113 protein-coding genes, 1 tRNA gene and 2 pseudogenes (2 of these 116 running past the window's edge) are annotated in these 111,828 nt (G+C 64.3%); 45 read left to right on the top strand and 71 right to left on the bottom strand.

Translation table 11 applies throughout. The features are described 5' to 3' along the window. Together polA and IG169_RS00535 are read left to right on the top strand one after the other, a co-directional pair. Positions 1–511: the end of a DNA polymerase I gene (gene polA, locus IG169_RS00530; RefSeq protein ID WP_193174192.1), read on the top strand. It extends 2,411 nt beyond the left edge of the window; only the last 511 of its 2,922 coding nucleotides appear in the window; the start codon falls outside the window, past its left edge; it ends in the stop codon at positions 509–511. Between the two features lie 25 nt (positions 512–536). Next, positions 537–1,277, top strand: coding sequence for a DUF3307 domain-containing protein (locus IG169_RS00535; protein ID WP_193174193.1), 741 nt, complete (start codon positions 537–539; stop codon positions 1,275–1,277). Here the strand turns inward: IG169_RS00535 and IG169_RS00540 are convergent. Then, positions 1,274–2,179 carry a LysR family transcriptional regulator gene (locus IG169_RS00540; protein WP_428982224.1) on the bottom strand — a complete coding sequence of 302 codons (906 nt, stop codon included), beginning with the start codon at positions 2,177–2,179 and terminating at the stop codon, positions 1,274–1,276. The two genes, IG169_RS00535 and IG169_RS00540, sit on opposite strands and share 4 nt — an antisense overlap. Before the next feature lie 169 nt (positions 2,180–2,348). Here IG169_RS00540 and IG169_RS00545 point away from each other — a divergent pair, with 169 nt between their 5' ends. Continuing rightward, positions 2,349–2,645 carry a DUF1127 domain-containing protein gene (locus tag IG169_RS00545; protein ID WP_193174195.1) on the top strand — a complete coding sequence of 99 codons (297 nt, stop codon included), beginning with the start codon at positions 2,349–2,351 and terminating at the stop codon, positions 2,643–2,645. 264 nt (positions 2,646–2,909) lie between these two features. Here the strand turns inward: IG169_RS00545 and IG169_RS00550 are convergent, their stop codons facing one another. The 3 genes from IG169_RS00550 to IG169_RS00560 are packed head-to-tail and all read right to left on the bottom strand — an operon-like array spanning position 2,910 to position 4,952. Then, complete coding sequence (locus IG169_RS00550; RefSeq protein ID WP_193174196.1) at positions 2,910–3,893, bottom strand: BMP family lipoprotein; 984 nt, start codon at positions 3,891–3,893, stop codon at positions 2,910–2,912. A gap of 54 nt (positions 3,894–3,947) precedes the next feature. Next, entirely contained in the window at positions 3,948–4,598 is a 651-nt protein-coding gene (gene msrA, locus IG169_RS00555; RefSeq protein ID WP_428982219.1) for a peptide-methionine (S)-S-oxide reductase MsrA, read from the bottom strand. A 30-nt stretch (positions 4,599–4,628) separates the two neighbouring features. Next, a complete protein-coding gene (locus tag IG169_RS00560) occupies positions 4,629–4,952 on the bottom strand; it encodes a hypothetical protein (protein ID WP_193174198.1) in 324 nt (107 codons plus the stop codon). Between the two features lie 246 nt (positions 4,953–5,198). Between IG169_RS00560 and IG169_RS00565 the strand changes: the two genes are divergently transcribed. After that, positions 5,199–5,288, top strand: a tRNA-Ser gene (locus tag IG169_RS00565). 139 nt (positions 5,289–5,427) lie between these two features. Here the strand turns inward: IG169_RS00565 and IG169_RS00570 are convergent. The 3 genes and pseudogenes from IG169_RS00570 to IG169_RS00580 form a co-directional block, all read right to left on the bottom strand. Further along, on the bottom strand, positions 5,428–5,646 hold the full coding sequence (locus IG169_RS00570; RefSeq protein ID WP_193174199.1) for a cytochrome c-type biogenesis protein: 219 nt from the start codon (positions 5,644–5,646) through the stop codon (positions 5,428–5,430). A 1,220-nt stretch (positions 5,647–6,866) separates the two neighbouring features. Next, positions 6,867–7,259 (bottom strand): annotated as a pseudogene (locus IG169_RS00575) (cell wall hydrolase); the annotation flags it as partial. A gap of 701 nt (positions 7,260–7,960) precedes the next feature. Then, positions 7,961–8,146: a hypothetical protein gene (locus IG169_RS00580; protein WP_193174201.1), complete on the bottom strand. Its 186-nt coding sequence runs from the start codon at positions 8,144–8,146 to the stop codon at positions 7,961–7,963. Positions 8,147–8,616: 470 nt separating this feature from the next. Here IG169_RS00580 and IG169_RS00585 point away from each other — a divergent pair, with 470 nt between their 5' ends. Further along, positions 8,617–8,979 (top strand): hypothetical protein, encoded by a 363-nt coding sequence (locus IG169_RS00585; RefSeq protein WP_193174202.1) that lies wholly within the window; start codon positions 8,617–8,619, stop codon positions 8,977–8,979. Between the two features lie 113 nt (positions 8,980–9,092). Here IG169_RS00585 and IG169_RS00590 read toward each other — a convergent pair whose 3' ends face one another. Further along, positions 9,093–9,422: a GYD domain-containing protein gene (locus IG169_RS00590; protein WP_193174203.1), complete on the bottom strand. Its 330-nt coding sequence runs from the start codon at positions 9,420–9,422 to the stop codon at positions 9,093–9,095. A gap of 306 nt (positions 9,423–9,728) precedes the next feature. On the opposite strand from IG169_RS00590, the gene IG169_RS00595 reads away from it, so the two are divergent. Next, entirely contained in the window at positions 9,729–10,064 is a 336-nt protein-coding gene (locus tag IG169_RS00595) for a DUF1294 domain-containing protein (RefSeq protein WP_193174204.1), read from the top strand. A gap of 44 nt (positions 10,065–10,108) precedes the next feature. On the opposite strand, the gene IG169_RS00600 is transcribed toward IG169_RS00595, so the two are convergent. The 17 genes from IG169_RS00600 to IG169_RS00680 form a co-directional block, all read right to left on the bottom strand. Beyond that, positions 10,109–10,429 (bottom strand): c-type cytochrome, encoded by a 321-nt coding sequence (locus IG169_RS00600; RefSeq protein WP_193174205.1) that lies wholly within the window; start codon positions 10,427–10,429, stop codon positions 10,109–10,111. 137 nt (positions 10,430–10,566) lie between these two features. Continuing rightward, entirely contained in the window at positions 10,567–10,878 is a 312-nt protein-coding gene (locus IG169_RS00605; protein WP_193174206.1) for a Dabb family protein, read from the bottom strand. A 23-nt stretch (positions 10,879–10,901) separates the two neighbouring features. After that, positions 10,902–11,909: a LacI family DNA-binding transcriptional regulator gene (locus IG169_RS00610; protein WP_193174207.1), complete on the bottom strand. Its 1,008-nt coding sequence runs from the start codon at positions 11,907–11,909 to the stop codon at positions 10,902–10,904. 12 nt (positions 11,910–11,921) lie between these two features. Then, positions 11,922–13,085 carry a dihydrodipicolinate synthase family protein gene (locus IG169_RS00615; RefSeq protein ID WP_193174208.1) on the bottom strand — a complete coding sequence of 388 codons (1,164 nt, stop codon included), beginning with the start codon at positions 13,083–13,085 and terminating at the stop codon, positions 11,922–11,924. Positions 13,086–13,088: 3 nt separating this feature from the next. After that, positions 13,089–14,675 (bottom strand): GMC family oxidoreductase, encoded by a 1,587-nt coding sequence (locus tag IG169_RS00620; RefSeq protein ID WP_193174209.1) that lies wholly within the window; start codon positions 14,673–14,675, stop codon positions 13,089–13,091. Between the two features lie 12 nt (positions 14,676–14,687). Further along, positions 14,688–15,446 (bottom strand): 3-ketoacyl-ACP reductase, encoded by a 759-nt coding sequence (locus IG169_RS00625; protein ID WP_193174210.1) that lies wholly within the window; start codon positions 15,444–15,446, stop codon positions 14,688–14,690. After that, positions 15,443–16,927, bottom strand: coding sequence for a GMC oxidoreductase (locus IG169_RS00630; RefSeq protein ID WP_193174211.1), 1,485 nt, complete (start codon positions 16,925–16,927; stop codon positions 15,443–15,445). The genes IG169_RS00625 and IG169_RS00630 overlap by 4 nt, the downstream gene beginning before the upstream one ends. A 6-nt stretch (positions 16,928–16,933) precedes the next feature. Beyond that, a complete protein-coding gene (locus IG169_RS00635) occupies positions 16,934–18,046 on the bottom strand; it encodes an ABC transporter ATP-binding protein (RefSeq protein WP_193174212.1) in 1,113 nt (370 codons plus the stop codon). A gap of 4 nt (positions 18,047–18,050) precedes the next feature. Next, the gene (locus tag IG169_RS00640) at positions 18,051–18,932 is read right to left on the bottom strand and encodes a carbohydrate ABC transporter permease (RefSeq protein WP_193174213.1); all 882 of its coding nucleotides are present in this window, start codon (positions 18,930–18,932) and stop codon (positions 18,051–18,053) included. Next, the gene (locus tag IG169_RS00645; RefSeq protein WP_193174214.1) at positions 18,932–19,828 is read right to left on the bottom strand and encodes a carbohydrate ABC transporter permease; all 897 of its coding nucleotides are present in this window, start codon (positions 19,826–19,828) and stop codon (positions 18,932–18,934) included. Before IG169_RS00645 ends, IG169_RS00640 begins: the two co-directional genes overlap by 1 nt. A gap of 58 nt (positions 19,829–19,886) precedes the next feature. Next, entirely contained in the window at positions 19,887–21,137 is a 1,251-nt protein-coding gene (locus IG169_RS00650) for an ABC transporter substrate-binding protein (protein ID WP_193174215.1), read from the bottom strand. 53 nt (positions 21,138–21,190) lie between these two features. After that, complete coding sequence (locus IG169_RS00655) at positions 21,191–22,726, bottom strand: aldehyde dehydrogenase family protein (RefSeq protein ID WP_193174216.1); 1,536 nt, start codon at positions 22,724–22,726, stop codon at positions 21,191–21,193. A gap of 2 nt (positions 22,727–22,728) precedes the next feature. Further along, positions 22,729–23,496, bottom strand: coding sequence for an enoyl-CoA hydratase/isomerase family protein (locus tag IG169_RS00660; RefSeq protein ID WP_193174217.1), 768 nt, complete (start codon positions 23,494–23,496; stop codon positions 22,729–22,731). Continuing rightward, positions 23,493–25,067: an acyl CoA:acetate/3-ketoacid CoA transferase gene (locus IG169_RS00665; RefSeq protein ID WP_193174218.1), complete on the bottom strand. Its 1,575-nt coding sequence runs from the start codon at positions 25,065–25,067 to the stop codon at positions 23,493–23,495. The genes IG169_RS00660 and IG169_RS00665 overlap by 4 nt, the downstream gene beginning before the upstream one ends. A 3-nt stretch (positions 25,068–25,070) precedes the next feature. Continuing rightward, entirely contained in the window at positions 25,071–26,072 is a 1,002-nt protein-coding gene (locus IG169_RS00670; protein WP_193174219.1) for a Gfo/Idh/MocA family protein, read from the bottom strand. A gap of 440 nt (positions 26,073–26,512) precedes the next feature. Then, complete coding sequence (locus IG169_RS00675) at positions 26,513–28,306, bottom strand: sodium:proton antiporter (protein ID WP_343225510.1); 1,794 nt, start codon at positions 28,304–28,306, stop codon at positions 26,513–26,515. 18 nt (positions 28,307–28,324) lie between these two features. After that, positions 28,325–28,537 carry a SlyX family protein gene (locus IG169_RS00680; RefSeq protein ID WP_193174220.1) on the bottom strand — a complete coding sequence of 71 codons (213 nt, stop codon included), beginning with the start codon at positions 28,535–28,537 and terminating at the stop codon, positions 28,325–28,327. Positions 28,538–28,734: 197 nt separating this feature from the next. Here IG169_RS00680 and cdd point away from each other — a divergent pair, with 197 nt between their 5' ends. Genes cdd through deoA form a run of 4 tightly spaced genes read left to right on the top strand, consistent with a single transcriptional unit; the run spans position 28,735 to position 32,035 of the window. Continuing rightward, a complete protein-coding gene (cdd, locus tag IG169_RS00685; protein ID WP_193174221.1) occupies positions 28,735–29,136 on the top strand; it encodes a cytidine deaminase in 402 nt (133 codons plus the stop codon). Next, the gene (locus IG169_RS00690; protein ID WP_193174222.1) at positions 29,133–29,930 is read left to right on the top strand and encodes a purine-nucleoside phosphorylase; all 798 of its coding nucleotides are present in this window, start codon (positions 29,133–29,135) and stop codon (positions 29,928–29,930) included. The genes cdd and IG169_RS00690 overlap by 4 nt, the downstream gene beginning before the upstream one ends. Before the next feature lie 17 nt (positions 29,931–29,947). Continuing rightward, positions 29,948–30,718 carry a deoxyribose-phosphate aldolase gene (deoC, locus tag IG169_RS00695; RefSeq protein ID WP_193174223.1) on the top strand — a complete coding sequence of 257 codons (771 nt, stop codon included), beginning with the start codon at positions 29,948–29,950 and terminating at the stop codon, positions 30,716–30,718. A gap of 3 nt (positions 30,719–30,721) precedes the next feature. Beyond that, a complete protein-coding gene (gene deoA / locus IG169_RS00700; RefSeq protein WP_193174224.1) occupies positions 30,722–32,035 on the top strand; it encodes a thymidine phosphorylase in 1,314 nt (437 codons plus the stop codon). Between the two features lie 6 nt (positions 32,036–32,041). Here the strand turns inward: deoA and IG169_RS00705 are convergent, their stop codons facing one another. The 5 genes from IG169_RS00705 to IG169_RS00725 form a co-directional block, all read right to left on the bottom strand. Continuing rightward, positions 32,042–32,584 (bottom strand): retropepsin-like aspartic protease family protein, encoded by a 543-nt coding sequence (locus IG169_RS00705; protein WP_193174225.1) that lies wholly within the window; start codon positions 32,582–32,584, stop codon positions 32,042–32,044. Positions 32,585–32,716: 132 nt separating this feature from the next. Beyond that, complete coding sequence (locus IG169_RS00710; protein ID WP_193174226.1) at positions 32,717–34,750, bottom strand: CocE/NonD family hydrolase; 2,034 nt, start codon at positions 34,748–34,750, stop codon at positions 32,717–32,719. Next, positions 34,747–36,063, bottom strand: coding sequence for an ATP-grasp domain-containing protein (locus IG169_RS00715; protein ID WP_193174227.1), 1,317 nt, complete (start codon positions 36,061–36,063; stop codon positions 34,747–34,749). The genes IG169_RS00710 and IG169_RS00715 overlap by 4 nt, the downstream gene beginning before the upstream one ends. A gap of 81 nt (positions 36,064–36,144) precedes the next feature. Then, positions 36,145–36,774, bottom strand: a complete 630-nt coding sequence (gene upp / locus IG169_RS00720; protein WP_193174228.1) for a uracil phosphoribosyltransferase — start codon at positions 36,772–36,774, stop codon at positions 36,145–36,147. Between the two features lie 100 nt (positions 36,775–36,874). Beyond that, positions 36,875–37,837, bottom strand: coding sequence for an adenosine deaminase (locus IG169_RS00725; RefSeq protein ID WP_193174229.1), 963 nt, complete (start codon positions 37,835–37,837; stop codon positions 36,875–36,877). Between the two features lie 131 nt (positions 37,838–37,968). Here IG169_RS00725 and ubiE point away from each other — a divergent pair, with 131 nt between their 5' ends. The 3 genes from ubiE to coaBC are packed head-to-tail and all read left to right on the top strand — an operon-like array spanning position 37,969 to position 41,861. Further along, positions 37,969–38,745 carry a bifunctional demethylmenaquinone methyltransferase/2-methoxy-6-polyprenyl-1,4-benzoquinol methylase UbiE gene (gene ubiE, locus IG169_RS00730; RefSeq protein ID WP_193174230.1) on the top strand — a complete coding sequence of 259 codons (777 nt, stop codon included), beginning with the start codon at positions 37,969–37,971 and terminating at the stop codon, positions 38,743–38,745. Positions 38,746–38,749: 4 nt separating this feature from the next. Further along, complete coding sequence (gene ubiB, locus IG169_RS00735) at positions 38,750–40,327, top strand: 2-polyprenylphenol 6-hydroxylase (protein WP_193174231.1); 1,578 nt, start codon at positions 38,750–38,752, stop codon at positions 40,325–40,327. Between the two features lie 58 nt (positions 40,328–40,385). Next, on the top strand, positions 40,386–41,861 hold the full coding sequence (gene coaBC / locus IG169_RS00740) for a bifunctional phosphopantothenoylcysteine decarboxylase/phosphopantothenate--cysteine ligase CoaBC (protein ID WP_246717042.1): 1,476 nt from the start codon (positions 40,386–40,388) through the stop codon (positions 41,859–41,861). Between the two features lie 6 nt (positions 41,862–41,867). Here coaBC and IG169_RS00745 read toward each other — a convergent pair whose 3' ends face one another. Together IG169_RS00745 and IG169_RS00750 are read right to left on the bottom strand one after the other, a co-directional pair. Continuing rightward, positions 41,868–42,662, bottom strand: a complete 795-nt coding sequence (locus IG169_RS00745) for a class II glutamine amidotransferase (RefSeq protein ID WP_193174232.1) — start codon at positions 42,660–42,662, stop codon at positions 41,868–41,870. Between the two features lie 2 nt (positions 42,663–42,664). Next, on the bottom strand, positions 42,665–42,886 hold the full coding sequence (locus tag IG169_RS00750) for a DUF6356 family protein (RefSeq protein ID WP_193174233.1): 222 nt from the start codon (positions 42,884–42,886) through the stop codon (positions 42,665–42,667). A gap of 101 nt (positions 42,887–42,987) precedes the next feature. On the opposite strand from IG169_RS00750, the gene IG169_RS00755 reads away from it, so the two are divergent. From IG169_RS00755 to IG169_RS00765, 3 genes are all read left to right on the top strand, one after another. Beyond that, complete coding sequence (locus IG169_RS00755; RefSeq protein ID WP_193174234.1) at positions 42,988–43,455, top strand: Lrp/AsnC family transcriptional regulator; 468 nt, start codon at positions 42,988–42,990, stop codon at positions 43,453–43,455. A gap of 97 nt (positions 43,456–43,552) precedes the next feature. After that, the gene (locus tag IG169_RS00760) at positions 43,553–44,470 is read left to right on the top strand and encodes a pirin family protein (protein WP_193174235.1); all 918 of its coding nucleotides are present in this window, start codon (positions 43,553–43,555) and stop codon (positions 44,468–44,470) included. A gap of 115 nt (positions 44,471–44,585) precedes the next feature. After that, positions 44,586–45,182 (top strand): hypothetical protein, encoded by a 597-nt coding sequence (locus IG169_RS00765; protein ID WP_193174236.1) that lies wholly within the window; start codon positions 44,586–44,588, stop codon positions 45,180–45,182. 32 nt (positions 45,183–45,214) lie between these two features. Here the strand turns inward: IG169_RS00765 and IG169_RS00770 are convergent, their stop codons facing one another. Next, positions 45,215–46,399 (bottom strand): BaiN/RdsA family NAD(P)/FAD-dependent oxidoreductase, encoded by a 1,185-nt coding sequence (locus tag IG169_RS00770; protein ID WP_193174237.1) that lies wholly within the window; start codon positions 46,397–46,399, stop codon positions 45,215–45,217. A gap of 97 nt (positions 46,400–46,496) precedes the next feature. Continuing rightward, positions 46,497–47,153 (bottom strand): peroxiredoxin, encoded by a 657-nt coding sequence (locus IG169_RS00775; protein WP_193174238.1) that lies wholly within the window; start codon positions 47,151–47,153, stop codon positions 46,497–46,499. Positions 47,154–47,400: 247 nt separating this feature from the next. Here IG169_RS00775 and IG169_RS00780 point away from each other — a divergent pair, with 247 nt between their 5' ends. After that, the gene (locus IG169_RS00780; RefSeq protein ID WP_193174239.1) at positions 47,401–48,744 is read left to right on the top strand and encodes a Mur ligase family protein; all 1,344 of its coding nucleotides are present in this window, start codon (positions 47,401–47,403) and stop codon (positions 48,742–48,744) included. 53 nt (positions 48,745–48,797) lie between these two features. Continuing rightward, a complete protein-coding gene (locus IG169_RS00785; RefSeq protein ID WP_246717043.1) occupies positions 48,798–49,514 on the top strand; it encodes a glycosyltransferase family 32 protein in 717 nt (238 codons plus the stop codon). Positions 49,515–49,519: 5 nt separating this feature from the next. Here IG169_RS00785 and IG169_RS00790 read toward each other — a convergent pair whose 3' ends face one another. Next, positions 49,520–51,109, bottom strand: coding sequence for a peptide chain release factor 3 (locus IG169_RS00790; RefSeq protein ID WP_193174240.1), 1,590 nt, complete (start codon positions 51,107–51,109; stop codon positions 49,520–49,522). A gap of 159 nt (positions 51,110–51,268) precedes the next feature. Here IG169_RS00790 and IG169_RS00795 point away from each other — a divergent pair, with 159 nt between their 5' ends. From IG169_RS00795 to IG169_RS00815, 5 genes are all read left to right on the top strand, one after another. Continuing rightward, entirely contained in the window at positions 51,269–51,691 is a 423-nt protein-coding gene (locus tag IG169_RS00795; protein WP_193174241.1) for a VOC family protein, read from the top strand. Positions 51,692–51,720: 29 nt separating this feature from the next. Next, positions 51,721–52,191: a VOC family protein gene (locus IG169_RS00800; protein WP_193174242.1), complete on the top strand. Its 471-nt coding sequence runs from the start codon at positions 51,721–51,723 to the stop codon at positions 52,189–52,191. 124 nt (positions 52,192–52,315) lie between these two features. Beyond that, complete coding sequence (dut, locus tag IG169_RS00805; protein WP_193174243.1) at positions 52,316–52,786, top strand: dUTP diphosphatase; 471 nt, start codon at positions 52,316–52,318, stop codon at positions 52,784–52,786. Between the two features lies 1 nt (position 52,787). Then, complete coding sequence (locus IG169_RS00810; protein ID WP_193174244.1) at positions 52,788–53,447, top strand: HAD family hydrolase; 660 nt, start codon at positions 52,788–52,790, stop codon at positions 53,445–53,447. A 15-nt stretch (positions 53,448–53,462) separates the two neighbouring features. Then, positions 53,463–54,080 (top strand): LysE family translocator, encoded by a 618-nt coding sequence (locus tag IG169_RS00815; protein ID WP_193174245.1) that lies wholly within the window; start codon positions 53,463–53,465, stop codon positions 54,078–54,080. 530 nt (positions 54,081–54,610) lie between these two features. Here the strand turns inward: IG169_RS00815 and IG169_RS00820 are convergent. Continuing rightward, positions 54,611–56,143 (bottom strand): YifB family Mg chelatase-like AAA ATPase, encoded by a 1,533-nt coding sequence (locus IG169_RS00820; protein WP_193174246.1) that lies wholly within the window; start codon positions 56,141–56,143, stop codon positions 54,611–54,613. Positions 56,144–56,389: 246 nt separating this feature from the next. Here IG169_RS00820 and IG169_RS00825 point away from each other — a divergent pair, with 246 nt between their 5' ends. Then, complete coding sequence (locus IG169_RS00825) at positions 56,390–57,532, top strand: hypothetical protein (protein ID WP_193174247.1); 1,143 nt, start codon at positions 56,390–56,392, stop codon at positions 57,530–57,532. Between the two features lie 32 nt (positions 57,533–57,564). Here IG169_RS00825 and gshB read toward each other — a convergent pair whose 3' ends face one another. The 7 genes from gshB to rph are packed head-to-tail and all read right to left on the bottom strand — an operon-like array spanning position 57,565 to position 62,803. Beyond that, complete coding sequence (gshB, locus tag IG169_RS00830; RefSeq protein ID WP_193174248.1) at positions 57,565–58,503, bottom strand: glutathione synthase; 939 nt, start codon at positions 58,501–58,503, stop codon at positions 57,565–57,567. A gap of 58 nt (positions 58,504–58,561) precedes the next feature. Then, positions 58,562–58,933, bottom strand: coding sequence for a YraN family protein (locus IG169_RS00835; protein ID WP_193174249.1), 372 nt, complete (start codon positions 58,931–58,933; stop codon positions 58,562–58,564). After that, the gene (rsmI, locus tag IG169_RS00840; RefSeq protein WP_193174250.1) at positions 58,923–59,837 is read right to left on the bottom strand and encodes a 16S rRNA (cytidine(1402)-2'-O)-methyltransferase; all 915 of its coding nucleotides are present in this window, start codon (positions 59,835–59,837) and stop codon (positions 58,923–58,925) included. The genes IG169_RS00835 and rsmI overlap by 11 nt, the downstream gene beginning before the upstream one ends. Then, a complete protein-coding gene (hemW, locus tag IG169_RS00845; protein WP_193174251.1) occupies positions 59,834–61,036 on the bottom strand; it encodes a radical SAM family heme chaperone HemW in 1,203 nt (400 codons plus the stop codon). Before hemW ends, rsmI begins: the two co-directional genes overlap by 4 nt. Then, positions 61,014–61,664 (bottom strand): RdgB/HAM1 family non-canonical purine NTP pyrophosphatase, encoded by a 651-nt coding sequence (gene rdgB / locus IG169_RS00850; RefSeq protein WP_193174252.1) that lies wholly within the window; start codon positions 61,662–61,664, stop codon positions 61,014–61,016. The genes hemW and rdgB overlap by 23 nt, the downstream gene beginning before the upstream one ends. Continuing rightward, positions 61,661–62,074 carry a VOC family protein gene (locus IG169_RS00855; protein ID WP_193174253.1) on the bottom strand — a complete coding sequence of 138 codons (414 nt, stop codon included), beginning with the start codon at positions 62,072–62,074 and terminating at the stop codon, positions 61,661–61,663. Before IG169_RS00855 ends, rdgB begins: the two co-directional genes overlap by 4 nt. Before the next feature lie 6 nt (positions 62,075–62,080). Beyond that, positions 62,081–62,803 carry a ribonuclease PH gene (rph, locus tag IG169_RS00860; protein ID WP_193174254.1) on the bottom strand — a complete coding sequence of 241 codons (723 nt, stop codon included), beginning with the start codon at positions 62,801–62,803 and terminating at the stop codon, positions 62,081–62,083. A gap of 124 nt (positions 62,804–62,927) precedes the next feature. Here rph and hrcA point away from each other — a divergent pair, with 124 nt between their 5' ends. The 3 genes from hrcA (at position 62,928) to IG169_RS00875 (ending at position 65,495) form a co-directional block, all read left to right on the top strand. Next, on the top strand, positions 62,928–63,998 hold the full coding sequence (hrcA, locus tag IG169_RS00865) for a heat-inducible transcriptional repressor HrcA (RefSeq protein WP_193174255.1): 1,071 nt from the start codon (positions 62,928–62,930) through the stop codon (positions 63,996–63,998). Between the two features lie 88 nt (positions 63,999–64,086). Continuing rightward, positions 64,087–64,824 (top strand): nucleotide exchange factor GrpE, encoded by a 738-nt coding sequence (gene grpE / locus IG169_RS00870; RefSeq protein WP_193174256.1) that lies wholly within the window; start codon positions 64,087–64,089, stop codon positions 64,822–64,824. Between the two features lie 101 nt (positions 64,825–64,925). Continuing rightward, positions 64,926–65,495 carry an outer membrane protein gene (locus IG169_RS00875; RefSeq protein WP_193174257.1) on the top strand — a complete coding sequence of 190 codons (570 nt, stop codon included), beginning with the start codon at positions 64,926–64,928 and terminating at the stop codon, positions 65,493–65,495. A 48-nt stretch (positions 65,496–65,543) separates the two neighbouring features. On the opposite strand, the gene IG169_RS00880 is transcribed toward IG169_RS00875, so the two are convergent. Then, on the bottom strand, positions 65,544–66,542 hold the full coding sequence (locus IG169_RS00880) for an adenosine kinase (protein WP_193174258.1): 999 nt from the start codon (positions 66,540–66,542) through the stop codon (positions 65,544–65,546). Positions 66,543–66,658: 116 nt separating this feature from the next. On the opposite strand from IG169_RS00880, the gene IG169_RS00885 reads away from it, so the two are divergent. Then, a complete protein-coding gene (locus IG169_RS00885; RefSeq protein ID WP_193174259.1) occupies positions 66,659–67,405 on the top strand; it encodes a sulfate transporter family protein in 747 nt (248 codons plus the stop codon). Positions 67,406–67,414: 9 nt separating this feature from the next. Here IG169_RS00885 and nth read toward each other — a convergent pair whose 3' ends face one another. After that, positions 67,415–68,203, bottom strand: a complete 789-nt coding sequence (nth, locus tag IG169_RS00890; RefSeq protein WP_246717044.1) for an endonuclease III — start codon at positions 68,201–68,203, stop codon at positions 67,415–67,417. Between the two features lie 22 nt (positions 68,204–68,225). On the opposite strand from nth, the gene IG169_RS00895 reads away from it, so the two are divergent. Next, positions 68,226–68,732, top strand: a complete 507-nt coding sequence (locus IG169_RS00895) for a DUF2244 domain-containing protein (RefSeq protein ID WP_193174261.1) — start codon at positions 68,226–68,228, stop codon at positions 68,730–68,732. Positions 68,733–68,804: 72 nt separating this feature from the next. Then, on the top strand, positions 68,805–69,692 hold the full coding sequence (locus tag IG169_RS00900) for a methylated-DNA--[protein]-cysteine S-methyltransferase (RefSeq protein WP_193174262.1): 888 nt from the start codon (positions 68,805–68,807) through the stop codon (positions 69,690–69,692). A 3-nt stretch (positions 69,693–69,695) separates the two neighbouring features. Here IG169_RS00900 and IG169_RS00905 read toward each other — a convergent pair whose 3' ends face one another. The 8 genes and pseudogenes from IG169_RS00905 to IG169_RS00935 all read right to left on the bottom strand — a co-directional run bounded on the left by IG169_RS00905 (position 69,696) and on the right by IG169_RS00935 (position 78,061). Next, positions 69,696–70,337, bottom strand: a complete 642-nt coding sequence (locus IG169_RS00905) for a LysE family transporter (protein WP_193174263.1) — start codon at positions 70,335–70,337, stop codon at positions 69,696–69,698. Positions 70,338–70,349: 12 nt separating this feature from the next. Further along, on the bottom strand, positions 70,350–70,991 hold the full coding sequence (locus IG169_RS00910; RefSeq protein ID WP_193174264.1) for a 2,3-bisphosphoglycerate-dependent phosphoglycerate mutase: 642 nt from the start codon (positions 70,989–70,991) through the stop codon (positions 70,350–70,352). 47 nt (positions 70,992–71,038) lie between these two features. Beyond that, positions 71,039–71,854: a 4-hydroxy-tetrahydrodipicolinate reductase gene (dapB, locus tag IG169_RS00915; protein ID WP_193174265.1), complete on the bottom strand. Its 816-nt coding sequence runs from the start codon at positions 71,852–71,854 to the stop codon at positions 71,039–71,041. A 5-nt stretch (positions 71,855–71,859) separates the two neighbouring features. Next, complete coding sequence (locus tag IG169_RS00920) at positions 71,860–73,728, bottom strand: ABC transporter ATP-binding protein (protein ID WP_193174266.1); 1,869 nt, start codon at positions 73,726–73,728, stop codon at positions 71,860–71,862. A gap of 100 nt (positions 73,729–73,828) precedes the next feature. Beyond that, positions 73,829–74,860: a glucokinase gene (locus tag IG169_RS00925; protein ID WP_193174267.1), complete on the bottom strand. Its 1,032-nt coding sequence runs from the start codon at positions 74,858–74,860 to the stop codon at positions 73,829–73,831. Continuing rightward, positions 74,853–74,984 (bottom strand): annotated as a pseudogene (locus IG169_RS23930) (methylglyoxal synthase); the annotation flags it as partial. The gene IG169_RS00925 and the pseudogene IG169_RS23930, both read right to left, overlap by 8 nt. Positions 74,985–75,056: 72 nt before the next feature. Continuing rightward, positions 75,057–76,130: a penicillin-insensitive murein endopeptidase gene (gene mepA / locus IG169_RS00930; protein WP_246717045.1), complete on the bottom strand. Its 1,074-nt coding sequence runs from the start codon at positions 76,128–76,130 to the stop codon at positions 75,057–75,059. 104 nt (positions 76,131–76,234) lie between these two features. Next, entirely contained in the window at positions 76,235–78,061 is a 1,827-nt protein-coding gene (locus IG169_RS00935) for a GtrA family protein (protein WP_193174268.1), read from the bottom strand. Between the two features lie 89 nt (positions 78,062–78,150). On the opposite strand from IG169_RS00935, the gene IG169_RS00940 reads away from it, so the two are divergent. Genes IG169_RS00940 through IG169_RS00950 form a run of 3 tightly spaced genes read left to right on the top strand, consistent with a single transcriptional unit; the run spans position 78,151 to position 80,787 of the window. Continuing rightward, positions 78,151–79,203, top strand: coding sequence for a glycosyltransferase (locus tag IG169_RS00940; protein WP_246717046.1), 1,053 nt, complete (start codon positions 78,151–78,153; stop codon positions 79,201–79,203). 2 nt (positions 79,204–79,205) lie between these two features. After that, the gene (locus IG169_RS00945) at positions 79,206–79,613 is read left to right on the top strand and encodes a GtrA family protein (RefSeq protein WP_210325802.1); all 408 of its coding nucleotides are present in this window, start codon (positions 79,206–79,208) and stop codon (positions 79,611–79,613) included. A gap of 46 nt (positions 79,614–79,659) precedes the next feature. Beyond that, complete coding sequence (locus IG169_RS00950; protein WP_193174269.1) at positions 79,660–80,787, top strand: zinc metalloprotease HtpX; 1,128 nt, start codon at positions 79,660–79,662, stop codon at positions 80,785–80,787. Between the two features lie 37 nt (positions 80,788–80,824). On the opposite strand, the gene IG169_RS00955 is transcribed toward IG169_RS00950, so the two are convergent. Continuing rightward, entirely contained in the window at positions 80,825–81,811 is a 987-nt protein-coding gene (locus tag IG169_RS00955) for a Gfo/Idh/MocA family protein (protein ID WP_193174270.1), read from the bottom strand. A gap of 134 nt (positions 81,812–81,945) precedes the next feature. On the opposite strand from IG169_RS00955, the gene IG169_RS00960 reads away from it, so the two are divergent. Beyond that, positions 81,946–82,563 carry a cell wall hydrolase gene (locus IG169_RS00960; protein ID WP_193174271.1) on the top strand — a complete coding sequence of 206 codons (618 nt, stop codon included), beginning with the start codon at positions 81,946–81,948 and terminating at the stop codon, positions 82,561–82,563. A 12-nt stretch (positions 82,564–82,575) separates the two neighbouring features. On the opposite strand, the gene IG169_RS00965 is transcribed toward IG169_RS00960, so the two are convergent. From IG169_RS00965 to rpmI, 6 genes are all read right to left on the bottom strand, one after another. Then, a complete protein-coding gene (locus IG169_RS00965; RefSeq protein ID WP_193174272.1) occupies positions 82,576–83,178 on the bottom strand; it encodes a nucleotidyltransferase family protein in 603 nt (200 codons plus the stop codon). A 53-nt stretch (positions 83,179–83,231) separates the two neighbouring features. Beyond that, positions 83,232–83,597 carry a DUF1304 domain-containing protein gene (locus tag IG169_RS00970; RefSeq protein WP_193174273.1) on the bottom strand — a complete coding sequence of 122 codons (366 nt, stop codon included), beginning with the start codon at positions 83,595–83,597 and terminating at the stop codon, positions 83,232–83,234. Positions 83,598–83,687: 90 nt separating this feature from the next. Then, complete coding sequence (gene pheT / locus IG169_RS00975; protein ID WP_193174274.1) at positions 83,688–86,093, bottom strand: phenylalanine--tRNA ligase subunit beta; 2,406 nt, start codon at positions 86,091–86,093, stop codon at positions 83,688–83,690. A gap of 13 nt (positions 86,094–86,106) precedes the next feature. Then, entirely contained in the window at positions 86,107–87,195 is a 1,089-nt protein-coding gene (gene pheS / locus IG169_RS00980) for a phenylalanine--tRNA ligase subunit alpha (protein WP_193174275.1), read from the bottom strand. A 121-nt stretch (positions 87,196–87,316) separates the two neighbouring features. Then, positions 87,317–87,718 carry a 50S ribosomal protein L20 gene (gene rplT / locus IG169_RS00985; protein WP_193174276.1) on the bottom strand — a complete coding sequence of 134 codons (402 nt, stop codon included), beginning with the start codon at positions 87,716–87,718 and terminating at the stop codon, positions 87,317–87,319. Between the two features lie 31 nt (positions 87,719–87,749). Next, positions 87,750–87,950: a 50S ribosomal protein L35 gene (gene rpmI, locus IG169_RS00990; RefSeq protein ID WP_193174540.1), complete on the bottom strand. Its 201-nt coding sequence runs from the start codon at positions 87,948–87,950 to the stop codon at positions 87,750–87,752. A gap of 229 nt (positions 87,951–88,179) precedes the next feature. On the opposite strand from rpmI, the gene IG169_RS00995 reads away from it, so the two are divergent. Continuing rightward, a complete protein-coding gene (locus IG169_RS00995) occupies positions 88,180–88,806 on the top strand; it encodes a class I SAM-dependent DNA methyltransferase (protein WP_193174277.1) in 627 nt (208 codons plus the stop codon). 13 nt (positions 88,807–88,819) lie between these two features. On the opposite strand, the gene IG169_RS24305 is transcribed toward IG169_RS00995, so the two are convergent. From IG169_RS24305 to infC, 5 genes are all read right to left on the bottom strand, one after another. Next, positions 88,820–90,172 carry an ATP-binding protein gene (locus tag IG169_RS24305; protein ID WP_193174278.1) on the bottom strand — a complete coding sequence of 451 codons (1,353 nt, stop codon included), beginning with the start codon at positions 90,170–90,172 and terminating at the stop codon, positions 88,820–88,822. Then, positions 90,169–90,834, bottom strand: coding sequence for a response regulator transcription factor (locus IG169_RS01005; protein WP_193174279.1), 666 nt, complete (start codon positions 90,832–90,834; stop codon positions 90,169–90,171). Before IG169_RS01005 ends, IG169_RS24305 begins: the two co-directional genes overlap by 4 nt. A gap of 4 nt (positions 90,835–90,838) precedes the next feature. Beyond that, the gene (locus IG169_RS01010) at positions 90,839–91,396 is read right to left on the bottom strand and encodes a PepSY domain-containing protein (protein ID WP_193174280.1); all 558 of its coding nucleotides are present in this window, start codon (positions 91,394–91,396) and stop codon (positions 90,839–90,841) included. 109 nt (positions 91,397–91,505) lie between these two features. Continuing rightward, positions 91,506–91,892, bottom strand: coding sequence for a hypothetical protein (locus IG169_RS01015; RefSeq protein WP_193174281.1), 387 nt, complete (start codon positions 91,890–91,892; stop codon positions 91,506–91,508). A 181-nt stretch (positions 91,893–92,073) separates the two neighbouring features. Then, positions 92,074–92,610: a translation initiation factor IF-3 gene (gene infC / locus IG169_RS01020; RefSeq protein ID WP_193174541.1), complete on the bottom strand. Its 537-nt coding sequence runs from the start codon at positions 92,608–92,610 to the stop codon at positions 92,074–92,076. Positions 92,611–92,802: 192 nt separating this feature from the next. Between infC and IG169_RS01025 the strand changes: the two genes are divergently transcribed. Both IG169_RS01025 and IG169_RS01030 read left to right on the top strand, forming a co-directional pair. After that, a complete protein-coding gene (locus tag IG169_RS01025; RefSeq protein ID WP_193174282.1) occupies positions 92,803–93,582 on the top strand; it encodes an alpha/beta hydrolase in 780 nt (259 codons plus the stop codon). Between the two features lie 189 nt (positions 93,583–93,771). Further along, positions 93,772–94,230: a DUF2852 domain-containing protein gene (locus tag IG169_RS01030; protein ID WP_193174283.1), complete on the top strand. Its 459-nt coding sequence runs from the start codon at positions 93,772–93,774 to the stop codon at positions 94,228–94,230. Between the two features lie 110 nt (positions 94,231–94,340). On the opposite strand, the gene IG169_RS01035 is transcribed toward IG169_RS01030, so the two are convergent. Next, positions 94,341–95,495 (bottom strand): MFS transporter, encoded by a 1,155-nt coding sequence (locus IG169_RS01035; protein ID WP_193174284.1) that lies wholly within the window; start codon positions 95,493–95,495, stop codon positions 94,341–94,343. Between the two features lie 395 nt (positions 95,496–95,890). On the opposite strand from IG169_RS01035, the gene IG169_RS01040 reads away from it, so the two are divergent. From IG169_RS01040 to IG169_RS01075, 8 genes are all read left to right on the top strand, one after another. After that, positions 95,891–96,646: a M48 family metallopeptidase gene (locus tag IG169_RS01040; RefSeq protein ID WP_193174285.1), complete on the top strand. Its 756-nt coding sequence runs from the start codon at positions 95,891–95,893 to the stop codon at positions 96,644–96,646. A 55-nt stretch (positions 96,647–96,701) separates the two neighbouring features. After that, positions 96,702–97,364, top strand: coding sequence for a phosphoribosylanthranilate isomerase (locus IG169_RS01045; protein WP_193174286.1), 663 nt, complete (start codon positions 96,702–96,704; stop codon positions 97,362–97,364). 4 nt (positions 97,365–97,368) lie between these two features. Further along, entirely contained in the window at positions 97,369–98,589 is a 1,221-nt protein-coding gene (gene trpB, locus IG169_RS01050) for a tryptophan synthase subunit beta (protein ID WP_193174287.1), read from the top strand. Next, positions 98,586–98,834, top strand: a complete 249-nt coding sequence (locus tag IG169_RS01055; RefSeq protein WP_193174288.1) for a hypothetical protein — start codon at positions 98,586–98,588, stop codon at positions 98,832–98,834. Before trpB ends, IG169_RS01055 begins: the two co-directional genes overlap by 4 nt. After that, positions 98,831–99,256 (top strand): arsenate reductase (glutaredoxin), encoded by a 426-nt coding sequence (arsC, locus tag IG169_RS01060; protein WP_193174289.1) that lies wholly within the window; start codon positions 98,831–98,833, stop codon positions 99,254–99,256. The genes IG169_RS01055 and arsC overlap by 4 nt, the downstream gene beginning before the upstream one ends. Next, positions 99,253–100,092, top strand: coding sequence for a tryptophan synthase subunit alpha (gene trpA / locus IG169_RS01065; RefSeq protein ID WP_193174290.1), 840 nt, complete (start codon positions 99,253–99,255; stop codon positions 100,090–100,092). The genes arsC and trpA overlap by 4 nt, the downstream gene beginning before the upstream one ends. Before the next feature lie 41 nt (positions 100,093–100,133). Further along, the gene (gene accD, locus IG169_RS01070) at positions 100,134–101,129 is read left to right on the top strand and encodes an acetyl-CoA carboxylase, carboxyltransferase subunit beta (RefSeq protein WP_193174291.1); all 996 of its coding nucleotides are present in this window, start codon (positions 100,134–100,136) and stop codon (positions 101,127–101,129) included. 95 nt (positions 101,130–101,224) lie between these two features. Further along, positions 101,225–102,520: a bifunctional folylpolyglutamate synthase/dihydrofolate synthase gene (locus IG169_RS01075; protein ID WP_193174542.1), complete on the top strand. Its 1,296-nt coding sequence runs from the start codon at positions 101,225–101,227 to the stop codon at positions 102,518–102,520. A 60-nt stretch (positions 102,521–102,580) separates the two neighbouring features. Here the strand turns inward: IG169_RS01075 and trxA are convergent, their stop codons facing one another. The 5 genes from trxA to tsaE all read right to left on the bottom strand — a co-directional run. Further along, entirely contained in the window at positions 102,581–102,904 is a 324-nt protein-coding gene (trxA, locus tag IG169_RS01080) for a thioredoxin (RefSeq protein ID WP_193174292.1), read from the bottom strand. A gap of 86 nt (positions 102,905–102,990) precedes the next feature. After that, entirely contained in the window at positions 102,991–106,506 is a 3,516-nt protein-coding gene (gene addA / locus IG169_RS01085; protein ID WP_193174293.1) for a double-strand break repair helicase AddA, read from the bottom strand. Then, the gene (gene addB, locus IG169_RS01090; RefSeq protein ID WP_193174294.1) at positions 106,499–109,618 is read right to left on the bottom strand and encodes a double-strand break repair protein AddB; all 3,120 of its coding nucleotides are present in this window, start codon (positions 109,616–109,618) and stop codon (positions 106,499–106,501) included. Before addB ends, addA begins: the two co-directional genes overlap by 8 nt. A gap of 67 nt (positions 109,619–109,685) precedes the next feature. After that, on the bottom strand, positions 109,686–110,423 hold the full coding sequence (locus tag IG169_RS01095) for a nucleotidyltransferase family protein (protein ID WP_343225514.1): 738 nt from the start codon (positions 110,421–110,423) through the stop codon (positions 109,686–109,688). A gap of 3 nt (positions 110,424–110,426) precedes the next feature. Further along, a protein-coding gene (tsaE, locus tag IG169_RS01100; protein WP_428982220.1) for a tRNA (adenosine(37)-N6)-threonylcarbamoyltransferase complex ATPase subunit type 1 TsaE crosses the window boundary here: on the bottom strand, positions 110,427–111,828 show its 3' portion. The gene runs 131 nt beyond the window's last position; the window shows 1,402 of its 1,533 coding nt (coding positions 132–1,533); the start codon falls outside the window, past its right edge; the stop codon is at positions 110,427–110,429.

Genomic DNA, 111,828 nt, shown 5'->3' on the forward strand with positions numbered 1-111,828 from the left:
CATCATCTATGGCATCTCGGCCTTCGGGCTGGCGAACCAGCTGTCAATTCCGCGCGAAGAGGCCGGGCAGTACATCAAGACCTATTTCGAGCGCTTTCCGGGCATCAAGGACTATATGGACGCGACCAAGGCGTTCGCGCGCGAGCACGGCTATGTCGAGACGATCTTCGGACGGCGCGCGCATTACCCGGAGATCAGGGCCTCCAACCCGCAGGTGCGCGCCTTCAACGAACGCGCGGCGATCAACGCGCCGATCCAGGGATCGGCCGCCGACATCATCCGCCGCGCGATGATCCGCATGGAGGACGCGCTTACCGACGCTAGGCTGTCGGCGCGGATGCTGTTGCAGGTGCATGACGAACTGATTTTCGAGGCGCCGGAAGCGGAAGTCGAAAAGACGATCGAGGTGGTGCGCCAGGTGATGGAACACGCCGCCCTGCCGGCCATCCAGATGGCCGTGCCGCTGCATGTCGACGCCTCGGCCGCCGACAACTGGGACGAGGCGCATTGATTTGACCATCGGGGACTGAACGGCGATGGACGCGGGGGCGATCTTCCAGACATTTTCGGTGCTGCTGTTCGCGCATCTGCTCGCGGACTTTCCGCTGCAGCCGGAGCGGATCGCGATCAACAAGGGCAAGATACCAGTCCTGTCGGTGCATATCGCGATCGTGACAGGCGCCGCGCTGGCCGCGCTCGGCTATTTCGCCCCGGCGATCATCATCACCATCGCGGCCACGCATTTCACCATCGACCTGTTCAAATCGCGCAAGGGGACGTTCAACCTCGCCTGGTTCCTCGCGGACCAGGGCGCCCATATCGGCGTCGTCGCCGCCGTGTCGCTTCTATGGCCGGCGGACCTGTCGCATTCCTTGATCTACCGGCATCTGGCGCCGGACCAGCTTGCCGCCGTGCTCGGCGTCATGATGCTCGGCTCGGGTTTCATCATCGCCGTGCTGGCGGGAACCTACGCGATCGAATTGTTTCTCAAGCCCTTCGGCAACGCGGCCGGGGTCGCCCCGGGCTTGCCAAAGGGCGCGCGGGCGATCGGCCAGCTGGAACGGCTGATGATCTTCGTCTTCACCGTTATCGGCGCGCCGGCGGCCAACGGCCTGCTGATCATCGCGAAGGCAATCCTGGTGTTCGGCGACATCCGTGCGCAGGGGCAACGCAAATACACCGAATATGCCGTCATCGGCGCGCTCGCCAGTTTCGCCTGGGCGATCGGGATCAGCCAGCTGGCGGTGTGGGCTTCGCGTTACTTCCTGCCCGGCTAAGCGATGGCCGGGCAGCAATCGAGCTCGCCGGCCTTCCACGCCTCGATGCAGGAGTGGACGTGGTTGGCGACGGCCCTGACCGCGCAGTCGTCGACATCGCGCGTCATCATGCGGATCTGGGTGGTTTTCAATTCCGGCAAGCCCTGGGCATGGCCGAGGCGCACCAGCGCGCCCTCGACCAGCAGCGCCGGGATCGGCGCGATGGCGAGATCGGCCTCGATGGCGGCGATCTGGACCGCGTAGTTGCCGCTCATATAGGCGACGCGATAGGGAATTCCGGCGTCATCGAGCGCCTCGACGGCGCTTGCCCGCCAGGCGCAGCCATGCTCCCACATGGCAAGCGGCAGCGGCGAGCAGGCATGCGCCTTGCCGCCACGCACGCCGGTCCAGACCAGCGGCTCCTCGAGCAGGACTTCGGTGTCGCCGTCAAGCGGATTTCCGGGCATGGCGTTCATCAGTGCGACGTCGAGCGTACCGGCGCGGAAGCGTTCGGCTATGCGCGACGAGGAATCGATGACGACATCGACCATGACGTTCGGATGGCTAACCGAAAACTTCTTCAAAATGTGCGGAATGAGGCGGGTGCCGTAATCGTCCGGCGCGCCGAAGCGCACGGTACCGGCCATGTCGGGCGTCACGAAACGCGCCATCATCTCCTGGTTCAGCGCAAGGATGCGGCGCGCATAGGACAGCAGGACCTCGCCATTGGGCGTCAGCGTCACGGAACGCGAATCGCGGTCAAAGACCGAGACGCCGAGAAGCTCCTCCATCTTCTTGACCTGCATGGAGATGGCGGACGGCGTGCGGAACACGCGCTGGGCCGCTTTCGAGAAACTTCCCGACTCGACGATGGCGACGAAGGTGCGCAGCAGATCGCTGTCGAGCTGCAGCGGAATGACCATGTTTTCGAGTTTTCCCGGTGCATTCATCCCGTTTTCCAATCATCAAAATCATTGATCGAGAAGGTCAAATCTATTCGTTTGATTGAACCACGACTCGTCGGCATTGTCCATCCCGCAGCGCGGCCATTCGCAACGAAGGGTTCGCGGCAGTGAAAAAAGGAGACTGGAAATGACCTCGATCGAACTGCAGACCCACCATGAACGCCGGCACGGCCGCAGCGCCGGTTCCATGCTCGGCCGGCTCGCCGCCGCGACCGTATCGCGCATCGCGCACGCGGTTGCGACATGGGACAGGCATCGCCGCAACCGGGCCGCCTTCCGCGCGCTTCTCGGCAAGGAAGACTGGGTTTTTCGCGACATGGGCATCCACCGCGGCGACGTGGAATGGGCATCGCGTCTGCCGATGCACCTGAATGCGTCGGAGGAACTGGAAAAGCTGCGCGCCCGCAGCATGATGGGCCGGTGACGCATTCCGCAGATGCCGGTACGCTCGACAATCCCCAATGCCAAAGGCACACGCCAAAGCGCCGCGGCCGGCACGGCCGCGGTTTCCTGATTCCACACGATCCAACTCCGGATCGCGCATAGCCCGGGCGGCCTGACGCCCCTCCCAATCCACGCCCAAACGCTCCGGATGGCGGTCATGCAGATCGCGGACGACGCCCCGACGCGCGCGACGCCGGGCCCATCGGGCGGGAACCCGTTCGTCGTTCAGGATATGTCGCAGGCTTCAATAGGGGCAGGAATTGTCGGTGATGAAGTCGTGGACCTCGATCGCGCCGGAGACGATCCTGGCCCTGGCGTCCTCGACGGCAGCCAGCATGTCGTCGGTGACGAGCGGCTTGTTGTTGGTATCCATGGCGTAGCCGATACCATTCTCGGCGAGGCCGAGAATCCGGATGCCCGGCCGGAAGGTCTCGTCGGCGCCAGCCTTGAAGACATTGTAGACGGCGACATCGACGCGCTTGAGCATGGAGGTCAGGACATGGCCCGGCTGCAGGCCGTTCTGGTCGACCTCGGCGCCGATGCCGAGCTTGCCCGCCTCGGCGGCGGCCCGCAGGACGCCGACGCCGGAGTTGCCGGCCGCGTGAAAAATGACGTCGGCGCCGCGGGCGATCTGCTCGCGGGCGACCTGGCCGCCCCTGACCGGGTCATTCCATGGGGCCGGCGTATCGTCGACATAGCTCTCGATAACCGTGGCATCGGGAATTACCGACTTCACGCCGCCGAGATACCCGCACGCGATGCGCGCGATCAACGGAATGGACAGGCCGCCGACGAAGCCGACCGTGCCGGTTTTGGAGGCCTTCGCCGCCATGACGCCGACGAGCCAGGCTCCTTCCTGGTCCTTGAAGACGACCGACTGCACGTTCGGTGCTTCGACGACCGAGTCGATGATGCCGAAGTCGGTGCCGGGGAATTCCTTCGCCACGGTCTCGATCGCCGGCGCGAAGGCGAAGCCGGTTACGACGACCGGCGAATTGCCGTCGCGGGCGAATTTGCGGAGAACCGGTTCACGTTGGGCGTCGTTCCGGATCGCGAATTCCCGATAGGAGGCGCCGGTTTCGGCCTTGAACTTCTCGGCGCCGACCAGGGCCGCCTCGGCGAAGGACTTGTCGAACATGCTACCGAGGTCATAGACGATGGCCGGCTCCGCGGATGCGGAAACGGACATTGCCGTTGCGGCCATCAGGCCAAGTGCGATGCGCTTCATGCGCCTCCCCATGCCGGTCGCGCCAAACGCGCCCCACGGCCGGGCCGGCCGCGATCACGTGCCGGGACAGGAAACGCCGGTTCCGCGCAGGCCGCAATAGCCGCCGGGATTCTTCGCCAGATATTGCTGGTGATATTCCTCCGCGTAATAAAATTCCGGCGCTTCACGGATCTCGGTGGTGATCAGCGCGCCCGATCCGCTTTCGCGCAGCGCAGCCTGGTAGGCGTCGCGGCTCGCCTCGACGGCGGCGAGCTGTTCCGGCGACGTGGTGTAGATCGCGGAGCGGTAGGTCGTGCCGATGTCATTGCCCTGGCGCATGCCCTGGGTCGGATCGTGCTCCTCCCAGAAAGTCTTGAGAAGCGCCTGCAGCGAGACCTTTGCCGGATCGAAGACGACAAGGACCATCTCGGCGTGACCGGTCAGGCCGGTCGTCGTTTCCTGGTAGGTGGGGTTGGGGGTCAGGCCGCCGGCATAGCCCACCGCCGTCACATAAACGCCGTCCGTCTTCCAGAACAGCCTTTCGGCGCCCCAGAAACAGCCCATGCCGAAATAGACCGTCTCCATGCCGTCCGGCCAGGGGCCCTTCAGCGGATTGCCGTTGACGAAGTGATGGGTGGCCGTCGGCAGCGGCTCGGCGCGGCCACGCAGCGCATGCGCCGGATCCGGCATCTTGGTCTTCTTCTCGAACATGCTGGCCAGAAACATCATCCGTCTCCCGGTTTTGGCGTTGGCGGATCAGCGCTTCAGGCGCTGCAGTCCGCGCAGCCGGGGCTTGCGCCCGATCACATAGAACACGAAGGCAAACCCGGCGAACACAGCAAATGTGGGCAGACCGAGCGCCGTTGCAAGCATGCCGCCGGTCACGAATTCGGGAGCGTTTTGCGCGAACCACGCCCGGAAGCTCTCGAGCAGTTGCGGCGCGGCAAGCTCGAAGCTTTCGGCAAACGGCGTGAAGACAAGCTCGGAGACGCCGATGGATCGCGTCGCGTCGACGACGACGAACATTACCGCGATCGCGAAGCAGACAAGGGCAAGGGTTCGAAACAGGAGACGAATCATGAGCGGGACCGGAGCGGCGCTGGTGCAATTCCTGAAAAACGTGCGGCCGGACCCGGTGCATACGAAACACGGACGCCGATGACAATGCGGCTTCAACCGAGGCGCGGCGAAATGACGGGATTTCGCGCAAAAAAGAGATGAAATTGCAGTTGAACGCCAAGGCGTTCTGACTATAGTGCCGCCACCGCGGACGGGCCCTGCCCGATCGTTCCGCCCGGCTGCAACCATCCGGGCATCATGGATTACGGTGAGGTGGCCGAGTGGTTGAAGGCGCACGCCTGGAACGCGTGTAGGCGGGAAACCGTCTCCAGGGTTCGAATCCCTGTCTCACCGCCATTTTTTCTTTTTTTTTACTTTTTTCAATTCGCGGGCCGCAGCTACCATCCCGGCTTTCCAAGCCATGCGGAAGCTGCCCGAAATGCGCCGAACTACAAGCCGGAGCGTTGCAATGCAGCAAGCTGCCTGCCTTGTCCGGTCAATGAAGCAGGGATCTGTCGGGCATGCCGATCACCGCGTCTTCGAGCAGACCCAAAGCGAAATTGCTGGACAGGCCAACAAGCGCATTGGCAATTTCCTCCTCCGCCCAACCGATCTTCAACGCATGCTCGATCAGGGCGCGGAACTCTTCGAGGATTTCGGCCTCGCAATCGATGTCACCGTCGCCGTTGGCTTTCGTACAGCTTACCGTTTTCATGGTCTTCGACCTCGCGAATCGCGCTGCAACTTCCGCAAGGTAACATCGACGCTCTCCATAGCAAAATCCTGCAATCGGGAGGCAAGACGGACCGCATATCCCGGTACGCATTCGGGCCCAGCACAATTTCGGCCGTAACCTCACCTGTTCTCACGGCATAAGAAATAGGCCGCAGAACGTCTCTCGTTGGGGGCGATAGAGACGAACTGCGGCCTGTGGAGGTCAACCCCTCTGACAAGGCGCCGAACCGATAACGACCATTGCGGATACCTGACGCAACGTAAAGCATCTATCCCAGTATAAAATGCGGCGCGATTTAATCCGGTTTCTCCGGGCTTCGAGAGGCGCCGGGTTAAACCGCCGTCGCCAAATACGCCGCCACGCCGCCGCATATGAAATGGGCCGCAGCCGTGCTGTGACCGGGTAAAAACCTGCGGCCCGTGGATAAACGCTACATTCAAATGCACGCCCCCCCGTGGAGGCCGTCAGCTTGCAGCTTCTTACGCCAAGTAAGTCAGGCTGTTCACATTCGACCGGTTCGCAAATCGCCGTTTCCCGGCGCAGGAAGTCCCGTCCAGGCGGTCATTCTTCACGAGCCCGCAAGCGAAAATCCAGGGGTAATCGCCCTCCCGACAAAAGCAGTCGAAGAAACCCGAATCGGGAACACGGGCAGCCTCAGACGGGCGCGCATTAACCTAGATTAGATTCCCGGTTTGAGTTAACCCGAAAAATCTCATATTTTAATAAAGTTCTAACCATAGAACGGCAGGCCCGGCAGTGCCCCTTACCCAGCCCTGCGCCGCCGGGCCTGATCCCAGTATCAGGCAGTTCTGCAGTGTTTCTCTCAGGATATTCAAAGAGCAACGCCACGCATTACGTGGGCGCACAACGCCCGAATCCGATTTTACGCCTGGCGGGCAACAGTTCAACAAGCCATTTCGCCAATCGCCGTCTTCCTGTGAATTGCGTTAACTGGATGTTGCCGAGGCACGAGGCGGCGGCTTTTTCCCATGCATCGGCGCGCGGCGCGGGACGGGCGCAAACGACAAGACTGCAGTGCGCCGCCGTCGCTCAACGGTAGACGCTGCGGCCCGTGAGGTCGGCCAGGGTCAGAGATGCGACCCTGTCGCCCAATATCGCGCATACCTCACCAAGCGTAAGGCAGAGCATTGCGCGCAACCGGGACCAGGCGAATCCCGACACATCGCGGTTTTCGCCTGTCAGGACCGATAGAAGATGTGCCGGCCTATCTTCGACAGGCGCGTCATCTTCGGCGCCCAGTTCGGATTCACATAGGCAGCATGGTAGTGGGTCGCCGCGCCAAGAGCCGGGATCAGGCCATGCCCCTCGAGCACCTCCTCGGCGTTTTCCTTCGCACGCAGCCAGGCGCGCCTCTCCGACGGCTCGTCCGAGCGGCCGTCGCAGGCAAAGGAGAACTGGCAGGCATTGCGCCTGTCCTCGTTCTGGAAAACAACGCCGCATATCGTATCGGGATAGGCATCGTCCCTGACCCTGTTCAGGATCACCTGCGCGACGCCGACCTGGCCGCGCCGGGATTCACCGCGCGCTTCGAAATAGATCGCGGTCGCAAGGCATTTCTTCTGCTTTTCGGAAACATGCACCGCGCCGCCCAGATGGCCGCGGCTGTTGGGATAGCCCGCATGGGCGGGCGCGGACATGCCAAAGGCGGCGCAGAAGACAAAGGCCAGAGGCAATATGGAAAGATGGCGCGGGGAAGAGCGCCCGGTTTGTTTTTGAAACAAGGGAACCATTTCGCAGACTTGATTGTTGGTTGTTGTTGCGCGCGAAACGCGGCGTGACCGGCTTTGACACGCCGGAAATGGGCAGAGTGAGGCGGTGTTCGGGCTAAACGAGGGAATTTCCCTGGCGCAAATAGGGCACCGCGGACAGGCGAAGACGTACCGGCGCGGGCCTTGTCAGGCGCGGCGGACGGCGCTCCTCGCCGCTGGCGTTAATTAACCTATGTTAAGTAATTGTTGAGCGACAGGCCGTAACGCCGCAATTCCTCAAGGTTCCCGGTCAAGTGCGCGACAGGCCCGGCGACAGCCATCCGTCAAATCCCGTAGCGCATGCCTGCCCGGCGGCTGCGCAAAAGCAAAGCGGTGCCCCTCCCTGGGGCCGGGAGGAACACCGCGAAAAGGCGTGATCACTAAACCTTCACTTTATCTTACGCTACGTAATATTCAGGTCAATCCGCGCAAAGCCGCCGGAACGCCATATCGTGCAGCCTTGTGGAAAACGGGCGCCGTGCCGACGCCAGGAGGGGATGGTTTTCAACCGTTGGACGCGGCGCTCATGCGCTGCCGGTCGGATCCAGATCATCCAGGTCCGTTCCACGCTCGATGAGGGTGCTTCCATACCGTTTCCGGATGATCGAGGCGGCTTCTTTCAGCACTTCAGCTATTTCCTCGACCTCGAAGTCTTCGGGGAATTCCGCAATATATTCGAGCATGTCGGCAATTTCGATTTCGTCCGCCATATGGATTTTTCAGCCTTAAGAAATTCGCCCCCGCGACCGTGGGCAGCAAATCATTAACCACTAACCAGCCGATTAAACCGCGGCGTAAAATTTTACGGGCCGGAGGGCATCCCACAGCATTTCCTCGCGGCGGATGCGCGGCCTCGCAGCGGTGTCGCCGGTTCACAGGATCAAGGCGAAAACCGGGATCGCCACGGCGGTCATGACCAAATTTCCGGCACTATCTGCGCGGGGCGTGGATAAATCTGGATTAATCCCGGAATCGGCCGCCAACAATGCACCGAAAACCGCCTCTTCGGCGTTGCGCGCGAGCGTGAGTGGGCCTCGCATTGACATTCATCATCGCGGTGTCACTTATCTTGGTTAACGTTCTAACCGAGGTGTTCAGAAGCTGAATTCGCCTCCTATGCGGAGTTCCTTCCAGCCCCGAGGGAGGAACTCCGCAACGATTCTGCCGGAGGCTTTTAACGGTGATAACCGCGCCTGCCAGTCCTTCCGAATATCCCGACAGAGATCTCGATTGCGAACTCGCCATCGAGCCCTATTTCAACGAACTGATGAATTTCGCGGAGTTGACCGGACGCAACAGCAGCATCATTGCGATATCGATGTTGCGCCACTGTTCGGTCGGGCACCTGCCGCCCCAGGCGGATCTCGATTCGGCGATCCACGAGGCCTTCTCGACCCTGGAACTGGTGGCGCTCGCATCCGGCTGGCAGAGAGCGGAAATCCTGGCAGCGCTTGCCGGGTTGTGCCGGCGGTATCTGAGACGAAAACCGGGAACGCCGGTCGACCATGCGACCGGAAGCACGGCGCGCCAGCCGAAACTCTGAACCGGCGGGCGCGATGCGCGGCGGACCGGCTCGCGTTTCAGGGCGCCGTCCGCTCAGCGAAGAGGTACCGACCGGACGGCTTGCGCGGAATTCCCCGATATTTGCGGGAGGAACTAGCCCGCCGGCTTGAAGTGGGACGCCAATTGCCCCGCCTTCTTCTGGGCGGCGGTGAATTCCGCGCTGGTATAGGCACGGATCGTCTTGAGATTGGAAACGGTGCCCGACGCCCCTGCGACCATGAGCGCGGGGACGATGTCGGCACTGTCCGGGCCCTCGACGACCATCATGAAATCATTGTCGCCGCTGGTCAGGAAATAGGACTCAAGCTTCGCGCCCGCCGCTTCGACAAGAGGCCGGGTCGAGGCCTCACGGTCGGAGGGATTGGCAATCATCCCCTTCATCGCTGCGGACGTATAATTTCCCGTGATAATGAAACGCGGCATGTTTAATCCTCCCGTGTCCCCGGCGTTCGGCGCCGGGAGCATTTTTCTCGTTCCGCGTGATTGCGGAACTCGGAATCCTATCACGACCGATCTGGTTTACCTAACGGAAGACCAGGCATGCCAAACGCCGGGTCGGCGGAAGTCATCCGCATGCCCGGCCAGTTCAAGCCGTATCACATTCACTCAATGTTCGAGTACGTCACGGTCGACGGCGGGGGCAAGAAACCGAACCTCCGGAAGGCCCTTGGCTGCGGCCGGCCAATCGCCGATCCTGGGGCGCAAATCTGTAACAGGCACCGGCCAACAATGGAATTTCCCGATCCTGCCGAACCGTGGGGATTAGCCGCAGCAGCGCTACTGTGCGTCAATCTTTTCGCATTCGGAGCTTTCGCCTGGGACAAGGCGGCAGCGCGGCGTGGCGCCTGGCGAATCCGCGAAAGCACCCTGCTCGGACTTGCATTGGCCGGCGGCATATTCGGCGCGCTCGCGGGCCAAAGGCTGTTGCGCCACAAGACGCGCAAGGAGCCTTTCCGCACCAAGCTCTATTCGATCGCGGGGCTGCAGGCGGCCATCGCCCTCCTGCTCGCAGTGCCGCAGAGCCGGACCTGGATTTTCGAGACCGTCGCCCGCGCGGCGGGTTAGATCATGCCGGCGCCCGACATCCGAGCAGAAAGGGTCGCGGCCTTTCAGCTGTTTTCCAGCGACCGGATATAGGCAACAAGGGCATCCAGATTCGCCTTCATCATGTATTCGTGGAATTCCGGCATCAGGACGCTATGGCCCGGATTCAGGATCCGCATGCGAATGATGTCAGGGTCCATGTAGATGGCAATGGCTTTAAAGCTCGGCGGAAAAAGCTTGAATGCGCCGCCTGGCGCAATGTTGTGGCACTGACTGCAGTTCGCCTCGGCGAGTGATTTACCCAACCCCACATCGCCACTGTCTTGTGCGTGAGCAACCGATGTCAGGCACATAACCGCTGCCAAAGCCGATACAAATCTAACCATTCCATCCTCCCGTTTTGTGCGCTGTTCTTGCTGGCAACGGAAGAATTGGTAAATTTACCCTAGAGGTCATTGACCGCCATCAATGACGTGGCGCAGCGTTCGCCAAGTCATCCTGACCGCTCGACAGGCGAAATATCTTACTCCGTCTCCAGATCGGCGACGAAGATACCCTCATAACCGCCCTTGCAGGCAGCGATCAGCATCGAACCGGCGCGGACATGGACTGGATGTTCCTCATAGGCGAGGTGGGCATCGCGGTCCTCGAAGACGGCGACAAAACCGAAGTGATAGTCCGGCGACTTGCCCTCGTAATCCATGTTCGGACCCCAGGACAATTCGACCATGCCGTCGATCTCGTCGACGAGGCCCGAGAGCAACTCCATCGCCTCCTCGACCGGCCGCATCTGCAGCGGCGAATGCAGGGAGAGGAAGACGCAGTGCTGGATCATGGTTTTCTCCGGAGGATGGCGGTTCAAAGGCCGAGGCTGGACTGGCGGGCAACGAGCCCAACGCTGGCGAAATCCTTTTCGGGCGGCCGTTTGCCGGTTTCCAGCCATTCAAGCATGGTTGCCGCGGAGCGCCGTCCGAAGCTGCCGACGTCGCAACGCACCGAGGACAACTGCGGATAGACCAGCGCGCATTCCTCGATGTCGTCGAAACCGACGAGGCGGAAATCGCTGCCCACCTCGACGCCGCATTGGGCAAAGCCCGACAGCATGCCGAGGGCGGCGAGATCGTTAAAACAGACGGCGGCATCGATATCCGGATGGTCACGCGCGAGCGTCAGCGCGATGTCGCGGCCGAAGCCGCGCGACGGGCGGCCGTGGAAGGTCACCGGCTCGATGCCGTGTTCGGCCATGACCGCCAGATAGCCCGACATGCGCTCGGCCGTGACGGGCCGGTCCTGCAGCCCGCCGACAAAGGCGATGTGCCGGGCGCCGAGATCGACGAGATGGCGCGCCGCCAGCCGGCCGCCGGTCGCGTAATCGAGCGAGGCGAAGGGAAAGAGGTCGGTGCGTTCGTCGATCATGCGCAGGACCTGCAACGCCGGGATGCCGGCGCGTTCGATCCGCGTGAAGATCGCGCCGTCGTCGCCATAAGCGGGCGAGATAACGAGCGCGGAGACGCCATGCTCGATCATCGAGCCGATCACCTGCGCCTGGATCTGCTGATCCTCATCGGTGTTTGCGATGACGGTGGCGAAGCCGTGGCTGGCGAAGGTCATCTGCGCGCTGGTGGCGAATTCGGTGAAGAAGGGGTTGCGCAGGTCGTTGATGACGAGGCCGATCAGTCCGACATCGGCGCCGCGCAGGTTCGCCGCCGAGCGGTTGTAGACATAGTTCAGTTCTGCCATCGAGCGCTCGACGGTCTCGCGCGTCTCCTTCCTGACCAGCGGGCTGTTCTGCAGGACGAGCGAAACCGTCGACTTCGACACGCCGGCGTGGCGCGCGACATCAACGATGGTCGGCCGCTTGTTCATTGTCGTTGGCCCTCAGCCCATTCCGTGCAGGCGCAGAAGCGTCGTCATGCGCTCCACCGCCAGATCGGGCTGCGTCAGCAGCCGCGCCTTGTCGGCGAGACGGAACACCTCGGCATAATGGGTGATTTCGCGCGAGGATTGGAAGCCTCCCGGCATGATGAAGTGGCTTTGTGCGCCGTTTAGCCACGCCATGAAGGCGATGCCCGCCTTGTAGAAGCGCGTCGGCGCCTTGAAGATCTCGCGCGACAGCGGAACCGTCGGCGCGAAAAGCGCGTGATAGGTTGCCATGTCGCCCTTCGCCAGCGCCTCGAGCGCCTGGCTCGCCGCCGGCGCGATCGCCGCGAAGATGCCGAGCAGGGCATGGGAATAGTGGCTGCCGTCACCGGCGATCAGGTCGGCATAGTTGAAGTCGTCGCCGGTATAGAGGCGGACGCCTTCCGGCAGTCGCGCGCGGAAGGCTTCCTCGTGGGCCTGATCGAGCAGCGATATCTTGATGCCGTCGACCTTGGCCGGGTTGGCCTGAATGATCGCCAGCACGGCGTCCGAGGCTTTCGCCACGTCGGTCGAGCCCCAGTAGCCGGACAGCGCCGGATCGAACATGTCGCCAAGCCAGTGCAGGATGACGGGTTCGGCGGCCTGGCCGATTAGCATGCCGTAGACACGGGCATAGGTTTCCGCATCGGCGCCCATCGCCGGAAAGGCGCGCGAGGCCATGAGGATGACCTGCCCGCCGGCCGCCTCGATGGCCTCCATCTGCTCCGAATAGGCGGCGATCAGCGCCGCTTCGTCCTTGAGGTCCGATAGCTCGACGTGATCGGTTCCCGCGCCGCAGGCGACACGGGGTTTCAGCGGATGGCCTTTCGCATCGCGCATGGTGCGCTCGATGAGTTCCTTCGCCGTCAGCCAGTCGACGCCCATGCCGCGCTGGGCTGTGTCCATCGCCTCGGCGAGACCGAGACCCTGGTCCCACAGCCAGTGGCGGAAGCGCAGCGTGTTGTCCCAGTCGACCGCCGGGCGGCCTCCGGCCCAGGGATCGCGCTCGGCGAGCGGGTCCGACACGACATGCGCGGCGGCAAAGGCGGTCCGTGTCAGCGGCACGGCGGGCGCGCGCGGGACGAGCGCATCGCCGCTCGGCGTATAGTCTTCGAGGGTTCCGGCATAGGTTGGCAGGCGCATGGTTCAGGCCCCGTGATCAGCGCGGATCATGTCGGCGGCTTTCTCGCCGATCATGATCGCAGCGGCATTGGTGTTGGAGGAAATGACGGTCGGCATGATCGAGGCGTCGGCGACGCGCAGTCCCTCGATGCCGTTGAAGCGCAGGCGGGTGTCGACCACTGCGGCATCGTCAGGACCCATCCGGCAGGTGCCGGCGGCATGGTGCGACGTTTTCGAATGCTCGCAGATGAAGGCGAAATAGTCCTCGTCGCTTTTCACGCCGGGCCCGGGCAGGCGCTCGGCCTTGATGAAGGGCTTGAGCGGCGCCTGCGCCAGGATCCTCTGCGCAAGCTTCAGCCCCTCGATGGAAAGTTCGCGGTCGCGCGGGTCGGCGAGGTAGTTCGGGTCGATCAGCGGCGCGGCGGACGGATCGGCACTTTGCAGCCGGACCGAGCCACGAGAGCGCGGGCGCAGGTAACAGGCGTTGAGCGTCACGCCGCCATCGGGCATTGCGGCGACGCCGGACTCGATGCCGGTGCCGAGGCCGAGATGGAGCTGGACGTCAGGCGAACGCGCCTCCGGATCGGCGTACCAGAAGCCGCCCGTCTCGAAGAGCGAAGACGCGACGGGGCCGCGCTTCGTCAGCAAATACTGGATGCCTGCCACGGCGGACCATAGCGGCTTCGCGTAGCGGTCGTAGGTATGCGGTCCGGTGACCTCGCAGATCGCGTAGAGGTCGAGATGGTCCTGCAGGTTCGAACCGACTTGCGGCTGATCGAAGACGACGGGAATGCCGAGGTCGGACAAGTGATCCGCCGGGCCGATACCGGAAAGCTGAAGGATGCGCGGCGAACCGATGGCGCCGGAAGACAGGATCACTTCCGACGATGCCGTCAGCCGTGTGCAGTCGGTCAGCTCGACACCGACGGCGCGCCCGTTCTCGACAACGATGCGGCGAACCTGCGCCCCGGTGCGCACCGTCAGGTTCTTCCGGCCCCGGTTCGGCGCGAGATAGGCCATCGCCGCCGACGAGCGTCGGGCATTGCGCTGGGTGAGCTGGTAAAAACAGACGCCGTCCTGCTTTTCGCCGGTCACGTCCTTGTTGCGCGGGATACCGAGTTTCGCGGCGGCCTCGAAATAGGCCTCGCAGATCGGCAGCGGCGCACGCGGCTGCGACACGCCGAGCGGCCCGCCCTTGCCGTGATATTTGTCGTCATATGTATCGTTGTCCTCGGCTTTCCTGAAAAAGGGCAGCACATCTTCGTAGCCCCAGCCGTCGCAGCCCATCTGCCGCCACTCGTCGTAATCGAGCGCGTTACCGCGGGTGTAGATCTGCGCGTTGATCGCCGATCCGCCGCCGATCACCTTGGCCTGGGTGTAGCGGAAGACACGATTGTTCATGTGGCGCTGCGGCACGGTGGACCAGCCCCACGAGCCGATGCCCTTGGTCATTTTCGCGAAACCTGCGGGCAGATGATAGAACGGATGCCAGTCGCGGCCGCCGGCTTCGAGAAGGAGGACTTTCGCGGCCGGATTCTCGGACAGCCGCGCGGCGAGAACACAACCGGCCGAGCCGCCGCCGATGATGATGAAGTCGTAGGTCTCAGCCATTGCCGTTGATCCTCACAGCCGCGATATCGACAAGCCGCCGTCGACCGGTATGACCGCACCGTTGGCAAAGGCCATCTGTCCGGTGGCGAGCGGAACGACGACCGAGCCGATATCGGAAGGCTGGCCCCAGCGCCCGGCCGGCACCAATCCGCCCTCGATGCGCGCGGTGTATTTGTCCTTGACGCCCGCCGTCATGCCGGTCTCGATGATGCCGGGGCGCAGTTCGAAGACGCCGATGCCGAGCGGCGCGAGCCTCACGGCGAAGAGCTCCGCCATCATCGCCGCGCCGGCCTTGGAGATGCAGTACTCGGCGCGCTCGATCGAAACCATGGCTGCGCTGACGGAGGTGACGAAGACGATGGAGCGATATGTACCGGTCTCGCGTGCAGCCATGCGCTTCGCCGTCTCCTGGGCGAGGAAGAAGGCGCCGCGCAGATTGACGTCGAGGACGAAGTCGAAGTTCTCCGGCGCGATATCGAGCATGTCGCCGCGCACCTTCGCCGGGACGCCGGCGTTGGACACGAGGCAATCGACCGCGCCGAGATCGGCTTCGACGGAGTCGAGCAGAGCGGGGACATTTTCGATCTCCCGAAGATCGTGGCAGTAGTAGCGCGCGTCCGCTCCCAGTCGTTGCAGAGCCGAAACGACTCCTGCATCATCGGGCGTGCTGCGCGACGCGAGGGCGACGGAGAAGCCGGCTTCGACCAGCGCCTCGGCGATGCCGAGACCGATGCCCTGCTGGCCCCCGGTGATGAGTGCGACCGGCTTCATGCGGTAAGATCCTTCCTGATTGTGTCGGCGGCGCGCAGCGCCATGGCGGCGACGGTCAGCGCCGGATTGACGGCGGCCGATGTCGGCAGGCAGGCGGCGTCGGCGACAAAGAGATTGGGGTGATCCCAAGTGCGGCACTCGGGATCGAGCGCCGAAGACGACGGATCGGAGCCGATGCGGACCGTGCCGCACTGGTGCGACGGCACCCGGCCGTCGAAAAGGCGGGAGAGCACGACCGGGAAGCCGGCGGCACGCATCGTCGCCTTGATCCTTGCGACAAGGCGATTGTGGGCGACCATGTTGGAGCGACGCCAGATCAGCTGGATATCCGATCCGTTCAGGACGATGCGGCTTTCCGGATCCGGAATGTCCTCGGAGATGGCGTAGAGATCGATGGCATGGCCGGATATGTAGCCGGCTACAGGTTTCGGCAGAAACTTGACATTGGCCCGCAGGATGTCAGGCACGACACGGCCAAGCAGCTGGATATTGCCGAGCGGCGGGCCGCCCTCGCCGTCGGATAAATACCAGTCATTGATGCCGAAGGTCTTCTGGTAGACAGAATCGTTGCGGAAGCGCGGATCGAAGGCAATCAGCGCGCTGGCATTGTGGTTCATGAAGCAGCGGCCGACCTGATCGGACGTATTGGCGAGACCGGAGGCCAACAGCAGCACCGCCGACTGGACGGCGCCGGCGCAAAGCGCGACGACGCGCGGCGTCAGGCTATGCGTCTCGCCGTCCTTCTCGTAGACAACCTCGGTCACGCGTTTGCCGTCGGGACCGGTCTTCAGGTGGGTGACGCGGGCATTGGTGACGAGTTCGACATTGTCATGCGCGAGCGCCTCGGCGAGGCCGCAGGTCTCGGCGTCCATCTTGCCGGATCGGGTATCGGGATAACCGTCCCAGCCGGTCATGCCGCCTTTCAGCCAGCGGTCGATATCGATGCCGAGCGGCAGGGTGAAGGGATGGACGCCGGCCTTTTGCAGACGGGCGCGCACCGTTGCGATCGCGGGTTCGTCGGGGACCGGCGGAAAGGGGAGCGGGCCGGCATGTTCGGGCTCGGTCGGGTCGGAGACGACGTCGCCATGCACCCGGTAAAGCGCCTCGGCCTTGTCGTACCAGGGCGCGAGTTCGTCATAGGAAAACGGCCAGGCCGGCGAGACACCCTCGGCGTGCTGCATCTCGGCGAAATCCTGCGCCCGGTAGCGGATCAGAACCGCGCCATAGAGCTTGGTATTGCCGCCGACGTGATAATAGTTGCCGGGCGAAAAACGCCTGCCGGCTTCGTCAAGCCAAGTCTCGTCGGAGAGGAAGGCGCTATTGCGGAAGATCCGGTTCGGATCGCGCGCCGGAGCGTCGTCGGGGATTTGGCGGCCACGCTCGAGGATGACGATGCGCGCGCCCGTCGGCGCGAGGCCGGCGGCGAGCGTCGCGCCGCCCATGCCGCTGCCGATGACGACGATTTCCGGGGAAGAGTGCATGGACGGTCAGCCGATGCGCTGCTCGGTTTTCGGATCGAAGGCGACGGCCTTTTCCATGTTGACGGCAAAGGGGAATGTATTACCCGGACGCACGTCGACATCGGCGCGGAAGCGGCCGGTTACCTCCTTGCCGCCGAGATTGGCGACGACGAAGGTGTCGGAGCCGGCGGGCTCGGTGACCTCGACGCGGGTCTCGATGCGGTGGATCGCCTTCGAGTTGCGGTCGGCGCCGTCCTCGTCGGTGATCGCCTCGGGGCGGATGCCGAGGACGATGTCGCGGCCGTCATGGGCGGCCATGGCGTTGCCGGGCGGAAAGGGCAGCGACGCCGCGGCGCCGTCGGCGAGATCGATTCTCGCGATGGCGTTGCCGTTTTCAACCGCGACCCTGGCCGGGAACAGGTTCATCGATGGCGATCCCATGAAGCCGGCGACGAAGATGTTGGCCGGATTGTCGTAGATCTCCTTCGGGGTGCCGAGTTGCTGGACGTGGCCGCCGAACATGACGGCGATGCGGGTCGACAGCGTCAGCGCCTCGATCTGGTCGTGGGTGACGTAAACGATGGTGGTGCCGAGCTTCTGGTGCAGCTTCTTGATCTCGGTGCGCATGTCGACGCGCAGCTTGGCGTCGAGGTTGGACAGCGGCTCGTCGAACAGGAAGACATCGGGATCGCGCACCAGCGCGCGGCCCATGGCGACGCGCTGGCGCTGCCCGCCCGACAACTGCCCCGGCTTGCGGTCGAGCAGCGGCTGGATCTGCAACAGGTCCGCGACCTGCGCCACCGCCTTGTCGCGTTCCGGTTTCGGGATGCCGTGCATCTCGAGGCCGAAGGCCATGTTCTGCGCGACATTCATGTTCGGATAGAGCGCGTAGGACTGGAACACCATGGCGATGTTGCGGTCGGCCGGGCGCACGCCGTTCATCGAGCGGCCCTTGATGGCGATGTCGCCGCTGGTGACCTCCTCGAGGCCCGCGATCATGTTGAGCAAAGTGGACTTGCCGCAGCCTGACGGTCCGACGAGAACGAGAAACTCGCCCTCCTCGACGGAGATGTCGGTCTCGTGCAGGACCCGGACCGAGCCGTAGGACTTGGTTGCCTTCTTGATATCGAGAAATCCCATGGTCTTACCCTTTCACGCTGCCGGCCATCAGGCCGCGCACGAAGTAGCGGCCGGCGACGATATAGACGATCAATGTCGGCAGGGCCGCCATGATCGCGCCGGCGAAATGGACGTTGTATTCCTTCACGCCCGTCGAGGACTGGACGAGATTGTTGAGCGCCACCGTCATCGGCTGGCTGTCGTAATCCGAGAAGCTCGCGCCGAAGAGGAAGTCGTTCCAGATATTGGTGAACTGCCAGATGATGCAGACGACGGCGATCGGCCCCGAGGACGGCAGCATGATGCGCCGGAAGATGGTGAAGAAGCCGGCGCCGTCGATCATCGCCGCGCGCACCAGTTCGGTCGGGAACTGCTGGTAGTAGTTGCGGAAATAGAGGGTCGAAAAGCCGATGCCGTAGACGAGATGGACGAAGATCAGACCGGGCACGGTGCCGGCAAGGCCCATCAGGCCGAGCATGCGCGCCATCGGGATCAGCACCATCTGGAACGGTATGAAGCAGCCGAACAGCAGCAGGCCGAAGACGACCGTGTCGCCGGTGAAGCGCCACTTGGTCAGCACGTATCCGTTCAGCGCGCCGAGCACGGTGGAGATCGCGACAGCCGGGACGACCATCAGGATCGAATTGAGGAAATAGGGTTTCAGGCCGGTCGCCGCGACGCCGATCTGCGCCGTCGACCAGGCGCTCCTCCACGGCGCGAGCGTCCATTCGTGCGGCAGGGACATCATGCCGCCGGCCTGGATCTCGGAAAGCGGTTTCAGCGAGTTGACCACCATCACGTAGAGCGGCAGCAGGTAATAGATGCAGAACAGGGCGAGCAGCGTGTAGATCACGAAGCGGGCGCCGCCGCCGGTGCGGATGACGTTTGCGGAAGCGTTGGTCGCCATCACTTCTTCTCCCTGAGTTCGGACCAGATATACGGCACCATGATCGCGGCGATCGACATCAGCATGATCGTCGCCGAGGCGGCGCCGATGCCCATCTGGTTGCGGGTGAAGGTGTAGGAATACATGAAGGTCGCGGGCAGTTCCGTCGCGGTGCCGGGGCCGCCGCCGGTCAGCGCGATGACGAGGTCGTAGGACTTGATCGCCATGTGAGCGAGGACCACGAAGGCCGACATGAAGGCCGGGCGCAATTGCGGAATGACGATGCGGCGGTAGAGCGACCAGTTGGACGCGCCGTCGATCTGCGCCGCCTTGAGGACCTCGTTGTCGATGCCGCGCAGGCCGGCGAGAAACATCGCCATGACGAAGCCCGAGGTCTGCCAGACGGCGGCGATGACGATGGTGTAGATCGCCATGTGGCTGTCCTTGATCCACTCGAAGGTGAAGCTCTCCCAGCCCCAGGAGCGCACGACCGCCTGCAGGCCGATGCCCGGGTCAAGGAACCATTTCCAGGCGGTGCCGGTGACGATGAAGGACAGCGCCATCGGATAGAGATAGATCGTGCGGATGAAGCCTTCGGCGCGGATCTTCTGGTCGAGCAGGATCGCAAGCGCGAGGCCGAGCACGCAGCAGATGACGATGTAGAGCGATCCGAAGATCAGCAGGTTGTCGATGGCGATGCCCCAGGCCCGCACCGAGAACAATCGTGAATAATTCTGCCAGCCGACGAGGCCGTAGCTCGGCAGGATGCGACTGTCGGTGAACGACAGGTAGAAGGTGAAGAGAATGAAGCCGTAGACGAAGACCAGCACGATCGCGAGGCTGGGACTCAGCACGATCTTCGGCAGGGCATCGCGCAGCCAGTCATTGCCGGAGCGGCGTGTTGCGGTCATTGACATCGGACTTCCTCCCGAACGGGGAGAGCGCGAACGCTCTCCCCCACTTTATGCCAGGATATTATTGGGCCAGCGCGACGGCGTTGACCATTTCCTTCACGGCGGTGTCGGAATCGTACTCACCGTTGAAGTGCGCGGTGATCACATCATACATCGCGTTCTTCACCGAGGCCGGATTGGCGTGGCCATGCGCCATGGATCCGAACAGGTTGCCCGATTCGGAGGCGGCGGCCAGATCCTTCATGCCCTGCTTGCCGCAGGCGTCGAAAGCCTCGTCGGAGACGTCGATGCGCGCCGGTACCGACCCCTTGACGACGTTGAAGGCCGACTGGAAGGACGGCGACAGGATCGCCTTGGCGAGCGCAGCCTGTTCAGGGGAGACCGTGTCGCCCTGCTTGAACATCGCGAACTGGTCGGAGTTGAAGGTGACCTGTTTCTGCGTTCCGGGGAAGCGGAAGCACAGGAAGTCCTCGCCCGGCTTCTTGCCGGCATTGAGGAATTCGCCCTTCGCCCAGTCGCCCATGAACTGGAAGGCGGCGTCGCCCTTGATCACCATCGCCGAGGCGAGGTTCCAGTCGCGGCCGGAGAAGTTGTCGTCGACGAAGGAACGGATTACCGACATGCGGTCGAAGACCTGCTTCATCGTGTCGGAGCCGAGCGCGTCCGGGTTCAGGTCGATGAAGGCCGACTTGTAGAATTCCGGTCCGCCGGTCGACATGGCGACGGCGTCGAAGATCGTCGCGTCCTGCCAGGCCTGGCCGCCATGGGCGACCGCGATCTTGCCGGAATCCTTGACCTTCTGCATGGCCGCGACCAGTTCGTCCCAGGTGGTCGGCTGGGCGATGCCGAGCTCGTCGAGAATGCCCTTGTTGGCCCAGACCCAGTTGGTCGAGTGGACGTTGACCGGGGCGGCGACCCACTTTCCGTCATATTTGGAGAATTTCTGCAGCGCTGCCGGCACGACGGCGTCCCAGCCCTCGGCCGACGCGATGTCGTTCAGGTTGGCGAGTGCGCCTTCCTTGGCCCAGTCGGTGATGTCGAAGCCGAGCATCTGCACGGCGGTCGGGGCGTTGCCGGCAGTGACGCGGGCACGCAGCACGGTCATCGCCTGGGTGCCGCCGCCGCCTGCGACCGGCATGTCCTGCCAGCCAATGCCCTGTTTTTCGAGATCCTGCTTGAGCACGTTGAGCGCCGCGGCCTCGCCGCCGGACGTCCACCAGTGCAGGACTTCGACGTCGCCGGCATGGGCGAAGCTCGCGGATGCGGCCAGAATGGCGGCCGCCGCGATGGTCTTTCCGATAATCGAACGCATGGGGTTTCCTCCTCGGTTTGCGTTGTCGTCCGCTGACCCGGTTTAAAAAGCGGTCAGCGTTTGCGGACCCAAGGCGCGCGCGTGCGGCCGATCCGCATCGCCACGGTCTTCACCTCGAGAAATTCATCCAGGCCGTAAGGCCCGATCTCGCGTCCCTGACCGGATTGCTTCATCCCGCCGAAAGTCAGTTCGGGAAATCCGTCCATCCAGGTGTTCGTCCAGACGGTGCCGGCCTGCGCGCGGCGGGCGAAATCCAGACATGTATGGATATTCTCACTCCAGACACCGGCCGAGAGGCCGTAGGATGCGTCGTTCGCCAGCGCGATGGCTTCATCGGCTGTCCTGAAGGTGAGCACCGACAGGACCGGCCCGAAGACCTCCTCGCGGGCGATCGCCATCTCCGGCCGTACTCCGGCGATCACGGTCGGCTCGTAGAACTGCCCGTCGAGACCGGGTACCGACAGGATGCCGCCGCCAAGGCGGACATTGGCGCCGTCGGCGACCGCCTGACGGACACAGGCGTCGATCTTCGCCTGGTGCTCGGGCGTGACGATGGCGCCGACCTGGGTCTCGGGATCGAGCGGATCACCGAAAGCAACCTGGCGGGACAATTCGACGACACGGGCGACGAAGTCGTCCGCGATGTCCTCGTGCACGATGATGCGGCTGGAAGAATTGCAGCACTGGCCGACGTTGAAATAGACGCCGAAGGTGACGGCGTCCGCGGCGTTTTCCAGATCCGCGTCCGGGAAGATCACCTGCGGGTTCTTGCCGCCCAGTTCCAGCGCGACCTTCTTGAGCGTTGCCGAGGCAGCGGCGGTGATCGACTTGCCGACCGCCGTGGAACCGGTGAACGTCACCATGTCCACATCGGGATGCGTGGTCATCAGGCTGCCGACCGGCTGGCCGTATCCCAGTACGATGTTGACGACGCCCGCCGGCAGGCCGGCCTCGATCAGCAATTCGCCCATCATGACGGTCGTCGCCGACGTCATCTCCGACGGCTTGATGACGCAGGTGCATCCCGCGGCAAGCGCGAAGGGCAGCTTCTGGCTCAGAATCCAGAACGGGAAGTTCCACGGCGTGATGATCGAGACGACGCCGATCGGTTCCTTCAACACGACGCCGAGCATGTCCTCGCCGAGCGTGTTGTGGCTGTCGCCATGCAGGGTGCGGGCCAGCGACGCTGCGTATCGCCAGAGATCCGCCGCGCCCGCGACTTCGCCGCGCGATTGCGTGATCGGCTTGCCGCTTTCAAGCGTTTCGAGCAGCGCCATGCGCTCGACGTCGCGTTCGATCAGGTCGGCGACCCTGAGCATGACCGAAGCGCGTTGCTTGCCGGAAATGCGGCTCCACACACCGCTGTCGAAAGCGGAACGCGCCGCTGCGATCGCGGCATTCGTCTCTGCCTCCCCGCCCTTCGCGGAGCGGCTGACGAGGACGCCATGGGCCGGCGAATGACGCTCGAAGGTCTCGCCGTTTGCGCTGCCCTGCCATGCGCCGCCGATCAGATGGCGGACGCGGAACGGTTCGGCGGGAATCCCGATGGCATCGGTTGCAGCAATGAGAGTGAGGTCGTGCGTCGTCATGGTCATTTGCCCGAAAAATCCGGTTTGCGTTTGGCGCGGAAGGCGGCGACGCCCTCGGCCTTGTCGGCGCTCGCCGCGATCATGCCGCTGCCCAGCGCCTCGATCATCGCGGAACTGTCCTCGCCGACGGCGCCGTGGATCATGTATTTCGCCACCTCGGTGGCGCGCGGCGACTGGCCCAGCGCCTTCTCCGCGATGGCGCGGGCGGCGGCGGGGGCGTCGTCGGCGATCTCGGCGACGAAGCCGAGGGCCAGCGCGCGCTCGGCGGACAAACGGCGGCCGAACAGGGCCATTTCCTTCAGCACCGGCTCGGGCAACAGGCGGGCGAGACGCTGCGTGCCGGACCAACCGGGCACGATGCCGACGCCGGCCTCGGGCAGCGCTAGCGTCGCGGCCGGCGCGATGACGCGGATGTCGCAGGCGGAAGCCAGCTCCAGCCCGCCGCCGAAGGCATGACCGGAGATCGCGGCAACCGTCGGCCTGGAAAGGCGTGCGAGACGGTCGAATATCCGGTGACCGTCCCGCACCCAATGCCTGGCGAAGTCAGCAGGAGGAAGGTCCGACCAGGCATTGATATCGGCGCCGGCGCAGAAGGCGCGGTCGCCCTCGGCGGTGACGATGACGGCGCGGATGGCGGGATCGCGCTCCAGTTCGGCGCAATGGGCATCAAGCGCCTCGAGCATCGGGATCGTCAGCGCGTTGAGCTTGCCCGGATTGTCGAGGCGCAGTTCGGCGACCGCGCCATCGCGGATGAGATGCAGCGCGCTCATAGCGTAAGCCCCATCTTACCTTCCGACAGGAGGGCGACCGGCATGCGGACCGCGTCGGGCGCGACGCGTACGCGACCCTGCGATGCGGCGACGATATCGGCCTCGGGATCGATTCCGGGCATGATCTCGGTGGCAACAAGGCCGTCGGCTTCGAGCCGGATGACGCAGCGTTCGGTGACGTAGAGAATTTCCTGGCCGGTCTCGCGGGCGCGCTTGCCCGAGAAGGTGACGTGCTCGACGGCGTCGACCATCTTGGTGAACTTGCCGGGCTTGATGACGCGCAGGCTTTGCTCGGTCAGTTCGAGCTCGGCGCTGGCCTCGAACAGCCCGCCGAAGACGATCTTCTTCGCATGGGCGGTGATATCGACGAAGCCGCCGCAGCCCGCCGTCAGATAGGGTTTCTTGCCGAGCTTGGAGACGTTGACGTTGCCGTTGATGTCGACCTCGAGGAAAGACAGGAAGGAGACGTCGAAGCCGCCGCCCTGGAAATAGGTGAACTGGTTCGGCGACGGCATGAAGGCGTCGGCGTTGGACGCGCAGCCAAAGGCGAAGCCGGTCAGCGGCATGCCGCCGACTGCGCCCTGCTCGATCGCCCAGGTGACCGAGCCGGCATGGCCCTCCTCGAGGAGGACGCGCGGCACCATGGCGGAAATGCCGAAGCCGAGATTGGCCGTCTGGCCGGATTTCAGCTCCATCGCGGCGCGGCGCGCGATGACCTTTTCGATACCGCGCTCGGCGAGGTGGAAGCTCGACAGCGGCCGGATGATCTCGCCGGAGATGGCGGGATCGTAGACGGTTTCCGTCGTCTGTTTCTGATCGGGATCGACGACGACGAGATCGACGAGGTGGCCCGGCACGCGCACGTCGTGCGGGCGCAGAGATCCGGCCGCGGTGACGCGCTTGACCTGGGCGATGACGAGGCCGCCATGATTGCGCACGGCAATCGCCTGGTCGAGGCCGCCGAGATAGGCGCCCTCGTGCTCATAGGTGAGATTGCCGCGCTCGTCGGCGGTGGTCGCGCGCAGGATCGCGACGTCCGGCACGATGTTGGGGAAATGCAGCCATGTCTCGCCGGCGAGTTCGACGCGCGCGACGATGGGCTTCGCGGCGGCGGCCGCATTCATGGCGCAGCCCTCGCGGACGGGATCGGCGAAGGTGTCGAGGCCTACCTTTGTCAGCACGCCCGGCCGGCGGGCGGCGACGTCGCGATGCATGTCGAACATGATGCCGGACGGCACGTTGTAGGCGGCGACCCGGTCCTCGACGATCATGCGCCAGATCTCGGGCATGGGCAGCGAAGACGGGCCGCTCGGATAGGAGCCGCCGATGATCGTCGAGAGCAGGCCGTCCCTGGCGATGTGATCGACGCCCTTGATGCCGTACATGTCGCCGGCGGCGATCGGGTGCAGCGTCGTTAGGTTCCTCGGATGGCCTTCGCGCTCGAAGCGCGCACCGATGGCTTCCAGAACCTTGTCCGGGCAGCCGAGGCCGGAGGAGGAGGACACGGAAACGACCGCATCATCGGCAATGCGCGCGACGGCGTCCCCGGCGGTGACGATCTTCGAGACCATTGGTCAAAGGCCTCCGTAATCGACGGTGACGGCGCGGCCGGTCTGGGCGGCCTCGCGAACGGCAAGCGCCACGGCAAGCGACTTGACGCCGTCGACTCCATCGGCCGAGGGCCTGCCGTTTCCGGCGACCGCATCGGCGAATAGCGACAGGGAGCGGGCATAGAGATCGTGTTCCGGGAAGGCGACCGCATGGCGTCCGTCGCCGTTGATCAGTTCGACTTCGCCGACGGGGCGCTGGGTCATGACGTTGCGCGCGAAGACAGAACCCTCGGACCCGTGGACCTCGATGCCGGTGCCGGCGAAGGGATGGGTGAAGCTTTCATGTGTCTGGACCATCACGCCCGACGGCATCGTCCAGGCCGACATGACGCTGTCCTCGACGCCCTCGCCCATACCGGACGCCCCCGCCCTGGCGACAACCGTCTCCGGATCCTCGCCAAGATAGAAGCGAACCGTGTCGGCGTCATGGACCGTGATGTCGGGAATCACGCCGCCGCCGGCGGATGCATCGTTGATGCGCCAGCCCTGCAGATGCGCAGGCAGATGGACGGCATGGAAGACGCGCACCGAGAGGATGCGGCCGAGACGGCCGGAAGCGATGAGGTCGCGGACGGCCAGATGCGAACCGGCATTGCGCAGATGATGGTTGGTGGCGAAGACGACGCCCTTTTCTTCGGCGACGCGGACCATCTCGACCGCATCGGCCAGCGTCATTGCCAGCGGTTTCTCGCAGAGAACATGCTTGCCGGCCGCGATCGCCGCCATGGCCTGAGGGAAATGCTTCTCGTTGGTCGTCGAGATATAGACCGCGCCGATAGCCGGATCGGAGAGAAGCGCGTCGAGGTCTGTCATGCTCTCGGGAATTTCATGCTTTGCGGCATAATCGGCGCCGCGGGTCGCGCTGGAGCTCATGACGGACCTGATCGTGTGGCCCGGCTGCGCGCGGATCGCGCCGATCACATGTTCGGATGCGATGGTACTTGCACCGATAAGTCCCCACTGCATCCGTGTCCTCCTTTTTGGCACGTTCCAAATTTGTTTTACAGCGATTTATTGGATCGTTCCAAACGAGTCAAGCGGATTCTTGGCGAGAACGGCATTCCCGCTTCCGGAACGGCTGGCCCGGCCGCGTGCGCGCATTGATGTCGCATGAAAACCACTGTTGCCGAATTGCCACGCACCGGCCTGATTCGTCCGACCCCCCTTTGCCCGGGAGCGGCTTGTGGTAGATTGGAACTCAAGGAATATCCCAAGATTTTGGGGGTCGGGTAGATTTAGTTTTCGCTTCCGTAATTTTTGAAACGTCCATGTTCGACGACGGCGAAGCCTACGCCGGTACGGAAGATTTGAAGCACGATTACTGATCGGTTGGACGGGCCAATCGGCAACCGGGAATCCCGGGCTCTCGAGCCCGGGATTTTCGTTTTCCGATCAGGCTGTTGCCGTCAAACGAGCGGCCAGACCCTGGGAATGACGAACATCGCGGTCGCGAAGGTGGTCAGGTCAAGCAGAAAGCCAAGCCGCAGGAAGTCAGTGAACCGGTAGCCGCCGGCATTATAGACCAGCGTATTGGTCTGGTAGCCGATCGGCGTCATGAAGCTGGCGCTTGCCGCGATCATCACCGCGACGACGAAGGGGCGCGGATCGAGCCCGAGCGAATGCGCGAGCCCAACGGCGACCGGCGTAACGATGACGGCGACGGCATTGTTGGTGACGATCTCGGTCAGCACCGTCGCCAGGACATAGACGGCGGCGAGCGCCACCAGCGGCGAAAACTCCGCCAGCAGCGGCGTGACATAATCGACAAGGATCACCACCAGCCGGGTCTCCTGCATCGCCACCCCGATCGACAGCATGGCGAAGATCAGGCCGAGAATGCGCCAGTCGACGGACTGTACCGCCTCCTCGACCTCGACGCAGCGCAGAACCAGCACGAGCACGGCGCCGATCAACGCGAGCGCGGCGATCGGCATGACGTTGAAGGCGGCGCCGACGACGACAGCGCCGGTGATGATGATCGCGGCCGGCGCCTTGGAGCGGCGGAAGCCGCGCTCGGACGGCTCGGCGACATTGACGAGATTGTTGTCCTCGGCGAAGCGGGCGAGATCCTCCGGCGCGCCTTCGACCAGAAGCGTGTCGCCGACTTCCAGCGGCGTCTTTTCGAATCGGTCGGCCATGTTCATGCCGCCGCGGTGCAGCGCCATCGGGTAGACGCCGTAGCGCCGCCACAGGCGCAGATGCCGGAGCGTCCGGTTCAGCACCCGCGCGCCGGGGCCGATCAGGATTTCGACCACCTCGGAGGAGCGCGCCGCGGTCTGCTGCAAGTGGCTGGCGGCGCCGAGCGTCAGTTCGCCCTCCTCCTTCATCGACAGGATTTCGGCAATCGGCGTGCGCAGCACGAGGATATCGCCGGCCTCGAGCACCGTGTGATCGAGTTCGCGCCGCAGCGAGACGTCGCCGCGGATGACGTCGACGAGGCGGCGGTCGGGCCGGTTGAAGACGGGGATGGAACGCACCGGAGCGCCGATATGCGGCGAGTTGGTTTCGATCACGGCCTGGACAATGAATTTGCGCCCAGACGTCACCGCCGAGATGCTGCTTGCCGTCTCGCGATCGGGCAACAGCTTGCGGCCGAGCATCATCGCGGTGATGCCGGCAAGAGTCGATACGATGCCGACAGGGGCGATTTCGAGGATGTGAAAGGGCGCGATGCCGAGATCGCGGGCGACGCCGTCGACGAGCAGGTTGGTCGAGGTGCCGATCAGCGTGCAGGTGCCGCCGAGAATGGCGGCATAGGAAAGCGGTATCAGGATGCGCGACGGCGATTCGCCCATCTCGCGCGCCATCGAGGTGGCGACCGGGATCATCAGCATGACCAGCGGCGTGTTGTTCATGACCGCCGAGGCGACCGCGACCGCGATCAGAAAGGCTGCATAAGCGACCATCGGCGAGGTGCGTGCATGCGCCGTCACGATGCGGGCGAAATATTCGACGGCGCCGGTGCGGATCAGCGCCGCCGACAGCACGAACATCGCGGCGATCGTCGCAGGCGCGCTCGACGACAAAACGCCGAGCACGTCGGAGATGTCGAGAATGCCGACCACCAGAAGCAGGGCGACGGCGACGCCGGCGGTGATTTCCGGCGGCCGCCACTCGGCGACGAAGGCGATCAGCATCGCCACGATGACCAGCGCGACGACTGCCGGCGCCAGAGAGCCAAGATCCAGACTAGAAATCACGAAGGCGGTATCCTCGACCTACCAATGCGGCGGTTTGGTTACGGGAATGTCGGCCTGCACTTGTTCCTCGACGGCCTGAAACCGTTTGATCAGCGCCTCGACCAGCCGCTCCAGGCGCTCGATCTCCTTGGCCTGGCGGACGACGGTCTCATTCAGGTCTTCGAGCAGGCGCGCCTGATGGGCGGCCATGATTTCGAGTTCGTCGAAGCGATCGTCGGCGCCATTCGCCATGCCAGTCTCCCTGCGGTTGGGTAACAGTCTAGCGGCGGCGAAGGGTTCCGAAAAGGCACAAGCTTTGCGTACGGGGAACCATAACGGGCAAAGCCTTCATTTCGCGGCTGGATAAACGGAAATGCCATGCTAGTTTCGGCCCCTTGTTTGGATTTGCATGCCGGGGGCGGCCCATCCCCCGCGAAAGGAATGCCCGGATGACGGTACTCGACCAGCTCTTCGACGCCGCGCGCACGGCGATGGCAAAGACCCATTCGCCCTATTCCAAATTCCCGGTCGGCGCGGCGATCCTGACCGAGGAGGGGAAGATATTCACCGGTGCGAATATCGAGGTGGTCAGCTTCCCGGAAGGCTGGTGCGCGGAGACGACGGCGCTGTCGCATTACGTCATGGGCGGCGGCGGCCGGATCACCGATATCTGCGTGACGGCGGAAAAGCTGGACGAATGCACGCCCTGCGGCGGCTGCCGGCAGCGGCTGGCCGAATTCGCGCCGGCGGATGCCCGCGTCCACCTGACCGACCAGCGGGGCATCACCAAGACGATCAGCATGGCCGAGTTGCTGCCGCTCGGCTTCAAGACGGAGATACTTTCACAATGAAGACGGCGAGCGATGTCATCGTGGAAGCGTTGAACGGGCTGGTTCCGCGCGTCGCGCTGGTGCTGGGCTCCGGACTCGGCGGCCTCGTCGACGCGGTCGAGGACCCGGTGCGCGTCTCCTATTCGAAACTGCCGGGATTTCCGGAAAGCGGCGTCAGCGGCCATGCCGGCGAAGTCGTCGCCGGCACGATCGGCGGCAAGCCGGTGCTGCTGCTGTCGGGCCGGGTGCACTACTACGAGAAGGGCGACGCGGCGGCGATGCGGCCGGTGCTGGAGGTTCTCAAGGGGCTCGGCATCGAGAAGCTGATCCTGACCAATGCGGCGGGATCGCTGCGCGAAGAACTCGCGCCCGGTTCGGTGATGCTGATCGAGGACCACATCAATTTCTCCGGCACCAATCCGCTGATCGGCGAGGAGGACGACGCGCGTTTCGTCGGCATGACGAGCGCCTATGATTCCGGGCTGCGCGAGACGATCTCCAAGGCGGCCGAGGCCGAGGGCATTGCCCTCGACGCGGGCGTTTACATGTGGTTTTCCGGGCCGTCCTTCGAAACGCCGGCCGAAATCCGCATGGCGCGCATCATGGGCGCGGACGCGGTCGGCATGTCGACGGTGCCGGAAGTCATTCTCGGCCGGTTCCTCGGCCTTGCCTGCGCGGCCTGTTCGGTGATTACCAATTACGGAGCCGGGATGACCGGCGGAGAATTGTCGCACGCCGAGACCAAGGACATGGCGCCCATCGGCGGCAAGAAACTGCAAGCGATCCTGACGCGCGCGATCGCCGACATGCAATAACCCCCTGGAGTAGTCCCTTGGCTTCACAAAAAGAGATCGCCAGCCGGGCCCTCGGCCTGATCGACCTGACCAATCTGAACGACGACTGCACGCCGGAGGCGATCGACGCCTTGTGCGCGCAGGCGGTAACCTCATTCGGCGACACGGCGGCGATCTGCATCTGGCCGCGTTTCGTCGCGCAGGCGCGCAAGATCTTCGGGCCGGACAGCGCCGTGAAGATCGCGACGGTGGTGAATTTCCCGTCGGGCGACGGCGGCGAACGGGACGTGCTGCACGAAACCAAGGATGCGATCGCCGCGGGCGCCGACGAGATCGACCTCGTCATGCCCTATCGCGCGCTCGCCGCCGGGGACACCGAAGCGGCGCGCTCGATGATCGCGACGATCCGCGCCGCGACCGAGGGCGTGGCGCGGCTGAAGGTCATCATCGAAGCCGGCGAACTCGGCGATCCGGCGCTGATCGAGGCGGCATCGCAGATGGCGCTGGAGGAAGGCGCGGATTTCATCAAGACCTCGACCGGGAAAGTCGCCGTCAACGCAACGCCGGAAACAGCGCGGATCATGCTGACGGTGCTGAAGACGTTCGGCGACCCGGCGCGCGGTTTCAAGCCGGCGGGCGGCATCCGCACGGTCGAGGAAGCGGGCCAGTATCTGGCGCTTGCCGACGAGATCATGGGCAAGGACTGGGTGTCGCCGAAAACCTTCCGCTTCGGCGCGTCGAGCCTGCTCGGCAACGTGCTGGCGACACTTTCGGGCGACACGCCGGCCGAGCCGGCATCGGGATACTGACCCGTGCTGCCACAGGAATTCATCCGGCAAAAACGCGACGGCGGTACGCTCTCCACCGAGACGATCGCGGAATTCGTGCGCGGTATCACCGACGCCTCGGTGACCGACGCGCAGATCTCGGCCTTCGCGATGGCGGTCTACTTCAACGGCCTGAACGCCGACGAGACCGTGGCGCTGACGCTCGCCATGCGCGATTCCGGCGACGTGCTGGAATGGCCGGAAATCGAACGGCCGATCTGCGACAAGCATTCGACCGGCGGGGTCGGCGACAACGTCTCGCTGATGCTGGCGCCGATCGCAACAGCCTGCGGGCTGGCGGTGCCGATGATCTCGGGACGCGGCCTCGGCCATACCGGCGGCACGCTCGACAAGATGGATTCGATCCCCGGCTACACGACGCAGCCCGATAACGCGCTGTTCCGCAAGACCGTGGACGAGATCGGCTGCGCGATCATTGGCCAGACGGCGGATCTCGCGCCGGCCGACAAGCGCTTCTACGGCGTGCGCGACGTGACGGCGACGGTGGAGAGCATCCAGCTGATTACCGCGTCGATCCTGTCGAAGAAGCTCGCCGCCGGGCTCGGTTCGCTGGTGCTCGACGTGAAGTTCGGCAACGGCGCCTTCATGGCGGATTTCGACAAGGCGAAGGAACTGGCGCAGACGCTGGTGCGGGTCGCCAACGGAGCCGGCACGAAGACGACGGCGCTGATGACCGACATGAACGAGCCGCTGGCATCGGCGGCGGGCAACGCCGTCGAGGTGAAGAACGCGGTTGAATTCCTGACCGGCAGGCACCGCGACCCGCGGCTCGAGACCGTGACGCTGGCGCTCGCAGCCGAGATGCTGGTGGTATCGGGGATCGATGACGATCCGGCCATCGCGCTGGGGCGGGCGCGCGAGGCGCTGGAGACCGGCCGCGCGGCCGAGATTTTCGGCAGGATGGTGTATAGGCTGGGCGGTCCGGCCGATTTCGTCGAGAATTACGACAACCACCTCGCCAGCGCACCGCTGACGGCAAGCGTCGAGGCGCCGCGCGACGGCCATGTCACGGCGATCCGGACGCGGGCGATCGGCGTCGCGGTGGTGGAACTGGGCGGCGGACGGCGCAAGCGCGAGGACGAGATCGACCACGCGGTCGGCATCACCGGCCTGCAGCCGGTCGGCACGAGCATCGCGAAAGGCGATCCGCTGGCTCTGGTCCATGCGCGCGATGAAGCAACGCTGGAGGCCGCCCGCGAGGCGGTGCTGGCGGCCTATGACATCGCGGACGAGAAACCGGAGATCAGGAAACCGGTCGCCGAACGGATTCCCGGATAAGCGGGATCAAAGCTTCATCACCAGCGTGCCGTTGGAAAATTCGAAATTGCGCAGGCGCTTGAGGAAGCTCATGCCGATCAGCACGATGTTGAGCGAATCGTCTTCCATGACCATCGCCTCGACATTGCGCACGCGGATCGTGCCGATGCGCACCTCGTCGACGATGACACGGGCTGCCATGACGACGCCGTTGGCGGTGCTGATCTTGTAGACGAACTCGTTCGGCGCGACCTGGATGCCGGCGCGGCGCGCTTCCGAGCGGTTCATGGCGATGGTGGTCGCGCCGGTGTCGACGACACCGGTGACACGGCGCGAATTGACGCTGAATTCCGCGATGTAGTGGCCGCGGGCATCGGCGCGCAGGCGCTCGGTGCCGGAATAGATGCGCGTCGGCTGCTGCGCGACCGCCTCGCTCGCCTGGCGCGATTCGAGCTTGTCCTTGACGACGGTCGCCGCCGTATCGACGAATTGCGGATTGTCGTTCAGGAACGCCACCGCGGTCAGCGCGGAGAACGATACCGAAACCACCATGATCAAATAACGCAGCATGAGGCAGCCTTTCCAGCGGGCGAAATAGTCGCACAAACCGGTGTGGCGGGCGTTAAATGCGCGGGCCAAATCGGCGGCGCGGTTAGCGAGGCGTGAAGGGTTTCGCTAAAATTGTAACGGGCGGGGCGTCGTTCACACGCAATCGCGCGGGATCGTGACATTCCAGTTGCGGGAATAGACGCGGTTGCCGTTTTCGTAGGCGTCGAGATCGGCGTTGATGCGGAACTCCGTTTCCGTCGATGTCAGGACCGTGTGGGCGACGGTGCGCACCGACCAGTCGCCGCGCTTGAGACCGCGGATCAGCCGCGTTTCGCCCTTCGGCGACAGGAAATCGTCGTTGTAGGAGGAATACCACTCGAAGGCGCGGTTCTCGACCTCGAGGTCGATGTCTTCCAGATAGACCTTGCCGTTGTCATTGATGACTTCGAGCGTGGACTTGTCGCTGGCAAGGTCGCGATGGAGCAGCCAATTGTGGTGGCCGGGCTCGACATGGCGGCGCGGCGCCGGCGCCGCGCCCTCCGGCGCCTCGAGTTCCCGCAAATGTTCGTCCTCCGCCCGGCGGCCACGCACGGGCAGATCGACGAAGCTCGATCCGGCACGGATCGTCAGGCGCACCGGCGACGGCGACGGCCAGGCGAGCGGCCAGTAGGAGGTCGAGATCGAAACGCGGATGCGATGGCCCCGCGGAAAGACCTGCGCCGCATCGTTGAGCTTTACCCGGACACGACAGAATTCGCCGGGCACCATGGCCTCCGGCCGCTCGCGCGAATTGCGGTGCGTCAGGTTGAGGAGGCCGTAGGTGACACGCGCCACCTTGTCGTCGGGCGCGACATCGGACAGACGCACCGCGACCATGGCGAGCGGCTTGTCGCTGGCGACGTCGAGTTCGACCACCGTCGCGCCGAGGATTTCGAGCGGATCGTCGAGCGGATCGCTTTCGAAGACGAGCGCGCCGCCATCCTCCTGGCGCTGATCATGGGCGAGATCCGGGCCGGCGGCATAGGAACACCATTTGCCGGCAAACAATCCGACGGTGAGCGGCGACTGGATCGTCACCGGCACCTGCTCGACCTCCGCATCGGCCGGTTCGAGGCCATGTTCGGCGAGCCGGAACCTGCGCGGCGAAACGTTTTTCGACGGCCAGTCCGGTTCGCCGACCCAGCGGCCCGGCCGGTGGGTATAGCTGGTCGTCGGCGGAACGCTGTCCTGCATCCAGACGCGCAGCATCGGTTCGTCCATCACGCCGGTGTCGATATCCTTCAGCCAGGTATCCCACCAGCGCACGGTCTCCTGCAAGAAACCGATCGCCGGACCGGGCACGGCGATGTGGGGATATTTGTGGCTCCAAGGCCCGACCAGCCCCTTGCGCGGAACGCGCAAGTATTCCAGCAGGCGAAAGACGGCGTTGGAATAGCCGTCGGTCCAGCCGGACACCGCCATGACCGGACACTGGACAGCGGCGTAGTCCTCGGCGACGGAGCCGTGCTTCCAGTAATCGTCACGGCGCTGGTGACGCAACCATGTCTCCAGCCACAGGCCGCTTCCCTCCAGCCTTTGCCGCCACATGTCGCGCCAGCGGTCGCCGACGACCGCCGGGTCCGGCGGCAGAGAATTGTAAGAGAACATCACCGAGGACCAGGACAGGTTGTCGCCGAGAAGGCAGCCGCCCATGTGGTGGATGTCGTCGGAATAGCGGTCGTCGGTGGAGCACAGCGAGATGACGCCGGCCAGCGCAGGCGGACGGAGCGCGGCGACCTGCAGGCCGTTGAAGCCGCCCCAGGATATCCCGATCATGCCGACCTTGCCGGTGCACCAGTCCTGGGCCGCCAGCCATTCGATGATATCGCAACCGTCCTGCAGCTCCTGGGCGAGATATTCGTCGGTCAGGACGCCGTCGGAATCGCCGCTGCCGCGCAGATCGACGCGGACGCAGGCATAGCCGTGACCGGCGACGTAAGGATGCATGACGGAATCGCGATGGCGGGTGAAATCGCGCTTGCGGTAGGGAATGTATTCAAGGACGGCTGGGACCGGCGCGGTTTCGGCATCCTCCGGCAGCCATATCCGGGCAGCGAGCCGGGCGCCGTCGCGCATCGGAATGAAAACATTCTCGATGCTGCGCACCTTGCGTGGAAAATCCGTTCGAATGCGCGGTTCCGCAGTCATGCCCAGGCCTCTCCGTCCTTTTCGAACCGGATGTCCATAGCATCCATGATCGCGTGAAAATCGTCGCGCAGCGCGGCGCGGGTATTGGCGCCGATGAAGATCGCGGCCAGTTCGTAACTGTAGGCGTCGTGATGAGGCATGTCGCCGAGACGCATGCCGTCCTGCAGATGCAACTGGATCTCCGCGCCCGGGAACCGGCTTTCTATCGCGCTGATTTCTTCCGACGCCGGCGCGTGCGCGACCTTCACCTCGTCATGGTGGCCATAGAGGCGCGGCATGAATTTCGCGGCATAGCGGAAGCGGCCGCGCTTCGCCGGATAATCCGGGCGCTTGCCGAGCGCGACGTCGATCATCACCTCCTTGTGCGGCACGCCCTCGACCTTGTCGAAGAGCGGGCTGTGCGACTTGGATATGCGAGCATTAATCTCGAGCAGCGCCAAGCTGTCGTCTTCCTCGCGATAGAAAAACTCCATGTTGAAGGGCGTGTTGTCGAGACCGACGGCGCGGATCACGGCAGTCGCGGATTCCTTCATGCGCTTCTGGACGCATTGCGGCAGGCTCGACGGATATTCGTAGCGCTCGAGGCTGGAATGGTTGGGTCCACGGATCGAATCGACGATGCCGTAGATCTCGATGTCGCCCTCGAAGGCATAACCCTCCAGCGTGCACTGACGGCCATGCGAGATGATCTCCTCGGCAATGCATTTCGTGCCGTCGACGGCGGCAATCTCGTCGGGCAGGTCCGCGTAACCCATGATCACGTCGAGCGGTTCGGAAAAGCGATAAATGCCGGCGCGGACCTTCGTCAGCGCGAATTCGAGCTCGGCGCGATTGCCGATCCGAAATCCGAACAGCGACGAATGCGCCTTCACCGGCTTGATCCAGAACGGGTAGTCGAGACCGAGTTTGCCGGCGGCCTTGTCGTCGAACGGATCGACCAGTTCGAAGCGGGGCACTTCGTCGGGAACCACTTTCGCCTGTTCGATCCGGGCCCAGTATTTGTGCTCGCAGCGCAGCACGCTTTCGAGCGAGGGGCCGCGCAGGCCGAATTCCTCGCGCAGGATCGGCATCATCAGGACGGTCGGAAAATCCCAGTAGCCGACAATCGCATCGACCGGCCCGGGAAACGCCTTCAGCGTGTGGCGCGCCTTGTCGAGAAGGGCCTCCATGTCGAAGCGCCCGGCGGTTGCGATTTCTTCGTAGTCGAGCAGGCCGTGAAAGGCGTAGTCATCCGCATGGCGCACGGAGCGCAGCAATTTCAGATTGAACGGATCGAGCCCGACGACGAAGATGTTCTTTTTTCCGGCTTCCATGTTCCAAGGCGGTTCGTTACGGTGCGATCGCCGCCAAGCCTAGGACAGGGAAAGCCGAGACTCAACGCGGCCGGAAGCGATCTATTTCGTGCCGTACATGCGGTCGCCGGCATCGCCGAGGCCGGGGACGATATAGCCCTTGTCGTTGAGCTTCTCGTCGATCGCCGCGGTGAAGAGCGGCACGTCGGGATGCGCCTTGGTGAACTTCGCGATGCCTTCCGGCGCGGCGAGCAGGCAGACGAAGCGCAAGTCCCTGGCGCCGCGCTCCTTCAGCTTCTGGACGGCGGCGATGGCGGAATTTGCGGTCGCCAGCATCGGATCGACGACGATGATCAGGCGGTCGGGGAGGTTCTCGGGCGCCTTGAAGTAGTATTCGACCGGCTCCAGCGTCTCGTGGTCGCGGTAGAGGCCGATATGGGCGACGCGGGCCGAGGGAACCAGATCGAGCATGCCTTCAAGCAAGCCATTGCCGGCACGCAGGATGGAAGCGAAGACCAGCTTCTTTCCCTCAAGGACAGGCGACTCCATCTCCGCCAGCGGCGTCTCGATGGTTTCCATCGTCATCGGCAATTCGCGCGTCACCTCGTAGCAGAGCAGAAGCGAGATCTCGCGCAAAAGCCGGCGGAAGCCGGCGGTCGAGGTCTCCTGCTTGCGCATGAAGGTGAGCTTGTGTTGCACGAGCGGGTGATCGACGACGGTTACGCTGTCCATGGGATGCCTCTTTGACTGTGTGGCGGACACAGTAGCGGGCGGCGGGGGGCGGGAAAAGCCGTCGCCGCGCAAACCCGCACTCTTTCCATAGCCAGTATCGTCAGGAGAGCCGTGCGAGGAGGGCGGCCCGCGTCGCCTCGTCGACGAAGGCGGCTTCGATGGCTGTGCGTGTGACGCCGAGAAGCGCCGCCTCGTCCATGCCGAAGTGTTCTTCGGCGATCTCATATTCGCGCGCCAGCGAGGTGTGGAAGAAGGGTGGATCGTCCGACGACAGCGTCACCCTGATGCCGGCATCGCGCAATTTCGGGAAGGGGTGCTCGTCATAGGACGGGAAGACCGAGAGCGCGATGTTGGAGCCGGGGCAGACTTCCAGCACGACGCCCTCGTCGGCAAGCCGCGCGACCAGCGCCGGATCCTCGATGGCGCGCACGCCGTGGCCGATGCGCGCCGGCTTCAGCCAGTCGAGCGCATCGCGGACGCTCTGCGCCCCGACCAGCTCGCCGGCATGGACGGTGATGGCGAGACCGGCGTCGCGGGCGATGTCAAAGGCGCGGGCGAAATCCTTCGGGTGATACGTGCGCTCGTCGCCGGCCATGCCGAAGCCGGTGACGAGCGGGTGCGGATTTTCGGCGACCCAGCGCGACGCCCTTTCGACGCCTTCCGGGCCCTCGTGGCGCAAACCGGTCGCGATCATGCGCGATTCGATGCCGTGTTTCTCGCGGGCGCGGCGCATGCCCTCGGCGAGGCCGGCGACATAGGCGTCAGGCGTCAGGCCGGCATGGATCGCGTGGTCGGTGGAGATGAAGAATTCCGAATAGATGGCGCCCTGGGAGGCAAGGTCGGCCAGATAGGTCTCGGCGAGCAGCGCGTAATCGTCCTCGTTGCGAAACAGCATCGAGGCGACGTCGTAGCAATGCAGAAAGGAGGTGAAATCGGACCAGACATAGGAGCCGTCGCGAATGATGACGGAGACGTCGGCGCCATATTTCGCCGCCTGGGCCTCGACCAGAGCAGGACTGGCCGCGCCTTCGATATGACAGTGGATTTCCGCTTTCAGGACCATGGATGACGACTCCGGCAGTGAAGGGGAGACCTCCGTGACACGATGGCACGGCTTGCGCAATGGCCCCGTTTGACGGCATAGGCTAGGCTCGAAACGAAACCGGCAACGCCATCACCAGACGGACGGGACCCATGTCGCAATCCAGAACCACCGCAGGCAGCGCGATGAAGACGTCGTTCGGCTTTGCCGATGTGGGCGAAGGCGAAAAGCAGGGCCGCGTCAACGACGTGTTCCACAAGGTGGCGCAGCGCTACGACGTGATGAACGACCTGATGTCGGCGGGCATGCACCGGGTCTGGAAAGACGCGATGGTGACATCGCTCAACCCGCCGAAGCGCGGCCGCTGGCGCTCGCTCGATGTCGCCGGCGGCACCGGCGACATCGCGTTCCGTATCGTCGAGGCGTCGCGCCGCAATGCCGACGTCACCGTGCTCGACATCAACGGCTCGATGCTGGAAGTCGGCCGCGACCGGGCGGTCAAGCGCGGCATCGCGGACAATCTCACATTCGTCGAGGCGAATGCCGAGGACCTGCCCTTCGAGGACAATTCCTTCGACGCCTATACGATCGCCTTCGGCATCCGCAACGTGCCGGACATCCCGAAGGCACTCGGAGAGGCCTGGCGGGTGCTGAAACGCGGCGGGCGCTTCCTGTGCCTGGAATTTTCCGAGGTCGACGCGCCGCTCCTGGAGACCATTTACGAAAAGTGGTCGTTCAACGCGATCCCGCGTATCGGCCAGATGGTGACCGGCGACGGCGAACCCTATCGCTACCTGGTGGAATCGATCGCCAAGTTCCCGAACCAGGAGAATTTCGCGCAAATGATCCGCAATGCCGGTTTCGGCCGCGTGACCTACACGAATTATACCGGCGGGATCGCCGCGCTGCATTCCGGCTGGAAGCTCTGATTTCATGAACCGAACCATGGCCACACTCCGGCTGATGCGCGCCGGCTGGGTGCTCGCCCGCGAGGGCGTGATCGCCGGCCTGCCCGCTCAAGGATTGACCGGCTCGGCGGCGACGGGACACCGCATCGCCACGGCGCTGGCGCGGCGGCGCAGCCAGAAACTCGACAATGCCGAACGCATGTCGAAGGCGATCGCGCGGCTCGGGCCGTCATACGCCAAGCTGGGGCAGTTCCTCGCGACGCGTCCGGATGTGATCGGCCTCGACCTGGCGCTCGATCTTGCCCATCTGCAGGACCGGATGGAAAGTTTCCCGAAGGCCGACGCGATGACGCGCATCGAGGATTCGCTGGGCAAGCCGGTCAGCGAATTGTTCGAGGAAATCGGCGAGCCGGTCGCCGCCGCATCGATCGCGCAGGTGCATCAGGCGACGGTGCGTGACGAGACCGGCGAGACGCACAAGGTCGCGGTCAAGGTGATCCGGCCGGGTGTGCGGCGGCGTTTCGCGCGCGACCTCGATGCCTTCTTCCTGTTCGCGCAGTTGCAGGAAAAGCACATTCCGGCCTCGCGGCGACTCAGGCCCGTGGCGATCGCCGAGACTCTGGCGCAGACGACGAAGATCGAGATGGATCTGCGCCTCGAGGCCGCCGCGCTCGCCGAATTGCGCGAGAATACGCAGGACGATCCGGGTTTCCGGGTGCCAAAAGTCGACTGGCAGCGCACCGGGCGCGACGTGCTGACGCTGGAATGGGTCGACGGGATCAAGATGTCCGAAATCGACGCGCTGCGCGAAGCGGGCCACGACCTGAACAAGCTCGCAGACACGGTGGTGCAGAGCTTCCTGCGCCACGCCATGCGCGACGGCTTCTTCCATGCCGACATGCATCCCGGCAACCTGTTCGTCGATCCGAAGGGCGATATCGTCGCCGTCGATCTCGGCATTGCCGGGCGGATCGGGCTGAAGGAGCGGCGGTTCCTGGCCGAGATCCTGTACGGCTTCATCAAGCGCGACTTCCGGCGCGTCGCGCAGGTGCATTTCGAGGCCGGCTACGTGCCGCCGCATCACGACATCGAGGCCTTCGCGCAGGCGATCCGGGCCATCGGCGAGCCGATCCACGGCCAGCCGGCCGAGACGATCTCGATGGCGAACCTCCTGACGCTGCTGTTCGAGGTCACCGACATTTTCGACATGCAGACGCGGCCGGAATTGCTGCTGCTGCAAAAAACCATGGTGGTGGTCGAGGGCAATGCCCGCGCGCTCAATCCGCGCTTCAACATGTGGAAGGCGTCGGAGCCGGTCGTCGGCGAATGGATCGCGCGCAACCTCGGACCGGCGGCGATCCTGACCGACGCGCGCAGCGGGCTGGAATCACTCGGCCGCCTCGCCCGCGCGCTGCCGGAACTGGCCGACCGCACCGAGAAACTGTCGCTGGAAATCGAGGAGATGGCCGAAACCGGCATGAAGCTCGATCCCGGCACGGTCGACGCCATCGGCAAGGCGGAGGCGCGCGAATCGCGCTCAGGTCGCGTGGCGCTCTGGATCATCGCCGCGGCGGCGGTCTGGATTGCCTGGCAGCTGAGCTGAAGCTTTACGCGAGCCGGGCAATATGATTGGATAATTCCAACTAAATTGGAATATTCCCATGTCCGAGATCGGAAAATTCGTCGAAGAACGGCTTTTCAAGCTGAACAAGCGCCCAATTACGGCGGCGACCGAAGCCGGGTTGGAGCGATCCTATCTGCGCGACCTGATTGTCGGCAAGAAGCAGACGATCCGCTCCGACATGGTGGAAAAGGTCGCCGAAGCGATCGGCGCAACGCCGCAACAGCTGATCGCGCTGCAATCGGGCGGCGAGGCCGAGGCATCGCCGAACCCCGCAGCACCCGGGCAAAGCCCGGTCGACGGCAAGCGGATCCTGCTGATCATCGGCGGCGGCATCGCGGCCTACAAATGCCTCGACCTGATCCGGCGGCTGCGCGAGCGCGGCGCAAACATACGGCCGGTGATGACAAAGGCGGCGACGGAATTCGTGACGCCGCTCTCGGTCGGCGCGCTTGCCGCCGGCAAGGTGTTCACCGAACTGTTCGACCGCGAGGACGAGCAGGATGTCGGCCATATCCGCCTGGCGCGCGAGACGGATCTGATCGTCGTCGCGCCGGCGACGGCGGACCTGATGGCCAAGATGGCGGCGGGACTCGCCAACGACCTCGCCTCGACGATCCTGCTGGCGGCCGGCAGCCCGGTGCTGCTCGCCCCGGCGATGAACCCGCATATGTGGAACCACGCCGCGACGACGCGGAACCGGCAAACTCTCGCGGCGGACGGGATCCGTTTCGTCGGACCGAATGCCGGCGAAATGGCAGAGGCCGGCGAGGCGGGCAAGGGCCGGATGGCGGAGCCGCTGGAGATCGTCGCGGCGATCGAGGCAATTCTTGACGTCGCGCCCAAACCGTTATCCGGCAAAAGGATTGTCGTGACGTCGGGGCCGACGCATGAGCCGATCGACCCGGTGCGCTATATCGCCAACCGGTCTTCGGGCAAGCAGGGCCATGCGATCGCGGCGGCGCTGGCGCGGCTCGGCGCCGACGTCCGGCTTGTCTCCGGGCCGGTGACGATCGCCGATCCGTCCGGCGTAACCGTGACGCATGTCGAGACGGCGCGGCAGATGAAAGAGGCCGTCGAAAGCCTGCTGCCGGCGGACGCGGCGATCTTCGCCGCCGCTGTCGCCGACTGGCGAGCCGCGACCGAAGCCGGCGAAAAGATGAAGAAGGAAGGCGGCAAGGGGCCTTCCGCGCTGCCGCTGACCGAGAATCCGGACATCCTCGCCGGTATTGGCAATCATGAAAGCCTGCGCCCCGGTCTCGTCATCGGCTTTGCCGCCGAGACCGAGAAGCTGATCGAGCACGGCACGGCGAAGCTGAAACGCAAGGGCGCGGATTACATCGTCGCCAATGACGTGTCGCCGGACAGCGGCATCGGCGGAACCGGCGTGATGGGCGGCGACCGCAACCGGATCACGCTGCTGTCGCGCGACGGCGCCGACCCATGGCCGGAGATGAGCAAGGACGAGGTGGCGGCGAAGCTCGCAGCGCTAGTTGCGGAGCGGCTGGCGGAATGAACGCGGTCAGGCGGCCCTTGCGGCCTTTTCGATGCAGAAGGGCGTGAGCGACAGGTTGCCGTCCTCGACCGTGACGAAGCTCGACGGCGGGACCGGCTGCCATTGGCGGCTCGCATCCTCGAAGGGTTCCGACACCAGACAGATGGACCGGCAAGATTCGAGTTTCGCCCAGAACAGGGTCGGGGCGTGTTCGTCGCTCGCATAGCGGATGGCAAACAGGCGACGGCCGCAGGAGAAGGCCGCGGTGAACCGGATAAAGGGCGTCACGCCCCTTTTGCGCGCCTCGTCTCCGACGAAACGGATCGTGCGGGCGAAGGCGGCCTGCGGGTCCTTGTCGAGGCCGAATTGCAGCGCCAGCAGAAACAGGATCTCCGAATCCGTCGAGCCGGTGCGGGCGTTGTAGAGCGTATCGTCGAGCGCCAGTTCGAGCGGACGGCGCAAGACGGCGAAATCGCCTATCTGGCCGTTATGCATGAACGACCAGTTGCCCATGACGAAGGGGTGGCAGTTGACCCGGCTGGTCTCGCCGATGGTCGAGGCGCGGACATGGGCGAGGAACAGGCCGGAACGGATCTGGCGGGCGAGGCTTTCGAGATTGCGGTCGGCCCAGGCGGGCAGGATGTCGCGATAAAGGCCGGGCTCGTCGCGGTCGCCGTACCAGGCCACTCCGAAACCGTCGCCATTGATTGGCGTTTTGGCCTGGCGGGCATGATGCGACTGCTCGATCAACGAATGGGCCGGCGAGAGGATCAGATCCTCCAGATAGACGGGATCGCCGCTATAGGCGGCCCAGCGACACATGCTCAGTTGGCCCCGAAGCGATTATGGATGCGGTGGTGCATCCGATTGATCGCCGACGAAGCAGTGCGCTCGAACAGGAAGGGCAGGACGGCATGGACGGCCGCCGCCGTCGCGGCCAGGAACAGCGTGCCGGCGAACCAGCCGGCGAAGCGCATATGCTCGAAATAGGTCTCGTCCACCGACGCCGGATGATCGAGAAAGAGTTTTGCAACCTGTTCGCGCATGTTCGCCTCCGTTTCCAACGGGCCGGACCTTAACCGCGATGCTAGGCGATCGTTTCCCAATTTTTCGTTTATTTTTTCGATTTTTGGGATAATTTCCCGACATGACAGATATCGATGCGACAGACTGCCGGATTCTTGCCATCCTGCAACGCGATTCGTCCGTTTCCATGGAGGAACTGTCGGAACAGGTGAACCTGTCACGCAATGCCTGCTGGCGGCGCGTGAAGAACATGGAAGCGGCCGGCGTGATCCGCGGCCATGCCGCGATCCTCGATGCCGAGAAGCTCGGCTGCGGGCTCGCCGCGCTGGTGTTCATCCGGGCGGCGAACCACGATCCGGACTGGCTCGAGAAATTCCGCCGCGCGGTCGCAACGATCCCGCATGTGGTCGAGGCCTACCGGATGAGCGGCGATCTCGACTACATGCTGAAGGTGCAGGTCGCCGACATGCGCGCCTATGACCGGTTCTACCAGAAACTGATCCGCACCGTGCCGCTGGCCGACGTCTCGGCCTCCTTCGTGATGGAGGAGATCAAGGAAAACCGCGGCCTGCCGCTCGAGCCGGTATGACAGAAGTCTTCAGGCGGTGAACAATGCGTCTCCGGCGTGCGAAATTGTGAACGTGCCGTCCGGCGCCCTATCTATGCGTCAACGAAGGAGACGACCCATGTCCATACGACCCGTCAAGCATATCTCCGGCACGCAGACCACGATGGAAGGCGCGGGCGTCAAGCTCGAGCGCGTCTTCGGGTTCGGCGACCCGTCGATGACCGATCCGTTCCTGATGATGGACGATTTCCGCAACGATCGCCCGGAAGACTACAAGGCCGGTTTTCCCTGGCACCCGCATCGCGGCATCGAGACGATCACCTATGTGCTCGAAGGCTCCGTCGACCATGCCGACAGCCTCGGCAATGCCGGCACGCTCGGGCCGGGCAGCGTTCAGTGGATGACGGCCGGTTCCGGCATCATGCACCAGGAAATGCCGAAAGGCGACTTCAGGGGGCGGATGCACGGCTTCCAGCTGTGGGCGAACCTGCCGTCGAGCCTGAAGATGACCACGCCGCGCTACCAGGATATCGGCGCGACCGACATTCCCGAAGTCGTCGACGATGACGGCACGCGGGTGCGCGTCGTGGTCGGCGAATTCTGGGGCAAGCGCGGCCCCGTCGACGGCGTCGCCGCCGATCCGCAATATCTCGACATCTCGGTTCCGGCGAACACGCGCAAGGTGTTCAAGGTGGACGCCTACCGCTCGACCTTCGCCTATATCTTCCAGGGCTCGGCGTCGTTCCGCGACGCGTCGAAACCGTTCGGCGTGCTGGTCGAAAAGGAGGTCGACGGCGAGGAAGTCCATATCCGCGACATGTCGGGCAACCGGACGCTCGTCGTCTTCGACACCGGCGACAAGATCGTCGTCCAGTCGGGCGAGCAGGGCGTGCGTTTCCTGCTGGTCTCGGGCGCGCCGATCAAGGAACCGGTCGCCTGGCACGGGCCGATCGTGATGAACACGCGCGAGGAGCTGGTGCAGGCATTCGACGACCTGCGTAGCGGCAATTTCATCCGCGAGGGCGCGACGCTGTAACTGCCCGACCGCCCGTCCCGCCAATACCGGAGATCCTGCCGGCATTGGCGCAGGCCGCATCGACAATCCGTGCGCCAGTGCTATCTTCCACCGACCATTCGGATGAGGTGTGAAGATGGCGCGTTCCGTTCTCGAAGACCTGCAGACGCGCCTGAGCGCCGCCCGAAAAGAGGTCGAAGCGGAAATGGAGACGCAACTCGCCGAACAACGCGAGCGTTTCCGCTACAGCCTGCAGCGCGGCAAGGTACGTTTTGAACGCGATGTCCGCGAATTGCAGCGCCGCTATCGTGTCGGTCTGCTGAAATACATCGTCGGGGCCAGGCTCGGCTATATTCTGTCAGCCCCGGTCATCTACGGGTTGATCGTGCCGCTGGTCTTCCTCGATCTGGCGGTGACGATCTACCAGCACATCTGCTTCAGGATCTACAAGATCCCGCTTGTGCGGCGGAGGAACCATATCATCGTGGACCGCCAGCATCTCGCCTATCTCAACGGTATCGAGAAACTGAATTGCGTCTATTGCGGCTACGCCAACGGCCTGATCGCCTACGCGCGGGAAATCGCCGGGCGGACCGAACAATTCTGGTGCCCGATCAAGCATGCGCGCCGCAGCGCCGATCCGCACGATCATGTCGACGCCTTCTTCGATTACGGCGATGCGGAAGCCTATCGCTCCAGCCTCGAGGATCTGCGCGGGCAGTGGAAAATCTGAGGCGAAGACAAGAGGCCGGTACGATGCCGTGCCTAGACCGCTTGTCCCGCGGCCCAGCCGGACGACCACGCCCACTGGAAATTGTAGCCACCGAGCCAGCCGGTGACATCGACGGCCTCACCGATGAAATAGAGGCCGGGAACTGATTTCGCTTCCATCGTTTTCTGGTCGAGCCCGCCGGTATCGACGCCGCCGAGCGTGACCTCCGCCGTGCGGTAGCCCTCCGAGCCGGACGGCTTGACCTGCCAGCGATTGACCGCTTCGGCCAGACGGCGCAGGACGGCATCGTTCTTGTCCGCAAGCGGGCCGGCAATGCCGGCCTCGGCGGTCACGAATTGCGCCAATGCCTTCGGCAGCGTTCGGGCAAGGACGGTTTGCGCTTCCTGCCTGCCGGCCTGCCGGCGCGCCCCGCGCAGGGCCGCGAACATGTCGGCTCCGGGGGCGAGATCGACGCTTATCGCGTCGCCTTCGCGCCAATAGTTGGAGATTTGCAGGATGGCCGGTCCCGACAGGCCGCGATGGGTGAACAGCAGCGCCTCGTCGAAAGCGGTCTTGCCGCAACCGACGCGCGCCTTTGTGCTGACGCCGGCCAGAGGCCTGATGCGTTCCAGCAGATGCGGCTCAAATGTCAGCGGCACGAGGCCCGGCCGGGTTTCGGTGACGGCGAGACCGAACTGTTCGGCAACGCGGTAGGCAAAACCTGTCGCGCCCATTTTCGGGATCGACTTGCCGCCTGTCGCGATCACCAGTGACGAACAGGCCACCGGCCCCGATGACAGGCGGACGTCGAAACCGGTCCCGGTCCGCTCGATCCCCTCGACGGCGGCGCCAAGTTCCAGCGTCCCGCCCGTTTCGGCAAGATCGTCGGTGAGCATCGTCACGATCTGCGTCGCCGACCCGTCGCAGAACAACTGGCCCAGCGTCTTTTCGTGAAAAGCGATGCCGCGCGCCTCGACCCGCGCCACGAAATCGGCGGCGGTAAACCGCTTCAGGGCCGAAATGCAGAAATGCGGATTGGCCGACAGGAACTGCTTCGGCGATGCATGGATGTTGGTGAAATTGCAGCGGCCGCCGCCGGAAATTCGGATCTTCTCGCCGGGAGCCCGGGCATGGTCGACAACCAGCACAGACCGGCCGCGCCGGCCCGCTTCCGCCGCGCAGAACAGGCCGGCGGCGCCGGCGCCCAGAATGACAACATCGAAGCGGCGAAGGTTCATCCCGTCCCTTTAGACTGAATTTGCCGCACCGTCAGACGCGGACACAAAAAAACCGGCGGATCGCTCCGCCGGTTCGTTTTCCAGTCAGCAGTCCGGATCAGGCGGCCGGCTGCTTGGTCTTGCGCAGATAGGGCAGGATCGTGTCGATCTCGCCGAACTTTTCCTTCGCCTCGTTGTCGTTGAGCGACAGGGCGACGATGACGTCCTCGCCCGGCTTCCAGTCGGCCGGAGTCGCGATCGGCGTGCCGTCGGTCGCCTGGATGGCATCGAGCGCGCGCAGCACTTCGGCGAAGTTGCGGCCGACCGACATCGGATAGGTCATCGACAGGCGCAGCTTCTTGTCCGGACCGATGATGAAGACCGAGCGCACGGCCGCGGTGTCGGCGGCGGTACGGCCATCCGGCAGGTAGGCTTCGGCCGGAAGCATGTCGTAGAGCTTGGCGACCTTGAGGCTCTTGTCGTCAATGATCGGGAACTTGGCCGGCAGGCCGGCATAGGATTCGATGTCGCTTTTCCAGCGCATGTGATCGTCGACGTCGTCGACGGAAATGCCGATCACCTTGGTGTTGCGCTTGGTCCACTCGTCATCGAGGCGGGCGACGGCGCCGAACTCGGTGGTGCAGACCGGCGTGAAATCCTTCGGGTGGGAAAAGAGAATGGCGTAGGAATCGCCGATCCAGTCGTGAAAGCTGATCGTGCCTTCGGTGGTCTCGGCGGTGAAATCCGGTACAATGTCATTGAGGCGGAGGCCCATGTTCAATCTCCTGTTTTTGCAAACGTAACGCGTCTTAGCGCGGCTTCTTAATACCGGCGTGACATAGTATTCCTGCCAGTGCCGTTAAATGGGAAGAATCTCCTTTTTGCCGCGTCACTTTGGCGCTCTTGCATCTCATTCAAGGGAATGCGGCCATGTGTATCGACGGACAGTGCCATTGCGGCGGAATCGCCCTGCCGCGGAAGAAAACGATCCGGGCCGCACTATAAGTGCCGGGAACAAACGCATGAAGACAAGCAATCCCTTTGCCCGTGGCGGCTTCATCCGAGCGGCGACGAAGCCGTGGCGCCGGGAGGCCGCGCGCCGGCTGGACATTGGCTTTTTCAGCGCACTCTCCCGCCTGAACCGCCCGTTTTGCCGCGGCCGCTTCATCGCGATCACTGGAAGCTCCGCCAAGACGACGACGGCAAGCCTGCTTGGACATGTCCTCTCGGGGCACGGCCGGGTTAGATCGCAATTCGTGAAAAACACGATCGAAACCACATCCAGGACGGTCGCCAGCGCCCGCTGGAAGGACGATTATGTCGTCATAGAGGCCGGAACGTCGGGAAAAGGCAGAATTGCCGAGATCGCGCGCGTCATACGTCCGGATGTGGCGATCGTGACTCTGATAGGGCTGGACCACTATTCGGCGTTCCGCACCCGCGAGGCGGTGGCCGAGGAAAAAGCCAGCCTTGTCGCCGCCCTGCGAAAAGACGGGCTCGCGGTGTTGAACGCCGACGACGATTTCGTGCGCCGCATGGCCGGGTCGACCGAGGCGCGCAGCGTCACCTACGGCCGGGCGGAAGACGCCGATTTCCGCGTCACTTCAGTGATATACGAGTTCCCCGGACCGCTTGACATGGAAATCGCCTGGCAGGGTCGCACCCAGAAACTGTCGATACCGCTGGCGGGCGAGCATTTCGCGGTTGCCGTCGCGGCCGCCTTCGCCGCGGCGATCGAACTTGGAGTGGCCCCGCAGACAATCGCCGAACGAATGTCCAGTTTCGAGCCGGTCTTCAACCGCTGTCACGTGTACAGGACGGAAGGGGGGCCGACATTCCTGCTCGACGCCGTCAAGTCTCCCCTTGGCACCCTCGGTCTCGCCATTGACGTCGTGGCGCGGGCCAATGTCACGAAGAAGCGGATCGTTCTCGGACACCTGGCCGACTATGCGGGCAGTTCGAGGCCGGCGTACCGGAAGGCCTATCGCATGGCGCGGGAAGCGGCCGATCAGGTCATCTTCACCGGCCCGGCATCGCACCGGTCGGGAGCGAGCGAGGAAGACCGAGCCAGCGAACGTTTCCTGGAACTCGCCGACGCCCGGAGCGTGTACGAATATCTTCGCAGCTCGGCCGGCGAAGACGAGCTGGTTCTCCTGAAGGGATCGGCGAGAGACCATCTGGAACGCGTGGCGCTTGCCTACAGCCATGACGTGAAATGCTGGGCCCAGGGCTGCGGTTTCACGATTGGCTGCCGCGAATGCGGCATGTACGAGTACCCGCTGGAGGAACATGCCAGAATCAGGCGACGGAAGAGGCGCGAAAATTGGAAAAGACATTTCCTATTTCCCGTCCGCGGCCCAAATTAGGATATCGACAAATCGCTCGCGAATGAAAATTGCCAGCGAACAGGAGAATTCCGTTGCGCATTGCGAAGAGGCTGGGCCACATCTGGATCGGACCGAAAGAAGCGCCGGTCGAGTGGATGCGGACGTGGACAGACCTGCATCCCGACTGGGAATACACGTTTTACGACAATGCCTGGCTCGCGGCGGCGGATTTGGAGACGCGGCCCCAGATCGACGAATACATCCGGCGCGGCTGGTATCACGGCGCGGCCGACCTCATGCGCTACGAAATCCTTTATCATCACGGCGGCTATCTGGCCGGCTCGGACAGTGTCTGTATCGCACCTGTCGATGAGTTGTTCGAAGACGAGGGGACGATCTACACGGTCTATGAAAACGAGTTTCTGCGCGGCCAAATGGTGGCGCCGATCGTCGCCGCGGTACCCCACCACCCGTTCCTGCGGCTGTTGATCGACGATCTCAAACAGGTGAAGCCGCGGGATCTCGACTATCCGTGGCGACAAACCGGAAATCTGTTCGTTTCCGAGATGATCGAAAAGCACAATCCCGACATCGTCATCTGGCCTTCGTACACGCTGATTCCCGAGCATTTTACGGGCCGGAAATACACCGGCGAGGGCAAGGTCTACGCGCACCAGATGTTCGGCGAAACCACCGGCCGCTATAAGGCAGCGACGTGGAAAGCCAAGCTTCTCGAACGCCAGCGGGCGCTTTATGCCTCGATGGCGCGCAAGCGGCTGCGGGCCGCGGGAAGACTCAAAAAGCTCTAAGCGGTCTATGCCGCAGCGCGGATCTGGTAATCCTTGATCTCGTCGAAGACCATACCCGGCGCGCGGTCGGCCTCGTAATTCAGCGAGAAGCCGTTTTCGGCGAGGAAGACCGGATCGCCGTCGAGATCGCGGGCGATGGCGGCACGGTGCTTGCCCATGAAGGCGTCGAGCTGGGCGCGGTCATCATGCGAAATCCAGCGGCAGACGCTGAAACGGGCGGCCTCGAAATCGACCGGCAGACCGTATTCCTGCTTCAGCCGTTCCTTGAGCACGTCGAGCTGCAGCGCGCCGACGACGCCGACGATGGCCGGCGAGCCGTCCTCGGGCACGAAGAGCTGGACCACGCCCTCCTCGGCCATCTGTTGCAGCGCCTCCTTCAGCTTCTTGGCCTTCATGGCGTCGCCGAGACGGACGCGGCGCAGGATCTCCGGCGCGAAGTTCGGCACGCCGCGGAACAGCAGGTCCTCGCCCTCGGTCAGCGTGTCACCGATGCGCAGCGTGCCGTGATTCGGGATGCCGACCACGTCGCCGGCGACCGCGTTGTCGGCCAGCTGGCGCTGGTGGGCGAAGAAGAACATCGGCGCCGACAGCGTCATCAGTTTGCCGGTGCGCACGAGCTTGGCCTTCATGCCGCGGTTGAGCGAACCGGAGCAGACGCGCACGAAAGCGATGCGGTCGCGGTGGTTCGGATCCATATTGGCCTGGATCTTGAAGACGAAGGCGGTCAGCGCCGGCTCGGTCGCCTCGATGACGCGCTTGTCGCTCTCCTGGGCACGCGGGCTCGGCGCGTAATCACCGAGCGCCTCGATCAGGTCGCGCACGCCGTAATTCTTCAGGGCCGAGCCGAAATAGACCGGCGTCAGATGGCCTTCGAGAAAGGCCTCGCGGTCAAAGGGGCGGCAGGCCTCCTGCGCCAGCGAGGCTTCCTCGATGAAAGCGTCGCGCTCGTTTTCCGGCAGCATGCCGGAGACGGCGTCGGATTCCGGGCCGTTGACCTCGACCGGTTCGAGCTGCGCATCGTCACGGCGCATGGTGCCGGCGGCCATGTTCCAGGTGCCGGAGAATGTCTTGGCGCGGCCGATCGGCCAGGTGACGGGCGCGGTGTCGAGGGCGAGCTTCTGCTCGATCTCGTCGAGAATCTCGAAGGGATCGCGGCTCTCGCGGTCCATCTTGTTGATGAAGGTGACGATCGGGATGTCGCGCAGGCGGCAGACCTCGAACAGCTTCAGCGTGCGCGGCTCGATGCCCTTGGCGGCGTCGATGACCATCACCGCTGCGTCGACGGCGGTCAGCGTGCGGTAAGTGTCATCGGAAAAGTCCTCATGGCCCGGCGTGTCGAGCAGGTTGAAGACATGGCCGCCATATTCGAAGGTCATCACCGACGTGACGACGGAGATGCCGCGTTCCCGCTCGATCTTCATCCAGTCGGAGCGGGACTGGACGCGGTTGCGCTTCGCCTTGACCTCGCCGGCAAGCTGGATCGCGCCGCCGAACAGCAGCAGCTTTTCGGTCAGTGTGGTCTTGCCCGCGTCGGGGTGCGAAATGATCGCGAATGTACGGCGGCGCGCGACGGCGTCCTTGAGTGTCTCGGCCATAGAACTGTCCATGAAAACGTGCCGCGCTTCTGGCAGGCGCAAGGGCGGCTGTCAAACGGTGCGGATATACGTTGATATCAATCTAATTTCAGGATATGGTTCTCGCGACACCTGTCACAGCCCTCGAACAACGATCAGCACGTGCCGAAAGGAGCCCTCATGGAACCGACCGTCTACCTCTACTTCAACGGCAATTGCCTCGAAGCAATGACGTCCTACGCCGAGGCGCTTGGCGGAGAGATCACCGGCGTGTTCAAGAACGGCGACGCGCCGAATCCGGAAAGCCGCATGCCTGGCGGGGACGACCTCGTGATGAACATGAACATGCGGCTCGGAACCGCCAATGTCATGGCATCGGACGCGCCGGGCGAGTGGTACAAAAAGCCTCAGGGATTTTCGGTCTCCATCGCGCCGGAAAGCCCCGAAGATTTCGACCGCATTTACACCGCACTAGCGAAAGACGCGCAATCGGTGTCGATGGCGCCTGCTGAAACCTTCTGGGCGGAACGCTTCGCCATGTTCACCGACCGGTTCGGCACGCCCTGGATGCTGAACTACACCGGCTCGAAGGCAATGGGCTGAGCGCCCGCGCGGGACGAGGAGGAGAGAGCATGAGCGCCAAGGTGAAAACCTGCCTGTGGTTCGACACCCAGGCACTACCGGCGGCCGAGTTCTATTGCTCGCTGCTGCCGGATTCCGAGATCACCGAGGTCGGGCGTTATCCCGAAAGCGCGACCATGGCGGAGCCAGGTTCGGTACTGATGGTCGAGTTCACGCTTGCCGGCACGCCCTACCAGGCGCTGAACGGCGGGCCGCATTATCAGCTCAGCGAAGCGGTTTCGATCTCGGTGCGAACGCAAGACCAGGAAGAGACCGACCGGCTGTGGAACGCGCTCATCGCCGAAGGCGGGGCTGAAAGCCAATGCGGATGGTGCAAGGACCGGTTCGGCCTTTCCTGGCAGATCGTGCCGCAGCGTTCCGCAGAGCTGCTTTCCGGGCCTCAGGCACAAAAAGTGTGGCCGGCGCTGATGACGATGCGCAGGATCGACATCGCCGCGCTGGAGGCCGCCGCGGCGGCGTGAACGAGCCCCCGCCGGCAAAACCCCGCCGGCAACGATACAGTTTGTATACATGACGCCAGGAATCCCCCGGAAAATGGCGGATGTCCGCTTGCGCAAGGGAATGCGACACGCCATTTAACCGGCCATGGAAAAACCCGCCGATACCCCCCGCCTCACCCTGATCCGCCTGCCGCATGGCGAGGGCCTGCCGTTGCCCGGCTACGAGAGTGCCGAGGCCGCCGGCATGGACCTGCGCGCCGCCGTCGCCGACGATGCGCCGCTGACACTCGCCCCGGGCGCGCGGGCGCTGGTGCCGACCGGTTTCGTCTTCGAGATCCCGTCCGGCCACGAAGGCCAGGTCAGGCCGCGTTCGGGCCTCGCCTTCAAGCACGGCATCACCTGCCTCAACACGCCCGGCACGATCGACGCCGACTATCGCGGCGAGGTGCAGGTCCTGCTGATCAATCACGACACGGAGGCCTTCGAGATCACCCGCGGCATGCGGATCGCGCAGATGGTGATCGCGCCGGTGATACAGGTCCGCGTGGCGGAGGGCGATCTTGCCTCCGAGACGGCGCGCGGCGCGGGCGGCTTCGGCTCGACGGGGACGCACTGACATGGCCCCGCCCGAACTCGTCATCTTCGATTGCGACGGCGTGCTGGTCGACACGGAATCGATCGCCAACAGGCGGCTTTCGGAAATCCTCGCCGAACACGACCTGGCGCTGTCGATGGAGGAATGCCGGCAACGCTTCATGGGCCGTTCGATGGCGAGCATCCCGGCGCTGGTCATGGCCGAGGACGGGATCGATCTCGGGACCGATTTCGCCGAACGCTGGTACCGCGAACTGCCGGGCATGTTCGCCAACGGTGTCGAAGCGATCCCATTCGTGCGGGAAGTGATCCTCCTGTTGCAGATGATCGACACGCCCTATTGCGTCGCTTCCTCGGCCAAGGTCGAGAAGATGCACATCACGCTCGGTTCCTCCGGCCTGCTGCCGCTGCTCGGCGACGTGCTGTTCAGCGCCAGCATGGTTGAGAAGGGCAAGCCGGCACCCGATCTCTTCCTGCATGCCGCGCGGACGATGAACCATACGCCGGAACGCTGCACCGTGATCGAGGACAGTGTCGCCGGCGCGATCGCCGGCCGGGCGGCGGGCATGCGGGTTCTGGGCTATGCGGCCGATCCGCTCACCGATGCGCAAGGGCTTGCGGAAGCCGGCGCACAGGTGTTCGATGACATGCGGGCGCTTCCCGCCCTGCTCGGGCTCTTGTGACGTGATTTTGTTGCCATGACTTTTACCGGATTTCTCACCTATGCGCTGGCGCTCGGCATCGCGGCGGCGATTCCCGGCCCCGGCGTGATCGCGCTGGTGGCGCGCGCGCTCGGCTCCGGCTTCCGGCCGACCCTGCCGATGCTGTTCGGCCTGGCGCTGGGCGACATCGTCTACCTGGCCTTCGCCGTGCTCGGCCTCGCCTATGTCGCATCGACCTTCGGCACGGTCTTCATCGTCATCAAATATCTCGGCGCCGCCTATCTCGTCTGGATGGCGATCTCCTTCTGGCGCGCCGGCATCACCACCGAGAAGGTCTCGGGCGAAGCCGCGGGCAGCCCGTTCTCCGCCTTCCTCGCCGGTTTCATGGTGACGCTCGGCAACCCGAAGGTGATCGTGTTCTACCTGGCGCTGCTGCCGACCTTCCTCGATCTCTCGTCGGTGACGCCGGTCGATTTCCTGCTGCTGATCGTCCTGACCTTTATGGTGCTGATCGCGGTGCTGATGCCCTATGTCGGTCTCGCCGGCCGGGCGCGGCACATGCTGCAGTCGCCGAAGGCGCTGAAGATCCTCAACCGGACCGCGGCGACCTTCCTCGCCGGCGCGGCAGCGGCGATCGCCTCGCGGACCACCTGACCTGAAGGCGCACTTCATCGGGGCCGCAGATCGTTTTCATAATTCGTCCATGTCAAAGAACCCGGGCAAAGCCCGTAAGCGCGGCTGCGCGCCGGCGACGTTTTGCCGCCCATGCGGAGGCGTTCACGCGCAGCGGGAACTGCCGTGAGCTCGAATATGTGGAAGACGGGCGGCCGCAGGATCGCTCTGTCTAATTGTGTATGTGCGATCTTACGACCGCCCGTTCGGTGGTCTTGCGACCGGACTCACCAGCCCGGATCCATCCGGAACTGCGCGCCCGCTGCCGCCCTGCCGTGGGGGCTCATCACCCAGCGACGCACCTCTGCGCCACCCGACAGGCACCGTCCCTCTCCCGGATGGTCGGTTCTAGACCCGGCTTCCCGAAAGGGCACGTAGAAGGATACCGGAGCCCGTGAAAGGTTGGATAAGGAAAGCGAAGATTTTTTACGGCCGGGTTCGCTTCGCGGCTGCCCTCATCTCCCATTATCCTCGGGTCATGCCCGGGATAACGTCCTGCGATCCACAGCCAGTCACGCCGCCGACGCCAGCCGTTCTCCCGCGATACGATAGGAAATCGCCTCGGCGACGTGGATGCGGCCGGTCTGCGCCGCGCCATCGAGATCGGCGAGGGTGCGCGCGACCTTCATGATGCGGTGATAGGCGCGGGCGGAAAACTTCATCTGGTCGGCGGCGTTGCTGAGCAGTTCGAGCCCGCCGGCATCGACATCGGCGACCTGTTCGATCAAGGCCGTCGGGCAATGGGCGTTGGTGGTGACGCCCTTGATGCCGAGCGCCGCATAGCGTTCCGTCTGGATGAGGCGCGCGGCGGCGACGCGCCTGGCGACGGAGGCGCTCGTCTCACCGGGACGCGAGCGGATCAGGTCGCCCGGCATGACGGCCGGCACCTCGACACGCAGATCGATCCTGTCCATCAGCGGACCGGAGATACGCGCCTGATAGTCAGCCTGGCAGCGCGGACCGCGCGCACAGGTGTGGCCCGGCTCGCCGGCCATGCCGCAGCGGCACGGGTTCATCGCCGCGACCAGCTGGATACGCGCCGGATAGGAAACGCGGTGATTGGCGCGGGCGATGACGCATTCGCCGGTTTCCAGCGGCTGGCGCAGCGCATCGAGCGCCTGCGGGGTGAATTCCGGGAACTCGTCAAGAAAGAGCACGCCGTTATGGGCGAGCGATACCTCGCCCGGCTTCACGCGCAGGCCGCCGCCGACCATCGCCGCCATGGAGGCCGAGTGATGCGGCGCGCGGAAGGGCCGGCGGTCCGACAGCTTGCCGCCGGCAAGATGGCCGGCGACCGAGGCGATCATCGAGACGTCGAGCAGTTCGGCAGGCGAGAGCGGCGGCAGGATCGAGGGCAGGCGCTGCGCCAGCATGGACTTTCCCGAGCCGGGCGGGCCGACCATCAGAAGATTGTGCCCGCCGGCAGCGGCGACCTCGAGGGCGCGCTTGGCCGTCTCCTGACCCTTGATGTCGGAGAGATCGGGCAGGTTCGCGGGCAGTTCGCGGCGCGCCGGTTGCGGCCGCGACAACACCTGCGTGCCGCGGAAATGATTGGCGAGCGAGATCAGGCTGGCGGGCGCGATGATGTCGACCTCCTCGCCGGCCCAGGCGGCCTCGGGGCCGCAGTCGCGCGGGCAGATCAGGCCCTTGCCTTGCGCGTTGGCCGCGATCGCCGCGGGCAGGACGCCGGCAACCGGCGCAATGGTGCCGTCGAGCGAGAGTTCGCCGAGCACCGAATAGCCGGACAGCGCGTCGGCCGGCACGGCGCCGAGCGCCGCCATCAGGCCGAGCGCGATCGGCAGGTCAAAATGCGAGCCTTCCTTGGGCAGGTCGGCGGGCGCCAGATTGACGGTGACCTTCTTGGGCGGCATCGACAGGCCGGAAGCATGCAACGCCGACTGGACCCGCTCGCGGCTCTCGGCGACCGCCTTGTCGGGCAGGCCGACGATATGCATGTTCACCTTGCCGGGCGCGACCATGACCTGGACATCGACCGGCACGGCCTCGATGCCCTGGAACGATACTGTCGAAATGCGCGAAACCATGAGCCTGCCCCCGCTGGATGGGGCTATTAAGACTCAGAAAACGGAACAAGACAAGAACAAATTTGCAACCTTTGCACGCAACGCGTGATTCCGGGTTGTGCCCGGTTGCAGCCGTGGAACAAAAGGTTAAGGCGCGAGCGTCAGCGCTTCGCCTCGACCGCATCCCAGAACAAAGCGGCGATGTCTGTAATTATCGACAATTCAATCGATATCTATAAAAAGTACCTCTCGCTAAAAAGGGGTTAGATGATGAATGCTTCACGTCTTCGGGGCCTGCTTGACCACTTAATAGAGCTAAATTCGCGTCATCGGATCGCGAAATTATTATCGGCGGCTCACGGCCAACTCAGCAATCTCGCGGGTGAGCCGAGCAATGCATCTCATCAACAGGCATTGGTTGCATCAATTGTGAGTCTGGAAAATGCAGAAAGCGAAATGCTTTCCGAACTTACGCCCGCGCAGTTAGATTTCTTGGACGAACTGGATGGCCATACCTACTTCGATGGATCCATCGCTGATTTCATTCGAGAAATTTTATCTGAAAATCCCGCCACACCTTCAGTCGCGCGCGACAAATTAGGTGAGTTTCAGACTGAACGAAATACATACCTCGAAAACATCACGAAGTTACGCGACTCGATGGAGCAACTGGGCATTGTTTCCGAGCCGTTGGAAGAGGGTCAAGCTGAGGTTGGTTTCTTAATACCGAGAGAAGTTTTCGAAAGCGAATTGAACAAGCTAATCGCTGAGTTGCGGATTCTGCGAAGAATGGTCAGGGCGTTTTCTGAGGCCTCAACGGGTGGCGCAGAAGAGATCGAAGTCCGTAGCATCTCAACATCAGATCCGTTGTTTTTCTTTGGACTTGGCGTCCCCACTATAATTGCAATCGGAAAAGCGACCACATGGGCGCTGAGTACTTGGAAGCAGGTTGAAGAAATCCGAAAGATTCGCGCGGAAACAGAGCACGTAAATGCGCTGAAAGACGGAGAAGTGGCGAAAATCCTTGACGCAAAAATCACGGAAACAATTGAAGCGGAAGTTAAAAAAGAGGCTGATAGAATTGCGAAGGCTTCACCCACTGATGGAGCTCGTAAGAATGAGCAGCGAACTGACCTCGAGTGGACGCTCAAATCGCTTCTTGCCCACATTGAACGAGGTGTCACGATAGATATTCGCTTGGCGAAACCATCTATGGAAGTAAACGAGGAAGGTGAACCGAGGGAGCCGCCTGAAGCCTACCAAACACTTCAAAAGCTCACCACCGAACTTATTTTCCCACCTATTGGCGAAAGCGAACCGATCCTACAAATCCCGGCGCCGCCTGGTGATGACAACACAAGCAGCAGAAATGCATCAACGCGAAGAAGGCGCCCTACCGCAAAGGAATAGGCCACCGGGCGATTAGTTAAGCGCCATTTTTTTTAGCGCTTCGCCTCCACCGCGTCCCAGAACAAAGCGGCGATGTCGGCGCCGCCGAAGTTCTTCACCTCACGGATGCCGGTGGGAGACGTGACGTTGATTTCCGTCATCAATCCGCCGATGACGTCGATGCCGACCAGGATGAACCCGCGTTCGCGCAATGACGGGCCGATGCGCTCGCAGATCTCCAGCTCGCGCGCGGTCATCTCGGTCGCCAGCGCCTTGCCGCCGACATGCATGTTGGAGCGGGCGTCGTTCTCGTCGGGGACACGGTTGATGGCGCCGACGGGCTTGCCGTCGATCAGGATAATGCGCTTGTCGCCGCCGCGCACGTCGTCGAGATAGCGCTGGACGATGATCGGCTCGCGCGTCAACTGGCCGAACATCTCCATCAGCGAGGTCAGGTTGCGGTCGCCGTCGCGCAGGTGGAACACGCCGGCCCCGCCATTGCCGTAGATCGGCTTGAGGATGATGTCGCCGAACTCGCGGCGGAAATCCCAGATCTCCTCGATGTCCTTGGTGATCATCGTTTCCGGCATCAGGTCGGCGAACTCGGTGACGAAGATCTTCTCCGGCGAATTGCGCACCCAGGCCGGATCGTTGACGACCAGCGTCTTCGGGTGGATGCGCTCGAGCAGATGCGTCGTGGTGATGTAGTTCATGTCGAAGGGCGGATCCTGGCGCAGCAGCACCACGTCCATTTCCGACAGGTCGGTACGCGCCGCGGCGCCGAGGGCGTAATGATCGCCCTGCACGTCGCGCACGGTCAGCGGTTCGATGCGGGCACTGACGGCGCCGTTGCGCATGGTCAGGCGATCCGGCGTGTAATGGAAAAGTTCGTGGCCGCGCGCCTGCGCCTCCAGACACATGGCGAAGGTCGAATCGCCGGCAATCCGGACAGTTGAGATATGGTCCATCTGGACGGCGACCTTGAGAGCCATGATTTCGTTCCCGTTGAAAACCGACCGCTTAAGTGGCGGGTTCGGAGCGGAAAATCAATCAGGGATAAATCGCGATGACGTGAACCGGCCAGCGGCGGGGCAATACTGCGACCAGATCGAAGCGCATGGACAGGCGGGCATGGTCCGGCTGGCGCGACAGCCAGATGTCCGCGGCAGCCTCGATGCGGCGCAGCGCCGCCGGGGTGACGGCGTCCATCGCCTGCGTGAGCGTCGGGCGCGCCTTGACCTCGACAATGGCGACGAGATCGCCGCGCCGGGCGATCAGGTCGATCTCGCCGGCAGGGGTCTTGAAACGGCGGGCGAGGATGCGGAAACCCTTGAGGCGGAGCGCCCAGGCGGCAAGGATCTCGCCGCGATGGCCGAGGCCATAGGCGGCGCGGCGCTTTTGTTTCGCCGGCTCACGGCTCATTGCTCGTCTTGCCATCGCCGCCCTTCAGCTCCAGCAGGCGGGCATAGAGATCGGCCTTGGACAGGCCGGTCGAGCCGGCCGCCTCGCGGGCGGCGCGGGAAACCGGCATGGTTTCGAGCAGGTCGCGCAACAGCGCGTCAACGCGTTCCGGCGTCCATTCGGCATGGTCGTCCGGCGCGGGCGCGATCAGCAGAACGATCTCTCCCTTGATCGTTTCGGATGCGAACTGATCCATGACCTCCAATGACGGACCGGTCCGGATCGTCTCGAAACGCTTGGTCAGTTCGCGCGCGACCGTGACCATGCGTTCCGGGCCGAAGACGTCGGCAATGGCGGCGAGCGCGGCTTTCAGGCGGGCGGGCGATTCGAAAGCGATCAGCGTCGAGGGGACATGCGCCAATTCGGCAAGGCGGGCGCGGCGCGCGGCGTCCCTGGCCGGCAGGAAGCCGATGAAGCGAAAGTCGTCGCTCGGCATGCCGGAAGCGGCGAGCGCGGCAAGCGGCGCCGAGGCGCCGGGGATCGGGATGACTCGGAGTCCTTCCTCGCGCGCGGTCCTGACGAGACGGAAGCCGGGATCGGAGACGAGCGGCGTGCCGGCGTCGGAAACGAGCGCCACCGTCTTGCCTTCCTTCAAGGCAGCGATCAGCCTCGGGCCAGCGCTGTCTGCATTATGCTCGTGATATGCGACCGGCCTGGCGCGGATGCCGTAGCGGTCGAGCAGGCGGCGGGTGATACGGGTGTCCTCGCAGGCGAGCACGTCGCAGGCGGCAAGCGTCTCCAGCGCGCGGATGGTGATGTCACCCAGATTGCCGATCGGCGTGGCGACGATATAGAGGCCGGGCTCAAGCGGCGGCGCGGTCAGCTGATGACCGCCGATCAGGAAAGTACGGTCGTCCGCGCTCATGCCGCCAACTCCGCGACAAGCGCGTTGAGGACAAGGCGGCCGCTTTGCGTCGCGCGGATGCGGCTGTTGGCAACCGGTTCGACCAGCTTCTCCTCCTGCAGCATGGCGAGGCGGGCGGGATCGAAGCTGCGGCCCGACAGCGCCTCGTAGCGCGCCACATCGATGCCCTCGACAAGCCGCAGGCCCATCAGCAGCATCTCGTCGCCCTGCGCTTCAGCGTCCAGGCTTTCCTCCTCGACAATGCCATGGCCGGTTTCGGTGACTTTTTCGGCCCATGTCTCCGGAACGCGCTCGGCGATGGTGACGCGTTTCTTGCCGTCCTCGACGCAGAAACGGCCATGTGCGCCGGGGCCGGTTCCGACATAGTCGCCATAGCGCCAATAGGTGAGGTTGTGGCGCGATTCCGCGCCAGGGACGGCATGGTTGGAGATTTCGTAAGCCGGCAAACCGAGCTCAGCGGTCACGGTATTGGTGAGTTCGTAGAGATCGGCGGCGCGATCCGCATCGGGAATGCCAATCTTTCCGGCCTCGAACAGCGCCTTGAACGGCGTGCCGTCCTCGATGGTCAACTGGTAGAGCGAGAGATGGTCGGCGGCATGGCCGATCGCCGCGCGCAATTCGGCCTCCCATGCCTCGAGCGTCTGGCCGGGGCGGACATAGATCAGGTCGAAGGAGAGGCGCGGGAAGGTGTCGCGCGCCATGGCGATGGCTTTTAAAGCCTCCTCGGTATTGTGCAGCCGGCCAAGGAATTTCAAGTCGGCATCGTTCAGCGCCTGGACGCCGAGCGACAGGCGGTTGACGCCGGCGGCGCGATAGCCGGCAAAACGTACTGCATCGGCGGAAGACGGGTTGGCCTCCATCGTGATCTCGATGCCGGCGGGCAAGGTCCAGAGCCCGTCCGCCGTCTCCAGCAGGGCGCCCACGGTTTCCGGCCGCATCAGCGACGGCGTGCCGCCGCCGATGAAGACGCTCGTCACGTCACGCGGACCGGTCCAGCCGCGCATGGTTTCCATCTCGCGGCGAAAGGCCTCGACGAAGCGGGCCTGATCGACCGGCTGATGGCGGACATGGGAGTTGAAGTCGCAATAGGGGCACTTGGCCGCGCAGAACGGCCAGTGGATATAGACGCCGAAACCCGGCGACCCGTCGTCGCCGTTTACACGGGATGTCTTCGCCCTATGCAACGCCGAGGCATTCATGGGCGAATGTCCGGAAAGCGCGGGCGCGGTGCGACAGTGCCTGCGCGTCGCCCGGCTTCCAGCCGTGTTTCTGTTCGGCGGTCATCTCGCCGAAGGTGATGTCGTAGCCGTCCGGTTTGAAGACCGGATCATAGCCGAAACCGAGCGTGCCGCGCGGCGGCCAGACCAGCGCGCCCTCGACCTCACCGCGGAAAAATTCGACGTGTCCGTCCGGGAAAGCGAGGCACAATACCGAGACGAAGCGGGCGGTGCGGTTCTTCGGATCGGACGCGCCCTTTTCGGCCAGCTTCTCCTCGACATTGCGCATCGCCATCGCGAAATCGCGGCTGCCGTCCGGCAGTTCAGCCCAGTCGGCGGTGTAGACGCCGGGCTGGCCGTCAAGCGCGTCGACACAGATGCCGCTGTCGTCGGAGAGCGCGGGAAGGCCGGTCGCCTGCATGGCGGCCACGGCCTTGGTCTTCGCGTTTTCCTCGAAGGTGGTACCGTGCTCGGGCGGCTCGGCAAGGCCGAGTTCGCCGGCCGAGGTGACCTCGAAGCCGAAGGGTCCGATCAGATCGCGCATCTCGCGCAGTTTGCCGGCATTGTGCGTGGCGAGCACAAGTTTTCCCGGTTCGAGCTTGCGTGTCATTCCAGTCCCCAGAGTTTCGGCTCGGCGATTTCGAGGCTGTTGCCGTCGGGATCGCGGAAATAGATCGATCGGGCGCCGTTCGGCCAGCGGAAATCGGCCTCGATTGCGACGCCCTTGTCCTCAAGCTGCCGCCGCCATTCGGTCATGTATTCGGCACCGACCCTGAAACAGACATGGCCGGGGCCGGTGGCGCCGTGGGGCGGCACCGGCATGGCGGGATTTCCGGGCGGTTTGGATGTCTCCCCGGCCACGAACAGCAAGAGCATGCCCCGGCCACAGCGGAAGAAGACATGCCGTCCCTCGACCTGCACCACCCGTTCCAGTCCGAGCACGCCGGCATAGAAGCGCTCCGCAATGTCCAGATCGGCGACGTAGAGTGCCGTTTCAAGGACGCCTTCCGGATGCAACATGGCCGTTCAGGCCCCGACGGCCTGTTTCTGCAGTTCGACGATCTGGGCGATGGCCGCATGCGCCTGGTCGAACAGGGCGTTGAACTCGTCGCGGCTGAACGGAGCGCCCTCACCCGTACCCTGGATTTCGACGATGCCGCCGGAACCGGTCATAACGAAATTGGCGTCGGTCTCGGCCTGCGAATCCTCGGCGTAGTCGAGGTCGGTGACCGGCGTGCCCTGATAGACGCCGCAAGAAACCGCGGCGACGTGATCCTTGAGAACGCGGGTCTTGGAGGCCATCTGGCGCTGGTGCATCCAGTCGAGGCAGTCGTGCAGCGCGATCCAGCCGCCGGTGATCGAAGCGGTGCGGGTGCCGCCATCGGCCTGGATGACGTCGCAGTCGATGGTGATCTGGCGCTCGCCGAGCGCCTCAAGATCGACGACGGCGCGCATGGAGCGGCCGATCAGGCGCTGGATTTCCAGCGTGCGGCCGCCCTGCTTGCCGGCGGACGCCTCGCGGCGCATGCGGTCGCCGGTCGAACGCGGCAACATGCCGTATTCGGCGGTCACCCAGCCGCGGCCGGAATTACGCATCCAGCCGGGCACGCGCTCCTCGAGACTGGCCGTGCAAAGCACATGCGTATCGCCGAACTTGACGAGGCAGGACCCCTCGGCATGTTTCGAGACACCGCGCTCGAAAGATATGGTACGCATCTGGTCGGGCATGCGTCCGGACGGTCTTGCCATGGATAAACCTCGCTTAATCGAATTTCGGTTCTTCTAGGCCGCTATGGAAGCCGGCGGCAATATGTTTGTTTGCAGGCAAGCACATTATATATGATTAGAAGAAACCAGGTTTCGGCCGACGACAATGCTGTCCAGTAACGAAATAAACTCCGAACTCGACGAACGGTCGCGCGATATCTTCCGGCTGATCGTCGACAGCTATCTGCAGGAAGGCGAGCCGCTGGGTTCGCGGACCCTGTCGAAAAAGCTGCCGATGTCGCTCTCGCCCGCCTCTGTGCGCAACGTGATGAGCGATCTGGAAGCGCTCGGGCTGATTTATTCGCCGCATGTCTCGGCCGGGCGGCTGCCGACCGAGCAGGGGCTGCGCTTCTTCGTCGACGCCTTCATGGACACCGGCGAAGTCAGCGACAACGAACGCGAACTGATCGAATCACAGATCCAGCGCGACAACGCGCCGAAATCGGTCGAGAAGCTCCTGACCGACGCCAGCCAGATGCTGTCCGGGCTGTCGCGCGGCGCGGGCCTCGTCCTGACCTCCAAGCGCGAGGGCATCCTCAAGCATATCGAGTTCATCCGGCTGGAGGAAAAGAAGGCGCTCGCAGTGCTGGTATGGGAATCCGGCGAGGTGGAAAACCGCGTCATCGACCTGCCGGCCGGCACCACGGCGTCGCAGCTGTCGCAGGCGGCCAACTATCTGAACCATTACGGCCGAGACCGCAGCCTCAACGAGGCGCGCCGAGTGATCGAGGAGCGGCAGACGGCGCTGAAATCCGAGGTCGACGCGGTCAGCGCCGACCTGATTGCGCGCGGGCTCGCGGTGTGGTCGGGCAGCGAAGAGGGCCAGCCGGCGCAACTGATCGTACGCGGCCGCTCCAACCTGCTCGAGGACGTGCAGGACAAGGAGCAGATCGAACGGCTGAAACTGTTGTTCGACGAGCTGGAGCGCAAGGACGAGATCATCCGCATGCTCGACCTGACCGAGACCGGTTCGGGCGTGAAGATCTTCATCGGCTCCGAAAACCGGCTGTTTTCGCTGTCGGGGTCGTCGCTGGTCGTCGCGCCATATCGCGACTCCAGCCGCAACGTGGTCGGCGCGATCGGCATCATCGGGCCAACGCGGCTCAATTATGCGCGTATCGTGCCCGTGGTAGACTATACGGCACAGCTGATCGGCAAACTGATGGAGAGGGGTTAGGCGAATCCACGCCCTGCCCTTGATTTTTAACGATCAAACCTCGATATCGCCGTCAAACGATTTCCCATACGAATATGGATGACATGAGATGGCTGACGAAAAAAAGACGGCTGAAGACATCGCGCGCACAACCACCAACCCCAGGGACCGGGATGCGCTGAAGCGCGCCGCCGACGAAATCCTGAAGAAGGGTGGAAAGGCAAGCGCCGGCGAGAAATCCGCCTGGGCGAATGGCGACCAGCAATATTCAAGCGACGACGAGGCCACCGCGGACGAAGAAGCGCTGGTGATCGAGAAGGAGATCGTCGATCTCCAGTCGGAAAACACCGACATGAAGGACCGGCTGCTGCGGCTCGCCGCCGACATGGAGAACCTGCGCCGGCGCACGGAACGCGAGGTCAAGGACGCACGGGCGTTCGCGATCTCCAATTTCGCCCGCGACATGCTCGGCGTCGCCGACAATCTGCGCCGGGCGCTCGACCACGTGACGGAAGAGCAGCGCGCCGCCGCCGACGAGACGTTGAAGACCCTGCTGGAAGGCGTCGAACTGACCGAACGCTCCATGCACTCGACCATGGAACGCCACGGCGTCCGGAAACTCGAGCCGGACGGCCAGAAATTCGATCCGAACTTCCACCAGGCGATGTTCGAAGTGCCCAATCCCGAGGTGCCGAACAACACGGTCGTCCAGGTCGTGCAGGCCGGTTACCAGATCGGCGACCGCGTGCTGCGTCCGGCAATGGTCGGCGTCGCAAAGGGCGGCCCGAAGCAGACCGCCGAGGCCGAGCCCGGCGCGCCCACTCCGGAATCCGAAAAGGACGCCTGACACGTTTTCCGCCGGTGCGCGCTGTGTGCGAATGCACAGCGGCGCGGCCGCCGATCCGGAAGAATGGCTGCATGAACTGGCACCATCTTCCGGAGCAGGACATGACCAGGATTATCCGACTTCTCGCAGCCGCCGCAGTATTTATGGGCATGGGTTTCACGGCCCAGGCGGCAGACAACGACTATATCAGCGCCGCGCCGCCGGTTTACAGCTGGCAAGGCTTCTATGCCGGCGTACAGCTCGGCGGCGGCAATTTCCACGTCTCCAACGGCAACAGCGACACCGCCGCGGTCGGCGGCGTGCATGCCGGATATCTGTGGCAGAACGGACAGTTCGTCTTCGGTCCCGAATTCGATGTCGACGCAGCCGGCTGGACGATCGGATCGACACATATGGACGCCGTCGCGCATGCCAAGTTCCGGGCGGGTATCGCGATCGACCGCGCGCTTTTCACCGGCACGATCGGATACGGCCACGCCTGGGCGTCGAATGGAAGTTCGAAAGGAGATGACGGCGGCCTCGTTGCCGGCGCGGGCATCGATTTCGCGGCAACCGACCGCGTCATCGTCGGCGCGGACTACCTCTATCACCATATCGATGCGTTCAATCCCGGCACCGTCGATACCGATTCCCACACGGTGCGGGCACGGTTGAGCTTCAAGTTCAACTGAGCGGGCGATCTGAAGGAAGAAAGGGCCGGAAATCCGGCCCTTTTCGTGTCAGCCCTTCAACCGGCCGGCGTCGATCGCCGCCTGGCGCAACGAGACCTGCGGGCGCGGGCCGATCTGCTGGATGACGATGGACGCGGCGATCGAGCCCAGATGGGCGCAGTCCTCCAGCGAGCGGCCTGCCGTATAGCCGAACAGGAAGCCCGCGGCATAGAGATCGCCGGCACCGGTGGAATCGACCAGTTCGTTGATCTCGTGCGCCGATACGCTGGCGGTTTCGTTGCCGCGCATGGCGACCGAGCCCTTTTCCGAGCGGGTCACGATGGCAAGCTTGCAATCCTCGCGCATCGCCGCGATGGCGGTCTCGAAATCCGCCGTCTGGTAGAGCGATTTCGCCTCGTCCTCGTTGGCGAAGACGATATCGACCGTGCCGGAACGCATCAGGTCGAGGAACTCGTCGCGATAGCGGTCGACGCAGAACGGGTCGGACAGCGTCATCGACATCTCGCGGCCATTGGCATGGGCAATCTCAGACGCTTTTCGAATCGCGTCCTTGGCGCGCGGCGGATCCCACAGATAGCCCTCGAAGAAGGTGACCTTGGAGCCGGCGACCTTGTCTTCCTCGATGTCCTCGGGGCCGAGTTCGACGCAGGCGCCGAGATAGGTGTTCATCGAGCGCTCGCCGTCCGGCGTCACGAAGATCATCGAGCGCGCGGTGGGCGGAAAACCGTTCAGCGGACGGGTGTCGAAAGCGACGCCCTGGGCGCGGATATCGTGGCGATAGATACCGCCGAGATGATCCTCGCAGACCTTGCCGAAATAGGCGGCGCGCGCGCCGAAGCTGGCGACGCCCGCGGCCGTGTTGCCGGCGCTGCCGCCCGAGGCTTCCACCGCCGGGCCCATGCGATCGTAGAGCAGTTCGGCGCGCTCGGCGTCGATCAGGTTCATTGCACCCTTGATGATGTCGTTTTCGTGCAGAAAATCGTCTTCGGCACGCGCGATGATGTCGACAATGGCGTTGCCGATGCAAAGGACGTCAAATTCGGACATGGGTTCCCCGGAAGTTTCGTTCTTTCGGCGTTTAGCCTCTCAGAACCCGCTTGAGAAGGCCGGGCGATGAAAAGACGCATCTTGCGAATCGGCGCAGGCATCGCCATCTCCTTCGCATGATCTTTTCCTCCGCGACGAAAGCACTGCGCTCGCTGGCCGATCCGGGCATGCGTGGCGTGTTCTGGAAAACGCTCGGGCTGACCATTCTGGCGCTGGTTGCGGCATGGTTCGCGATTTCCTCGGGCTTTACCCATCTGGCGCTGCCGTGGGTGGAAAACCTGTTCCAGTTCGATTTCAAGCTGCCGCAATGGACCGGCTGGATCTCGTTTTTCGCCCTCGTCGCGGCCGGCGCGGGACTGGCGGCGGCGCTTGCCTTCCTGCTCGGCCCGGTCAGCGCGCTGATCGCCGGCATCTTTCTCGACGACGCGGCCGACAGCCTCGAAAAGTCGGAATATCCGGACGATCCTCCCGGAAAAGCGATGCCGATCGCCGAAGGCATCTGGCTTGCGGCCAAGTTCACGGGCGTCGTCATCCTCGGCAATATCGTGGCGCTGATCCTGCTGCTCGTTCCGGGGATCAACCTCGTCGCCTTCTTCGTCGTCAACGGCTACCTGCTGGGGCGCGAATTCTTCGAATTCGCCGCACTGCGGTTTGCCGGTGAAGAGCATGTGCGCATGCTGCGCTCGAAATATGCCGGTACGATCTTCGGCGCGGGGCTGGTGATCGCGGCGTTCCTCGCCGTGCCTCTCCTCAACATCCTGACGCCGCTCTTCGGCGCGGCGCTGATGGTGCATCTGCACAAGGCGATCCAGGCGCGTGAAGCGTCACGTACAAGGGCCTATTCGCAACGCCAGCCGGCCTGACCTGTTTTCCTAGCCAATCACCTGCTGCGGCAGCTCGACCAGCGGCGCAGGAATATCGGTGGTCTTTTCCTTCGACTTGCAGATATCGGCGATGACGCAGGCCTCGCATTCGGGCTTGCGCGCCTTGCAGCAATAACGCCCGTGCAGGATCAGCCAGTGGTGGGCGTGGAAGAGATACTCGTCCGGGATCACCCGCATCAGCGTCGCCTCGACCTCGTCCGGCGTCTTGCCCGGCGCGAGGCCGATGCGGTTGGCGATGCGGAAGATATGGGTGTCGACGGCCATGGTCGGGATGCCGAAGGCCATCGACATGACCACATTGGCGGTCTTGCGGCCGACGCCCGGCAGCGTGACCAGTTCCTCGCGGGTACGCGGCACTTCGCCGCCGAACTCGTCGACCAGTTTCTGCGACAGGGCGATCACGTTCTTCGCCTTGTTGCGCCAGAGCCCGATGGTGCGGATATGGTCTCCGAGCTTCGTCTCGCCGAGCGCCAGCATTTTCTGCGGCGTGTCGGCGATCTTGAAGAGTTCCCTCGTCGCCTTGTTGACGCCGGCATCGGTCGCCTGCGCCGACAACGCGACGGCGACGACGAGCGTGAACGGATTGACATGGGCCAGTTCGCCCTTCGGCTCGGGCCGCTGCACCGAAAAACGGCGGAAGATCTCGTGGATTTCGTCTTTTGTGTATTTCGTGCGCGCCGGCCGGCGCTTGCGCGGTTTCGGCCTGGCTTCCGACTTGGCTCCCGGCCCGGCTTTTCCGGCCGCCCCTGCGGCAATTTTGGACTTTGGCTTTTGCATCCGTCCCCTATAATGACCCGTCATGACCGACACAACGCATGAACATGGCGCCGACGAGGACCACGCGGAACGACCCCTGTTTTCCGCGCTGCTGACACCGCACCGCTCGCTTTCCAGGAACGGATTCACGATCCTGATGATCATGGCGGGCGGCGTGCTGTTCGTGCAGGCGCTCTTCTTCTTCGTCACGGGCGCGTGGCCGATCGCCACCTTCTGCGGCCTCGACCTCGTCGCGCTCTATGTCGCCTTCAAGCTTAATTACCGAGCGGCGCGGGCGCATGAGGAAGTGCGCGTTTCGCGTTCGGAGCTCTTGATCCGCAAGATCAACCCGGCCGGACGGGCGACCGATCACCGCTACAACCCGTTCTGGGCCCGGTTCCAGGTCGACCGGCACAAGGAAATCGGCATCACCGCGATGCGGGTGACCGGCGAGGGGCGCACGACGCCGATCGGTTCGTTCCTCAATCCGGACGACCGCGAAAGCTTCGCGGACGCGTTCAGCCACGCGCTGGCGGCCGCACGCCGATAGATCCGCACGGCAAGAATCGGGTGGCAGGGCCGTCATCTTCGTGATGGAGTCCGCTAGCAAGAGGATTTCGCCATGAATGCCATGACACAGCCGCAAACCGTCCTGACCGACGAAATCACCGCCGGCGCCGACTACGAGATCGTGCGCCGAGTGATCGAGGATATCTCCGAGAATTATCGCGACCAGCCGTCGCTGGAAGAGCTGGCGGCTTCCGTCGGGATGGAGCCGACGGCGCTGCAGAAACTGTTCACCCGCTGGGCCGGGCTGTCGCCGAAGGGTTTTTTGCAGGCGGTCACGCTCGATCATGCGCGCCGGCTGCTCGCCAGCGACCTGCCGCTACTCGACACGGCCTACGAAGTGGGCCTGTCCGGACCGGGCCGACTGCACGATCTGTTCGTGACGCATGAGGCAATGTCGCCCGGCGAATACAAGACGAAAGGCGCCGGCCTGACGCTGCGCTACGGCTTCCATGTCTGCCCGTTCGGGCTGGCGCTGGTGATGGTGACCGAACGCGGACTTGCGGGTCTCGCCTTTTGCGATCCGGGCGGCGAGCGCGCCGCTCTGGAAGACATGACGGGCCGCTGGCCGAATGCGTCCTATATCGAGGACATGAGCGCGACCGTGCCTTATGCGGCGCGGATCTTCGACCCGGCCAACTGGCGCGCCGACAAGCCGCTGCGCGTGGTGCTCATCGGCACGGATTTCCAGGTGTCGGTGTGGAACGCGCTCCTGAAGATCCCGATGGGCAAGGCGCTCGCCTATTCCGATATCGCGACAAGGATCGGCAGGCCGGACGCGCCGCGCGCCGTCGGCGCGGCGGTCGGGGCCAATCCGATCTCCTTCGTGGTGCCGTGCCACCGCGCGGTCGGAAAATCCGGCGCGCTGACCGGCTATCACTGGGGCCTGACGCGCAAGCGGGCCATCCTCGGCTGGGAAGCCGGGCAGCTCTGCACGGACTGAATCCTAGCTCGCGATCAGGCGAATGCCCGCATATCCGAAGACGGCGGCGAGCGCGCCCTCTATGTAGCGGCGCAATTTCAGGTACTGGCGCATCATCACCCGGCTCGCGAAAATCACCGCATAGCCCTGAAAGACGACGATGCCCAGCAGGAAGCAGCCCGCCAGCGTAAACACAAGCGCCGCGCCGTTGCCGCCATCGGACTGCGTGATGCCGACAATGGCGATCCAGGCGAGGATCGCCTTCGGATTGGTCAGGTGCAAGAGCGCGCCACGCCTATAATACTGCACAAGCGTCGCGGTCGGGGCCGCCGGGAGATCGCCGGAGCCGGCCGTCAGCATCGACCGCAAGGACTTCAACGCGAGCCACAGGAGATAGAGCCCGCCAGCAACCTTCAGGACGACGAGGCCGATGGCGAAAGCCCGGAGCCATGCCGACAGCCCTATGGCGGCAAGAAGCGCCCATGTCATGGAGCCGGTCAGCACGCCGGCAGCGAACATCATCCCCGCCTTCCGGCCAGCCGCCATCGAGGTCGCCATGATGCCGAGAACCGCAGGCCCCGGGCTCGCTGTGGCGACGACGAACGCCGTGAAGACCAGCGCCATGTGCGGCCAGTGCACGTGCAGCTGGGTTAGCAAGCCGTCCACCCTGGCCTGTCCTCAGTGCGCGCCGGACATGTCGCCGAGGATTTCCTTGGATGCGACGGTAGAATCGGGATTGAGCTTGTAGACCATCGGCACGCCGGTCGCGAGATTGAGCCTGGTGATCTCGTCGGAAGTCATGCGGTCGAGGATCATGACGAGGGCGCGCAGCGAGTTGCCGTGGGCGGCGACGAGCACCTTTTCGCCGCGCAGCACGCGCGGCAGGATTTCCATCATGTAATAGGGCCAGACGCGGGCGCCGGTATCCTTCAGGCTCTCGCCGTCGTCGCCGGGCGGCGGCACGTCGTAGGACCGGCGCCAGACATGGACCTGGTCCTCGCCCCATTTGGCGCGGGCATCGTCCTTGTTGAGGCCGGCGAGATCGCCGTAATTGCGCTCGTTGAGCGCCTGGTCGTGGATCGTCTCCAGGTCCGGCTGGCCGATGATGTCGAGAATGATCTGGCAGGTCTTCTCGGCACGCTTGAGGACCGAGGTGAAGGCAATGTCGAACTTGATGCCGTAATCCTTCAGCGCCTTCGCGCCCTCTTCCGCCTCCTCGATGCCGAGCTCGGTGAGACCGGGGTCGCGCCAGCCGGTGAAGAGATTGAGCTTGTTCCACTCGCTTTGGCCGTGGCGGACCAGAACCATTGTACCGGACATGAACGGGTTCCTCTTTGTCGGTCTTTCTTGTCGGTCTTGCGTCGTTGTTACCGGGCGAGGCCCAGCACGTCATACATGGAATAGAGGCCGGGTTCGCGGCCCTTTGCCCAGAGCGCGGCCTTGACCGCGCCGCGCGCGAAAATCATCCGGTCCTCGGCATGGTGGGAGAGCGTGACGCGCTCGCCCGGCCCCGCCAGAATGACGGAATGGTCGCCGACGACGGAGCCGCCGCGCAGGGTGGCGAAACCGATCGAGCCCGTCTGGCGGGCGCCGGTGTGGCCGTCGCGCACGCGCACGGCGTTCTTTTCGAGATCGATGCCGCGCCCCTTCGCGGCCGCGGCGCCGAGCATAAGCGCGGTGCCCGACGGCGCGTCGACCTTGTGGCGGTGATGCATTTCGAGGACTTCGAGATCCCAGTCGGCGGCTTCGAGCGCCCGCGCGGCTTCCTCGACCAGCACCGAGAGCAGGATGACGCCCATGCTCATGTTGCCGGACTTGACGATGGCCGTCTTTTTCGCGGCCTCGGCGATGACGGCATCGTCGTCCGCCGACATGCCGGTGGTGCCGATGACGTGGACGATGCCATTGTCGGCAGCATGGCCGGCGGTCACCACAGTCGCCGCCGGGGCGGTGAAGTCGAGGATCGCGTCGGCGGCGCCGAAGGCTTCGTCCATGCTGGCCGTCACCGTCACGCCGTTGGGCTCAAGGCCTGCAAGAACGCCGCAATCGGCGCCGATCTGCGGCGATCCCTCGCGTTCGAGTCCGCCGGCAAGTTCGGCGCCGTCGGTTTCCGCGATGGCGCGGACGAGATTGCGGCCCATGCGGCCGCCTGCGCCGACAATGGCGATGCGCATCGTATCCATCGGTTCTATCCTGTCTTGCGACGGCGCCGGCTGTTGTCCTTCGGTTCGGCCGGTGCAGCGTCTTCTTCCGGTTTAGCGGCCGGATTTTCAAGCAAATCCGGCGCGCGCTCGCCCTGGAGTGCGTAGAAGCGGGCATAAATCCCGCCCTTCTTGCGGATCAGCGAGGAATGGATTCCGGTTTCGACGACGCGTCCGGCCTCCATGACGATGATCTTGTCGGCGTCGACCACGGTGGACAGGCGGTGGGCGATGACGATCGTCGTGCGGCCCTTCATGACCCGGTCGAGCGCATCCTGGACGAGCTTTTCGGAATCGTTGTCGAGCGCCGATGTCGCCTCGTCGAGGAGCAGGATCGGCGCGTTGCGCACGATCGCGCGGGCGATCGACAGGCGCTGGCGCTGGCCGCCGGAAAGCGTGACACCGTTCTCGCCGACCGGCGTGTCGTAGCCCTGCGGCTGGGCGAGGACGAAGTCCTCGGCATTGGCGAGGCGCGCGGCCTCCTCGGTTTCGGCGTCGGTCGCGTCCGGACGGCCATAGCGGATGTTGTCGCGGATCGATCCCTCGAAGAGGTAGGGCTGCTGCGAAACATAGGCGATGGCGCCGCGCAGCGACGCCTTGGTCACCTGGCCGATGTCCTGCCCGTCGATGGCGATCATCCCGCCCGCCGGATCGTAGAAGCGCTGCAGAAGCCCGATCACGGTCGACTTGCCGGCGCCCGACGCCCCGACGATCGCCGTCGTCTTGCCGGGCTCGGCGACAAAGGACAGTTCGTGCAAAACCGGATTGCCTTCGTGATAGGCGAAATCGACGCGGTCGAATTCAATCCGGCCAGCCGAGACTTCCAGCTTTGACGCGCCGGGGACGTCACTCTGACGGACATCCATATCGAGCAGTTCATAGATCATGCGCGCATTGACCATGGCGCGCTCGAGGTTCACCTGCAGGCGCGCAAGCCGCTTGGCCGGTTCGTAGGCCAGCATCAGCGCGGTAATGAAAGAGAGAACCGAGCCCGGCGGCTGGTCAGCGTTGATGGCGCGAACACCGCCATAGGCAATGACGCCGGCAATGGCGAGGCCGGCCAGAATGTCGGAGAGCGGCGTGACGCGTTCGGAAATACTTGCCAGCTTGTCGGCGCGTTCATGCGCCCGGTCGATCAGCCCGCCGATGCGCGACGACAACTGGTTTTCCATGGTGAAGGCCTTCACCACGGTGATGCCTTGCGCGACTTCCTGCATGGTCCCGATGACATGCGAATTGAGCAGGACCGTTTCGTGCACGACACCGCGGATACGGCGCGAAACATAGACGACGGACAGGATCAGCGGCGGCGCGATCAGAAGCGCGATCAGCGACAGGAGCCAGTCCTGCGACACCATGACGCCGACAAGACCGACAAGCGACACGAGGTCGCGCGCGACCGAGGTGACCGTGACCGACAGGATATCGCGAATGCCGCCGATGTTCTGGTTGATGCGCGCGGCGAGCGCACCGGAACGGGCATCGGAGAAAAAATTGACGCCGAGATCGAGCAGTTTGGCGAAAACGCGTTTCTGGTAGCGGGCGACGATGTCGTTGCCGATACGCTGAAGCAGGATCGCCTGCATGTAGCTGGCAAGACCGCGGATCAGAAAGGCGGCAAAGACGGCACCGCAGATCAGCCAGATCAGGTCCTCGCGGCGGCGGTAGAAGATCTCGTTGATCACGTCGCGCATGATCCAGGCCGAAAACGCCGTCGTTCCCGCCACCAGAAGGAGGCAGAGGATCGTGAACGCGTAGGTCCATCGATATTCGCGACCGTTCTCGGCGATGACCCGCTTGAGCAGCGGAAAGGCATTCTCCGCCGTCACCAAAACGTTTCTCTGTTTTCCGCTCAACGGCTTTTCCGTATCGTGCTGTCTTGAAAACCGCGCGACCTATACATGACGCATTTGCGAAATGATACCGGTGATGTGCGCGTTCCGGTCAGTGTTGCCTTCAGTCTTCCTGCCACCAGCGGCCGGCCACATCAACGCCAAACCGCCCCGGCATGCGGGCAAAAGCCGACAAGCCCTCGAGCGGCGCCTGATCGTGCATGATCACGTAAACCGGCGTCTGCTCCAGAAGGTTGCGGTGCGGCTCCTTGTTGTCGAAGGCGGCGCGGAACCGTTGCTCGTCCAGAACCGGCAAGATCTTCTGGGTGATGCCGCCGGTGAGATAGATGCCGCCCCGCGCCATGAAGACCAGCGCCATGTCGCCGGCGACGCGCGCGAGATACTCGATGAACAGCTGGACCGCCTCGACGGCGACGGTGTCGCTACCGTCGAAGGACGCAGAGGTGATGTCTTCCGGCTTCGACAACAGGGCCGGCCGGCCGTCGGCCTTGGCGATCGCCTGATACAGATTGACCATGCCGCGCCCGCACAGGATCTGTTCGCCGGAAACCCGGCCGCCGATCGTTTCGAGATGCGGAAAGATCGCATAGTCGCGTTCGGTGCGCGGGCCGAGATCGACATGGCCGCCCTCGCCGGCAACCGGAATCCAGGTGTTGGCGCCGTGGACGATGCCGGCGACGCCCAGTCCGGTTCCCGGGCCGATGACAACGCGATTGGCGGATGTCACCCGGGTACCACCGCCGATGGGCTTGAGATATTCGGCATCGAGGGCGACGACGGCAAGCGCCTGGGCCTCGTAATCATTCATCACCAGGACATCGCTGAAACCAAGATCCGAAATCAGCCGTTTCGGCCGGACGATCCAGTCGCAATTTGTCAGGTCGATCTCGTCGCCGTCGATCGGACCGGCGACGGCGAGCACTGCCGAGCGCGGCATGATCGAAGTCTTGTCGAGCACGACCTGCTGGATCGCCGCATCCAGCGTTGCAAAATCGGCGGTCTTGATGGAGGGGAAGCGCTTCGGCTCGGCATTGGAATCGACAACGATCGCAAACCGCGCATTGGTGCCGCCGATATCAGCGATCAGAACGGGAAACGGCATTCTCACCTCTGTTTCCGAATGACCGTCAGGCATGGGCCTCTCCTTCCTCCAGCGCCGGCAAGGACGCAAGCAGCAATCCGGTTGACTTCCGGTTTAACGCGAGTGCGATGTCATAAACAATGGCCAGCCGCGTCAACGCCTTCACGTCAGCGTCATGCGCGCTTAAATCGTTTGAACCGGCATAATCCAAATGCCGGACGGATAAAAGACCGAAATCGGCGGCGACCGCCTAATTCGGCCGCTTGGCCGGGATCGGAGGGATCACCGGCAATCGCGACGCCGCCATCCGCGACAGGGCCGGAACAGGCACCGCCGTGGCGCGCGCCATTTCGGGATCGTATCCGGCGGTCAGTGTCACCAGCGACGCATCGGCGGGCGCCGGCGCTTCGAGCACGGCGGCGCAGGCTTTGGGCAGGTCGTTCAGCGTCACGACATGGGGCTTGGCGGGCTTCTTGCCGGATTTCGGTTTCTTCGGCGCCCACGGCTCGGAGGTGAACCACCAGGCGAGGCTCTTGCCGCAGCCATTGCCCGAACCGGTCGATTGCTGCGGCTTGCAGCCCGGCGAGCCGTCCTGGCAAAAAAGGCGGACGTGGAAGTGGTAGTAGTGGCCCCAATAGGGCCGCAGCTTGTTCATCCAGTAATCGTTGGCGTGCGACGCGCCGTAGGTGTCGCACATCGCCTTCTTGATGCCCGGATGGACGAAGATGCGCTGGACCTCCGGATAGGAGGCGGCGCGGGCGAGCAGTTTGCCGCGTGCCGGGGACCATTTCTTCGGATCGACGTAGAGCGAATTCTTCTTCAGCATCGAGACCGCCGACATGTTGGCGCGCTCGGCGACGGAAAGCCGGCGGTTCGGCATCGGCGTCAGCCAGATATCGGCGTCGAGGCCGATCTGGTGCGAGGCGTGGCCGGACAGCATCGGTCCGCCGCGCGGCTGCGAAATATCGCCGATCAGGAGCCCCGGCCAGCCGTCCTGCACTGCCTCGCGCGACAATTTCTGCAACAGCGAGATCAGTTTCGGATGGCCCCAGCGGCGATTGCGTTCAAGCCGCATGACCTGCCAGGTCGGCCCGTCGACGGGCATGGCGACCGCGCCGGCGACGCAGCCCTTGGAATAAAAGCCATAGGAGGCGGGCGCCGATACCGTCGGCAGGGAGGCGCGCCCGAAGAGTTGCTTGGCTGCCTGCTGGGCCGCGGCGCCACCGCACCCGGCGGTAACTGCCGCCGTGGCGACGACGAGGGCGGAAACCGCCTTGCGCAGGGAGACGCCGGAAAATCCGGCTGGAATTCCAAGGTTCATCATCAAGCTGCCTTCTTGCGCCGATCGCCCGAGATAGTGGTCCCGACCGTAAACTGATTTGCGGACCGCACCAAGACCCGGGCATCCGGCCATGCCGCCCGCATTGCTCACCGCCGGACCCGGTAAAGCACCAGTGGCTCGCCGAGCGTCGACTTGACCGGCTCCAGCCAGTCCGGAATCTGTCCGCTGCGCAGGGACGCCTGGAAACCGTGTGGCGCGGCGCGGATGAAATCCTTGCCGTCCGCCGCATTGACGCAGTCGGCGACGATCGTGACGCCCTTGTCATGCAGCATGGCGCGCGCGGTTTCCGGCGCCGCCAGCATGGTGTCGATGAGAAAGAGATTGCCCGCCATGTTGCGATGATAGGGCCCGGCGATGGCGCGATGATGCGTGTAAAGCAGGATGCTTGCGCCGATGTCGGTCGCACCGAGAACAACGCCATCGGGTTCGGCGGCGAGCGGCGCGTAGAGATCCGGCGTATAGCAATAATCGCGCGCCGAGGCGGTGGCGGCCTGCTCCTGCAGCGTCGGCGCGGCGGAAAACAGCTGCGCGGCCTGCGCGCCGCCGATCCACCAGACGAGATTAATCGACACCAGCCATGCGCCGGCCAGGCGCAGGGTGTCGCCGGCCGAGCGTTTCGCCGGCATCGCGGCGCGCATCCGGCCTATCCAGAAGCCGAGCGGCAGAACGGCGAAGGCGGCGGCAAAGGTAAAGCCGCGCTGCTGCCAGGCCGTGACCGCGATGCCCATCGCGAGGAAGGCGGCGAACACGACCGCCTGGCCGCGCGGCAGGGGGCGGCCGGCCGCCATCGCGACGAGCGACAGCACAAACGCGCAAACGGCCATACCGTAAAGGCCGAAGATCGCGAAGGGGTCGCTTGCCCACAGATCGGCCAGTGACCGGGTCTCGACGACGCCTTCCAGCCAGAAGGTCTTCAGGCGCGGATCGAGCGAGGCAAGCGGGTTGTCGAGGCAATGGGGGAAGAACAGCGCGACGACCGCGAGAAAGCCCGCCACCAGGACCGCAATGCCCGCGGCGCGCAACGCCGGACCGCGCGGCAGGAAGGTCACCGCGGCAAGGCCGAGCCCGCCGGTCATGCCGGTGACGAGGTGGAAAGAGGAATAGGCGTCGCAGGCACTTGCCGCCCAGTTGCGCGGCGCGACGGTGGCCAGGAAAATGCCGGCGGCGGAGACGGCTACAGTTGCACCGAACGCACGCGCCTGAACCGGCGTCACGGATCCGGCGACGTAACCGAGCGAGACGACGGCGCCCGCTGTGGCGACGTAGGGCAGGACCTCCATGCCAATCGCCAGCATGGCGACCGCGACAAGGCCGGCGGCCGCATAGGAGGCGACGGGGCGGCTGCCTGGCAGGAGCAGCGCCAACAACCACAACGACAACGACACCTGGATGTTGTGATGGTCGAGCGCGCCAGGCGCGAAGACACCGATCGTCCAGATCGCGACGGCGCCGATCACCGCGACCGGGAGCCGGTGGGCCGTATTGCCGGTGCGCGCGCAAGCCGTCATCAGGGCCATGAGGGCGACAAACACCGTCGTGGCGGGCCAGAGGATCTTTGCCGCCGCCTCGCCGAATGCGGCGTCGCCGGTGATCCAGGTCGCGACCGCGACGATCGCCGCGATCGGCGCGTCGACGAGACGCGACCAGTGCATCAGCGTGCCGCCGTCGAGGCCGAGCCGGTACTGGGTCAGGTCGAACCAGCTCTGGCCGGCGAGAAGATCGCGCACCTCGACGAGGCGAACGAGATCGTCGGAATTCGGAATGCCGGTGCCGGCGGAGCCGCGCAGGCCCATCATGGTGACGAACAGGGTTCCGAGAAGCGCCAGCAACAGCGCCCTGGCCGGACCGCGACTGCCGTCACGCGCGCCGACACGGCGCGCAACGGTCTCACGAGGCTCGGAAAATACGGTCATCGGCAGGAAATCCGCGGCTGAAAGGTCCCGCTAAACCTAAACTTAACCGGATCAAGAAAAGGTAAAGCAAACCACATCGAGGCCGATCCATGCCCGCACCCATGCCCTTCGACGCGCTCGATATCGCCGTCATCCTGCCCTGCTACAACGAGGGGATGACCATCGGCGATGTCGTCAAACGGTTTCGCGCCACGCTTCCGACGGCGCGGGTTTTTGTGTTCGACAACAACTCCAACGACAACACCGCGATCATGGCGCGGCTTGCGGGGGCGACCGTGGTGCGGGAGCGGCGGCAGGGCAAGGGCCATGTCGTGCGCCGGATGTTTTCCGACATCGAGGCCGATCTCTACATCATGGCCGACGGCGACGGCACCTATGCGCCGGAAGACGCGCCGCAGCTCGTCGCCACGCTGCTCAGCGAACGCGTCGACATGGTGGTCGGCATTCGCGCCGGCGTGAAGGACGATGCGGGCCGCGCCGGGCACGCCTTCGGGAACCGCGTCTTCAACGGCCTCTACCAGTATATTTTCGGGCGCGATTTCACCGACATCCTGTCCGGCTACCGCGTCTTCACGCGGCGCTTCGTGAAAAGCTTCCCGGCGATCTCGCACGGTTTCGAGATCGAGACGGAAATGTCGGTACATGCCGGCCAGCTCAAGCTGCCGGTCGCCGAGGTCGAACTCGATTACGGCCGCCGGCCGGAAGGATCCGACTCGAAGCTGTCGACATTCCGCGACGGGCTGAGGATCCTGTTCATGTTCGCGCGGCTGATGAAGGAAACCCAGCCCTTCCGCTTCTTCTCGATCATCGCCGGGGTGCTGTTTGCGGCAAGCGTGTTCTTCATGGTGCCGCCGGTCTACGAATATTTGACGACCGGACTGGTCGAGCGGGTGCCGACCTGGATCGGCGCGATCGGGCTCCTGATGCTGTCGATGCTGATGATGGTGACGGGACTGGTGCTGGATTCCGTGGCCGCCGGCCGCGTCGAACAGATGCGCATGGCCTATCTCAACCAGCCGCCGCATGACGGCGAAGCGCGCATGACGGCGGGCCGGAAAAACCATCGACGCGGCACGAATGCGGGTGTATCCAGCGCGAAAAGAAAACCGGGAAAGCGGGCGGAAGAGACCGCCGCGGGCTGACAATGCGCGACATCGTTTCGAAACGCCTGATCATGCGGCTCGCGAGCTTCGCGGTCGCAGGAGGAACCGGTTTCATCGTCGATGCCTCCGTCCTGATGCTGTTGATGAAATTCACGCCGCTGGGGCCGTTCACGGCGCGCATCTTCGCCATCGCGGCGGCGATGTGCACGACGTGGACGATCAACCGCACATTCACCTTCGGCAAGAGCGGCCGCCACGTCGTCAAGGAAGGCGCGCGCTACGGCTTCGTGGCGATCATCGGCGCGTGCCTCAACTACGCGATCTATTCCGGGCTTCTTCTGGCCGCGCCGGGGGTGATCACGCCGCTGATGGCGCTGGTGATCGCGGTCGCCATCGTCACGGTCTTTTCCTATCTCGGCTATTCGCGCTTCGTCTTCAAACGTGCGTGAGGGACTCACATAAGCGCCATTTCATTCCCATATTAGGTGCATGAACATGTCGTTCCTGCATCACGACCACATCATCCTGCGCCAGCACCGCGCGCTGAACGCGCTGCACACGTGGATGCTGACCGCCGGAAGCCTGGCATTGCTCGCCGTCACCGCCTGGACCATCGCCGGGATGACCGGGATCATCTATGCCGTCGTCTTCGGCGGCATCACGCTTGCGGCGGCCCGGCGGATCTCGCCGAAAATGGTGCTGCGGATGTACAGGGCGCAGCCGGTCAACGCGCATAATTTCCCGGCCGGGTTCCGGCTGATGCGCGAACTTGCCGACCGCGCGGACCTGCCGGCGGTGCCGCGGCTCTATGTCATTCCCTCGAAGATGATGAACGCGTTCGCCGTCGGGCGGCGCGAGGATTCGGCGATCGCGGTCACCGACGCGCTATTGCGGACCATGAGCATGCGCGAACTCGCCGGCGTGCTGGCGCACGAGATGACGCATATCTCGAACGAGGACATCAAGGTGATGTCGCTTGCCGACATGGTGTCGCGCATGACCTCGACGCTGTCGACGGTCGGCTTGTTCGCGATCCTGTTCAACCTGTCGGGCTTCTTCGGCCATATTCCGTGGCTCGGCGTGCTGACGATGATCGCCGCGCCGACCATCGGCGGGCTGTTGCAGATGGCCTTGTCGCGGACGCGCGAATTCGACGCCGATTACGGCGCGGCGCTGATGACCGGCGATCCGGACGGATTGTCGCTGGCGCTGGTCAAGCTGGAACAAGCCCAGGGGCGGCGCTGGGAGGGCGTGGTGCTGCCGGGCAGCCGCATTCCGGACCCGTCGATGCTGCGCACCCATCCGCGCACCGAGGACCGCATCGCCCGGCTCAACGAACTGAAGCGCGCGCTGCATCTGCGGCCGCCGGCCGGCGAACCGCCGGCGTCGGACGGATTCCACCTGCCGCGCGGCCATTCGCCGGTGCCGAAGATCCGGCTCGGGCGGCGCGACAGCGACCGTTTCGCGCACTGGATGTCGCTTGCCGGCGCAATGCCGGAACGCAAGCCGCTGACCGACGATCCGGATTGCGCCGACCCGGCCTGCGCGGAAAGCCTGAATCCCTGGGAAAAGCACGGCAAGGGGCCGCGCATCCGCATTCGAGGCGGCGGCGTCTGGTGGTGACCGTCAGCCGGCCGAGGACCAAATCCCCCGGTCGCGGCTAGACATTCTGCCAGCCGCCCGATTCCCCGGCGCGGTAGACCGCGTCGATGAATTTCTGATTAGCGATCGAATTGGCCAGATCGAAAACCTCGACATCCTCGCCCCGCGCCTTGCGCGCGAAGGCCTCGACTTCCAGCTTGTACTGGCGCACGCCCGGAAAGCGGAAGATCTGCGCGCCGTCATGGCCGGCATTGTGCAGCGTAATATAGGGATGGTCGTAGTCGCCGGCGTTGAACGGGCCGTGCACCTCAATGTAGCCCTTGTCGCCGTGGAAGACCATCACCTGGCGCAGCGCCATCTGGGTCGAGCAGTAGAAGGCGAGTTCGAAACCATCGAATTTGGCGCGCACATCGGCATAGATGTCGGTGCCGAAGACGGGATCGCGCTCGACCGTCGCCGAGACGGAGAGCGGCTCCTTGCCAGTGACGAAGCGGGTGGTGACCGTCGGATAGACGCCGATATCGGGCAGGGCGCCGCCGCCAAGCTCGGGCTTGTTGCGCATGTTGGCCGGGTCGGTGTTGAAATAGGAAAAGGCGCCCTGGACCTGCCTGAGGCGGCCGATTGCGCCTTCGGCAACGAGCTCGCGGACCTTCGCCCATTGCGGGTGATAGGTGACCATGAAGGCCTCGGAAATCACCACGCCGTGCTTCTTTTCGGCCTCGACCAGCGGCGCGATATCACCAGCGTCGAGCGCCAGCGGCTTTTCGCAGAGCACGTGTTTGCCCGCTTCCGCCGCCTTCAGCGCCCACTCGATATGTTGCGACGTGGGTAACGGCACGTAAACGCCGTCAACCATGTTTGAAGCCAGCAATTCCTCGTAGGATCCGAAGGCATGCGGCGCGCCGAAGCGGTCGGCGAGCGCGCGGGCGCGAGCCTCGTCACGGCTGGCAATCGCCGAAAGAACGCCGTTTTCCGCGTCGCAAATCGCCGGAATCACTTGCTCGCGGCCGATTTTCGCCGTCGACAACACACCCCATCTGAACATTGCAACTCTCCTCGTAACTGATCGGTTACCTTAACCGGTGGTGACCGCGCGGGCGAAAATGCCACCACGCAAAACCACCGAATGGAAATTCGTGCGCCTCACACTTTCCCGATCAGTCTCGGGGGGCATGGCTCATGAAGCGTTTTCTGACCCAGATCGGCGTTATCAAGACGGTTTTGCTGATTTTTGCAACGCCATGCCTGGCGGATCCGTCGATCCTCGCCGCGCTCGACCTGCAGGACGCCCGGACCATCGCCCAGCCATTTCCGTTTGCCACTATCGAAAAGACCGTCGAGACCATGCTCGACACCGAATCCACATGTCTCGCCGCGGCGCTCTATCACGAGGCGCGCGGCGAAACCATCACGGGCCGGCTGGCGGTCGCCCGGGTGATCCTGAACAGGGAGCGCAGCGCCGCCTATCCGGACACGATCTGCGGCGTCGTCTACCAGGGGGCCGAAAAGCCCTTTCGCTGCCAGTTCTCCTTCGCGTGCGACGGAAAGCCGGATTTGCCGCGCGAGAAACGATCTTTCCGCAAGGCGATGACGCTGGCGCATGCGATCCTCAAGAAACACCTGACGGACTGCCTGAAAGCGGTCGATCCGCGCGAATTCCGGAACGGCAATTTCGACCAGATCACGCATTACCATACCGCGTCGGTGAACCCGTCCTGGAGCAGCAAGCTCGACCGGATCGGCGAGATCGGAAACCACATTTTCTATCGCAGCGCGCGGGTGGCGCGGACGCTGTAAGACCGGATACCGCTACCAGCTCTCGACCGTGACCTGCGGCCAAAGCGAGCAGGCGCGTTTCGCCTTCGCCATATGGGTTTCGCGGTTGTCGAGCGCGCGATTGGGGACGATCACCAGCGAAAAGACATGATCGAGCCCGAACGGGGCGGTGACGGCGAGGCTGTCGTCTCCGAGCAGGCGCACGCCGACCGCATGCGTTTTAGAGGCAAAGTAATGCAATGAATGGGCGCTGCTTTCGTAGGCCGGACACTGGCGGCCGAAGCGGCTTTCATACCACAGATGCACACGCGCCTGGTTGCGGATCTCGGCCGGGACGGCAAGGCCGGCAAAGCGGTCGCCGCCGGCCTTGATGACCGCGTCCTCGGCTTCCCAGGACAGGTCCGAGCCGTCGAAATAGAAAAGATCGATGTCCTTGATGCCGTAACCGGGTTCGCGCCCGGTCAACGCGTTCCAGACGCTGTTGTAGATCGCGCCGGAAACGATCATCCAGTCGGGGAGATCGAAATCGCGGGCGCGTTGCAGCGCGTCGCGGACAAGCGGATCGGCCAGCAGGATCGCCTCCAGCTCACGGCGCTGGGCGTCATACGGCAATCCGGCGAAACGGCGAGGGTCCATTGCCGCATAAGGAAGCGATTCGCCGCGCCGATCAATGGCCGGGCGGATCGTCCCTAAAGAACCCAGACCGCCACCATGGCGATCGCCGCCGGGACCGCCTGCACCCACAATATCCGCCGCGAAAAACTCAGCGCGCCGTAGAGGCCGGCGGCGATGACGCAGGCGAGAAAGAAAGTGGCGATGGCCTGCGCGGCGTCCGGCGCGCCGACGGGAAACAGCGACCAGACAAGGCCGGCGGCCAGAAAGCCGTTATAGAGGCCCTGATTACCGGCGAGCACCTTGGTCGCGGCGGCCGCTTCCGGCGTGTTGCGGAAGACCTTCATGCCCTGCGGCTTATCCCAGAGAAACATCTCCAGCACCAGGAACAGCAGATGTTCGAGGGCGACGACAGCAACGAGTATTTGCGCCAGGGCGGACATGGTCTTCTCCCGAAAGGTTCGTATGAAGCCTAGCCGGGAACCGAAAATCGGGGAAGGCGGAAGCGCATCGCTCCGCCTCCCGGTGCCGAATCAGCCGCGCAGGACGCCGCCGGCTTTTCCGACATTGTCGACGATCTTCGCCGACAGCGCCTCGAGGTCCTCGTCGGTGAGCGTGCGGTCGACCGGCTGGATGGAGACTTCCAGCGCGACCGACTTCTTGCCCTCGCCGAGAGAAGCCCCTTCGAAGACGTCGAAGACGTTGACACTGGTGATCAGCTTCTTGTCGGCGCCGGAGACGGCACGCAGCAGCGCCTGCGCCGTGACATCCTTGTCGACGACGAAGGCATAGTCGCGCCGGAGCATCTGGAAGGGCGAAATTTCCAGTACCGGCTTGGTGCGCGTCGCCTTCTTCTTCGGCTCGGGAATGGCGTCGATATAGACCTCGAAACCGCACAGCGCCCCGGAAACGTCGAGGGCTTCCAGCGTGCGCGGATGGAACTCGCCGAAGGTGCCGAGCACCATTTTCGGGCCGAGCTTGATGACGCCGGAGCGGCCGGGGTGATACCAGCCGGGCGCGCCGGTCTCGATCTGCAGGTTGGCGACGGGCGCACCGCAGGCTTCGAGCACGGCGATCGCATCGGCCTTGGCATCGAAGACGCCGACCGGCGCACCGTTGCCGGCCCAGTGACGGCCGCCGCCGGCGAGAGCGGCGGTGCCGCGGCGGATACCGCCGGCAACACGGCGTTGCGCCTCGGGCGTATCGCCCTCATAGGTCGCCGCGACCTCGAACAGCGCGACATCGCCGATGCCCTGGTCGGCATTGCGCTGGGCAGCGGCGAGCAGGCCCGGCAGCAGCGACGGGCGCATGTCGCTCATGTCGGCGGCAATCGGGTTGGCGAGTTTCAGCGCGCCGCTGCCGCCGCCGAAGAGTTCGGCATGTTTCGCCGGAATGAAGGACCAGGAGACGGATTCCATCATACCGCGCACGGCGAGCGCGCGCTTGGCGGCACGAGTGCGGATCTGCAGCGTCGTCAGGATCTTCGCATTGACCGCGCCATGGCTCGGCAGCGGCTGCGGGTCGATGTTGTCCTCGCCGTGGATGCGCATGACTTCCTCGACCAGATCGGCCTTGCCCTCGACGTCGAACATTCGCCAGGACGGCACCGAAACGTCGACCTCGACGCCGGAGCCCGAGACGCCGAAGCCGAGACGCTTGAGGATCGCGGTCGATTCCTCGGCGGGAACCTCGATGCCGATCAGCCGCTTGACCTCGGAGAAGGGGAAGGAAATCACCTTCGGCTCGTAGTCCTTGTAGCCGACAATCTCGGGCTCGGTGGGCGTGCCGCCGCAGAAATCGAGCACCATCTGCGTCGCCAGTTCCATGCCGTCGACCATGAATTGCGGATCGACGCCGCGCTCGAAGCGGTAGCGGGCATCGGTGATGATGCCGAGATCGCGGCCGGTGCGGGCGATGTTCATCGGGTTCCACAGGGCGGACTCGATCAACACGTCGGTGGTGTTCTCGTCGCAGCCGGAATGCTCGCCGCCCATGATGCCGGCGATGGATTCGACGCCATTCGCATCGGCGATCACGCACATCTCCGGCGTCAGCTCGTATTCGCGCTCGTCGAGCGCGAGGACCTTCTCGCCCTCCTTCGCCCGGCGGACCGTCAGATTGCCGGCGACCTTGCCGGCGTCGAAGACGTGCAGCGGGCGGCCGCGGTCGAAGGTGACGTAGTTGGTGATGTCGACCAGCGCATTGATGGGCCTGAGGCCGATGGCGATCAGGCGCTGCTGCAGCCAGGCCGGCGACGCGCCGTTTTTCACGCCCGTCACCATGCGTAGGGCGAAGCCCGGGCAAAGATCCTCGTCCTCGATCATCACCTCGATCGGGCATGCGCCCTCGCCGTTGGCCGGCTTCACGTCCGGTGTCTTCAGTGTGCCGAGGCCGGCGGCGGCGAGATCGCGGGCGATGCCCGACACGCCGGTGCAGTCGGCGCGGTCGGGCGTCAGCCCGATCTCGATGACCGGATCGTCAAGGCCGGCATAGGCGGCGAAGGACGTGCCGACCGGCGCGTCTTCGGGCAGGTCGATAATGCCGGTATGGGCGTCGGAGATCTGCAGTTCGCGCTCCGAGCACATCATGCCGTGGCTTTCGACGCCGCGGATCTTGCCGACAGCGAGCGTCACGTCGATGCCGGGAACATAGGCGCCGGGCGCGGCAAAGGCGCCGATCAGGCCGGCGCGCGCGTTCGGAGCGCCGCAGACGACCTGGATCGGCTTGCCGTCACCGGTATCGACGGCGAGCACGCGCAGGCGGTCGGCGTCGGGATGCTGTTCGGCGGTGAGGACCCTGGCGATCACGAAGGGCTTGAAGACCGCCTTGTCGTCGACGGCCTCGACCTCGAGGCCGATCTGCGTCAGCTTCTCGACGATCTCGTCGAGCGTGGCGTCGGTGTCCAGATGGTCCTTCAACCAGGAAAGGGTGAATTTCATCGATCTGTCCTGTCTAGCTGCTCAGGCCGCCGAACAAGGTCGGCATGTCGAGCGGGCGGAATCCGTAGTGGGAGAGCCAGCGCACGTCGGCGTCGAAGAAGGCGCGCAGGTCGGGCATGCCGTATTTCAGCATGGCCAAACGGTCGATGCCGATGCCCCAGGCAAAGCCCTGATACTCGTCGGGATCGAGGCCGCCGAAGCGCAAGACGTTCGGATGGACCATGCCGCAGCCGAGGATCTCCATCCAGTCGGTGCCCTCGCCGAAGCGCACTTCGCCGGGTTTCGAGCGGTCGCACTGGATATCGACCTCCATCGACGGCTCGGTGAAGGGGAAGAAGGACGGCCGGAAGCGCATATTGATGTGCTCGACCTCGAAGAAGGCCTTGCAGAACTCGGTCAGCACCCATTTCAGGTTGGCGACATTGGCGTGGCGGTCGATCACCAGCCCCTCGACCTGATGGAACATCGGCGAGTGGGTCGCGTCGGAATCCTGGCGGTAGGTCTTGCCCGGAATGATGATGCGGATCGGCGGCTTCTGCGTCTCCATGGTGTGGATCTGCACCGGCGAGGTGTGGGTGCGCAGAAGCTTGCGCTCGCCGTTCTCGCCGGGCGGGAAGAAGAATGTGTCGTGCATCTCGCGCGCCGGGTGGCCTTCCGGGAAATTCAGCGCGGTGAAGTTGTAATAGTCGGTCTCGATATCCGGGCCCTCGGCGATGGAGAAGCCCATGTCGGCGAAGATCGCGGTCAGCTCGTCGGTGACCTGGGTGATCGGGTGGATGCGGCCGGTCTCGGCCGGCGACGGGCGAACGGGGAGCGTCACGTCGACGGTCTCGGTCGCCAGCCGCGCGTCGATGGCGGCGTCGCGCAGTTCTGCCTTGCGGGCATTGATCGCCGCCGTCACCCGGTCGCGCAGGCCGTTGATCGCCGGGCCCATGACCTGGCGCTCCTCCTGTGTCATCTTGCCGAGCGTCTTCAACTGCTCCGACACGGAGCCCTTCTTGCCGATGGCGCCGACGCGCACCGCCTCGATCGCCGCCTCGTCGGCAGCGGCGGCGATGTCGGCCATCAATCCTTGTTCGAGGCTTTCCAGTTCCTGAAGCATGTTCCGTTTCCGGTTTCGTTTGCGGCGTTCCTTAGCGCCGCCATATCAAAGTTCAAAGAAAAACCCGCGTCTGGACCGGCCAGCGCGGGTTTCTCATGATTGCGATCGAGAAAGCGCTGACTTAGCGGACAGCGCTTTCAAACGCGTTCGGCGTGGTATCCTTGAGATAGGCGAGGGCTTCCTTCGCCTTGCCGACCAGCGCCTCGAAGGCCTGCGGCTCGTGGATCGCCATGTCGGACATGACCTTGCGGTCGAGTTCGATGCCGGCCTTGTTGAGACCGTCGATCAGGCGGCCATAGGTCAGGCCGTGCTCGCGCGCGGCGGCGTTGATACGCTGGATCCACAGCGAGCGGAAATTCCGCTTGCGCACCTTGCGGTCGCGATAGGCGTACTGCATCGACTTGTCGACAGCCGCCTTGGCGGTGCGGATCGTATTCTTGCGGCGGCCGTAAAAGCCTTCCGCCTTCTTCAGAATTTTCTTGTGCTTGGCGTGGGCTGTCACGCCGCGTTTTACACGTGCCATGGGTTAACTCCTTGGTTCCGGTCGTGACGGCTCAGCTGCCGTAGGGCATCATTTTCTTGACGATCTTGGCATCCTGATCCGACAGCACCATGGTGCCGCGCGCATCGCGGATGAACTTGTTGGACCGCTTGATCATGCCATGCTGCTTGCCTGCGGCGGCAACCTTGACCTTACCTGTGGCCGTGATCTTGAAGCGCTTCTTCACAGAAGACTTCGTCTTCATCTTGGGCATTTTGCTCTCCGTTTTTATCTGCGCCATCGCGGCTTCTCGAGGTCCGGTCAAAAACCGGTTGCCCGCCTGCCGGACTTGCCGTCGCGGAACTTGCCCTCAAACGATGTACGTTGTTTTGCATTCGGAACGGACACGGCATGCCCTGCCGGACCGTTCGGGACGCGGCTCTATAGACTCGAAGCCCCCCAAATGCAAGCATTCAGGTGCATTGTGAGAGGGCAGACACACAATGACCGCCAAGGAACGATTCCTTTCGAACGCCTATTCGGTCAAGACGGATGAAGAAACCCGCGCTTTATACGACAGATGGGCCGAGGTCTATGACGAGGAACTGACCGAAAACAGCTACCGTCAGCCGGCGCGATGCGCCGAGGCTCTGCGCATCCTGTGCGATCCGCAGGATTGCGAAGTCCTCGATGTCGGCTGCGGATCGGGCCTGTCCGGCCTGGCGCTCAGGGCAACCGGATTCGACTTCGTCGACGGTTGCGACTTTTCGCCGGGCATGCTCGCCAAGGCCGAACAGTCCGGCCATTACCGGCGGCTGTTTGCGACCAATCTCAATGAACCGCCGATGGACGTCGAAGACGCTTCCTATGACGCGGCAACCTGCGTCGGCGTCTTCTCCTTCGGCCATGTCTCGCCGGATGCGCTCGACGACATATTGCGGGTCGTGAAGCCGGGCGGCGCGCTGGTGATCGGGCTGAACGACCATTTCTACCAGGAAGGCTCGCTGACGCGGAAACTCGCGGCGCTGGAAAACGCCGGCAAGCTCAGCGTGAAGAGCAGCGAACATGGCGAACACATCCCGGGCACCGGGCTTTCGGGCTGGGTGATCAGCGCACAGAAGGCGGGCTGAGACCGGTCGCGTCTCAGGCGGGGCTGGTCCTGCGGGCCGCCGCGGCGGCCGGCAGGACGATGCGCGCCAGAAGCCCCCCCTCGGGCGAACGCTCCAGCGCCAGCGACCCGCCATAGGCTTCGGCGATCTCGCGTGAGATCGTCAGGCCGAGACCGGTCTCGCTTTCCGGATCGCCGGCATGCACGCCGCGTTCGAGAATCCGCTCCAGATCCTGCGCGGCGATGCCCGGTCCGTCATCCGCGACCTCGATGACGATTTCCGAATGGCGACGCCGCGCCGTCAGACGAACCTCGGACTTGGCCCATTTGCGCGCGTTGTCAAGAATATTGCCGAGCGCCTCGGCGAGATCGGCGGTGTCGATCGGCGTCGCGAGGCCGTCGGCCACGTCGACCTGCCACTTTAGCTTGCGCGAGGCGGGTATCGCCGCAATCACGTTGACCAGCTTGGCGGCGATAACATCGAGGGCGCCGCCCTCGCTCCGGCCCACGCCCATGCGGGCGCGCTGGAGCTGGCGGTCGGCGCGACGGCGGATCATCGCGACATGTTCGGCGATCGGGCCGCCGGTATCGGGCGGCAGGGTCTCCGCGACCTGGAGGATCGCGGTGAGCGGCGTTTTCAGGCCGTGGGCGAGATCGGCGGCGCGGGCGCGCGCACGATCCAGCGCCTGTGCCTTCTCGTCGAGCAGATCATTGATCTCGGCAACCAGCGGCTTGAGCTCGCTCGGGACCTCCGAGCGCAGCTTGTTGGCGGCGCCGGTGCGGACATTCGCGACCTCGGCCTGGAGCATGGCCAGCGGCCGCAGTCCGACCAGCACCTGCAGGGCCGCCGCCAGCATCAGCAGCAAGGCCGTCAAACCGAGCATGGTGGCGAGTTCGCGCCGGAAATCGGCCAGGGCCGAATCGATTTCGGCGACAGGGAACGCGGCGAAGAAATCGACCGCGCGCGGGCCATCGGACGCGTCGAAGGACAAGATGCGGTCGAGCACCAGCATCGGCTCGCCGTCCGGTCCCTCGCCGGTGCGGAACGCGCGGTAGGACGACGGCGCAAGACTGGCAGCTTCGATGGAAGTATCCCACAGCGAGCGCGAGCGGAGTTCGACGCCGTCATCGGAGCGAACCTCCCAATAACGGCCGCCAGCGGGCAGGGAAAAGCGGGGATCGGGCGGCGTTCCGTCGAGCACCGGCGCGCCGCCGGAAAATTCGAGGCCCGCGGCAAGCGTGTCGATCACGGTCGTCATCTCCCGCTCGTACTGGGCGGCGACATAACCGGAGAAGATCTGCTGCAGGCTGATCCATGTGGCGACGATGCCAAGGGCGATGAAGAAGAAAGCGCCGGCAAACAGGCGGAATTTCAGCGACCCGCTCACGCTTCCTCCCCGCCGAGCGTGTATCCGAAGCCCCGCCTCGTCTGGATCGCGTCGGGCGCGGTCTTGCGGCGTATGCGCTTGACCATCGCCTCGACGGCGTTCTTGGCGGAATCGTCGTCGCGGCCCTGAACGTGACGGGCCAGGTCATAGGCGGAAACGACGGCTTGCGGATCGGCCATCAGCAGGACCACCGCACGGTATTCCTGCGGCGACAGGTCGACGGGAGCGCCGTCGAACAGGATGACCTTGCGCACCTCGTCGTGCCGGAACCGGCCGACCTCGGCGGGTTGCGCCTGTGCGGGAGCGCTGCGGCGCAACAGTGCTTTCAGGCGCGCGAGCAGTTCCTCGTTGCGGAACGGCTTCGGCAGGTAATCATCGGCGCCCGCGTCGAACCCGTCGACGCGCTCCATCCAGGAGCCGCGCGCAGTGAGGATGAGAACGGGAATCATGTTGCCGCTTCGGCGCCAGCGCCGGAGCAGGGTCAGCCCGTCCAGTTCGGGCAGACCGAGATCGAGGATGACGGCGTCGTAGCCGCCGAGATCGCCCTTTTCCCATGCTTCGAGGCCGTTGGCGCTGTGATCGACGACATATCCCTCGCGGCTCAGCGCCTCGATCACATGGCCGGCAATGACCGGATCGTCTTCGGCAAACAATATCCGCATGGCGCTACCGGAACAGGGCCCCAAAACCGAGGAAACGGCCGGATTTCGCATCCATACGGATCGAGCGAACCGAGCCGCGGTCGGTTATGATCTTGAAGCGGTATTCCAGACGCCTTCCCGTCGAACGCAGCGTCACGCCGATGACCGATCCACCATAGGATTCCTCGACCCGCTGCAGAGCCACTTTGAGGGGCATCGCTTCGCCGCTCTGGACCGCACGGGCGGCATCGGACTGGTCGAGCGATCCGCGGTTGAAGTCGCTGTCGTGGTCCGTACCGGACGACGGCTCGCTGTCAGATCCCCCGTCATCGCCACCATCGTCTCCGCCACCGTGGTCGCCGCCGTGATCCCCGCCACTGCTTTCGCCGCCGGAATCGCTTCCACCGGAATCATGCCCGCCGGACTCGCCGCCGCCATCGGATTCCCCTTCGCCATCATCGGCGAAGGCATTGCCGGCCGGCATCAGCCAGGATGTCAGGAACATGACGCAAAATACCGCGCCGGAACCCTGCAACAGGCCCCGGCGGGACAAGGCGATTTCCTCTGCCGATCGCTTTTCCATCTCGTGGAAACTACTCCACACACAAAAACAGACAAGAGCGGGCCGAGGCCCGCTCTTGTCGCCGGTATTGCCAGAGGGACGCGCGGCAAATACCGGGGGCGGGGGCTCTTTATTTCGTAAGCAGATCCATCAGCGTCTTGGGACCGCTGCCGTCACCGGAATCGTGGCCGGCGCCATCGTCGGACCCGCCACTCGAATGATCGTTGCCGTGGTCATCGCCCGAATCATGATCGCCCGAACCATGATCGCCGGAATCATGCCCGCCGGAATCGTGGTCGCCGGAATCATGATCGCTTCCGCCGCCATCGTGACCGTCTCCACCACCATCGTGACCGCCTCCGCCGTCGCTCTCGCCCTCATCGGCAAATGCGGCGGACGAGAACACCTTGGCCCACGACCCGACCTGCGCTTCGTTTCCATGCAGCGGAATGAGCGCGGAAGCGAGGAAATAGGCGAAGGCGCCTGAAAGGATCGTCACGTTTTTCGTAAGTTTCATCGTAGTCTCTCCCAAATGATCGGCGGGGTGCGCGATTCATTGACAGGGACAATAGCGATGGCTGCCTGACAGATCGCTGAGTCCGGTTGTCAGTCTTTTGTCAGGGAAGAGCGGCGGCGAATGCGGGCAATAAAAAAGCGGGCATCTCGCCCGCTTTCAGAAATTCCCAAAGGCGTCCGGCTTAACGCGGGGCCAGCACCATCATCATCTGACGGCCTTCGAGCTTCGGCTCGGCTTCGACCTTGGCGATTTCCTCGGTGTCGAGCTTGACCTTCTGCAGCAGTTCCATGCCGAGATACTGGTGCGCCATCTCGCGGCCGCGGAAACGCAGCGTGACCTTGACCTTGTCGCCTTCGTCGAAGAATCGGCGCATCGCCTTCATCTTCACCTCGTAATCATGGGTGTCGATGTTGGGACGCATCTTGATCTCCTTGATCTCGACGGTCTTCTGTTTCTTGCGCGCGGCGGCGGCTTTTTTCTGTTGTTCGTATTTGAGTTTGCCGAGATCGACGATCTTGCACACGGGCGGCGTGGCATTGGGGACGATCACGACGAGATCCAGACCGGCTTCCTCTGCGATGCGCAGGGCTTCCTCGGTATCGGTCACGCCGTGGTTCTGGCCCTCGGCGTCGATCAGCTGGATTTGGGGGTCGCGAATGTCGCGGTTGGATGTCGGGCCTGTTTTTTGAGCCGTGGTGGCTCGGAATGGACGGCGAATGGTCGTTGTCTCCCGTGTTGTTTCGGAATCGGTTGCAGTCGAAAGTCCGCGCAATGTCGGGATTTCGGCCGCCGAGTCAATAGCATGGTCCGAATGAAAAATCACCATCCCGGACCCAAGAGCCTCGCCGGGGCTTCACATTGTCCGCCCGCCCGCGCAAAACACACCCGGCAAGCAACCGAAAGGACCGCCATGACGCAGAAACCCGAAACGCTCGACGTCGACGGCGCGGCAATCGCCGTGCGCCACCGCGACGGCGCCAATCCCGGCATCGTCTGGCTCGGCGGATACCGTTCCGACATGCTGGGAACGAAAGCCGAGACGCTGGATACGCTGGCCGGAGATCTCGGTCTCGCCTATACGCGGCACGATTATTCCGGCCACGGCGAATCGGGCGGCGTCTTTGCCGAGGGCACGATCTCGAAATGGCTGGCCGAGAGCATCGCGGTCTTCGAGCGCTTCACGTCGGGACCGCAGATCCTCGTCGGCTCGTCGATGGGCGGCTGGATCGCGCTGCGCATGGTGCAGGAACTGAACAAGGGCAAGGCCGGCGACAGGGTCGCAGGGCTGGTCCTGCTGGCGCCGGCACCGGATTTCACGCATGAGCTGATGATGCCGGAGCTGACGGAGGCGCAGAAGGCCGACCTCGAAGCAAAAGGCTATTTCGAGGAATTCAGCGACTATTCGCCCGAACCGAACATCTACACGCGCGCGCTGTTCGAAGACGGCGAGAAAAACCGGGTGATGACAGAGCCGCTCGATACCTGGTGCCCGGTCCACATCCTGCAGGGAATGGCCGATCCCGACGTGCCCTTTACCCATGCGCAGAAGCTGATGGAATTCCTGCCGAAGGACGACGCCACCCTGACGCTGGTCAAGGACGGCGACCACCGCCTTTCGCGTCCGCAGGATCTCGATCTCCTGAAACGGACCGTGACGGCGATGGCCGAACGGGTGAAGACGCGCAGCTGATGCGGCCTTGCGGGGCTTTCCAGCGCGCCTCGCAAAATTTTTTCATCCCTCGCCGTGTGGAGAAAACTCCAGTGAGTCGGCTCCGGAAGCCCGGAACTCCGGGCTTTTCGGCTTGCAAAGACGCATTCCAATTCCCAACTCGAATACAGGCAGCGACGACCGCCGCCAAAAACTCGAAAGGGGTAGCGAATGACACAAACCGCTCTAATACGCCCGGCGTGGACTCCCGCGACGATCGCGCTGATGGTCCTCGGTTTCATCATCTTCTGGCCGCTTGGTCTGGCGATGCTGGCCTACATCATCTGGGGCGACCGGCTGGACGACTTCAAAAGGGACGTGAACATGAAAACCGACGAAGTGTTCCGCGGATGCAGCGGCATCGGCCGCCGGCGCCGTCACCACCAGCACCATGCCCGCACCGGCAACGTCGCCTTCGACGACTGGCGCGAAAAGGAACTGGAACGGCTGACGGAAGAACGCCGCAAGCTCGACGAAATGCGCGAGGAGTTCGACTCCTACATGCGCGAACTGCGCCGGGCCAAGGACCAGGAAGAGTTCGACCGCTTCATGCGCGATCGCAAAAGCGGCCAGAACAATGGCGGAGACAACGCCGGTCCGTCTGTGCCGAATGTCACAGACTACAACTAACCCCTGAGCCTAAATCATGGTCTGACCTCCAAACTGACCTTATGGCTCACCGCCCGCGGTTCTCACGAACCGCGGGTTTTTTCTTTTCGCGTGAAGCCGTTTCACGGCGGCTATGCACGGATATCGCGGATCGTCAGCAACGCGATGACCTGGCCCGTCATCAACGCGCACAATATCCAGTATCCCGTTGCGGGAGATACCGGATCGAGCGCGCCGACCATCAGCGGACCGAGCACATAGCCGAGCGCCCAGGCGAAATAGTAACCGCCGGAAATCGTTCCCTTCAGATGTTCCGGCGCAATGTCGTTCAGTTTCGCCAGCGAGGCGACGCAGAAGACGCCGAGACCGAAGCTGGAAATCGCAAGCGACACATAGGTCATCACCGCCGGCGACAAGAGGAAGGCGGCAAGCCCGACAACGGCAAGGACCAGCCCGCCGATCATGAAAGGCGTGCGGCCGTGGCGATCCGAAAGCGGTCCGGCCACCAGCTGCGAGACGCTGATCGCGGCATAGAAGACAACGAAAAACATGCTGATATCCCGCGGCCCGAAACCCTTCAGGGCCGCCGCCGTGATCGGGAGGACGCTGAGAAAGGCGCCGTAACACCCGCCGTAAAGAACGATCCCCGCCAGCACGACAAGCGACGGGCGGTGAACGAGCAGACCAACGGTGCCACGCAGGGCCTGCCTGCCGGTCTTCGCCAGCACCGGTCCGGCACTCATGCGGGGCAGGAAAACCGCCACGACGATCGCCCCGGCAACGCAGAATGCCGAGAATAGCAGGAACGGCGTTCGGCCGAGACCGGACGGATCCAGCAGCAGGCCGATCACCGGCCCCATCGTCAGCCCGATATGGATCGCGGCGTTGTATATGCCTATCGCACGGCCCTTCGCTGCCGGGTAGGCGAGCGAAAGCACGGCGGGACCGAGCGCCCAGACAGGCGCTTCGCCGAGACCCTGCACGGCGCGGCCGAGATAGATCCCTCCCGCCGTGCCCGAAATCCAGAACATGACGCCCGCAACGGCGCACAGGGCGTAGCCGGTCACGAGCAAGGGTTTGGCGCCGAACCGGTCCGCCAGGACGCCGGCGGGCAGTTGGGCGAGCAAATAAGCGAATGCGAAGACGGATGCGACCATGCCGACGCTTTCGAGACTTCCGGTCTCGGCGTGCACCCTTTGCGGCAGCAGGGCGACGATCATGCCGACGCCGATCATCAACAGCGTCGCCGCCGCACTCAATACGATAATGGTTCTGTTCCCAGCCATGGGGAGTTGACCTCTCAGACAGCCGCGATCGCGGGACGCGCCGGTATCCGAACCGGGCAGGTCGGCCGCGGGATCGCGAAAAAATGAAAATGGAGAGGTTGGCGCGGAAAGCGGGATGCGACCGGGATCCGGCGCTTGCGACACAAGCCCGGCCCGGTTCCGGCAACCTCCCGATGTCGGCGGATGCGCGCGGTCAGAACCGCGCCGCGATCCTCACCGACCGGGAGGCGGAGGCGAAACCGTGAAAAGAATGGTGCTGCGGTAGATCATCGGAGTTCGGTCCGTTTCAGCTGCGGCGCCGAAGCGCCGGGCGGACTATGGGCCGGGACCCCCACGATTGCAAACACCGGCACATTTTTTCCAAATTTTCGCGAGAATCGGCTAAATCGCCTCGCATGGCATTCGGTTTTTCACGCAAGCGCATTTCCGGGAAGACCGGTTCGGCCGTCCAGCACCTGACGCACGACGTCGCCGGACGGACGCTGTCGTTGCGCATCGCCGAAAATCCGCGCGCGCGGCGGCTGACGCTGCGCATCAAGCCCGGCGCCACGGGGCTTTCGGTGACGACGCCGGTCGGCATCTCGATGCTGGAAGTCGAGCGCTTCCTCTTCCGCAACCGCGACTGGCTGGAGGAAAAGCTCGGCAAGCTGCCGGAGCGGCCGGTGGTCAGGCCCGGCATCAAGATCCCGATCCGCGGCGTCAACCACGAGATCGTGCACGAGCCGAGGCGCGGCGTGACGGAGGCGGTTCGGACCGGAGACGGCGCGCAACTGATCGTGCGTGGCGAGCGCATCCACCTGCCGCGGCGCATCGCCGACTATCTGAAGAAGGAAGCGAAGGCCGAAATCGGGGAGCTGGTCGCGCGCCATACGGACACGGTCGGCCGACCGGCGAAGTCGATCCGCTACAAGGACACGACCAGCCGCTGGGGGTCGTGCTCGTCGGAAGGCAACCTGTCGTTTTCCTGGCGGATCATGATGGCGCCGAAACCGGTGATCAACTATCTCGTCGCGCACGAGGTGGCGCATCTGGTGCACATGAACCACGGCAAGGACTTCTGGGCGCTGTGCGAGGAATTGTGCCCGGACACCGAGCGCTGTCGGGCTTGGCTGAAGAAGAACGGCACGGCGCTGCAGGCGATCGGGTTTTAGCCGCGCGCTGCGCATTATCCTCGACTCTTTGCCCGCACGGCATTATCTCGCCCCCATGACACTCGACATCAAGATATGCGGCCTGAAAACGCGGGAGGCGGTCGATGCGGCGATCGCCGGCGGGGCGACGCATGTCGGCTTCATTTTCTTTCCGCGGAGCCCGCGCAATATCGACGTGGAGACGGCGGCCGACCTGGCGACGCGCGCCCGGATGTGGGGGCTCAAGGCGGTTGCCGTGACGGTCGATGCCGACGACGCCTATCTCGACTCCATCGTCTCCATGGTCAGGCCGGACATCCTGCAGCTGCACGGCTCGGAAACGCCGGAGCGGGTCAAGGAACTGAAAGCCCGCTACGGCCTGCCGGTGATGAAGGCTTTCGCGATCCGGGAGGCCGCCGATTTCGCCAAATGCGTGCCCTATCTGATGGCCGCCGACCGCTTCCTGTTCGACGCCAAGCCGCCAGCGGGCTCGGATCTGCCGGGCGGCAACGGGCTCGTCTTCGACTGGCAGCTGCTGGCCACGCTTGACGCTGGCATCGATTACATGCTTTCCGGGGGCCTCGATCCCGAAAACGTGGAGCAAGCCTTGGCCATCTCGGGCGCAAGGGCGCTCGACGTGTCGTCAGGCGTTGAAAGCGCGCCGGGCGTGAAGGACATCAACAAGATCACCGCCTTTCTCGAGGCGGCGCGGGCGGCCGACGCCCGAAACCGGGAGTAATGCCATGAACAAGCCGGTCGAACCGAATTCCTTCCGGACAGGTCCGGACGAACAGGGCATGTTCGGCATCTTCGGCGGACGCTTCGTCGCCGAAACGCTGATGCCGCTGATCCTCGACCTGCAGGCGCACTGGGAAGAGGCGAAAAACGATCCCGCGTTCAAGGCGGAGCTGGAAAACCTCAATACGCATTACACCGGCCGGCCGTCGCCGCTCTATTTCGCCGAGCGGCTAACCGAGCATCTCGGCGGCGCAAAGATCTACTTCAAGCGCGACGAGCTGAACCACACCGGTTCGCACAAGATCAACAACTGTCTCGGCCAGATCATTCTGGCGCGGCGCATGGGCAAGACCCGCATCATCGCCGAAACCGGCGCCGGCCAGCATGGCGTGGCGTCGGCAACGGTGTCGGCGCGGTTCGGCTTACCGTGCCATGTCTATATGGGCGCCACCGATGTCGAGCGGCAGGCGCCGAATGTGTTCCGCATGAAGCTGCTCGGCGCCGAGGTTACTCCGGTCACCTCCGGCCACGGCACGCTGAAGGACGCGATGAACGAGGCGCTGCGCGACTGGGTCACCAATGTCGACGACACTTATTACCTGATCGGCACCGCGGCGGGCCCGCATCCCTATCCGGAGATGGTGCGCGATTTCCAGTCGGTGATCGGCACGGAGACCAAGGAACAGATGATGGCCATGGAAGGCCGCCTGCCGGACATGATCGTCGCCGCCGTCGGCGGCGGATCGAACGCGATCGGCTTGTTCCACCCGTTCCTCGACGACAAGGACGTGCAGATCGTCGGCGTGGAAGCCGGCGGCAAGGGACTGGAAGGCGACGAGCATTGCGCCTCGCTGACGGCCGGGTCTCCGGGCGTGCTGCACGGCAACCGCACCTATCTGCTGCAGGACGGCGACGGCCAGATCAAGGACGGCCACTCGATCTCGGCCGGGCTCGACTATCCCGGCATCGGGCCGGAGCATTCCTGGCTGAAGGAGTCCGGCCGCTGCGAATACGTGCCGATCATGGACGCGGAAGCTCTGGAAGCGTTCCAGCTTCTGTGCAGGCTCGAGGGCATAATCCCGGCGCTCGAGCCGTCCCACGCGCTCGCCGAAGTGATCAAGCGGGCGCCGAAGATGGGCAAGGACCAGATCATCGTGATGAACCTGTGCGGGCGCGGCGACAAGGACGTCTTCACGGTCGGCAAGATCCTGGGGCACGAGCTATGACGGCGTTCGAGATCTACCAGTCGAAGCAGAACCCGCTGCACTATGTCGCCATCGCCGAAGGCGACGAGGGCGAAAATGCGCAGGGCGTGCGCACCAGCCAGAACCTGCAGTTCCTGACCCGGGTGCCGGACGATGGCGAACCGCGCATCGCCTTCGACCCGAAGGAAGCGGTGTCGCGGATCGCGAAGAACGGCTTCTATGCCTTCAACGTGACGATCACCATCCGGGAGTCGGCGGAAGGATGACGGTCACGATCTACCATAATCCGAAATGCGGCACGTCGCGCAACGTGCTGGCGATGATCCGCGAATCCGGCGAGGAGCCGGAGGTGGTCGAATATCTGAAAACGCCGCCCGGCCGCGACAGGCTGGTCGAGATCATCGCGGCGACCGGCCTGCCGGTGCGCGCCATCCTGCGCCAGAAGGGGACGCCCTATGACGAGCTCGGCCTCGGTGATCCGAAATGGACCGACGACGAGCTGATCGACTTCATGGTCGCGCACCCGATCCTGATGAACCGCCCGATCGTGGTCACGCCGCTCGGCACGGCGCTCTGCCGGCCGTCGGAAAAGGTGCTGGAGATTCTGCCGAACGCGGCGGCCGTCGGCGATTTCACCAAGGAAGACGGCGAGCGCGTGAAGGCCCGTCAGAAGGAACAGACGCAATGACAGCACGCATGGATGCACGTTTCGCCAAGCTGAAGGAAGAGGGCCGTCCGGGTCTCGTGACCTTCGTGATGAGCGGCGATCCCGATTACGAGACTTCGCTTGCGATCCTGCGGCGGCTTCCGGCCGCCGGCGCCGACGTGGTCGAACTCGGCATGCCGTTCTCCGATCCGATGGCCGACGGCCCGGCGATCCAGGCCGCGGGGCTGAGGGCGCTTCGCGCCGGCCAGACGTTGCGCAAGACGCTCGCCATGGTGAAGACCTTCCGTGAAGAGAACACCGACACGCCGATCGTGCTGATGGGCTATTACAACCCGATCTATGTCTACGGCGTCGACACCTTCCTGAAGGACGCCAAGGACGCCGGCGTCGACGGGCTGATCATCGTCGACCTGCCGCCGGAAATGGACGAGGAACTGTGCCTGCCGGCGCTGGCCGCCGACATCAACTTCATCCGCCTCGCCACGCCGACCACCGACGACAAGCGCCTGCCCAAGGTGCTCGCGAACACGTCGGGCTTCGTCTACTACGTGTCGATGACCGGGATTACCGGCGGGGCGATCGCCTCGACATCGGCGGTGGCGGATGCGGTCAACCGGATCAAGCGGCACACGGAACTGCCGGTCTGCGTCGGCTTCGGCGTCAAGACGGCGGAGCAGGCCAAGGTCATCGGCCGCGATGCCGACGGCGTCGTCGTCGGCACGGCGATCGTGCAGGCCGTCGCCAACACGCTCGACAAGGACAACCGCGCGACGGGCGACACGGTCGAGGCCGTGGCGACGCTGGTCGGCGGGCTTGCCGCCGGCGTTCGCGCCGCACGCCTTGAAGCCGCCGAATAGACGCGCCACATTGTCCTGACTGACATTCACGGGATCAATCCATGAACTGGATCACCAACTACGTCCGCCCGCGGCTGAACTCGATGCTCGGCCGGCGCGAAATGCCGGAAAACCTCTGGATCAAGTGCCCCGAAACCGGCGAGATGGTGTTTCACCGGGACCTGGAGGAAAACCAGTGGGTGGTGCCGGCCTCCGGCTATCACATGAAGATCTCGGTGCGCGAGCGGCTGCGCCATTTCTTCGACAATGGCGTCTTCGAGATCCTCGACAATCCGGACGTGCCCGTCGATCCGCTGAAATTCCGCGACCAGAAGAAATACACCGACCGGCTGCGCGAGAACAAGAACAAGACCGGTCTCGACGATTCCATCGTCAACGCGCTCGGATCGATCGAGACCCTGCCGATCGTCGCCTGCCTGCACGAGTTCAACTTCATGGGCGGCTCGCTCGGCATCGCCGCCGGCGAGGCGATCATCAAGGGGTTCATGACGGCGATCGAGAAGAAGCGTCCGCTGGTCCTGTTCGCGGCGTCCGGCGGGGCGCGCATGCAGGAAGGCATCCTGTCGCTGATGCAGCTTCCGCGCACGACCGTCGCCGTGGAGATGCTGAAGGAAGCGGGCCTGCCCTATATCGTCGTGCTGACCAATCCGACGACCGGCGGCGTCTCGGCCTCCTATGCGATGCTCGGCGACATCCACATCGCCGAACCGGGCGCGGTGATCGGCTTCGCCGGCGCGCGGGTGATCGAACAGACCATCCGCGAGAAACTGCCGGAAGGCTTCCAGCGCTCCGAGTACCTGCTCGATCACGGCATGGTCGACATGGTCGTCCACCGGCACGAATTGCGGCCGACCATCGCGCGGCTTTTGCGCATTCTCCTGAAGCAACCGGCGGCGACACCGAAACTGGCGCCGCCCGCACCGGAAAAGCCCGCTGACGGCAAGGCCGAGAAGAAGACCGAGGAAACGGTCGCGGTCGAAACCGTCGGAGCCGAGCCCGGCGCAGAGACCTCCCAGAAACCCTCGCCGAGCTTCTGATCGGACCGAAATTGACGACACCGGCAAACCGCCGATCCGACCCGCCGCACGCAACCGGTGACGGCAGCGCCGCGGAACGCGAAATCGACAAGCTGATGAGCCTGCATCCGAAGGGTTTCGACCTTTCGCTGGGGCGCATCACGCGACTGCTCGAACGGCTCGGCAATCCGCAGGACCGCATGCCGCCGGTGATCCATATTGCCGGCACCAACGGCAAGGGCTCCTGCGCCGCCTATTGCCGGGCGCTGCTGGAAGCCGACGGCAAGGCCGTGCACGTGCATATCTCCCCGCATCTGGTGCGCTGGCACGAACGCTACCGGATCGGACGCAGCGGTGCGCCGGGCCAATATGTCGAGGACGACGTGTTCGCCGAGGCCGTGCGCCGCGTGGCAGAGGCCAATGGCGGCGAGCAGATCACGGTTTTCGAGATCCTGACGGCGGTGATGTTCATCCTGTTTTCCGAACACCCCGCCGACGCGGCAATTGTCGAGGTCGGGCTCGGCGGACGGTTCGACGCGACCAATGTGATCGAAAAACCGGCCGTCAGCGTCATCATGCCGATCGGACTCGACCACCAGGCCTATCTCGGCGACCGGATCGAGCTGATCGCGATGGAAAAGGCCGGCATCATGAAACCCGGCGTTCCGGTGATCATCGGGTTCCAGGACAACGAGGTGGCGCGCGAGGTGCTGATCGACACGGCGGAGCGACTCGGCTGCCCGCATGCGGTCTACGGACAGGATTTCCTCGCCTATGAGGAGCACGGACGAATGGCGTTCCAGAGCGATGCAGGGTTGATGGATCTGCCGCTGCCGCGCCTCTCCGGCCGTCACCAGATCGCCAATGCCGCGGCGGCGCTTGCCGCGGTCAGTGCGGCGGGATTCGACATTTCGCATGAAACCGCCGAGCGGGCGATGGAAACGGTACAGTGGCCGGCGCGCATGCAACGGCTGACGGAAGGCCCCCTGCCGGCGCTTCTGCCGGAGGGCTCCGAACTGTGGCTCGACGGCGGCCACAATCCGCATGCCGCCGCGATGATCGCAGAGGCGCTCGCCGGCATGCAGGACCGCACAGAACGGCCGCTCTTCCTGATCGCCGGGATGATCAACACCAAGGACGCGACCGGCTATTTCCGCGCCTTCGAGGGCATGGTGCGGCACGTCTTCACGGTGCCGGTGGAAGACAGCGACGCGAGCGTCGACCCGCGGGAGCTGGCCGAGAACGCTGTCGCCGCCGGGCTGACGGCGCAGCCGATGACGAATGTGGAGGAAGCCCTGCGCCTGCTCGGCGAGGGCTGGAACCGGCTGGAGCCGCCGCCACGCGTGCTGATCGGCGGCTCGCTCTATCTCGCCGGAGAGGTGCTGCGCGACAACGGCACGCCGCCCGTCTGAATCCCGACAACAAAAAAGCCCGGCCAAAGCCGGGCTTATTTCATTCGAGCCGGATCCGGATCAGGCGGTGGCGCTCTTGATCCAGTCCATCAGCCGCGCCTTCGGGGCGGCGCCGATCATCTGGTCGGCAATCTCGCCGTTCTTGAACATCAGCAGCATCGGGATCGAGCGGACACCGAACTGCACGGCGAGATCCTGGTTCTCGTCGACATTGACCTTGGCGATCTTGACCTTGCCTTCCATCTCGGTGGAGATTTCTTCCAGCGCGGGCGCGATCATCTTGCAGGGGCCGCACCATTCGGCCCAGAAGTCCACAACAACCGGCTCCGAGGAGCCCAGCACGTCGCTCTGGAAGTTGCTGCCATCGATTTTTACGGTCGCCATATCCGGCACTCCTTGATTCTGAAATTCGAGCTACATTTGGGTATCACCACAGGCGATTCAAGACCAGCGCATGATTTGCCGCAGGGTCACGTTCGCGTGAAAGATTCATGCGCGGCATCGAGCAGCGCCGGCGGCAGGGCGATCATGCGCGGCCCGGCCGTATAGAGCAGCCAGGCCTCCACCGGGCGGTCCGGATAGAGCGGCGCGACAAGGGCGCGGTAGAGCACCATCTGGCGCAGATAGACATCGGGCACCTCGGCCGGCGTTTTCGGCGGAAAGGCGTTGGTCTTGTAATCGACGATGAGGACGCGGTCCTCTTCCACGGCGATCCGGTCGATCACGCCGGAGACGGCGCGCTCCTCGCCGCCGAGGGTCAGCGTTCCCATCACCGGGACTTCGGCGGCGGTGTTTTCGCCGAACAGGCCGGCATGGGCGGGGTCCTCGATGATCGCCAAGGCCTGGGCGACGATCTCCGCGACATCGTCGTCGCTCCAGCGGTGATCGAAACGGCGGCAATAGTCGCCCGCCTTGGCGCCGCGGTCGCCGGGCGCGACAGAGGGCAGCATCTGTAAAAGCCGGTGCAGCGCGATGCCGCGCCGGACCGCCAGCGACGGCGCCATGTCGCCGGCGCCCGGCTCGAGGATGGAGGGCGCACCCTTTGCGCCGGCGGTATCCTTCTCGCGCTCGATGGCGATTCCGGACGCGCCCGACGGCGCCAGCGGGCGCGGCAAGGGCGGCTCGGGGCGGACCGGCTCGCGGAACCATTCCGGTAGCGCAACAATGTGCTTTTCCGCAGGCGTTTCTTCCGGCTTCGCCGTCACGGCGGGCGCCTGCGTCACCTGGAAGCGGATCGCCCCGAAATCCGGATAGCTGACCGGTTCGCTCGCTTCCAGAAGCGCGCGCTCGACCACGCCGTGCCAGGTGTTCTCGCCACCGCCGCGCGGACCGGCATAGCCGGCGACGATCAGCCTGTCGGCGGCGCGCGTCATGCCGACATAGAGCAGGCGGCGGTACTCCTCCTCCGCCTTGCGCGCGATTTCGGCCTTCGCCGCCTCGGTGACGCTGGACTTTACTATGTTGGTTGCATTCCACAGCGGGATGGAATCATCGTCCCCGGTCGGAATTTCGAGGAAACGATCCTCCTTCTGTGATCTATGTGGCGGCGACCCGCGGTCGACCAGGAAAACGACCGGGGCTTCGAGGCCCTTGGCGCCATGCACGGTCATGATGCGGACCTGGGCCTGCGACGGATCCATCTCGCGCTTGATTTCGGGACTTGCCGCCTCGAGCACCGAGACGAAATTCTGCAGCGAGGGCACGCCCGCCTGTTCCTGGGCAAGCGCGAAGCGCATGAATTCGTCCAGCATGTCCGGTGTTTCCGGGCCGAGCCGGCCGACGAGCCGCTCGCGGCCGCCCTCACCGGACAGGATCGAGGCGTAGAATTCGTAGACCGGCAGTTGCGCGGCGCGCGCGCGCCAGCCGGCAAGCACCGCATGGATCGCGCGCAGGCGCGTGTCGTCAGCCGCAGCCTCTTCAAGAGCCTCGTAAAGCGTGGCCTCGCCGCGGTCATGGGCGAGATCGAACAGCGCTTCCTCGGACAGATCGATCAGCGGCGATCGCAACAACGCGGCCAGCGAGAGATCGTCAGCCGGCTGAAGAACGAATTTTGCGATGGCGAGAAGATCGAGCACGGCGATGTGGTCGGTCATCTTCAGCCGGTCGGCGCCGGCCACATCGACGCCCTTGTCCTTGAGCGCGCGCGACAGGGTGGCGATGAAACTGTCGCGGCTCCTGACCAGGATCAGGATATCGCCCGCGGTCACCGGCCGGCCGAGACCCTCGATGATCTCGCCGTTTGCGATCCAGCCGGAAATGACGGAGGCGACGCGTTCGGCGACGGTGACGGCGGGTGCGGGCGGCGTGTCGACCGGCGCGGTCCAGTCTTCGGTCTCGGCGTGCTCCTGCGCGCGCTCCAGTTCCCAGACCTCGACCCAGCCCGGCTGGCCCTCGCGCAGCGACTTGTGGCGGATGATGCCGGTGCCATAGGCGACACCACGGCGGTTCATCTCGGATTCGAAGACGACATCGACGGCGGAGAGCACGTCCTGCGTCGAGCGGAAGGAGGTCTCCAGCGGCACGTCTCGGAAGCCCTCCGGCCCGAAGACGGCGATCGCCTTTTCGCGCACGTCCTCGCCCGCCTTGCCGAAACTCGCCGGATCGGCACCCTGGAAGGAATAGATCGACTGCTTCTCGTCGCCGACGGCAAACAGGGTGCGGCGAACGTCGCGCGCGGCCTCGCCGGAAAAGAACTCGTCGGACAGCGCGCGGATGACCTGCCATTGCCGCGGGCTGGTGTCCTGCGCCTCGTCGACGAGGATGTGATCGATGCCCTGATCGAGCTTGTAGCGCACCCAGGCGCCGACCTCGGGGCGGGCGAGAAGATTGGCCGTTCGATCGATAAGATCGTCGAAATCGAGATAGCCGCGCACATGCTTCAGCTTTTCATAGCCGGATAACAAACGGTCGACGATGACGAGCGCGGCAAGCGTGTTTTCGATCTGCGCCAGAAGCGCGATCCGGTCGCCCACTTCGATCACACGGTCTGCCGCCGAGAGAAAACGTTCCTCGTAGTCAGGAAGTTCGCCCAGCACTGCGGCGGGAAACATGTTGTGCGTTTTCGGCGTTCCGTCGGCTTTAAGGAATGTCTTTACAAGCAACTCAAACCGCGCCAACGGACTTCCCTCAGCGGCGCATTGCTGCAGCCCCTCTCCGACGTTGATTACTAAGTTTTTTCCGCTCCGCCGGCCTGTACCTAAAACGGCCTCTACATATTCGCTTTCGAAGCCTGGAAGTGGCCATAACTCAGACGCGAGCCCAGCGGTGCTTGTAGTTACTTCGAAGCCGAATGCTTCGCGATAAAAATTTCGGCGTTCGTTAGCCGGATTCATGTCCCGGAGGAAGCCGACCAGCTTCGAGCGCTTCTGCACGGCTTCATCGAGAAGGCCGTCGAGGCCGGATTCGCCGGTCAGTTCGATCACGGTGCGGAAGGCGTCGGCGACATCTTCGATATCGCCGCGATCGATGCGGGCCAGCATCTCGGCGCGCGCCTCGCCGATCAGCGCGGCGATCATGTCGTCGTCGAGCTGTTCGAAATGGCCGGGCACGTTGGCCTCGAGCGGAAAGCGGTGCAGCAACGCGTCGCAGAAGGCGTGAATGGTCTGGATCTTCAGGCCGCCGGGCGTCTCCAGCGCGCGCGCGAAGAGGCAGCGGGCGAAGGCCAGCTTGTCCGCATCCGGCGTCCTTCCCTCCAGATCGGTCAGGACCTTGCGCAGTTCGGCTTCCGGCATGGTGACCCATTCGCCAAGCCGCTTGAAGACGCGGTCCTTCATTTCGGCGGCAGCCGTCTTGGTGTAGGTCAGGCACAAAATGCGCGACGGATCGGTACCGGCGAGCAGCAGGCGGATGACGCGCGTCGCCAGCACATAGGTCTTGCCGGAGCCGGCATTGGCGGACACCCAGACGGATTTGTCGGGGCTCGCCGCCATCGCCTGGCGCGACAGCGTATCGGTGTCGGGAACGAGTTTGCGCGCCCCCTCAGTCATCGCCGTCTCCGCCGGCGCGCCACTCATGCATGCGGGCGAGATGATCGTAGTCGCCAAGCCGGTCGCGCAGCTTCTGCGGCATGCGCTGCGACAGGAAACCATTCGTTTCGATTCCGTAATAGCGCAGCATTTCCGCCAGCTTGTCCCATGCCGCCTCGCTGAGATCCAGCGGGTTGGCATCGCCGGTCTTTCTACCGCCCTTGAGGACATTCGCTGGCTTCACTTCACCGCGCGCGCCAACTTTGACATAAAACATGCTGGCAGGATCGGCCTTTCCGATATCCGCGAAAGCACCACGACGCAGAAGCGCCCCTTCGAGTGGCAATTGCGGCGCTAAAAGCGTTTTGACCATTTCCGCACTTGGCTGAACACCGGTCTTGAAATCGATAATTTCGACCGTGCTGTCGGGCAAGAGATCCATGCGGTCGGCGCGGCCGGTGAGGCGGACGCCGGTTTCGGCGATCTCGGTCGCATCGGCGTCGATCTCGGCAAAGCGTTTCGACACCGCCGGCGCGCGGTCGGCCTCCCAGCCGGCAATGCCGGTGACGCCCGCCTCGACGCGAGGCCACCAGATGGCGCGAATGTCGGGCGGCAGGCTCTCGCCGTCGAAGAGCCGGCGGGCAACGGCGAGCGTGCGCTCCAGCGCGTCGGGTGCGAGCGGATCGACCTCCTCCCTGACGACATGCTCGAAAATAGCGTGGAACAGCGACCCGCGCTCGGCGGCGCCGGGGTCACGGACCAGTTCCTCGATCGGGCGCAGGCGCAGAACCTTTTTTGCGTAGATCGCGTAAGGGTCGCGGATCAGCGTCTCGACTTCGGTGACCGACAGGAAGCGCGGCCGGGCGGCAAGCGGCGGCGCCGGTTCGGGGCGCGGCGCGGGTTTTGCCGCGACACCTTCCTCTATGGCGCGGGCAAGCGCGATGTAACGGTCGCCGGCGGTCGTCATCGCTTTCACCGCCCCTTCGCCGGCAAAGGTCGTCAGGCGCTGCAGCCAGCGCGAGGCAATCGACGGCGCGCCCTCTGCGCGTTCCGAGCGCGAGAGGATGACGCGTTTCTGGCCCATTGCCATCTGGAAATCATGCGCGGACAGGCCGATGCGGCGCTCGGGCGGCTCGAGGCCAAGTCCGGATTTCATGCCGCGCGTCAGGAACTGGTCGTTCTGGGTCTGCGACGGCCAGACGCCCTCGTTGAGGCCGCCGAGAATCATCAGGTCGACCGTCTGGAGACGCGCTTCCAGCGTGCCCCAGATGTTGATGCGCGGATGGCCGCCCGGCGCCGGCTTGACCGCGATATCGGCCATCAGCGCCTGCACCGCCTGCGGCCAGACCGAAGGTTCGAGATGCAGCGGCACGTCGCCGGCGACGAGGCCGGAGAGGAAACTTCGGAAGACGGCGCCGGCCTCGTCTTCGTAGAGGGCATCGTGAAAACCGGTTTCGTCGCGGGCCAGCGCTTCCAGCGTTTCGACCGTCGCCGATACCAGCGAAGCAAGCGGAACCTCCCCGCCACGGACAGCAAGCTCGGCCAGAGGAGCCAATGCCTGCTCAAATCGTTCCGTGAACGCAACGATTCTGCCGGTGTCGTCTTCGGTCAGGGATTTCAGCCATGGAGACAGGCGGATGTCGGTCCGCTCCCGGTCCGCCGCGCGCTGGCGGACAAGGTCGGCGATCGCCTGCGGGCCGACCCGGCCGGTGCCGCCGCGCAGGATCGCCATTTCGAACAGGTTGACGGTTTCGGCGTGATTCTCCGGCGCGGCGGAGAGCGTCACCAGCGGATGCTTGGCGAGCGCCAGCAGGGTCGACGGATCGCCGGGATTGAAGACCGTCTCCAGCGCCAGCGCGAGGAGCCTGCCCTGATGTGTCGAAGCGGCCGGCGTGCCGCCGGTATCGGTCGCGGCAATGCCGTAGCGCGCGAGCTCGGCGGCGACCCGGCGGGCGAGCGTCCGGTCCGGCGTCACCAGAGCGGCGATCGCGTCGGGTTCGGCGATCGCCTCGCGCAGCGCCGCGGCGATGGCGGCGGCTTCCAGATGCTCGTTCGGCGCGGTCAGCAGCGCGACATCGCCGAAGGCCATGTCAGAAACCGATTGCCGGGTTTGCGTCCAGCGGTCGGTGACCGCCGAGGGACGCAGGCTTTCCGACACCCAGAGCCGGCGCTGGCACATCGCGTCCGGCTCCTCGCCGCCGAGCGCCTCGACGGCGTCGGGCGCGACGCCGATGCGTCCGGCGAGCCTCTGCAGGCCATATTGCGGATGGCCGATCACCGAGGCGACATCCTCGTCGGAGGCGAGCAGGGCGCGCGACGCCTCATCCATGTCCCGGTCGAAGCCCGGCAGGACGACCGCGCCCATCGGCAGACGGGCGATGGCCGCGATCAGCTCCGCGGTCGCCGGAATCGTGCCGGTGGAGCCGGCGACCACGACCGGCCCCTTCGGCGGATTGCGTTCCAGGCGGCGGGCTTCGGCAAGGATGCGGCGGTTGCGGTGTTCGCCGGGATCGAGCGCGTTGCGCTCGGCGAGGATATCCGGCCATTCGCGGCGCATGATCTCCAGAAAGGCGCGCGTGACCTTCCACCAGTCCGACAGTTCCGCCGTATCGAGATCGGTCAGCGCCGAAACGGGGACCTGCCCGGTCGAGAACTGGTCCATCAAGGCGGCAAGATCGCGCGCAAGCCAGAAGGCGTCGGCCACCGAGACCGGCGTGAGGATCGCCTCGCCGCCATAGAGCTTGCCGATATCGATCTTGAGATGCCTCGTCCATTGCCGGATCAGCGCGCCAAGCAGCAGCAGCCGCTCGGTCGGCTCGATGGCGGGCGGGATGTCGATCGCGGCGGCATCATCGCCATCGAAGAACTCCGCGTCCTCGTCGAATTCGCCGAGCGGCCGGATCTGCGGAAGCAGAATTGTTTTGCCGCCTAAGTAATCGAGGAAGGCCGAGCGCATTTCGCGCGCGGCACGGCGGGTCGGCACATAGATCGACACCGCCGACAGCTGTAGCGGATCGCCCGTATAGCGAAAACCCGGCACCAGATCGCCGTCGCACAGCGCATGCGTCACCGCCGGCAGAAAGGGGATGCCGGGAGCGACGGAATAGACGCGCGGTTGGACGTAACCGGCCACGGGAGGCCTTTCGGTTGAGGAGCTGGACTGATTCCCGGTGCAGTTTCCATCGCCGGACGGCGGCGGGTCAATCGGCGAGTGCCGATTGCAGCTCTTTCAGCCTGGTTTCGGCCGCGGGCAGCGCCTCCGGCGTGCCGACCGTGAACCAGTGGCCGTCCTGCATGACGTGGCCGAACAGGCGGCCGGCGGCAATGGCGCGGTCGTAATAGAGATTGAGCGAGTGCGGTTCGGCGTCCGCGCCGGCGAATATAGCCGGATTGTAGATCGTCGCGCCGGCATAAAGCAGGCCGGAAGGATCGGACTTGTCGGCAAGCCGGGCCAGGCGACCGTCGCCGTCCATCGAGAAGTCGCCGCCGCCGCCATGCCCGGTCGTGTCAGAGAGGCGGCAGAGCATCAGCAGGATGTCCATCCGGGCGGGATCGAACATCTCGATCATCGCGCGCAAGTTCGGCTTTCCCCATTCGACCCAGAAGGTGTCGGCGTTGAGCAACAGGAAGGGATCGGATCCGAGCAGCGGCAGGGCCTTCACCACGCCGCCGCCGGTCTCGAGAATCCTGTCGGTTTCGTCGCTGATCGCAATCGCGGGCGCCGCGCGGCGGGCGCAGTGATCGACAATCTGCTCCGCAAGGTAATGGACATTGACCACGGCCTCGGTAATGCCGGCGCCGACTGCGAGATCGAGGCTGCGGTCGAGCATGGTGCGGCCGCCGACCGGGACGAGCGGTTTCGGCACGGTGTCGGTGATCGGCCGCAGCCGCGTGCCGAGGCCGGCGGCGAGGATCATCGCCTTTTTTACCGAATTCACCACCTAGCGGGGCTCCACTTCGGCATCGAGAATGCCATGTTTTTCATACCATTTCGCCAGCCCGGCCAGCGCGGGATGGGCGAGGCTCGATTTCAGGTAGGCCCGAAGCCTCGGAATATGGCCAAGATAAGCCGGCTTGCCGTCACGCTCGTCGAGGCGGACAAAGATGCCGAGAATCTTGGTCGCGCGCTGGGCGGAAAGGACGGCGAAGGCCAGGCGGAACGCTTCTTCGTCGAAGTCCGGCGCCCGGGCACGGACCTCGCAATAGCGGTCAAGCAGGCGATGCCGCAACGCCGGCGGGACATCGACGCGGGCGTCCTGCACGATCGATGCGACGTCATAGGCGGTCGAGCCGATCATCGCATCCTGGAAATCGATCAGCCCGACACGGGCGACACCCTTCGCCGCCCCGTCCCAGATGATGTTCGGCGAATGGAAATCGCGCAGAAGCAGCGTCTTCTCGCCGGCGTCGACGATCGCGAAAAGATCGGTCCACAGCGCGCGGAATTCGGCGATTTCGTCATCGAGCAGTTTTTCACCGCGAATGCGCGGGACATACCAGTCACTCAGCAGTTCGGTCTCGATCAGGAAGGCACCGAGATCGAAGTCCGGGACCACATGGCGCGCGCCGTCGACATCGATCTCGCGTGGCCAGGATACGGCGTGCATCGCGGCAAGGCACTCGACGGACGCCGCGTAGCGATCGGCGATCGGCACCCGGTTTTCGTCGAGGATGCCATCGCCGCCGAGATGTTCGAGCAGGACGATGCCCCGGTCGAGATCGAAGGCGAATATCTCGGGGGCCCGGAAGCCCTTGTCCTTCAGGGTGCGGCCGATGGCGACGAAGGGCAGGACGTCCTCGGCGAGATGGGCGATCTGCGAATAGGGCTTGCCATCGCGCACCGGCGGGCCGTCGGGCCGTTTCGGCGCGTTCATGAGGATCGCCCGTTCGCCATCGCGGTGGACGGTCTCGTAGGCCCGGGTCGACGCGTCGCCAAGAAGATATTCCCGGAAGGCGGTTTCCCAGCCGTGACTTTCGAGGAAGGCGCGCAAGGCAAGGCTGCGCTGCAGGCGCTGCGCGAAATCCGGCGGCGCCGTTATTTCCACATCCCGGGCATCGGGATCATCCGGCGGTTCGGCGATTTCAAACCGGATCGCCCCGCCCGGAAGATGGCCTTCGGCGCGCTCCGGCCACTCGATGAAGGCAGCGCCCGTCTCAAGCGCCTCCGGCAGGCCGAGTTCGTCGATCTCGGCGGGGTCGGCGATGCGATAGAGATCGAAATGGGCAATCGCCAGGCGCAGATCGTAGTTCTGGACCAGCGTGAAGGTCGGGCTCGGCACTTCCAGCCTTTCGGCCCTGTCGCCGGCAACGGCGCGGATTGCGGCGCGGGCAAATGTCGTCTTC

The sequence above is a fragment of the Oricola nitratireducens genome (genome assembly GCF_014904745.1).
Lineage (GTDB): Bacteria > Pseudomonadota > Alphaproteobacteria > Rhizobiales > Rhizobiaceae > Oricola > Oricola nitratireducens.

Excerpts from the sequence above, each read along its gene's own strand:
- IG169_RS00775 (WP_193174238.1), bottom strand. The coding sequence starts at position 47,153 with ATGGGCCTCCGCCTCAATGACATTGTACCGGATTTCACCGCCGAGACC.
- IG169_RS00620 (WP_193174209.1), bottom strand. The coding sequence starts at position 14,675 with ATGGCTGAGACCTACGACTTCATCATCATCGGCGGCGGCTCGGCCGGT.
- IG169_RS00960 (WP_193174271.1), top strand. The coding sequence starts at position 81,946 with ATGAAGCGTTTTCTGACCCAGATCGGCGTTATCAAGACGGTTTTGCTG.
- IG169_RS00790 (WP_193174240.1), bottom strand. The coding sequence starts at position 51,109 with ATGGCCGAGACACTCAAGGACGCCGTCGCGCGCCGCCGTACATTCGCG.
- IG169_RS00550 (WP_193174196.1), bottom strand. The coding sequence starts at position 3,893 with ATGAAGCGCATCGCACTTGGCCTGATGGCCGCAACGGCAATGTCCGTT.
- trpA (WP_193174290.1), top strand. The coding sequence starts at position 99,253 with ATGACAGCACGCATGGATGCACGTTTCGCCAAGCTGAAGGAAGAGGGC.
- IG169_RS00910 (WP_193174264.1), bottom strand. The coding sequence starts at position 70,991 with ATGTCCGGTACAATGGTTCTGGTCCGCCACGGCCAAAGCGAGTGGAAC.
- IG169_RS00950 (WP_193174269.1), top strand. The coding sequence starts at position 79,660 with ATGTCGTTCCTGCATCACGACCACATCATCCTGCGCCAGCACCGCGCG.
- IG169_RS01005 (WP_193174279.1), bottom strand. The coding sequence starts at position 90,834 with ATGCGGATATTGTTTGCCGAAGACGATCCGGTCATTGCCGGCCATGTG.
- rpmI (WP_193174540.1), bottom strand. The coding sequence starts at position 87,950 with ATGCCCAAGATGAAGACGAAGTCTTCTGTGAAGAAGCGCTTCAAGATC.
- IG169_RS00810 (WP_193174244.1), top strand. The coding sequence starts at position 52,788 with ATGGCCCCGCCCGAACTCGTCATCTTCGATTGCGACGGCGTGCTGGTC.
- IG169_RS00745 (WP_193174232.1), bottom strand. The coding sequence starts at position 42,662 with ATGTGTCGCTGGGCCGCCTATAGCGGCGATCCCGTCTATCTGGAGGAT.
- IG169_RS00670 (WP_193174219.1), bottom strand. The coding sequence starts at position 26,072 with ATGCAGTGGGGACTTATCGGTGCAAGTACCATCGCATCCGAACATGTG.
- rsmI (WP_193174250.1), bottom strand. The coding sequence starts at position 59,837 with ATGAGCGCGGACGACCGTACTTTCCTGATCGGCGGTCATCAGCTGACC.
- msrA (WP_428982219.1), bottom strand. The coding sequence starts at position 4,598 with ATGTTTCTGGCCAGCATGTTCGAGAAGAAGACCAAGATGCCGGATCCG.
- IG169_RS00625 (WP_193174210.1), bottom strand. The coding sequence starts at position 15,446 with ATGAAGCCGGTCGCACTCATCACCGGGGGCCAGCAGGGCATCGGTCTC.
- IG169_RS01055 (WP_193174288.1), top strand. The coding sequence starts at position 98,586 with ATGACGGCGTTCGAGATCTACCAGTCGAAGCAGAACCCGCTGCACTAT.
- IG169_RS01045 (WP_193174286.1), top strand. The coding sequence starts at position 96,702 with ATGACACTCGACATCAAGATATGCGGCCTGAAAACGCGGGAGGCGGTC.
- upp (WP_193174228.1), bottom strand. The coding sequence starts at position 36,774 with ATGGACAGCGTAACCGTCGTCGATCACCCGCTCGTGCAACACAAGCTC.
- IG169_RS00535 (WP_193174193.1), top strand. The coding sequence starts at position 537 with ATGGACGCGGGGGCGATCTTCCAGACATTTTCGGTGCTGCTGTTCGCG.
- IG169_RS00590 (WP_193174203.1), bottom strand. The coding sequence starts at position 9,422 with ATGCCGCGTTTCATTATCACGGGAAATTATACGTCCGCAGCGATGAAG.
- IG169_RS00875 (WP_193174257.1), top strand. The coding sequence starts at position 64,926 with ATGACCAGGATTATCCGACTTCTCGCAGCCGCCGCAGTATTTATGGGC.
- IG169_RS00710 (WP_193174226.1), bottom strand. The coding sequence starts at position 34,750 with ATGACTGCGGAACCGCGCATTCGAACGGATTTTCCACGCAAGGTGCGC.
- IG169_RS00665 (WP_193174218.1), bottom strand. The coding sequence starts at position 25,067 with ATGGTCTCGAAGATCGTCACCGCCGGGGACGCCGTCGCGCGCATTGCC.
- IG169_RS00770 (WP_193174237.1), bottom strand. The coding sequence starts at position 46,399 with ATGAACCTTCGCCGCTTCGATGTTGTCATTCTGGGCGCCGGCGCCGCC.
- IG169_RS00965 (WP_193174272.1), bottom strand. The coding sequence starts at position 83,178 with ATGGACCCTCGCCGTTTCGCCGGATTGCCGTATGACGCCCAGCGCCGT.
- IG169_RS00540 (WP_428982224.1), bottom strand. The coding sequence starts at position 2,179 with ATGGTCATTCCGCTGCAGCTCGACAGCGATCTGCTGCGCACCTTCGTC.
- IG169_RS00725 (WP_193174229.1), bottom strand. The coding sequence starts at position 37,837 with ATGGTCCTGAAAGCGGAAATCCACTGTCATATCGAAGGCGCGGCCAGT.
- dut (WP_193174243.1), top strand. The coding sequence starts at position 52,316 with ATGGAAAAACCCGCCGATACCCCCCGCCTCACCCTGATCCGCCTGCCG.
- IG169_RS01035 (WP_193174284.1), bottom strand. The coding sequence starts at position 95,495 with ATGGCTGGGAACAGAACCATTATCGTATTGAGTGCGGCGGCGACGCTG.
- IG169_RS00895 (WP_193174261.1), top strand. The coding sequence starts at position 68,226 with ATGACCGACACAACGCATGAACATGGCGCCGACGAGGACCACGCGGAA.
- coaBC (WP_246717042.1), top strand. The coding sequence starts at position 40,386 with ATGTCCGAGATCGGAAAATTCGTCGAAGAACGGCTTTTCAAGCTGAAC.
- accD (WP_193174291.1), top strand. The coding sequence starts at position 100,134 with ATGAACTGGATCACCAACTACGTCCGCCCGCGGCTGAACTCGATGCTC.
- arsC (WP_193174289.1), top strand. The coding sequence starts at position 98,831 with ATGACGGTCACGATCTACCATAATCCGAAATGCGGCACGTCGCGCAAC.
- IG169_RS00995 (WP_193174277.1), top strand. The coding sequence starts at position 88,180 with ATGACCGCCAAGGAACGATTCCTTTCGAACGCCTATTCGGTCAAGACG.
- IG169_RS01030 (WP_193174283.1), top strand. The coding sequence starts at position 93,772 with ATGACACAAACCGCTCTAATACGCCCGGCGTGGACTCCCGCGACGATC.
- cdd (WP_193174221.1), top strand. The coding sequence starts at position 28,735 with ATGACGGTACTCGACCAGCTCTTCGACGCCGCGCGCACGGCGATGGCA.
- IG169_RS00945 (WP_210325802.1), top strand. The coding sequence starts at position 79,206 with ATGCGCGACATCGTTTCGAAACGCCTGATCATGCGGCTCGCGAGCTTC.
- gshB (WP_193174248.1), bottom strand. The coding sequence starts at position 58,503 with ATGGCTCTCAAGGTCGCCGTCCAGATGGACCATATCTCAACTGTCCGG.
- IG169_RS00690 (WP_193174222.1), top strand. The coding sequence starts at position 29,133 with ATGAAGACGGCGAGCGATGTCATCGTGGAAGCGTTGAACGGGCTGGTT.
- rph (WP_193174254.1), bottom strand. The coding sequence starts at position 62,803 with ATGGCAAGACCGTCCGGACGCATGCCCGACCAGATGCGTACCATATCT.
- IG169_RS00630 (WP_193174211.1), bottom strand. The coding sequence starts at position 16,927 with ATGCACTCTTCCCCGGAAATCGTCGTCATCGGCAGCGGCATGGGCGGC.
- IG169_RS00835 (WP_193174249.1), bottom strand. The coding sequence starts at position 58,933 with ATGAGCCGTGAGCCGGCGAAACAAAAGCGCCGCGCCGCCTATGGCCTC.
- IG169_RS00640 (WP_193174213.1), bottom strand. The coding sequence starts at position 18,932 with ATGGCGACCAACGCTTCCGCAAACGTCATCCGCACCGGCGGCGGCGCC.
- mepA (WP_246717045.1), bottom strand. The coding sequence starts at position 76,130 with ATGATGAACCTTGGAATTCCAGCCGGATTTTCCGGCGTCTCCCTGCGC.
- IG169_RS00815 (WP_193174245.1), top strand. The coding sequence starts at position 53,463 with ATGACTTTTACCGGATTTCTCACCTATGCGCTGGCGCTCGGCATCGCG.
- pheS (WP_193174275.1), bottom strand. The coding sequence starts at position 87,195 with ATGCTTCAGGAACTGGAAAGCCTCGAACAAGGATTGATGGCCGACATC.
- IG169_RS00635 (WP_193174212.1), bottom strand. The coding sequence starts at position 18,046 with ATGGGATTTCTCGATATCAAGAAGGCAACCAAGTCCTACGGCTCGGTC.
- IG169_RS00600 (WP_193174205.1), bottom strand. The coding sequence starts at position 10,429 with ATGGTTAGATTTGTATCGGCTTTGGCAGCGGTTATGTGCCTGACATCG.
- IG169_RS00900 (WP_193174262.1), top strand. The coding sequence starts at position 68,805 with ATGAATGCCATGACACAGCCGCAAACCGTCCTGACCGACGAAATCACC.
- dapB (WP_193174265.1), bottom strand. The coding sequence starts at position 71,854 with ATGGATACGATGCGCATCGCCATTGTCGGCGCAGGCGGCCGCATGGGC.
- IG169_RS00955 (WP_193174270.1), bottom strand. The coding sequence starts at position 81,811 with ATGTTCAGATGGGGTGTGTTGTCGACGGCGAAAATCGGCCGCGAGCAA.
- IG169_RS00765 (WP_193174236.1), top strand. The coding sequence starts at position 44,586 with ATGGCGCGTTCCGTTCTCGAAGACCTGCAGACGCGCCTGAGCGCCGCC.
- IG169_RS00880 (WP_193174258.1), bottom strand. The coding sequence starts at position 66,542 with ATGTCCGAATTTGACGTCCTTTGCATCGGCAACGCCATTGTCGACATC.
- IG169_RS01040 (WP_193174285.1), top strand. The coding sequence starts at position 95,891 with ATGGCATTCGGTTTTTCACGCAAGCGCATTTCCGGGAAGACCGGTTCG.
- nth (WP_246717044.1), bottom strand. The coding sequence starts at position 68,203 with ATGCAAAAGCCAAAGTCCAAAATTGCCGCAGGGGCGGCCGGAAAAGCC.
- IG169_RS00750 (WP_193174233.1), bottom strand. The coding sequence starts at position 42,886 with ATGCGCGAACAGGTTGCAAAACTCTTTCTCGATCATCCGGCGTCGGTG.
- IG169_RS00680 (WP_193174220.1), bottom strand. The coding sequence starts at position 28,537 with ATGGCGAATGGCGCCGACGATCGCTTCGACGAACTCGAAATCATGGCC.
- IG169_RS00570 (WP_193174199.1), bottom strand. The coding sequence starts at position 5,646 with ATGAAAACGGTAAGCTGTACGAAAGCCAACGGCGACGGTGACATCGAT.
- rdgB (WP_193174252.1), bottom strand. The coding sequence starts at position 61,664 with ATGACACGCAAGCTCGAACCGGGAAAACTTGTGCTCGCCACGCACAAT.
- IG169_RS01075 (WP_193174542.1), top strand. The coding sequence starts at position 101,225 with ATGAGCCTGCATCCGAAGGGTTTCGACCTTTCGCTGGGGCGCATCACG.
- IG169_RS01010 (WP_193174280.1), bottom strand. The coding sequence starts at position 91,396 with ATGGAAAAGCGATCGGCAGAGGAAATCGCCTTGTCCCGCCGGGGCCTG.
- addA (WP_193174293.1), bottom strand. The coding sequence starts at position 106,506 with ATGACTGAGGGGGCGCGCAAACTCGTTCCCGACACCGATACGCTGTCG.
- IG169_RS00755 (WP_193174234.1), top strand. The coding sequence starts at position 42,988 with ATGACAGATATCGATGCGACAGACTGCCGGATTCTTGCCATCCTGCAA.
- IG169_RS00605 (WP_193174206.1), bottom strand. The coding sequence starts at position 10,878 with ATGATCCAGCACTGCGTCTTCCTCTCCCTGCATTCGCCGCTGCAGATG.
- IG169_RS00615 (WP_193174208.1), bottom strand. The coding sequence starts at position 13,085 with ATGCGCCTGCCAACCTATGCCGGAACCCTCGAAGACTATACGCCGAGC.
- IG169_RS00855 (WP_193174253.1), bottom strand. The coding sequence starts at position 62,074 with ATGTTGCATCCGGAAGGCGTCCTTGAAACGGCACTCTACGTCGCCGAT.
- IG169_RS00660 (WP_193174217.1), bottom strand. The coding sequence starts at position 23,496 with ATGAGCGCGCTGCATCTCATCCGCGATGGCGCGGTCGCCGAACTGCGC.
- IG169_RS00545 (WP_193174195.1), top strand. The coding sequence starts at position 2,349 with ATGACCTCGATCGAACTGCAGACCCACCATGAACGCCGGCACGGCCGC.
- IG169_RS00780 (WP_193174239.1), top strand. The coding sequence starts at position 47,401 with ATGAAGACAAGCAATCCCTTTGCCCGTGGCGGCTTCATCCGAGCGGCG.
- ubiB (WP_193174231.1), top strand. The coding sequence starts at position 38,750 with ATGAACCGAACCATGGCCACACTCCGGCTGATGCGCGCCGGCTGGGTG.
- IG169_RS00885 (WP_193174259.1), top strand. The coding sequence starts at position 66,659 with ATGATCTTTTCCTCCGCGACGAAAGCACTGCGCTCGCTGGCCGATCCG.
- IG169_RS00715 (WP_193174227.1), bottom strand. The coding sequence starts at position 36,063 with ATGGAAGCCGGAAAAAAGAACATCTTCGTCGTCGGGCTCGATCCGTTC.
- rplT (WP_193174276.1), bottom strand. The coding sequence starts at position 87,718 with ATGGCACGTGTAAAACGCGGCGTGACAGCCCACGCCAAGCACAAGAAA.
- pheT (WP_193174274.1), bottom strand. The coding sequence starts at position 86,093 with ATGAAATTCACCCTTTCCTGGTTGAAGGACCATCTGGACACCGACGCC.
- IG169_RS00705 (WP_193174225.1), bottom strand. The coding sequence starts at position 32,584 with ATGCTGCGTTATTTGATCATGGTGGTTTCGGTATCGTTCTCCGCGCTG.
- IG169_RS00650 (WP_193174215.1), bottom strand. The coding sequence starts at position 21,137 with ATGCGTTCGATTATCGGAAAGACCATCGCGGCGGCCGCCATTCTGGCC.
- IG169_RS00595 (WP_193174204.1), top strand. The coding sequence starts at position 9,729 with ATGGAATTTCCCGATCCTGCCGAACCGTGGGGATTAGCCGCAGCAGCG.
- IG169_RS00645 (WP_193174214.1), bottom strand. The coding sequence starts at position 19,828 with ATGTCAATGACCGCAACACGCCGCTCCGGCAATGACTGGCTGCGCGAT.
- IG169_RS01025 (WP_193174282.1), top strand. The coding sequence starts at position 92,803 with ATGACGCAGAAACCCGAAACGCTCGACGTCGACGGCGCGGCAATCGCC.
- trpB (WP_193174287.1), top strand. The coding sequence starts at position 97,369 with ATGAACAAGCCGGTCGAACCGAATTCCTTCCGGACAGGTCCGGACGAA.
- IG169_RS00935 (WP_193174268.1), bottom strand. The coding sequence starts at position 78,061 with ATGACCGTATTTTCCGAGCCTCGTGAGACCGTTGCGCGCCGTGTCGGC.
- IG169_RS00940 (WP_246717046.1), top strand. The coding sequence starts at position 78,151 with ATGCCCGCACCCATGCCCTTCGACGCGCTCGATATCGCCGTCATCCTG.
- IG169_RS00760 (WP_193174235.1), top strand. The coding sequence starts at position 43,553 with ATGTCCATACGACCCGTCAAGCATATCTCCGGCACGCAGACCACGATG.
- trxA (WP_193174292.1), bottom strand. The coding sequence starts at position 102,904 with ATGGCGACCGTAAAAATCGATGGCAGCAACTTCCAGAGCGACGTGCTG.
- IG169_RS00800 (WP_193174242.1), top strand. The coding sequence starts at position 51,721 with ATGAGCGCCAAGGTGAAAACCTGCCTGTGGTTCGACACCCAGGCACTA.
- ubiE (WP_193174230.1), top strand. The coding sequence starts at position 37,969 with ATGTCGCAATCCAGAACCACCGCAGGCAGCGCGATGAAGACGTCGTTC.
- IG169_RS00580 (WP_193174201.1), bottom strand. The coding sequence starts at position 8,146 with ATGGCGGACGAAATCGAAATTGCCGACATGCTCGAATATATTGCGGAA.
- hrcA (WP_193174255.1), top strand. The coding sequence starts at position 62,928 with ATGCTGTCCAGTAACGAAATAAACTCCGAACTCGACGAACGGTCGCGC.
- IG169_RS00925 (WP_193174267.1), bottom strand. The coding sequence starts at position 74,860 with ATGCCTGACGGTCATTCGGAAACAGAGGTGAGAATGCCGTTTCCCGTT.
- IG169_RS00970 (WP_193174273.1), bottom strand. The coding sequence starts at position 83,597 with ATGTCCGCCCTGGCGCAAATACTCGTTGCTGTCGTCGCCCTCGAACAT.
- IG169_RS00820 (WP_193174246.1), bottom strand. The coding sequence starts at position 56,143 with ATGGTTTCGCGCATTTCGACAGTATCGTTCCAGGGCATCGAGGCCGTG.
- IG169_RS00655 (WP_193174216.1), bottom strand. The coding sequence starts at position 22,726 with ATGACGACGCACGACCTCACTCTCATTGCTGCAACCGATGCCATCGGG.
- hemW (WP_193174251.1), bottom strand. The coding sequence starts at position 61,036 with ATGAATGCCTCGGCGTTGCATAGGGCGAAGACATCCCGTGTAAACGGC.
- IG169_RS00610 (WP_193174207.1), bottom strand. The coding sequence starts at position 11,909 with ATGAACAAGCGGCCGACCATCGTTGATGTCGCGCGCCACGCCGGCGTG.
- IG169_RS01015 (WP_193174281.1), bottom strand. The coding sequence starts at position 91,892 with ATGAAACTTACGAAAAACGTGACGATCCTTTCAGGCGCCTTCGCCTAT.
- IG169_RS00795 (WP_193174241.1), top strand. The coding sequence starts at position 51,269 with ATGGAACCGACCGTCTACCTCTACTTCAACGGCAATTGCCTCGAAGCA.
- IG169_RS00825 (WP_193174247.1), top strand. The coding sequence starts at position 56,390 with ATGATGAATGCTTCACGTCTTCGGGGCCTGCTTGACCACTTAATAGAG.
- grpE (WP_193174256.1), top strand. The coding sequence starts at position 64,087 with ATGGCTGACGAAAAAAAGACGGCTGAAGACATCGCGCGCACAACCACC.
- IG169_RS00560 (WP_193174198.1), bottom strand. The coding sequence starts at position 4,952 with ATGATTCGTCTCCTGTTTCGAACCCTTGCCCTTGTCTGCTTCGCGATC.